Here is a 115343-nt window from a genome sequence, read left to right as displayed (position 1 = left end):
TTTTTTACTCCGTGATTTACTTAAAGGAAATTGTTCACGATGAGATGTGCCATAAAACTTTTGGCATTTATAACCCACATCTCCAAGACAGGTATGAGGATTTATGGGATCTGAGAACATTTTCCATGTTTCTTTCCACCAGTTACTGCCAGCAGGGAGTGTCTCGTAGGTATAATCATTGCCACCAATAACTCTGCTTACAAAGTCATATCTATGCCCATCAAAGCCTATCGTGGTTTGTTTGCCATCACTCACATAACCTAACAGACCGGATGCAACTAAAACATTAAAGGCGGGTCCATAGAAATTGATATTCGTGTTGTCGGCTATACCGTGCACACCTTCTTGTTTGAAAGAATTCAGCATATTCCCCAATGTCATCGTCCCACGGCTATGGCCGTAAAGTTCTAACCCTGTAATACCATGGCTATACACCAAATCTTTTGCTTCTTGTGTGGAATTGGTCAAACCCCAAAAGTTATTTTCCATAAACTTCTGATAACCCGCGACCAGTAGTTCTGAGATAGCAGAATCGGCTTTGGGGAACACAACAAAATAAAGCGGTTCATTTTTATCCTTCGCATGTTGCTCAGCATAAACAGCCGCCTCATAGGGGGGTGTAAAAATGCCATTAAAGGACACATGCACCTTGCCATCAGAGCCGGCTTGCAAATGCTGCTTTTCCTCATCCGTTAAATAATGAAACTTAGGGATAGGTTGTCCACGAGCGTCTTCTATAGGCTCTCCATTTGCATCTATTTCATAGAGTATATTACCCTTTTCATCACGGTCGACCACAGCGATGGGGTGCTCTTTGATAAACATGGTTTTATAGGATTCATCGCTGTATTTAAACCCTTCTTCTAAGAGTTGGGTTACCATTTCACGGTTTTCATGGACGATTTGCTCCAGCTTGCCTACATCAAGCGGTTGTACACCCTGATGGGCGGTGGCGGTATCACGATTAAGAGAGGCTATGGCTTGCTCGACATCTTGCCCTGTCAATACCTTCTGCCCTGCTTCATCGGTCAAGACGATGGTGCCATCGCTAATGGCAGATTTTGTGTATCCTTCCTCTGAATCTTTAGCTTTTGAATGATCTAAGACATTTTTAGCGATGTTTTTCCCGACACCATATTTGCCTTGATACATCGGACCACCCGCAGAAAGGCTTAAACCTTGGCTGCTGGCTTTAGCATGCGCACTGTTGTTGATGTCACTGGTGCTAATGCTTCCTGTGGTCAGGCTGTTTTTTCCTGCCGGCGCGGTGCTTTCAATAATACCTCCGGCCAGGGTTGTTTTGTCTTTAACGTTGATCTTAAAGCCGCCATCACCCGCTTTAATGCCTGATTGTTCCACAACACTGTGATAATCGCTAGAGGATTTATCCTTGTTCAAGGAAATATTGGTTGTGGCTGCATCATCCTTTTTTCCACCATTAAAGCCAATGGAAAGAGAATTTTGTTTGCTAGAACTTTGTCCCGTATCACTCTGGCTTTTTATGGTCAAGCTTCCTCCCACATCCACTTTGACTTGATTTCCAGAAATTACGGCGCCTGCCAATGTGGTGTTTCCTCCACTGTTGGTATGAACCGTTCCGGTGCCTATAATATGGCTGTTTTTGTAATGCACTTCCTCACTGGAACCCTTGCCTTTACCAAAGGAAGCATTCCCCATCCACCCTGTACCACCGGTACCATAACTATACCCAACATTCATTGAAGCGCTTTGCGAATGATTTTGCATTGTTTGTGTGTTTTGCGCACTTTCAAAGGTGATATCTTTACCTGCTTCCAAAGTGATATTCCCGCTCTGTTCATCGTTGATCAAAGGATTTGTGCTGGCAATAATATCGGCTCCAACACCATGGATGCTGCCTTTGTGGGCATGCATGTCTTCTGGCGTTCAATAGTGATACAAAGAGAACAATCCCGCCATTCCAAGCGAAGGCAAGGATGGCGGATTGTCGGTCATTACAAGCAAGACTTAAGGATAGCATTCATATTGTTCTGGATGCTTTTTACAAAAAGGGCTGTTCAAGCGCTTCTTGACACTGCGCCTCGGAATCACAGCACCTGGACGACAAATAGGCAAGTTTTCGGCTTTATGATTTCCACACCATCCCCCCCCCCTATCATATTTATCATGGAAACCAGCTTGAATCATACAAGCTTCTATGGTTGCCCATGCATTATTGCTTAAATTTCTGTTTTCTGGATCAACATCATAAGGGGTTGGCATTCCACATTCTAAAAGTGCTTTTTTTACCTCAAACCGATCTGCTCCTGATTTTTCCCACACAGTGAAGTATCCTGCAGGAGGTTTATTAAACTGGCATCCCATTATAACTAATAAAGCTATACAACTCAATAATTTAAAGATTTGTTTCATTTTTTACTCCTTAAAGGGAATTGTACTCGATGGGAAAGTCCATATATATCTCGACATTTTGGACCCGCATCTCCAAGACAGGTATGGGGATTGTAAGGATTTGAAAACATATTCCATGTTTCTTTAAACATGTTACTACCAGCAGGGAGTGTCTCATAGGTATAATCATTGCCACCAATAACTCTGCTTACAAAGTCATATCTATGACCATCAAAGCCTATCGTGGTTTGTTTGCCATCACTCACATAACCTAACAGACCGGATGCAACTAAAACATTAAAGGCGGGTCCATAGAAATTGATATTCGTGTTTTCGTTGGCTATACCGTGAACACCTTCTTGTTTGAAAGAATTCAGCATATTCCCCAATGTCATCGTCCCACGGCTATGGCCGTAAAGTTCTAACCCTGTAATACCATGGCTATACACCAAATCTTTTGCTTCTTGTGTGGAATTGGTCAAACCCCAAAAGTTATTTTCCATAAACTTCTGATAACCCGCAACCAATAGTTCTGAGATAGCAGAATCGGCTTTGGGGAACACAACAAAATAAAGCGGTTCATTTTTATCCTTCGCATGTTGAACCGCATAAACAGCGGCTTCCTCTGGTGGAGTAAAGATACCATTAAAGGACACATGCACCTTGCCATCAGAGCCGGCTTGCAAATGCTGCTTTTCCTCATCCGTTAAATAATGTGCGTGAGGTATTTTTTGTCCACGAGCGTCTGTGATATACTGTCCATTTGCATCTATTTCATAGAGTATATTACCCTTTTCATCACGGTCGACCACAGCGATGGGGTGCTCTTTGATAAACATGGTTTTATAGGATTCATCGCTGTATTTAAACCCTTCTTCTAAGAGTTGGGTTGCCATTTCACGGTTTTCATGGACGATTTGCTCCAGCTTGCCTACATCGAGCGGTTGTACACCCTGATGGGCGGTGGCGGTATCACGATTAAGAGAGGCTATGGCTTGCTCGACATCTTGCCCTGTCAATACCTTCTGCCCTGCTTCATCGGTCAAGACGATGGTGCCATCGCTAATGGCAGATTTTGTGTATCCTTCCTCTGAATCTTTAGCTTTTGAATGATCTAAGACATTTTTAGCGATGTTTTTCCCGACACCATATTTGCCTTGATACATCGGACCACCCGCAGAAAGGCTTAAACCTTGGCTGCTGGCTTTAGCATGCGCACTGTTGTTGATGTCACTGGTGCTAATGCTTCCTGTGGTCAGGCTGTTTTTTCCTGCCGGCGCGGTGCTTTCAATAATACCTCCGGCCAGAGTTGTTTTGTCTTTAACGTTGATCTTAAAGCCGCCATCACCCGCTTTAATGCCTGATTGTTCCACAACACTGTGATAATCGCTAGAGGATTTATCCTTGTTCAAGGATATATTGGTTGTGGCTGCATCATCCTTTTTTCCACCATTAAAGCCAATGGAAAGAGAATTTTGTTTGCTAGAACTTTGTCCCGTATCACTCTGGCTTTTTATGGTCAAGCTTCCTCCCACATCCACTTTGACCTGATTTCCAGAAACCACAGCGCCTGCCAATGTGGTGTTTCCTCCACTGTTGGTATGAACCGTTCCGGTGCCTATAATATGGCTGTTTTTGTGATGCACTTCCTCACTGGAACCCTTGCCTTTACCAAAGGAAGCATTCCCCATCCACCCTGTACCACCGGTACCATAACTATACCCAACATTCATTGAAGCGTTTTCACTGCTGTTTTGAGTGCTTTGCGTGTTTTGCGCACTTTCAAAGGTGATATGTTGTCTTGCATCCAAGGTGATATTCCCGCTCTGCTCATCATTTGCATAGACTGGATTGGTACCAGCGATAATATCAGCGCCAATACTATGGATGCTACCTTCATGGGCATGCATGTTAACAGCGCGTCTGCCTTCTATGCTATTTGTTACCGCAGTAGATGTCTGAACAGATGCCTCCTCCTTCTCTGTCTTAAAGCCCACGGTCACATTAGCAGAAACATCAGCAATATCACGAATAGACTGTTTGTTTCCACCTTTCATCTCATTATAAAGACCTTTGCCTTTGCTATAGAGATCATAGCCTTTTAGACCAGCAATAAGACCATTACCGATTTTGTGTTTTGTATCCCCATGACCAAAACGTTTGGCTGCATCCTTTACATCTTTTACTGTACCAAGAATACCCACATTGACAGAGCCTGTCACACCCGCAAAAGACTTTTCATGCTTTTCTTTTGCGTTAGAGGTATCATAGCTTTCCGATAGGGTAATATTATTGCCAGCATCAATGTTGACATCACGATCCGCCGAAACAATGGTTGCTTGTAAATTCACATCATTGCCACCATTGATCTGCACATCTTTGCCCGCCTTGAAATGAGATGGCGTATTGGTATTTTCCCATTGGTCCCCTGTGTCTTTGGCGCTCGCAATTCCAACACCTACAGAAGCACCGCTAGGGTTCTTTTCAAACTGAAACCCAAAACCTGTGCGTTCTTCCTTTGAGCTTGCACTATGACGATTATGACCAACAGACACATTTACATCACGGGCTGCCGAAACATTAATATTTTCCTCTGCGTTAAAATCAGAGCCCACCACGTTCACATCTTTTTTCGTGGCGGTGATGGTGATATTTTTCCCATTGAGAGAAGAGCCTTGATGTTCAAAACTCTCTTCATTCTCTGTCTTTCCCTCACTGCCATATATCGACACAAAGCCCTTACCTGATCCCACACCAAAACCTGTTTCATGCTCCTCTGAATGGCTGCTATGGTGGTCCGTCATGCCATCAATCGTCACATTTTCTCCCGTCACATGAATATCTTCATTTGCAAACATATGAGAAGCAGTGATTGTGGTCTCTTTGTCTGATTGCGTGATAATGTTGCCCGTTGCCCCCAGAACAGAGGAGACCGTTGTGGTATGCGATTGAGAGCTATCGGACGATTCCTCATGCAAAAAGCCACTTGATGACGATTGTGCTTGTTGATCCAAGTGTTCTTGGGCGCCTTTTATGACAATCTTTCCCCCAGAGTGAATGGTAATATCCGCTTGTTTCTGATCTCCTGGTGCTTTCTCTCCTGACGTTTCCTCTGCCTTACCGGCTATGAGCGTCGAGGCGACAACTTCCGTGTTGTTTCCGGAGACAATGGCAACGCCTTTGCCCCCAGAGATGAGTGAACCGGAAACTTCTGTCGCATCAACCTTGTTATGCTCGGATTTGCTGCTACTAAACACCCCACCGTCTTTATGATACGACATCTCATAGTGTAAGCTATCCTCCGCATTGTTGATGAGAATATCGTTGCTGGCTTTCAGCCCTACCTTGCCCTCAGCCGCAATGGAACTACCTGTGATGCTAAGATCATGCGGCTTGCCATCTTGCCCTGCAATGACAGTGGTGTCACCTCCAGATTGTATCGAAGAGCCAACCGCATGAGAGGCTTGCATGTCCACTTTCGTGTTTTTGGTGCGAAGATGATACTCCATCTCATCTTCTCTTACCCCTATAGTTATCTCCCCTTGTGCGCCAAGAGCAACATTGCCCTTGGCATCAATATCGGAAGCAGCCATATGGATATCTTTTCCAGATAGAACCGTGGTCTCTTTTCCAGAACTTAAATGAGAGCCATTGTGCACGGCAACATGAGAGGTTTGATCCCCGTGATGGCCATTGGCACTGTTGCGCGTGGCATCAATCGAAACATTGCCCTCAGCTTTTAAGAGAAGATTATCATGCGCTTGAACATCAGAGCCTAAAATATTCAAATCTTTTCCAGAGAGAAGTGTCGTCGAGCCTCCAGAATTGACTTCCGATTTATGGTGCATGGTGGCATCACCCTGTTCATCATGGTAATGGGTTTCTGCTGAACCAATCGTCAAGTTGCCTTGTTCTGTAGCCATGGCAAGATCACCTCCGGTGGTGATCGCCACCCCTGAGGCGGTAATGTCCTGTTTAGCAATCACGCTCGCATTGCCCCCAGCAGAAAGCGCCTCGGTGTTTAATACTGTCTCCACGCCGTCAACCGTTGTGCGCCCTGCATCCAAACGAATATTCTTCTCTGCAACTAAAATAGCATCGTTACCCGCCGCAAAATGCCCGCCTTGACTAAAGATATCCCCGCCATGCACATGCAACTGGTGATTTGCCGCAATCCGCCCTGAATTGGTTATTGTGGAATTGCTGGTATTTTGGCTGGTGATATTGACATCATCCCCCATGATCAAAGCCCCAGCAGAGACAAAGGAAGCTCTGTCTTTTTCGGGGATATAAAGCACCGGTGCATAAACATCCATGCCTTTAACCTGTTGGCGCACATAAATCACCATCGGCGCTTCTAGGGACGCCAATTGTTCTTCACTCAAAGCCTCACCAAAGGGGAGATTGTGTGCTTTTGCATATTCTGCCCCACCATCCAGCAAGGTTTTGACTTGTTCAATGGCATCACTTCCGGGAATAAAGGAACCTTTGCCCAAACCTTGACCAACAAGATCACGCATCTGTTTCTCAATCAGCTGCTTTTCAAAATATGCATCGCCTAAGAAAAAAATCTCTCTGTCAGGATTGTAACCAATTCTGTTCAAATAATAGGCTGAGCCATAAAACTTGCCGACATCAAGGAATTCTGCCCGCGTTTCATAAATGAAATTCTGTTTGGGCAGCGTGCCACCAATCCCACCCGATTGAGGCTTTGGTAAAGGGAGCCCCTCAGAAAGTTCCCCTGCATTATTGAGATCCACTTTTGGTGTAAAGAGAGCACCAGCCCCAGTTAAACCACTTAAGGCCTCCAGTGGATTACCCCCAACCGCTTTGGCTTCAAAATGCGCATCCCCTGTAATCGAACCTTCCGCTGCCGTGTTGTGGAGTTGATCGACCACCAGATTTAAAGTGCCACCCGCTTGGACAAGACCAGGAACGCTCTCCAAAGCTTCTGAACCAATCTGGCGATCCTTGCCATTGGCTATATCTAAAGAAACATCGCGGCTTCCATCAGCTTTATAGCCATAACAATAAGCATTCGTATTGGTATTACAATATATATAGGTTTTTTTATAAGCTGTTGCCCCCAAATTGGTCAGCACATTGGCGCGAATATCGGCATTTCCCCCTGCTTCTATAATGCTATAATGGTTGTCAATGGTATCAGCGTTAATGATGAGATTGCCGTGAGATTGTATCATCCCTTGAACGGTAGGCTTATGCGAAAACGCCTGCGTGACAGTCTTTTCTGTCATGTGTGACCAGTTACTATTCCCAAACCATCCTCCCCACCAAGAACCATTCCATCGATACTGTTCTACAGAGTTTCTTTTGTCAATATATTTCCAAGTAAAAGCCTTATAGACTGTTCCGTCGCTTGAAATTGCGGTGCCATAGGTTTCTTCTTTACTATTCCAAAGTGGATTATCTAAGTAAATGTATAAGTGTCCGTTAAAAGGTCCGGTATGACTTTGATGTTCGTGCCCTTTTCCCCAAAGACCAACTTTCGCATCATGATATAACATCCCATCACTGAGCTGATCAGAACCCTTTGGTTTTTCGAATGAAATATCGCTATATTCCGTTTTTTCCGTGATGACAGGCGTGCTATCGGCTTCGTTTTTCAGGGTGTTGGTTTGGATATTTAAATTTCCACCTGCTTGAATAAAGCCTGCTTTGTTGACAAGCGAAAGGCTTTTTCCGCTGCCAGCTGCATTGGTGAAAGATAAATCACCTTCTGTCATTATGGCGCCAAAATCATTGAGCAAAGCCCCATCAACTTGTAAAGCACCATTGCCCTTCACATAAATTAAGCCCGTTTTGCTGTTGGTCACATTGCCCGTCACGCTAAAGACTAAATCCTGCCCCGATGCCAATTGACCGCTATTTCCAAGCTCCCCCGTTTTGATCACGAAATCTCGTGCCGCTAAAACAGAAGTTGCCTGATCCACCATAACGCCTGGAGCAACAAAGAGAATATCTCCAGTCCCACCCTGATCTGTCACGGCTTGGAGCCGTGCATGGTGAATATCAAGGGCATTGGTGCTGTGAAAATCTAAACCACCATACGTCAATTCGCTGCCCGAGACATCAATATGATCCGCAATTAAATACAGCGTTTGCGGCGTGTAAATATGAGAACGGTTATTGCTTAAATCCAGTGTTGGTGCTGTCAATCTCACATCCCCCTTAGCAGACAGCACATTCTCAACACTGATCCCGCCTGATACCGATGTCAATGTGGCTGTGCCATAGCCAATGACCTGATCATAATAAATGTCGTTGCCAGCAAAAAGGTCAATATTACCACCACTAATAATATGTCCAACCTTTATGCCCGTTTGTGCCGTGATAGAAAGAGAACCTTTGTCATAAAAAACAAGATCACCAGAAGGATTCGAAGGGCTTACTTGCGAGTGAACAAAATCTAACCCTGTCATCAGTGTGCCTGCATCAAGGCTGTCACCCTTTAAAACAGCTTCATCACCCGTCATCAGCGAAGAAAAATCAACCGCCCCACCCTCAATATTTGCCTTGCCATAGGCTAAAAGTTGCCCAAAATGAACGGGGGCATTTGTTTCTGGTTGTGCATGAATGGCGATATTTTGATGCGACAGAATTGTTTGGGCAACAGAAAGCCCATCATGAGAAACCAGGGTGATATCTCCTGCCCCATAAATATTTTCAGCGACAATCACACCTTGACTGCTCTGAAGTTCAACATCCCCTTGAGTGCCAAGAACAACAACACCAGTAGCACCCGTTGCCGCCATATCAACCCCACCGGCTAAAAGATCTGCCCTGATATCACCACCAGCATGCGCCTTGAGGTTCCCTTGTGCTAAAACAATCCCCTCAAGTTTCAAGTCTCCGCCCGCTTCAAGAGCCATATCAGCGCCTGCCCCTAGCCCAGCAACTTTAAAAGTCTGGCGTGAAGACAGCTCCATATTGCCTCCAGAAGTTGCCTTACCCGCAATCGATAAAAGCCCATCCTGCGCTTCTATTTTCAGATGACCATCAGCGCCAACCGTTTCTAACGTCACATCCTTATGTGCGGCAATATCAATATGCTTTTTTGAAGTGATGTGTTTTGCCAATACGCTCTGGCTTTTCGATTTGAGGACAACACCCTTATGACCAAAAACATTCTTCAACGATATTTTTCCATCCGCAGAAAGGCGCAACTGCCCCGCATTGGCTGCCATATCATGGCGCATGCGAACCCCAACACCTTTTTCTGTCGCCACAAGTTTTATTCTGTCCGCTTGTAGAGCACCTAACGCAGAACCATCTATCGCATATTCCGGCTTGCCGGTAATATCAGTCAGTTCTTTCATCTGCCGAGAAGCGTAATCAAAATGACCCGTCCCTGCTGTCACTCCTATCTCCTTGCCTGCAACAGGTCCTTCAAAATGCACCGTGCGTGAGACAATATCGACAATATCAACCGCCCCTTGGCCTGAGAAAAAATTGGCTCCTCTTGCGCCAAAGATGATGTCCCCACCTCTCACCTCAAAACCTTTCAGAAAACCGCTCGCATCAATTTCGGGTACACCTGTGGTTAAGGTCGCATGGGGCGTATTGATAAAGCCACAGCCATCACAGCTTATCCCATTGGGATTGGCTATAATCACATCGGCTGGGCGCCCAAAAACCTCTCCTGGACCATGAAGCGCACTGCGCTTGCTGCTGGTCACTTCATTTAAAATCACTTTTGCTGAACCAGAATAGCGCAAATGCGGATTGCCCGGCATAATGCCCCCCAACTGCGATTGCCCCACTTCCTGCGCATGATTGTTCCAAATGACACCTGGGCTGCCAATATTAAAATCGTAATATTTATTGTGTGATAAGCCCTTGCCATTAGGGGTAACAATATCAATCGAGGGAACCCCATTGGGTGCTGCGACTATATCTGGGCGATGGGCGGCATTAGCGTTAGGATCCACAGTAATTTGTGCCTGTAACACTGAAGGTGTTAATAAAAAAGAAACACCAAGTCCGCTTACCAAAACCTTTTTGAGCATTGTACTGGAAACTAAAACGCCCAATAAAATTGCTCTGTTTGCTCTCTTCTCATATTTCATACTTTAACTCCCCAATAAAAGACGCTTAAAGTTCCATTGTTAATGTCATAAAAAATGTTCCTGATTTTTTGTGCTTAACTGTGCTCCAAAAAATACTGGAATAGTTTGCATCAAGAGAGACCATACCCCCCGCAAGCTTGACACCTGCTGTCCAACCGGCAAGCTGGTCACTCTTAATCCCATACAAAGCTTGCGAAAACACATGCCCATAATCCAAACCAACATAAGGGCGGAGTTCACCAAAAACCTTTTTGAAGGTCGCGTGGTTGCGCCATGGAATGGTGCGTAGCAACAAATCATTCCGACTAAAAAAACCGTTATTGCCAAAAAGCAAACTCTCACGCGTGCCACGAACATTGGAAGCCCCTCCCAATGAAATCTGCTCAGCCCCCAATAAATTATGCGGTGAATATTGACCACTCAAAAGATTGCTCAGTATAAAGTCCAAGCCCCCTACCTTAAAAGGCGTCATGACACTAAGCGTACCGGTAAATTTGGCAAATTGTGGCTCCGCATCCCCTGCTCCTGGCGCATGTTTCTTGACTGAATGAAACAAGGGGAGCCCTTGCAAATAACTCACATCAAAGGTCCAAGTCCCACCCAACATCTGGCGAGAATGCGAAATCCCAAAATTGGCGACACTATATTGACGGCTGCCCACTTCAATCTTATTGCCAAGAAGGTAATTGTTGGTTCTTTTATAAGAAAGACCTAAATTCAAGGTTGTAAGGGAAACACTATCCCGGTAAAGAACCCTGCTTGTACTCGCGTGTAACTCACTGGAATCTCCCGTCGTCTCAATATCGGTAAAGTTACCAGGGATAATGCTTTGGTAATTATAAACAGTGCCATTCAATCCAAAAGTCCAATAACCGTACGGAATACTCACACTCGCTGAAATGTTATTGCTATGTCCTTCTTGCTTGCTCCCACCCCAATAATCGGGCTCACTGCGTTGATAGTTAAAATCCCACGCATCATTCATCCCTAAAATATTTTCTACCCTCAAGCCCGCACTATAACGCGCATAACCCGTGGAAGATTGTCCCATATTGTCATGAGAAACAGTAATTTTGAAAGTTTTATCGGGATGATTGTTAATATTGACAATGGTGCTCCCTTCTTCACGCCCTGGAAGAAGTTCGCTTTGAGCGTGCGCTGAACTCAAACGGTTGATCTGATCAAGCCCCTGTTCAATATCGCGCATGTTCAGAACATGACCTTGAAGCCCAGGAAAAGCACTCCATACAACATTGTTATAACGAGATGCCGGTGAACCATTATAGTAAATCTCTGAGAGCTTGCCCTCAACGACAACAAATTTGAGCGTCTTGCTGTTTTTGATATCTTGATCAGGAATGTAAAAACGCGCCGTTACATAGCCTTGATCCAAATAAACTTTGGTTAACTTCTTGATTAAGAGCTGAATATCGACAAGACCGATACATCTTCCAACATAGGGCTCTGTTACGGCTGATATAGAGCGCTTTTTGACATGATGCACTCCCTCAACAACAAGAGCATGAATGGGAAAACATTGTTTCCCCCCCAAAAGCATTTCTGGATTTTTCTCTGAAGGCGTTGTAATGCCTTTAGGCGTTAAAGCGCGTAAATTCTCAATTCTTTCTAATTGCTGCTTTTCTGAATACCCGCGAGAAAAATTATCTGTTGGGGAATGAAAAATAGCTGAGGAGCGCGCATAAACACTTACACCTGTAAACAAGCCAAATAAAACAAAAATAGCACGAAAAATTCTCAAAAGAGAACTTTGGCGTAAAAATATCAATAACAATACAGATTGCCCCCGCTTTGCACTATTCATGAAACACTCTTTAAAAGAACTTCATGAATCTCTAACAATACCACTCAAAACAGCCACGACCCTATGACACCACCCAAAACAGCCACTGCTCTATGACGCTTTTAACAAAAGCACATGCCTTTGTAACCAAAGAAAAGGGACACCTAAAACTGCTTTATTTTACAAAAAACGCTTTATTTTAATTGCTGGAAATCTCTCCCCCCACATTTATATGAAAAACTTCTAACCAAAACTGTTTAGCTCGTCAATGTTTAATACATCAATATCCCCATAAATATAAAGGATAAATTTGCTCAACCATATCCCCTTGCATTCATAGAGTGAACCTTCAAAGGACGCCTCATCTATGAGTTTTGAGGGTTTTTGGGGGGTAGAAACCTTCAAAACCTATCTATAAAATGCGTGGTAAAATGTATCAAAATACTCATTCTGATATCTTAAAAGCACATAGTGCATTTGTCTTGATTAACCCGTGAAACGAATAGCAAATGTCACTATTTTGCTGATCTTACCTCATGTCATAGGCTGTGGATAAACAGCCTTTAATAAAAATTTTTTTTAAGCAGGTTGTGGGTCTGTAGCACCCTTTTCTTATTTTACTATTGCTATTTGTTTTAAATAGATCTAGCAAACTCCATTTAGAGTTTTTTTTTGACATCGGTAGATCAACGCTTATAAGGTGGTGGGGTTTTATTATAAATGCTTCAATCTCATAACAAACCACTGACATTACGCTCTCTGTTACAATCTTACCGTGATCATACAGAAAATGCGCGCGATAGAGGAACTTTTTTTGAAAAGTTTGTAATTGCCTATTTAACGCAAGACCCGTTGCAAAAGCAGGAATATGAAAAGGTACAAACCTATTGTGAATGGGCAAAAGAGCATGGGGAAGATGGGCGTGATATCGGCATTGATCTGGTTGCTAAAATTCGTGATGAAGAAGGATATGCCGCTATTCAATGTAAGTTTTATAGTGCAAATCATCAGATCAAGAAAGAAGATATTGATAGCTTTATTGCTGCCTCGGGAAAAAAGATCTTCACACGCCGTATTCTTATTGATAGCACCGAAGGTAATTGGAGTAACAATGCCGATCTCACCTGTGGAGGACAAGAAATTCGCATTCAACGGATTAATCTTTTTGATCTGGAAAACAGTCAAATAGATTGGTCAACCTTTGAAAGCAAAGGCGAAGCTACTCTTAAGAAAAAAGAACCGAAAAAGCTTTTAGATCATCAAAAAGAAGCCCTTGGGAAAGTCTGTGAAGGATTACAAGAAGCAGACCGTGGCAAGCTGATTATGGCGTGTGGAACGGGAAAAACCTTTACTAGTTTGAAGATAGCAGAAGCTCTTGCTGGTCAAGGTAAACGTGTTTTATTCCTTGTTCCCTCTCTTTCTCTCATGTCACAAACGATACGTGAATGGACAGCCGATGCACAAGTCCCCTTGCGTTCTTTTGCTGTATGCTCTGATACCCAAGTGGGCAAGCGTCGTAAAGCCCAAGATGATGCTGCTGAACTCGATGTATCGGATCTCGCTCTACCAGCAACAACAGATGCTCAAAAGCTTGGAGAAAAAGCAAATAAAGTCTTAGCAGATGCAATGACAGTGGTCTTTGCTACTTACCATTCGATCCAAGTGATTTCGGATGCGCAAAAGAAATATGCTTTACCAGAATTTGATCTGATCATTTGTGATGAAGCACACCGTACCACTGGAGCTGTGTTAGGAACAGACAAGTGTGAATCTGAGTTTATCAAGGTTCATAATAATAGCCTTATTCAGGGCAAGAAACGTCTGTATATGACAGCAACACCTCGTATCTTTAGTGACAATGCCAAAAAACAAGCTAATGAAATTGATGCCGTTCTGGCTTCTATGGATGATGAAGAGCTTTATGGAAAAATCCTTTATTCTTATAGTTTCTCCCATGCTGTAAAAAATGGACTTTTAACGCCTTACAAGATTATCGTTTTAGGTGTTGATGAAGGAGAAGTGAGTAAATCTATCCAGCATCTGATGACAGATGAGAATTATGAACTTATTCTTGATGATAGAACAAAGATCATGGGTTGTTATCAAGCCCTTACCAAAATGGATCTGAAAATTGATCTTGGAGATGATACAAAACCCATGCGCCGAGCTTTGGCTTTTTGTAAAGATATTAAAACTTCTGAACGCATATGTAGAACATTCAACGATGAAGAAGTTAAGAAAGATTTACGTGATCTTCATGAAAACCATAAAAATATCCCCCCTCTTAACTGTCAAGCAGATCATATTGATGGAAAATCTGGTGCCAAAGACCGTACGATAAAACTTGATTGGCTAAAAGAAGATGCTGGTGAGAATGTCTGCCGTATATTAACCAATGTACGCTGCCTTTCAGAAGGTGTTGATGTTCCTTCCCTTGATGCGGTTATGTTTTTACACCCGCGTAAAAGCCAAGTGGATGTGATACAAGCAGTGGGACGTGTGATGCGTCGTGCAAAAGGCAAAAAGATGGGCTATATCATTTTGCCGGTTGGTGTTCCTGCTGGTGTTTCACCAGAAGAGGCATTAAAAAACAATAAGAGATACAGTGTTGTCTGGCAAGTTCTCAATGCTTTACTTGCCCATGATGAGAATTTTAGTAAAACCCTTAACCAGATGGTCTTAGGACAAGACGTAAGCTCTATCATCGACATTGTTACAGTTTCTAAAAAGACCGAATTAGAGAATGTCACCACGGTTATTGACGAAATCCCGCTCCACGAAAAATCAGAACAATCCGGACTTCGTATTGGGACACAAGCTCATGAACCGCAACATAGTCATAGCGTAACAGGAAGATTACCCTTTTTTGTTGAGTTTCCCAATGCTCTCAAAACACTGATTGTTAAAAAATCTACCATGAGTGATTATTGGGGCATTTGGGCTGGCAATGTTGCTGAGATTGCACAAAACCATATTACACGCCTTCAAACTATGCTTTCTGATCAGACAAGCGAAGCTTATCATGCCTTTGATACGTTTTATAAAGAATTAAAAAACAACTTAAACAGTGAGATAAAGCAAGAAGAAGCCGTTGAGATGTTAGCGCAACATCTTGTAACGCGTCCTGTGTTTGAAGCTTTGTTTGAGGGCAATGAATTTGTACAAAACAATGCCATTTCGCAAGCAATGGAAAAAATCTTAACAGAACTCGATAAAACCAATATTGAAGAGGAATCCAAGGAATTACAAGAGTTTTATGACAGCGTAAAGTTCCGTGCCTCTGGCATTACAGAACCACAGGCAAGACAAAATCTTATTATCAAGCTTTACGAAGATTTTTTTACCAAGGCATTTAAGAAGACAACGGATAGGCTTGGGATTGTTTATACCCCCGTTGAAGTTGTCGATTTTATCATTCATTCTGTTGATGATGTGTTGCGTAATGAGTTTGGAAAAAGCTTGGGGTCACGTGGAGTTTCTATTCTTGACCCTTTCACTGGAACGGGTACCTTTATCACAAGGCTTTTACAATCAAAGCTCATAAAACCAGAGGATATGGAATATAAGTTTCGTTATGATATCCATGCCAACGAGATTGTCTTGCTAGCGTACTACATAGCAGCCATTAACATTGAATCGACTTATCATAGTTTGAAAAAAGGAGACTATATACCTTTCAAGCATATCGGTTTAACTGATACCTTTCGGATGCTTGAAAAGAAAGACTTGCTGCAAGAATTATTTAAAGAAAATAGTGAGTATTTGGAACATCAGAAAAAACTCAATATCGAAGTTATTTTTGGTAACCCTCCTTATTCAACAGGTCAAAGAAGTGAAAATGATAATAATGCAAATGTAGAATATGAAATACTTGATAGAAGTATTCAAAATACGTATGCACTTAGATCTCAAGCAACATTAAAAAGAAATCTCTATGATAGCTATATACGCGCAATTAAGTGGGCAAGTAATCGCTTGAGTCCTCAAGGTGGTGTTGTAGCTTATATTTCTGGAAATGGATGGATAGATAAAACATTTGCTGATGGCATGCGAAAATGCTTACAGAATGAATATTCTTCTATTTATATTATTAACCTTCGTGGTGATATTCGAAAAAATATAAAATCAAAAGAGCTATCAAAGGAAGGAGGCAATGTTTTTGGTTCTGGAAGCCAAAATGGAATAGCTATAACGATTTTTGTGCGCAATCCAAACAATAGCCAACTCTGTAAGATTTACTATCATGATATTGGGAATGATCTTTCTACCGAAAAAAAACTTGGAATGCTTCAAGACTTTGGTAGTGTTAGTGGCATTACACGTGACGACGGTTGGCAAATAATTACACCAGACGAACATGGGGATTGGATACATCAACGTGATGATAGCTTTAAGACATTTTTAGCAATAGGTGATAAGAAGGGAAATAATAAAAAGCTCTTTGAAACGTTTTCTCTTGGGGTCGTAACCAATCGTGATGCTTGGACATACAACTCTAGCCGTGATGCTTTATCAAAAAATATGAATAACATGATTAACTTCTATAATAGCGAAGTGAAACGATTTAATAATGCTTATACACATGCCGACCGTAAAACACGTGCAAAAGCTGTAAATAATTTCGTTGATACAGATGAGAGAAAGATAAGTTGGAGTCATAATGTTAAGCAAGAATTAGTAAGAGGAAAAATCTTTGAACTTGAAGATACATGCCTCACGCAAAGCCTTTATCGTCCTTTTACAAAACAATGGCTCTATTATAATCGCGCCTTTAATGAGAGAGTCTATCAAATGCCGCGGATATTCCCAATGGGAAGAGCGGTTGAAAATAAAGTAATACAAGTTACAGGTACCGGAACTCAATCAGGGTTTTCTGTGCTTATGGCGGAAAGTTTACCTAATCTTGATGTAGTGGATAAAGGTCAATGCTTTCCACGCTATATTCACGGAGATATTGCATCTTTAAAAAATAAAAATGAACAACAATCCCATTTATTTACAATCTCTACAGAAAAAAGCAAAATAGCTGGTTTACAACGGCGTGATGCCATTACGGATGAAGGATTAGCCCATTTTAAAGCGGCTTATCCTAATGAAACTATCACTAAAGATGATCTATTCTATTATGTTTACGGTCTACTTCATTCGGAAGATTATCGTACTCGTTATGCTGATAACCTCTCTAAAGAATTGCCTCGTATCCCTTGTGTAAAGAATGCTGAAGATTTTTGGAAATTTGTGACAGCAGGACGTGAATTGGGTCATTTGCACGTGAATTATGAAACTGTAGAACCTTATCCCGTGACCTTTAAAAAGGGTAATCCAAAAGTTACAGAGATCTCTAATCCAGAAAAGTTTTATTATGTAACGGAAATGAAATTCGCAAAAATTAAGGATAGTAAAGAAAAGGATAAAACCACTGTTATTTATAATAGCAATATCATCATGACAGATATCCCTCTTGAAGCTTATGAGTATATCGTCAATGGTAAACCCGCTCTTGAATGGGTTATGGGGCGTCAATGTGTAAAGACTGATAAAAAGAGTGGCATTGTGAATGATGCCAATCGCTATGCTGTTGAGACCGTTGGCAACCCTTCTTATCCATTGGAATTGTTTCAACGGGTTATTACCGTAAGTTTAGAAACAATGAAAATCGTGAAAAAACTACCAAAATTAGAAATAAGAGAAACTGAATAAGCCTATTAAAGCATGCTCACATAATGAGTGTGATAACCTTACAAAGGGGTATAAAGTCTTATAACCATAATCTATACCTCTCTTGTTAAATTGCTTACATACAATCTTAAAAGGATAAGATGATGTGAATTGTAAACCGAGAATTTCCTCAGCTTTTTCAATCACCAGATCATCAAACTCCCTATCTTTGCTAGCAAAATTAACAATATCACCATTATATTTATCAACTAATTGTATAACATCATCTAAGGTATAGGTTTTCATAAATCTTCCCCTGCGTGCTCTTTAATTCTTTTACAGAGAAATTCATAAAAATTACTTGCATAATAATGTGACGCTCCAGATGGAATCTTGACGTAGAGTGGGCATTCACCATCCTGAAACTGAGTATAATCAAAGTAAAATGTCTCACCAAAATCAGTTGTGCTAATAACAAGCTGTTTGAGGTTCGTAAAGCCATCTCTTCTATCGAGCAAATTTCGGTAAACAATATCACCAGCAGGAATACCAGCACAGATTTCATAAATACTGAATATTTCTTCACCTCCAATTTCTCCTCCTCCATAATTTTTCAAAAAATCTTTATAAGAAGTTGTGAACTGTAAGCCGAGACTTTCCTCAGCTTTCTTTATCCATATATCATCAGGCGCATCCTCTGCAGTGCCAAAATCGATAACATCCTGATATTTATCAACTAATTGTGCAACATCAGCTAAAGTATAAATTTTCATAGTTTATTCTCCATAAGTAACAGTATGTTTTTACTCATAATGAGTGTTTCTACTGATCAATCTTTTTCTACTATAGCCAATGGAATTGGGACGAGATTGATAAAATCATAAGAGATATTTTCTTGACGGAGCTCTTTTCTCATCTGTCTCTGTAAAGTCATCTCGCATTTACAATATATGATGTAATTAAAGGGAATGATCATTAAAATTTAGAGAGCGCCTTTTAGGGATATTATTTCAATATTTGCAATAATTACTTTTTCTTTTTTTCCTACTTAGGAATTTTGTTTGAAATCCAACAAATAACTTTTCTGATAAAATTTGCCTTTGGCTTCATAGGAGCAACAAAACTCTTGTCTTGATAAAATGAGTAGAGAACCTCAGCCATAGGACCTTCTTGTGTCATAGGATGTAACATAATAGGCCTAAAATCGACTCCAATAGGAGCTCTTCCTGATGCCATTCTTTCCACATTTGTACCTGTTACTATCTGTCCTTTTTCTTTCCAAGAAGAAACTGTTTCAGGCTCAAACAGCTCATCTTCCTGATAAACTTTTTGACCTTTAAATTCCACAGGTTCAGCTGCTCCCATAATTTTTTTCTTTATCCATTTCATGTTTCATAATCCCCTCGATTTTTTCAAAATAATCAATGTATTCTGTGTTCTAAATAGACTTCTCTCCTTCCAAGAGCGAGGTTATTCCTCGCTAGAAAGCTCTGAGTGATTATCAAAATCTTTTGCTACCCATTCAATCAAAGCGTAGCTCACTTGCTTCACCTTTGCTACTTCTTTGGCTAAAGCTAATGCACGTTCAAGGTGGGTTTTGTTGATGCTCTCGTCAAAACCTAGATGATCACCTGCCGTAAAGCTTTTCTGATAAGATTGTAAGGTCTCAACATCGCCCAACAAAGCAAGAGCGCCAAGATGAAGTAAAGCATAATCCTTATTGTCTGCTTTAGACGTTGCATCCCGTTGCCAAGGAAAAGTGCCATAATCAGAGCGAAGTCTTTTAGAAAGGTCAATGTCTGTTACCGACCATTCTAGCGCATCATCAAGCGCCTGTGTTAAACGATCCGCAGTAACTTCTGGTTCAAAGATTTCTAACCCCTTGGCTTCAAAATGAAGCTGTATATCTGGAATATCTTCCGTGTGGGTAGGATCAATGAATTTGCACGCGGTAGAAAGAATGCCCGTGCTAATCAAAAAGGCGCTATCAAATTGCGGACAATCTTTAGCACTTTCATCGTTATAAAGAATATCTACTTCACGATCAGCCAATTGATAACTTGCTACATAATCATCCCCATTGATTTTTTCGGTTGACCAACCTAAGCTTTTCAAAAGTGCATGAGCACTTTCCATAGTGAGACGATCATCAGTGTCATCCACTTCATCCACTTCATCCACTTCCTCTGCCACTTCAACAGAAGTTGTTTTAGAAGCAACAGATGCTGTTTGCGCATCCAAGCTTAAAATCGGAGCATTTTTTGGAAAACCCGCTCGATAACCCCGTGCAAGAGTAAGAGCGTTGTCAATCGTATATTTCGTGATACCTTTCACAAAGCTTAAAGAGTTTCCCTTTCTAAAATTCTCCTTATAAGATTTGAGCTTTTCAACATCCCCAATCAAAACAAGCGCAATAAGGTGACGCGCTACAAGATCAAGTTCACTGTCTGGGGGAAATGCTACATAATCATAGATGATTTGATTGACATTTTGCCGATCAGCCCATTCAAGTATATCTGTACAAATCTGCTTTAGCTTGCCTTCATCCAATTCAGTACTAGAAACTGTATAAACTTCTTCTGATTCTTTGAGGGCTATATATTGAGGCATATTATAGAAAATCTCTCTATGAGCAGTGGAAAAGCCAAGTGTTGAAAGGGAAGCCTTAAATACAACAATTGGCTCTTCTTCATCACTTTGAAGGCTGCACATTATATTGATTATACGGTCTTTACTGATAAAATAGGCATTACGATCATAGTTTTTATCCCGATAAACTGTCCAACTCATTTGTTTTAATTGCTCTGCAACTTTATTGAAAGTAATCAAAGCTTGTGGACCAAAATGTGCTTCTGCAGCCTCTCTCTCATGAAGAATTTTCAGATGTTTTTCAGAAAATTCAACGGCATGGTTAACATATTTTTCTACGTCATCATCATCCAAATGTTCAGAAATCGTACCTGCTTTTAGAAAACTTTGATAAGATTTCAGGATATCAATTCGACCTCTCAACGCTAAACAAGCCAAATGCCAAACTATATCTGTATCGTAACTATATTTTTGAACAACTGTTTTGCTTTCGATCGACGCTTGCAAGTCTTGGGCGCGTGCCCATTGTATTATCCGCTCAGAGATTTGTGTTAACTCTTGCTCATTCAACGTCTCTACACAAATATCAATCCCTTTACCAAAACCACTAAAAATCCCTCCCCCAATCGTATTAAAAGACTGATAAATATCTGTAGGTCGTATCCAATTATATTCTCTCCTATAGTGAATATAACGACAAGCTACAGAAATCTCTTCGTTAGAGATCTCAGCTTCAAGACGGACATTGTACTGATCATGGAGGCGTACAAAACCAAAATCAAACTGAATAAAACGATCTGGCAAAGAGAGCCACATCTTTCCAAGTTCCGTAGAAACCCACCCTTGCGTTTTGAGAATACGGCTTGCTGCAGTAAGGCTTATCGAGCGCTGTTTGGGCTTTTTGCGCGTTAGAATATCGTCTAACTCCCCATTCTTATAGGCCTGTGCAAATAAAATAAGGCGATCAATCCACGTCATCATTTTATAATCAGAAAATTCTGATACATTTAATTTGGGCGTAGACTCATAACTCCTTAAAGCTTCTATATCGCCAAGCAAAGCCTTTGCGACAAGAGAATGATTAGCAGCTTCTTCATGTAATTTTTGTTCAATATTTCGTGTTTTTGCCCAAGTAATGGCTTTGTTTAAAGAAGATTCAATATGACTTTCTGAAAGATCCGGTACCGTAACCCCGAAATCAGCTATTTCTGGATAGAGTATATATCCATACCGCGACTTTTGTCCCCTAGAATATTCACAAGCAAGACTATAAGAAGCAGTTGTGATACTAGCTAATAGCCAAAATTTCTCACCATCCTTTTCGTGTTTCACACCATAGCTCAAATCCACAATACGATCCGGAAGATAATAATAGGCAAATGTATCGCCTACTTCATCACGATAGGGCTCACAGCCTAGACTTTTTAATATTTCTGCTGCATCTTTAGTTTGCATAATGTTTCACTCTTCTCCAACCCCCGGATAACAGCTAACTGTATAAGGAATTATTCTATTCCACTCTTTGTTTATTTGATTTTCACTCCAATTGTCTCTAAACTCTTTCAGAAGCTCTGCATCTCCTTCAAATTTTTTCAAATCTTCTTGGTATTTATTAAGCTGTTCCTTATTTGCCCCTAGATAGCGTTTCATAATTTTTCCAAAAGGTTTTGCATCTCCTGTTTTATACGCTATTTCAAAATCTTTTTGACATTCTGTTAATTGAGAACTACCAGTTTTTATATCAATAACTTTTAATACACCTTTCTCCACATAAATAATATCAGGGCGATGTATTTTTTTAAAAGAAAAGTTCATAGATTATTCTCCATAAGTCGCAGCTTATTCACGCTAATACTGTTCTACAACTGTAAATAATAGCTAGTCTTTCGTCTCCCAGCTAATCTCTCTTAAAATCTCTGTCACGTCTTTAGTTCGCATAATTATTCACTTATCAACCAATTGTGCAACATCATCTAAAGTATGGGTTTTCATAGATGATCCTCAAAACTTGCGTTATAAACGCTCCATATTTCCTCTATCAATTTCACCTCTTCCATAGTTTTTTCCAAAAACACTTGTAAAAAGGTATAGGTTGCGGAGTGGGAGTGTTCTCAATCTTTTCAATCGGTTGATCACCATCAAGTATCTCATCGCTTACGTATTCTTTAATTCTTTTACAGAGGAATTCATAAAAATTACTTGCATAATAAAGGGGATCGCTAGGTGGAAACTTAAGATAGAGCGGACACTCTCCATCTCGAAACTGAGTATAATCAAAGTAAAAGGTTTCACCAAAATCAGTTCTACTGACAACAAGCTGTTCTAATGTCGCAAAACCATCTTTTCTATCATTTAAGTTTTGGAAAACAATATCACCACCAGGGATATCTGCTCCACACTCCTTATAAAGGCTAAAGATTTCTTCACCCCCTATTTCTCCTCCTACATATTTTTTTAAAAAACTCTTATAAGACGATGTGAATTGCAAACCGAGAGCTTTCTCCTCCTTTTCAATCCGTAGATCATCAGCCGCATTTTCTTCAGTACGAAAATTGATAATATCATTATATTTATCAACTAATTCTACAACATCATCTAAGGTATAGGTTTTCATAACTCCTTCCCCCCTAAAAAATATTAACGACGCTTGCATTCTTGAAAAGAAAAAAATAACGGTGGTTTAACATTGCAATTTGAAAGTAAAACCACCATACAAAGAAATTTACTTCAAGTTATCTGTAATTCTTTTACAGAGGAATTCATAAAAGTTACTTGCGTAATACTGGGAATCGCTAGGTGGAAATCTAAGATAGAGCGGGCACTCACCATTCTGGAATTGAGAATAATCAAAATAAAATGTCTCACCAAAATCAGTTCTACTCACAACAAGCTGCTGTGGTTTTGCCAAACCATTTTCTATATCCGTTATATGATAATAAACAATATCATCACTACGAGCAATTTCAAAATTTGTATTATAAACACTTAATATTTCCTCACCACAGATCTCCGCTCTTCCATAATTCTTCAAAAAACTTTTGTAGGAGGATGTGAATTGCAATTTAAGAATCCCCTCTGCTTTTTCAATTAGTACATCATCAACTGCTTCATCTGTAGTGCCAAAATCGATACTATCGCTATATTTATCAACTAGTACTACAACATCATCTAAGGTATAGGTTTTCATAAATCTTCCCCTGCGTGCTCTTTAATTCTTTTACAGAGAAATTCATAAAAATTACTTGCATAATAATGTGACGCTCCAGATGGAATCTCGACATAGAGTGGGCATTCATCATCCTGAAACTGAGTATAATCAAAGTAAAATGTCTCACCAAAATCAGTTCTACTCACAACAAGCTGCTGTGGTTTTGCTAAACCATTTTTTATATCTGTTAAGTGATAGTAAACAATATCACCAGCAGGACAATCCTCAAAACTTGCGTTATAAATGCTAAAAATTTCATAACCTCCAATTTCTCCTCCTTTATAATTTTTTAAAAAATCCTTATAAGAAGCTGTAAACTGTAAACCGAGAGTTTTTTCTGCTTCTTTAATCCGTACATCACTAACTGCATCCTCTGCAGTACCAAAATTGATAATCTCATCATCATATTTATTTACTTTATCAATTAATTGTACAACATCAGCTAAAGTATAATTTTTCATAGGTTGTTCTCCATAAATTATTATTTTTTAGTTGCTATATCTTTCTTTTCATAATCTTTAGCACGTTCCTTCCAGTATTTCGTCCTCCATTTATCGAATAGGTCTCTGTCAATAGCTGATCCCATTGTATTAGGATTAATATGAATAACAGAATTATGTTTATTATGAAACGCATTTGTAACCTCTGCTATGGGACCATCGTGTGTTTGCAGCATATGATGCAATTCAACAGGTTTATTATCAAAGCCAATAGGAGCTCTTCCTGTTTTCATCCTTTCAATATTTGTACCTTTTACTTCTTTTCCTTTTACTGTCCAACTAACAATCTGGTTAGGATCAAACAGTTTTTCGCTCTTATAGACTTTGTTTATCTGAGTAATTTTTTCTCCCTTGTTCGTTATTTCAAGACCAACCTCAATAGGTTTTGACCAAAATTTTCTCTCTTGCCCCAAATATTGAGTTGCAATAGCTTCATCGCTCATTTTTTCTAGCGATTGTGCGATTTCTTTCCCCACATGAGCAGTATTTACTTCAGAATTAGCTGCTCCAACTTTTGCTCCTGTTATAGCTGCTTCTTCAGTCTTAGCAGCGAATTTGATGAGATCTTTTTCTACAAGCTTGCCCGCAAGCTTTACGCCTCCCTTGGCTACTGCAGCAGCACCGTCAGTAAGCACGATAGAACCCACTTCATAAGCCGCTTTTCCTAATGCTTTACCTGCCATTTCGCCAGATTCAGCACCAGCACTGAATGCTCCATCCCCCCCTTTCTCCATTGTTTCATGTATGTGATCTATATGCCCTCTAAAGGAATCCTTTATGTGATCTATACGCCCTCTAAAGGAATCCTTAACACCTCCCCAGAATTGACCAACTCCTTCCCAGAGTTGACCTGCACCTCCCCAGACATCATTAATCACATGTCCACTCGTGGCCCAAGCTTTTGCTGTTCCAACGCCTTGAAGGGCATTTTGATAGATCTCCTCAACTGAACTGTTTCCTATTGCCGATCCTAATTCTTTAACGTCATGAGCTGTCTCAGATATTCCGTTTCCTATTGCTTTTACGGCACCAACAATCGTACCCTTCGCAAGACCTATCTCAAAAATCCTATCTTGCTCTTCACTAATCTCGAACCATTTTTCGTTAACCTCTCTTCGACACTGATCATCAGGGCACTCTTCTAACTCTTTCTTCTTCTGAGCGCGTTGTGCACTCCCCAAAAAGTTATTTGCAGCGGCATTACCAGCGGCATCGGCGCCGGCATCAACATCGCCACCAGCAAGCGCGGCAGCAACGCCCCCAGCAGCTCGTGCGACATCAATGGTGTGGTCTCTAAAGTCAGCAAACTGCGCATCAATCTTTGCATTTATACGCGCTTCCTCTTCCGCAGTAGGGGTGCGACCGTTTAGATCCCCCATTTCCTCTTTCACAATGCCTTGCACCCACAATTGAAACTGGAGCATAGCAGTGGCTTCGCCCACAGCCCCGCCGATAGCACCGGCAGAGCAAGCACCACTCGCAACCGCGCCTTTTAAGCAGCCAAGACCGGCGTGGGCAACGATTTGTGTGATCGTATCTATTTTGCCTTCTGCCTTGGCGGTACCGATTTCTTCTGCCAACGATTTGCCAACCGTATCAGACAGAGCGATGCGCAGATTGTTAAAAAAGTTCTTGTCAAGAGAGCCACCCTCAAGAGCTGTTTGCACACCCGCGCCAATAGCGGCTTTGATCAGGTTCTTTTCCGCTTCACGCGTGATACGATCGACAAAAGGAGCGGTTTTTGGCAAAGATTGTCCAACACCAACCATTTCCGTTATTTGGCTGGTTAAGCCTGCTGTCAACATCGACGAGACAATGCTGAGAATATTCTTTGAAGAGCCAAGCTCATGCAAGGCGCCGGCAATATTGCCGCGATTATTAACAAGAGCCACAGCGCTTTTGTTAATCAGTGCTTGGACACCTGCCTGTATCGCCGCATTCATGGCGGTGCTCGAGCCAAGCCCTAAAGCACCGGTAATGGCACTGGCAGCGCTCGAGGCTGCTCCGCCCGTAACCGCCGTGACAGCCAATGCCACGAGAGCCGCACCGGCTTCTGTCAGCCCTTGGGCTTTATAATCCCAGTCTTTAAATTCAGCTTGAACGGCTTGCCAATCAACTTTCCTTACAAATCTTAATCACTCCAAAGCAATAACCTGAAATAGCAGTGTGTCGTATGGAAAATTAAAAATAAAAACCGAATGAAGAAAAACTTATGTGAGCAAACAAAGAAAATGCACTTGAAGCTTGCATATAGCGTCACAGGTTTATTGCTAGAAAAGCTTCAAATGATGATATCTCTGATACTTTTCGCTTGTTCTCTTGTGGTGGCTTTCACATGCGAAAAGATATGGATTATGACATCTCTTCTCAAGCTTATCAAAATGAACTCAAAGGTATTTCCTTATTGATTTTGAAAGAATCCTTAAAACGCATTTTGCAGAGCAAAGTAGAAGGCATGTCTAAAAAAATTATTCCAAGAGCAACAGATTTTTCTAAGTATTGTGAAGAGATTGAAAAGATCTTCTTTCACAAGTCAAAACTCTTCATGAATTAACGGTAGGAGAGTTTAAAATAGATTTCTAAAAAATAGCAAAATAGTGAAAAGTGCTGATCATTTTTGGATTGGATATGCATCTAAAGAGTAATTAAAAAGTTTTTTAATGTACAATGTATTCCTAGAAGCCAAAATGACTCTATAGTATCAAATTTATAAAGTAAATAAATCCATTAATACAAATTAAGGATTTTAGGATACGTGAATTTCAAAATATTTGTTTTTTAAAACATGAATAGCCAGCGTCAGTGCAAAAAATATTGCGGCAGTTATGAGTCCCTTTCGTGTATTTTTGAAATAACAGAGCTTTTCTTTAATCTTTATGAAAGGATTGCCGGTGCTATAGGCTTTTTTGAAAGGTGGCTTTGGGTATCAAAATGCAAGCGAAAGTGCAGGGTTATGGAGCTCTGTGTTTAAAGCTATCATCAACTATAGATAAATCATAGACGAGGTTAACTAAAATATTAAAAGCAACTGGATGCAATAGAAGACATTGCTATTAAAAGAAAAGCAAATGCTGAAAAACTAAACGATAGTTTGTATCTTTATATCAGAAAATAATTTAAGAAATTAAGATCATAATTTTTCCACAGGAAGTAAATATGTTTACAGATAAACAGTGAAAAGCCTTGTTTGGTATTATAACTTTTATATTTTTATGTTTTTTAGGAATTAAAAAAAATCTTTACTTTATTCAGAGTATTTTGACATTCGCGTCTGTTTCTTTGGTAATAGTAACAACTGTTTTTGCAATTTTATGCAATTCCAATATTCCTTCTGAATTGCAGAACAACCCAAAATACAAATGCGGAAATACAACAGGTTGGGTGAAACTAACACGTGATTTACAACAATATATGCATAGACTTTTAAAACTAATAAGTTTAGCGCTTGTCGTTTTAATTTTCCCAAATAGTTATAAGGAAACTGTTTCTTCGCCTATTTTTTCTAAGTACGTGGAGTATAAGCTTTCTTTTCCATTGGATACTGTACTTTGGTACTCAGATATTGCTCTTTGGTATTCCTTTTTAGTTTGTGTATTGTTTCTTATGTTACGTACACGCAGTTTAATAAACATATCTATTTACACACTACAGTGCTCAGTTAAAAAGCCATAGTAAAATTTCCGATTTTATAAAACTGTTTAGATTAAATGGCGTTGTCTCTTCTCAACGTTCATAAATGAAATCAACAAGGAGATAAAAAACTATCGTGGACTGCTTGACATTATTTCTGTAATGTGTATTTTCGAATCAGGTGCCTAGAAAACACCTTACAATACCAAGCGGATTAGTTGCCGAAATAACTAATCTTCTAAACATTAAAGATTTTGACTCATTATATGCTGTAGCATATAACAATCTTGTCGGGTGTAGTTATGCTATACAATACTCTTATGGGGAAAGCATAACGACGGACTTGGTACCGTGTTTTCTAGCGCCCGGCACTCTTTTAAGAGTGCCAATAGAAAACCTCTATTACCAAGGAGTTCATCGTGAACACTCTTATTAAAATATTAGAAAAAATTATTGAACAAGAAATTGTGTAAACGGTCGATGCGCGTGAGTTACACGCATTCATGGAAATAGGAAAACGTTTCGCTACTTGGATTACAGATCGTATTAATCAATATACATTTGAAGAAGGTAAAGACTTCATAGAAACACAAGATTTGCGGTTCCCAAAATTGCGAAGCACAAAATCTAGAGCTGTTACAGCAATAGAATACCATCTCACTTTAGATATGGCAAAAGAGCTTTCCATGGTTGAACGCAATGAGAAAGGGCGTCAAGCACGCCGTTATTTTATTGAATGTGAAAAGAAACTAAAAAGCCAATCTGTTGATTATGATCGTGATACGCGCTTTGATTTCCCAAAAGATTGGGATAAAATGTCTCCAACTAAAAAGGCTGTTTACATTTATGGACCTCTCCATATGCATCTTGTTAAAGCCTTTATATTAGTAGAAGAAAGCAAACAGTATAAAACACTCACTGAAGATGCCAAACAGGTGTTAACAAAATCTGTCGTAAAAGCTGCTTGAGTAAAAACAGAACTCCCCTTTCTTCTCGTCTTTTATGGCGAGGAGAAAATGAGTTTATCGCATTGAACGAAGCATGGCGTCACGTAAAATGGCGTTAATCCGCGTTTGATATCCTTTCCCTTGACTTTTAAGCCACGCTAGCATATCTGAATCCACACGCACAGTTATGACAGTTTTCATTGGTTTATAGAATGGATTGTGAACGGCGTTTTTCCAGAATACATCATTGAGTGACAGAATATCACGATGATCAATTGCACTGTCCGGCATTGCAGCCAGCTTATAAACTTCAACTCTCTATTCATCTGTCAAAGGTGATAAGTTACCTACATCAATTTCATAATGAACTTTCTTCTTTAATAACGTTTCCTTTCTTTCGAGTTGGCTCGCCGTGCTGAAATAATACGGATTACTTCTATACCATCTTTATCGTCATAGACAGTATGCGCTACGAGCAGCAGTAAAAAGCCATCCACGAACCCTAAAGCTTGCTAACCATACTCTCTGTTTTCAATACAGTTTTGTTTAGCTATGGAGAATGAGGCTGAAAAAACACATGCAGCTATTTCAAAACTTAAGCGGTGCTTTCTAAGATTACTTTTTGTTTTAGCTTTATCCCATTCAAATCTTATTTTTATACTTATATTAATAGATTTATAAGGGTATTATGTACATCAAGAGTTTTAAATGAACACTGAATTATCCATGTTTTTGTACAATTAATATAATTTAATACTTTAAAATTAGTGATTAAATAACTGAAAATATTAAAAATAATAAATCATCCTAAGGCGTTATGCATATAATATGCAAATCAAATAAAACTTACAAGCATTTTGAATAAATGATATTAATTGGCTATTTAGGGGTTGCTCCTGAAAGCAAAAAAATGAATTTTAGTGCCGAAATATTCAATTTTCGTATGGCTAACTCTGAGAGCTGTACAGATAAAATACCAATGAAAAGTAAACAAAACAGAATGGTATTCCGTGGTGCTTTTTAATCCACATACATTTGGCAAAAACTGTTCTTCAGTACAGAACTCTCCCTTTTTCCGAATGAATGAGAGGAACAGATCTTTTAATCGCGAGAGCAACAAAGGATGCAATCAACACTTTTAAACAATCGCCTATCAAAAAACCTGATGAAGCCATTAAAACCTTCAGTAAAGAAACTTTGGTCATATACGCTGTCCATGGAACACCAAAAGAATAAACTATCCCAATGCCACCTACAGTATTTATCACAAATAATATTATAAAATTTAACCGCTGCCAAAACAATTCTACCATAAAGCCAATAAAAAATGCAGCAAAGGGAAAACTAATCAGATAACCACTCGTAACTCCTGAAAAGACACTGATTCCACCACGACCACCAGGCAATAGAGGTAACCCAATCGCAATAAGAACAAGGAAAAGAAGTGATGCTAAAGCTCCCCTTTTCGCTCCAAGTATAGAGCCTGCTAACATCGGAGCCATAGACTGAGCTGTAATAGGGACACCCAGCAAAAAAGGAAGATAAATAGGAGGAAAAAGACTCAAAACAGCGTAAATAGCGGCAAATAACGCAATATAAACTAAATCTTTTGTATTCACTGAATTATTCCTTCACTATAAAAAGCTTTCGTTATTGTTGTATAATTAATAAAAAGTATTAGATTTATAAAAGTACACTTTTAATTCCTTAGATATAGAGAAAAATACTATAATAATTTATTTTAATAATATCACTTATATAAATCATATTAGATTTTCCAATGTTTAATTATAGCATAACTTACTATAGTGAAATTCAATAAGCTTATTGTGATATATGAATATTATATAATAACAGCATAACAAAATAATACATTTATTTTAGCTTATTCTTATTATGCTTTGAATGAATGAGAGGAACAGATCTTTTAATCGCGAGAGCAACAAAGGATGCAATCAACACTTTTAAACAATCGCCTATCAAAAAACCTGATGAAGCCATTAAAACCTTCAGTAAAGAAACTTTGGTCATATACGCTGTCCATGGAACACCAAAAGAATAAACTATCCCAATGCCACCTACAGTATTTATCACAAATAATATTATAAAATTTAACCGCTGCCAAAACAATTCTACCATAAAGCCAATAAAAAATGCGGCAAATGGAAAACCTATTAAATAACCACTTGCAATCCCTGAAAAGACACTGATTCCACCACGACCACCAGGCAACAGAGGTAATCCAATCGCAACAAGAACAAGAAAAAGAAGTGACGCTAAAGCACCCCTTTTTGCCCCAAGTATAGACCCTGCTAGCATCGGTCCCATCGATTGAGCTGTAATAGGTACCCCTAGAAGAAAAGGAAGATAAATAGAAGGGAAAAGTCCCAAAATAGCATAAATAGCGGCAAATAAAGCAATATAAACCAAATCTTTTGTATTCATTTGATTCTTCTTTCACTATAAAAAATTTTGATTATTATGAGATGCTGCATCAATAGTATCAGCATCATAAGAACGCGCTTCCAATGCTTCAGCCACTTCTGAAGCCATTCTTATGGTTCGTATAATTAAAGGTATCGCAAGAGCGACAATGTTAGTATTAAGTCCCCGTGCTTGCTGTGCTTCATGTACCTCATTAAACTTTTCACTCAAAAGAGGAATAAACCTGATCGCCATAGAGATAACCATACTCACTTTTGATGGATTTATACCAAAACAACAAAAAGGCTGAAGACCGACTTCAATTGCATCCACCATATCTGAAACTTTTGTTGTGAATGAAATAAGTGATGATAAAGAAAAGAGGATAACAAGACGTAATATAACCTCAACCCCCGTAAGCCAACCGCTAAAAATAGCTTGAAATACAAATAGAAGAACTAAAAGCAATCCCATCGATTTAAATTGCTTTATCGCAGTTTTGAAAGGAACCTTGGCGACTCTATAGAATAAGATGACCAACAACAAAAATAACGCAAGAAGCGCTATGGAAGAAGCCATTATTATAAAAGTTCCACACGCCGTAAGAAATAATAACTTAACTCCAGGACTTAACCTATGAATAAATGTATCCCTTGGAATATATAAACCGATCATGACATTCTTCTTATATACTCCTTGATAGCAACAAAAGGTACATCATCAATTGCTATCTCCCCCTTATCAAAAACCAGCACTCTATCAAACTTTTTCAAAAACTCCAAATCATGCGATACAACTATTGCCGTTTGTGGTAATTCTTCTATCACTTGCGTAACGCGATGCTTATTTCGCAAATCAAGTAATGTCGTCGGCTCATCAAAAATAATGTAGTCTGGTTTCATTGCAACTACACCAGAAATAGCAACGAGTTGTTTTTGCCCACCACTTAATAAGTGGACAGCGTGATTTCTGAAATCTTGAAGTTCATAGCGCTGTAAAATTTCATCTACACGCTTCTCAATTTCATCTTTATTAAGCTTTAAATTTTTGAGACCAAAGGATAAGTCCTCTTCAACTAATGGTAAAACAATCTGATTATCGGGATTCTGAAAAACAAATCCAACTTTACGCTTTACTGCTTTTGCATCGCGTTTGGTATCAAGCCCATCAACGCTTACAAAACCATGAGATGGTAATTGGAGTCCGTTAATAAGACGAACAAATGTACTTTTTCCAGAACCATTCGCACCTATAACAGCAATTCGTTTTTCGGTAAGCTGTACAGTAATATTTCTTAAAACACACAAATCACCAAAAACTTGTGTTACCTCATCAAACTTTATAGTCCCCAAGATCTATTCCAATCAATCTCTTTTATTAGCTCTTCTTTCTCTATCTTTTCAGTTTATAACCTAAAAGTAATAACAAGAACCATAGAGGAATAATAATGACTGCTAAACTCATATCAGGCATCTGTACAGGAATATATGTTTCAAGAAAAGGCACGCTTATTCCTATTATATCAAAAAGCCGAGTCATCAATCCATTTTGCCCAAAACCACTGATAAACATGATGCAAAATAATAAAGCAAGAAAGCAGAGGCAAAGATAGTTAGCGTAAGGATATAAACCAAACCCATAAGTAAAGTCGCCTTTTCTGTTCTTATGCGCATTGCGAAACTTCAAATGAACAATAACAATAATGGCCCAAGTAATCACTGCTGCTGCAGTTGCAAGAGCCATGATCCGCATGAAACTATTATCAGGAACAAGAGCATTAACAACGATAATCAACACCGTACAGAATGATGAAAAAAGGATAGCAATATAAGGAACACGCGCAGCACTCAGTTTACTAAAAATATGTGGTGCATTTTTTTGTACAGCTAAACTATAAAGCATACGGCCATTAGAATAAATGCCACTATTGTAAACAGAAATAGCAGCCATAATCACCACAAAATTCAAAATATGACCAGCAGCAGGAATTCCTATAGTCTCGAAAATTGTAACAAATGGACTACCATTTTTTCCAATCATATTCCAAGGGCTGATTATCATAATAACGCTAATAGAACCAATATAAAAAATTATAATCCTCCACATAACTTGATGGATAGCCGCTGGAATTGTTTTTTGTGGATTAGATGCCTCTCCAGCAGCAATACCAATAAGCTCTGTTCCTCCAAAAGAAAACATTGCTACAGAAGTCGCTAAAACAACCCCTGCTGCTCCATAAGGAAAAAAACCGCCATGGTCCCAAAGATAGTTAATATTCGCTTGATTTTCCCCTAGTCCAGTGACAATGAGAAAAATTCCCAAAATAATCATACCAATAACAGCAGCCACTTTGATCAAAGCACAAGCAAATTCAAATTCTCCATAAAAACGAACATTAAACAAGTTAACGAATGTAACAAATAAAAGAACAATGAAAGATGCTTTCCAATGATCAATCAAAATCCAATGATCAAGATAAAACCCTATCACTGTAAGTTCAGCCATGCTCACAAGAATATAAAGAAACCAATAATTCCAACCTGTTATGAAACCAGCTAATCTCCCCCAATATTTATAAGCAAAAAAACTAAATGCTCCTGAAGACGGTTCTTCTACTGACATTTCACCAAGCATTCGCATAATGAAATACATAATAAGCCCGCCGACAAGATAAGATAAAACAACTGAGGGACCAGCTAACTGAATTGCCTCGGTTGACCCATAAAAAAGTCCTGTCCCAATAACACCACCCAAAGCAATCATTTGAATATGGCGATTTTGAAGGTTACGCTTTAATTCATCGTGCTTTTTTTCAAACATCATGCCTCACTACTTTTGTTGAACTTAACCTCAACTTTTATCGAAAATTAGGCACCTTTTTCAAAAAACACAAAACAAACGTAAACTTATTTTCTTATCATAATGCAACTCCTTATTTTTTTGTGCATTATACACATGTCCCGTTGAAGTTTTAAGAAAAAATATGCTCCGCCCTTTATTTAAATTAATGTCCTTCATTTTCGTTACACTAACCACTATAGCATTGGTTATTGATAACGCACACTCTGTAATCACAGCACATTGGACAATAACCCCTTTTAATAAAATTTTAATAAACCTTCTGCAAACAGATGTCTATCACCTTAATCAATCTCTATGCAAGGTAATGCCTGATTTTCTGTCCTCGATTTGTATTACTCTCACTTATTTACCAGCATGGTTTATCTTTGGTGCTTTAGCAATAGTATTTTGTATTTTAAATTACGAAAAACAAAAGCCTTTTAAAAAAGTATCATATACATATAACAAAGCAAAGAATACATTTAATCTTGAAAAAACTTCTAGAACTCTCTGTACTATACACAACCGATGTCGCTTAGAGTCCTTTATCCTATTAAAACAACTGAAAATCATTTGATCATCAGAACGGATTAAAACGCTTTATTATAAATATATACACTCACTTATGATTTTTATAGATAACGATAACATCACTTCATTTGCATCAATTCAAAAAAATAGCGAATGAATCTAACTCTCGCCTATAAGAAAACTTTGCACAGAAAAAATTAACACATTGAGTTTTCTATGGATTCTGCTTTATACTCTACAAAAACCTTTCTTAATTTTAGTACTAGAAATCACATACAAAAACGTCTTCTAATATCAACGCTCCTTATAAGATTAAAACTTCTTGAAATTAATAAAGAAGATTATAAAAATTATTCTACTTGCCTAACATAATGCGTTAAATAAAAAGCAATCTGTAAATAATTGCAATTACAATAAAGAAGATTTTGCATCTTTCCCCCATTGTAATATCACCCTATCACATCTAAAAAAATCCAAGAGACTATCACTAGAAAAATTTTTAAGTACCTTCTCCCTATTGAGAAAATGGTAAAATAACAGCTTCAGTAGCACTCTGTTCTTTTAAATCTGAAAATCGTCTCGCTAAAATATCAACTTTTTTAGATATCTCATCCAAACTTTTCCATTAATTAGTTACCACTCGAGAAAGCTCCTCAATGAATTTTTCTTGGTAAGATAGCTTCATTTCTAGTTCCATCAGCCGATCTTCACCCGACATAATTCCTACTCCATCTCAAATAAAAAAACGTGATTAATTTTATTAATCCTTCCCCTTTTTCTTCCCATAAAAATGAGAAGTAACTTTTCAACTAACTCTACTTATCTTATTTTTATATTATAAAGGTTTATAATGATTTTTATTTTTCTAATCACTTATTCAACAAATCTCGTCCTTTCTTAAGAATCAGAAAATGTTTTTATCTTTACTAAGTTATCTTAAAACCGTTTTCCATCCTAAAGATCTACGTTCTCAGTTTCTTGATTTGAGTGTTATCGTAAATTAGAAAGCATTTTATAGCATTAAGATCAAAGAATACTGTCCTCTGACTTTTACATACTTCTCCTTCAAATTATTATCATACTTATAAATTATTGAAAAAAATGCATACTTGCTTTTATACATACTTTTAGCTATTACCCTCAAATCAGTTTTGTCTCATTGACTTAAAAACCTATGCCGCATTAGCTCAGTTGGTAGAGCACATCATTCGTAATGATGGGGTCGCTGGTTCGAATCCGGCATGCGGCACCACTTTTTGTGTTTAATATATTGAAATATATAATCTTTTTCTTTAAATAGCCATTTTCAGACCACCTTTTAGACCACCTTCTACAGTTTATATAATTCTACCTAATTTGTTCTTATTTGCTCCTTATTTTTCTTTGGAGTGAAGGCTAAGATCTCTTTTTTCTCCATCTCACTGCTCTCCCTAGCTTATATGGCTCCGGAAACAACCCCTTGAAGCACCCAATTGCGAATCGTGGTTGTCGATACACTAAAAAGCTGTGCACACTCACGTGTCGTTACATATCTATCTCCATATCATCAAATATCATCTCATTACCTTTCTCTTTTTTATGTTAATTAAATGGGTGGGGGGCTGGAAGGCATGTGAAGCACTCCAACTTTTAAAAATATGCAAGTTTATTTTTTAGATGTGTTCAATTTCATATTTCCAATCAGGCAATTGAGTAAGAGCTAATGCGAGTTGTCCTCTATGGCACATGCATACATTGGCTTCAAAACAGGTGATTGCAACGCGCTTTTTGTTTAAAAATATTTGATATAATTTGTTTATTGCACAAGAATTATTCTTGAGAGTTGTATCTTGATAATCTTCAAAAAGGCGGTCATAATCTTGTTGTGTTTTCAAATTTCTTCGTTTTTCAGAAGCAATTCCAAGTTCAGGCATATGCATATATTCAATATCAATATTGCTTACAGCTTTCTCTAATTGTCTTTTCGAAAATCCATGTTTTCTACTTATTGGATTTTTACGAACATCACATAAAGTTTTGATATTGTTTTCTATGAGACTCTTAAGATAATTCTCAAGGGACTTCCCTTCATAGCCAATGGTAAAAAAACAAAATTCCTCATCTTTAGCAGGCTGTATGATAATATGTTTGATGTTACACACGTTTAATTTCCTTAGTAAATGGGTGGGGGTGCTTAGGAAAGAGGAGAAGGAGAGAGCACCCCCATAGGTTTAAGCGGCTTTTGTCAAAATCTTTTGCATCTCTTATTCTATTTCCCCTAAAAAGATTTCGACCGCTTTATTGATCTCTTCAATGTGTTTCTCATCACGGTTGATGCGTTTGATTTTCATTCTCAAACCAGTAGATTTGCCTACAAAGTTCGGATTATAGCTCATGAAATGACACCACTTTCGTCCTGTACATGCCCATTTGGAATTGCATCTGCGCGAGATATTCAGGCTTGATTTCGTCATACATAAAAAAACGAAGATGGGTTGTTGATTGTGGACATTTGACTTCGATTAAACCGTCCTCTCCAATGAACCCATCAGGACTTGCACCAGCCATTGCCATTTTGGGGTGTGGGATAAACCCGCATCTTGTGACTTCTGTGTCATAAATGAATTCATATTCTTTCAAAGCATTCTCTTCATGTTCAATGCCCCATTGCATAGCAGGTGTTGTATAAGATTGGCTTATTTCCCCTGTTAAGCGCTCTGTCATGAGTTTCATTTTGTAATCTTCATATTTGCTTGTAGGCAAACCTTTTGCTGTCTTACTGAGTACGTTGTAAACATTAGATGCCGTGACTTTTCCTAGCCGCGCTTGAAACCATTCTGCTGTTCGTTGCTCCATCTCACACCCGCCGTTTGTTGTTCTTTATTTATTTGCGAGCGTTGCTTTTTTTCAAAGAAAACAAAGCGGTTTAGGCTTGTTTATAAGACATATCTGTGAATTTTTTTACTCCTATGAAAGAGAGAAGTTTGCTTTCTTCAGACTGTGTCTGTTCCATTAATTCTCTGATCTCATTCATTATTAAGCGATTAAGAAGCATGCCTAACAGATATCTGCGTGCGTATGTGATTGCAGAACCAACCGATTGTATATTTGATTTGCATCCTTTAGTGTCATAAGGAAACTTTCCTTCTGTTGAGATTTTATTCCCAGACGGATGCGTCAAAGTCATTTCTATAATTATATTGTCTGAACTCTGTTCTTTGATACGAGAAAACAAAGCAAAACGGTGTTTTGCAAGAGGCTTCTTTACAGCATCAATGTACTGGTCAAGGGGTGCATATTGGCTGTTTGTATGGGTGTTTTTAGAGTTTTTTTGTATTTTTTGATATTCTATTTGCATATTCGAAAGATCAGTGACAAATCTTTCGTAGTTTTGTCGTTCTATTTCTTTTTCTCGTAAGGCAATGAGACGCTCGAGACGGTCCATATCGATATCATTTTCTAAGGCTCTGTTTAAAATGCGTTCCATAGCAGTTTGTTCGACGGCTAAGTGATGTGTTTCTTCAACTTCTGTTAGGTTAGTGTTTTGTTCACTCATCTTGATTTCCTCCATTGGAGCGCAATTCACCCGTGGCGTGAATCACGCTTGTGTTTAAAAGTTGTTTGTGTGGTTAGAAACGGCTTATGTAGCTTGGGTAGATTGTTGAATAGTCACTTTCGTAGATGATTGAATTGCGTCCACGAATTTCAAGATTACCAGAAATATTTACATTATCGAAAATATATACTCCATCTAGAATTTTCATATTTCCGGAAATGTGCGCTTTATCACTTATATAAGCATCTCCATAGACACGGGCATTGCCATAAACATGGCCCAAAACTCGAGCCTCACCATAAATTTGTGCATTGCCGTAAATTTGCGCATTGTATTCAACACCAGCATCACCACAAACCTTGGCATTATCATAAACCTTGGCATTATCTCTAATTATTGATTTTTCGAATATCTGTGCATTACCAAAAACCTTAGCGTTATCACAAACCGCGGCATCATGCCAAACCCAACAATCGCCTTCATGCGATAGGTTGTCTTCTTTTTGTATATAGCCGCCTAAGTAACCTTTTTTAATATTTCTAAAATCTCTTAATGCACGTATGCGATAAAGTTTTTTACTTTTATCGGCTCTTGCATCATAAAATTCTTTTATTTCATCAGTCAGTTCGTATTTCTTTTCCATGGTTTATTTCTTTCAGTTGTACGCAATTCACCCGTGGCGTGAATCACGCTTGTTTTGAAAAATGGTTGTTTGGTTGTTACAATCTTGTTTTTAGAGACTGCGTGATATTGACCACCTCCCCGTCTGAAAAGACGAGGAAATGAAATCAATTTTTTAACTAGGCAGCTTTTACAACAGATCTTGCTAGAACCTGCTTTGCTTCTTTAATTAAGGCTTTATATTTTCTGTTCTCTTCATCTACTCTGAAGGCATCAATAAGACGCATATGAATTGGACCTAAAAGATACAAAACTTTTTCACCAGCGCGTTCATACCTTCCCAATAGCTTGGCAAATCAAAGCGTGTATCATGATCATAATCAACAGATTGATTTCTTAGTTTCTTCTCACATTCAATAAAGTAACGACGAGCTTGACGCCCTTTTTTATTACGCTCCACCATGGAAAGTTCTTTTGCCATATCTAGGGTGAGATAATATTCTACTGCTATAGCATTGTTCGCTTCCATTTTTTTGTGGAGGCGGATAAAATCTTGCCTTTCAAGAAAAGAGTAAGCAATGATACGTTTTTTATCCAAGTAGAGAAATCTTGTTTGCTTGCCAAAAATGCATGCAATTCGCGTGCATTAACGGTTTGGACTGTTTCCTGATCAATGACTTGTTCTGATATTTTTATAAGAGTGTTCATGATGAACTCCTATCGATTAGATGTTTTTCACTGACACTCAATAAAAGAGTGCCGGGTTCTGAAAAACACGGTCGATAGTCCGTCGTTATGCTTTCCCCATAAGAGTATTGTATAGCATAACTACACCCGACAAAGCCATTATATGCGTGTAACATATAATGAGTCAAAGTCTTTAATGTGCGGAGAAGAGATTGTGTCGGCAATCTATCCGCTATCGATCTAAGGCGTTTTTCAGGCACCTGACTCGACAATAGACATATTATCAAGCCTCTCCTGATATAAATGCAGCCCACTGTTCCAAGAGAACATATCGCTGTTCTAAAAAATCCGTTCGCATATAAGCTTTTGTCACTGAACTCCTAACTGAATGCGCAAGAACAGTTTCGGCAATCTCAAACGGTGTTGACGTTGTCTCTGATATCCAATCCCGTAAGCTTGAACGAAAACCATGGGGACGATAAGTCAAACCACAAACTGTCATATATTTTGCCATGCTTGCATCAGAAATGGGGTTGCCTCTAAGACCAGCAAATAAAAAACCATTTTTTTCAAAGGGAAGAGACTTTTCAATCACTTTTAAAGCTTCATGACTTAATGGCACGCGAAAATCTGAAACTTTTCCCACAATACCCTTCATATTTTCTTTTGGTATCGTCCATATATTTTTATCTATTTGTTCAAGACGCAAATATCGCAATGGATATGATCGTGCTCCCGTCAAAATAAGGAGCTTTAGTGCTAAATTGGAAAGGATCTTATCATCCAAGCTCTGATAAAAAACCGGCACTTCTTGCCATGGCATAGCAGGAATACTTGTTGATGTCGCACGTGGTTTTCCTAAAAGCACGCGTGCCTTCATACAAGCCTGTAGATCAACATCTAAACCAAGAGCCGCTGCATATTTCAAACAAATATTGATACGGTTAAGTGCTTTTCGCGCTGTGTCTGCTTTTTCATGCCAAAGGGATGCGAGAACATTGCGAATGATATTGGCTGTTAATTTTTCTATAGGTAAATTACCTATGTGTGGAATAACGTGCAATTCTAGTGGAGAAAACCAGCGACCGTTTTTACCTTCGTTTTTCAACTCTGCTTTTTTACTTTCAAAAGCTGCCTGCGCAATTTCTTTAAACATATTGCTTTGCTGTTTTAAGACGGTCTGTTCTCGAAAGACAATAGGGTCATTGCCTTCTTTAAGAATATCACTATAATATCTTGCAAGCTCGCGCGCTTCTTTTAAAGAGAGTTTCGTAACAGAACCAAGCCCCATTTCACGGCGCTTATTGTGGTGCGTATAGCGAAAAAACCAAGAGCGTGTATTGTCTTTTCGAACATTTAACCCTAGCCCTGCCCCGTCACAATATTTACCCTGCGGAGACCTCTTTACGAATGATGCTGACAACCGATGAATCGCCCTCTCTTAACACCCCTCTCGTCCACCTTTTAGACCACCTTTAATTTCTGATTTGAGATTTTTTCTTTAATTCTTAATTCTTTTATTGGAACATAAAAGATTATAGACATCAATATGCTCTTGCACATCTTGATACAAATTGATTCTTGTTTCTAAAGCGCAGTCTGCCCGCATATCGCACTGTTGTTTATATTTAATATATATTTTTAGATTTATTCGTAACTTGCTAGAAAAATTTCTCTATTTTGATAGAAAATCTTCTATCAGTTCACTTTTTTCAAAAGATTCTGAAAGGATTCTCAAAAAGTCTGCAAAGTTAAAGACTCTTTAATGCGTATTGTTTCTTTTTTAGAAATCAAAATTGGTGATGCCCCATTTCTTACCAGCAATTGTGTTATTTGAAGGGCCATCTGTATAAGATGGTATAACCTCTTTTATGAAATTAACTGGAGTTTTTTTGAATTTTCTAGCATATTGTTTAAAAACAAAAGAAACCTCCCTTTTATTTATGCAAGCAGCTTAGACATCGGCTGATAATCTTCCCGTTTATAAAAATCCTTTCTGTAATAACCTTCAGAACCACAATTAAAGTGGTGAACGATAAAACAAGGTTTTTAGACAATCATAACGCACAATAAAATCAGACCAGTTTAAATGTTCAATGCTAACACCTGCTAAACAGCGGCAAATAAGTTTTAGCACACCTTCAAATTGGAAAGCTTTAAGCCCACGCGCTACGAAGGCTTTCAACTCTCACCGTACGATTATCTTCTCTCTAAACTTAATCGCTGTAAATATAAAAATCTTGAAGCCCATTCTAAATCCATGAGAGTTTCTGGATTTTGCTGTATTAAACGTTGAAACTCTTCACGGCTGCTCATCTGAAACGCTAATATTTTTCATAAAAGGACGATAGTGGCGTTGCAACATCTCCAAAAAGTTTACGACTTCCCTGAGAGATTATTGCTGATTTCAGCGAATAGAATCAATTTCTGCTCAAAGAAAATCCCACCCATGCCGACAAAAGGTTCAGTGTGCATACTATGAAAAATGTTCTCAATAATTTTGATAATTTTTTGGTCAAATTCCTTTTGTCACCAATATCAGCAGCAACTGGTGTGGAATTAGCAGAATTATAATTTTTTATCCTAAAATGTATCTATTATTTTTTACATCCTTTCATCTATCTTAGCCTTCTTTTCACAGCTTCAAGTGATAAAAATGACTGCAATGTTAAGTTGTCTTGCATCGAACAAATTGCTCGCAAACTATTCCCATTGGCTAAATGACAACCCATCCTCTATTTAAAGAGAGAAAAACTTTTCTTTTTTATTCAGCGATAAAGTGAATATTATCCAATCACTTATGAGAGTAATTCGATCAAGTGGAAACTGTAATTCTTTCTACTCTGAGTAATCCTATACCCGTTTATATATGTTTAGGAAAGCGCGCTGTTATGAATATTCATAAAAATGCTTCAAAAATTGATATCAGCAAAACTTCTTTTATAAAAGGGAAAAGATGTTCTCTTACTTGCTATTAAAGAAACTATTCAGATTTGTCTTGATGCTGCTGAAGAGCTTCAAAAAACATGAAGTTACCCAACGCTTACAAGTATGCCAACAATTCGACCTTTAGATAATATATCTGTGCTAGAGTTATGCCAATCTAACCAATCTGTTGTTGTCTGTGAAGAGCATAGTATCAATGGAGAAGCTTGGAGATGCAATTGTTAAATTGCTTATGGAACAAAACATTCTATGCCAATTTGTATCATTAGGAATATCAGATGACCCCATCTGTAATAAAAACAAACTGGATGTTTAACAAATTATGAAATCAATCGAGAAAGCATAAATAGTGTTAGCAATGACATGCTATACAAAAAATATTCAACTGTTTCCTAACATGCCTGTCAGTTCAAAAACATCATAAATCATTGAGGATGCAAGAAAATAAGAAAGAAAAACACATTAATTCACGCAGTCTCGCTCTCAGTAAACGAGCTTTTTTAAAGATAGTATGGTTTTTTCATTGCTTAAAAACGTACTCCATAAAAAACAACATCATATCCATATAATATATTATTCAATAAACTTAATATAAATAATATATAGATTATAGAAATATTACTTATTATGATTAGTTTTTATTATAATTATATATTGTAATAAATACGTATTGACATTTTTAATGATTTTATTTATATGTCATAATTAATATTATTCCATATTAAAATAAAACTAAATGAAGTTTATAAATTTATATTTTATGCTAATGTGGGAAATGTGTAATTAACATATTGTATTTTAATTTTTATACATTGGAGGTTAAAATGCTCACAGCATTATTTATATTATTTTTTCTATATCAACAGTTGTTTTACCTTTAATATCAGCGCTTGTTCCTTTTTATCCATAGAATGAGCTTTTAAAAGTAAATAAAAGATGTATACAATGTTATTAGTGTTTTTTGTATTTATTATTAAGATTTTTTCTTTAATATTATTGTAGTTATTGAGTATTTTCTGTGATTTTATAGAGGAGCTTTTTGATATTTTCTATTTAACTTTAATTGTCAATATATTTGTAAAATATATAATTATGCTCCTCTATAAAAAGACTTTCTTCTTCTAAAAGCAGTATAACATATTGCTTTCATTACTTAAAAACATCTATATTTACTAAACTTTTTCGTGTAATATCTTTAATTGTCTGAGTACCGGTCAGTGTCATAGCTACCCGCATTTCATTGGCAAAAAGATCAAGGAGGTGCATAACACCTTTCTTACCTGCTGCTGCAAGCGCATAAACAAAAGCACGGCCAATCATAACAGCATCCGCACCTTGTGCTATCATGCGTACAACATCAAGACCAGAACGAACACCTGAGTCCACTAAAATAGTCAAATGATCCTTTACAGCATCCACAATTGCAGGCAACGCTCGTGTTGTTGATAATACACCATCAAGCTGACGTCCGCCGTGATTAGAAACAACAATACCATCCGCACCAAATTTTACTGCTTCTCGTGCATCTTCTGGATCAAGAATACCTTTCAAAATCATTTTTCCTTTCCAAAAATTGCGAATCCATTGTAGATCATGCCAACCAATTGATGGATCAAAATTTGTTCCAAGCCAACCAACGTAATCATCCAACGCAATTTTCTTTTTGAGATAAGTGGAGACATTTCCAAGATCATGGGGACGCCCCATAACACCAACGTTCCAAGCCCAATATGGATGAGTAAAAGCTTGTAAAAAACGACGTAATCCAGCATAAGGACCAGACATCCCTGAATGCGCATCACGATAACGTGCACCAGGAACTGACATATCAACTGTAAACACCAACGTGCGTACACCAGCTAACCAAGCCCGTTCTAGTACATCACGCATGAAACCGCGATCTTTGAGAACATAAAGTTGAAACCAAAATGCACCTCCAACCGCTTCTTGAACTTCCGCAATGGGACAAACTGAAACAGAGGATAAAGTAAAAGGAATCCCTTTTGCCGCTGCGGCACGCGCTGCTTTTACCTCTCCACGACGTGCATACATGCCCGTTAGCCCAACAGGTGCAAGTACAATCGGTAAATCAAGTGTCTGATCAAAAAGCTTGATTGAAAGATCAACTTCACCAACTTGCCTTAGAATCCTTTGACGCAGTGCAAGTGCTTGAAGATCTGTACAATTATGTCGCATCGTTTCTTCAGCATAAGCCCCACCATCAATATAATGAAAAAGAAAGGGAGGAAGACGACGCTTTGCTGCCTTACGATAATCAAGTGTTGAAGAAATAATCATTGATGGCACCATTGTTCCTAAATGAAAAGAGAAGACATCCTAAAACGCATAAAGGCAAATCCGTGTACTACCTATTCTATATTCTCCCAAAACGCTCTATTGAATAGATAGAAGCAACAGAGATTGCAATTTTCTAAAAAAACTAATTGATAAAAACAATGTCTTTATTTTTCTTGTCCAAATTTAAAATCTCACAGTATGGGGTATCATTCATAACGTATTTACTCATATATTGTTCATGTGCAATTGAAATATTATACTCTCTTTAAATGAATACCTCTTTGAAAGCGATTGCTCCGCAGCTTAATTAGTTATGATTTAAAGTCTTTTCTCCCTCCAAAGGTCCTTACAGTATCGGTTATAAGAATATAGAGCCTATAGTCATTAAGTATAAACCATAATCTTCCCCAAAAGATGAAAAAATCCTTTATTAATACTGGAAATAAAGCTGTCGCATACATCCAGAAATCTTCTTATATCAATATTCAAAACTGAGACCTGTTACTTATTCATGAAAGTTTATAAAAATATACAGTGCCTAATTCACATAAAGCATAAAAAACTTTTAATGTTCATACTAATAGAAGCTCTCCATATTTAATTGAATAATTTTCAAGCAATATTATATCTTGAGGCTATAAATGAGTTACTAAAATTAGAACAATGTTTATTGAAAAAATTGTTACTAAACTGTAGTGCAAAACTTATTTATTGGCCCTTAAGGATAATTTTTATACGAAATAAAATATACTGGTCATTTGAGCCCTAGAAAAATGGAGTCAATAAGCAGCATCTAATCTCGCATATTTACTTTGAAAAGCGAATACACTACTGTTATATTGAATTTTAGTACCTTATTGATTTATTATAATAATAAATATGAATAACATAGTGAATATAGTAAAATTCTTTCATGATGAAATAATCAAAACTATTCTTTTGCACATTATAAACGGAGTTCGTAGAGATACAACCTCTTGAAAAAATAAGTAAAAATGCCTCTCATATCTTCTCAAATGCAAGGGATGCAATAACTTTGGAAACTAAAAATAGAATGAATGGCGCTGGTTTTGCGAAGAAAAAAATTTTCTTTTATCCAAAATACACTTTCTGTATACATGTTATCAAAATTCGTAGTTTCCAACTCATTTAAAATGCTTGGACAACTTTAACCCCTGTGCTTGATAATGTGATCCAACATCATGCCCATAAAGGGTTGAAGGCCGATTCAGCATATGCTCATAGACCAAACGGCCAATCATTTGACCATGCTCTAAGATAAAAGGAACTTCATGGCTCCGCACTTCTAAAACCGCTCTTGCCCCTTTTCCACCCGCCTCCTTATGCCCAAATCCTGGATCAAAAAAGCCTGCATAATGCACCCTAAACTCACCCACTAAAGGATCAAAAGGAGTCATTTCTGCGGCATAAAGTGGAGGCACATGAACAGACTCTCGTGAAACTAAAATGTAAAATTCATCAGGATCAAGAACCAACTCCCTTTGACCACGATCAAAAAGAGGTTCCCAAAAATCTAAAACGTGGGCAACAGCACGTTTATCAATATCAATAACACTTGTATGATGTTTACCACGATAACCTATAAGCCCGTTTTCGTCTCCCTTTAAATTAATGGAAAGACCAATACCACCAACGCTAATATTAGGAAGATTCTCCGATATCAGTATTTCTTGCTTTTGCAAAGTGTGCAACTCAATTTCATTTAAATAACTTTGCCCTTTTCTAAACCGAAGCTGTGATAAATGTGAGCCTTTATGCACCAAAATTGGAAATGTACGTGGACTAATTTCCAAATAAAGTGGACCATGATAACCAGCACAAATTTTATCAAACTCCTGAGCATTATCCGTAATGACACGTGTAAAAATATCTAATCTGCCTGTTGAACTTTTGGGATTGGCAACAGCAGATAAAAACTCTGGTAAAGCCAAACTTTCCAAAAGAGGAACAATATAAACACACCCCGTTTCCAAAACGGCCCCGTCTCGTAAATCAAACTCATGCAACTTTAACCGTTCAAGCTTATCCAAAACTTTTGTATCAGGTCCCGGCATAAAAGAAGCACGTATACGATAAGCTTTCTCCCCTAAACGAAGATCAAGGCTTGCTGGTTGTATTTGAGATCTATCAAACGGATATTGAGCCTTGAGAAAATTATTCTCAATCAAAGCTTGTATATCACTATCTGCTAAAATACCGCTTATACGCGTCATATATTGCCTTCCCTTTTCTCATTGTTTCTTTTTTGACCTAGATGATAAATTGGTGCAAGCTATTTTAAGGTAATAAAAACTATTTTTTCTGTTTTTTCCAACCGATTTGTTAACATAAAATAAAATACTTCGAATGGTGAGGAACTCTTTTCTTCTTTTTAAAATAAAATAGGAGGTATTGTAAAAATAATGCCTTCCATACTCTCTTATTCTTGAATGTCGCGCAAATAATGTTATCATAATTTTCTATAAAAAGCCTTAAGATTCCTGTTAGAATTTATTATGATTATACGCCATCTTAGCGAAAATATTATTAATCAAATCGCCGCTGGTGAAGTTATTGAACGACCTGCAAATGTTGTCAAAGAACTTGTTGAAAACGCTATTGATGCTGGTGCAACACGCATCGAAATTATTATAGCAAATGGTGGAAAAAATTTTATAAAGGTGAGTGATAATGGTTATGGAATTCCTGCAGATCAATTAACTTTAGCAATTTCTCGCCATTGTACCTCAAAGATTACCGATGACGTACACAATATCTGCTTCCTTGGGTTTAGAGGAGAAGCCCTCCCCTCTATTGGTTCTGTTGCTAAACTTAAACTCATTTCACGAACAAAAAGTGCTGAGAACGCTGCTGAAATTTCCGTTACTGCAGGAAAAATTGTAGGACCCAAACCAGCTGCTGCAAATCTTGGAACAATTGTTGAAGTTCGTGATCTTTTCTTTGTCACACCGGCACGATTAAAATTTATGAAAACTGATCGAGCTGAAACAAATGCTATTAGCGATATGATTAAGCGAATTGCTATCGCATTTCCACATATCCGCTTTTCTCTTTCAGGACTCGACAGAACATCTATGGAACTACCTGCTACAGAAAATAATATTCAAGGACAATTACAACGTATTACGCAAATTATGGGAAAAGAATTCGCGCCTAATAGCATCGCACTGAATGCTGAACGCGAAGCAGTACGCTTAACGGGTTTTGCCTGTTTGCCATCTTTCAACCGAAATAACAGCCTTCATCAATTTGCTTATGTTAATGGGCGTCCCGTGCGTGATAAATTTCTATGGGGAGCTATCCGAGGCGCTTATGCTGATGTCATAACACGAGATCGTTATCCTGTCGCTATTCTTTTTATTGATCTCCCACCTGCTGAGGTAGATGTTAATGTACATCCAGCTAAAGCTGATGTGCGATTCCGTGATCCAGGGTTAATTCGTAGTTTGATCGTTGGAGCTATTCGTGAAGCATTGCAGCAATCTGGTATTCGCCCTACTTCAACCCGTTCTGAAGCAACGCTAGCTGCATTTCAAATACAACAACCATTAGGTAATTTTAAGAACACGCACCAGTCCTCTTCTTATAGCCCACAGCCTCATCATTTTGCCGCCGCTTCAATGATTCACAAACCGTTGGATATTACCAGCTCTTTTGGTTTAAAAGAAGATGCTACTCCTATTATGGAGGGCTTAAATATACCAAGTGGGGATGCATACATTCCAAGCACGACACCTTCATCAGAAGAGTTATCTTACCCATTAGGAGCAGCTAAAGCACAAATCCATAAAAACTATATTATCGCCCAAACTCAAGATAGTTTGATCATTGTCGATCAGCATGCAGCTCACGAACGATTGGTTTATGAAGCACTCAAAAATGCACTTTATTCCAAACCGCTTCCTTCACAGTTATTACTTATTCCTGAAATTGTAGAACTCTCTGAAGAGGATGCAACATGCCTTTTAACGCACAAAGCTGCTTTGCAAAAATTTGGATTAGGAATAGAGCCATTTGGACCCGGAGCAATCGTTGTGCGTGAAACACCTTCCATGTTAGGAGAGATCAATGTACAAGCCCTTATTAAAGATCTCGCAGATGAGGCCGCTGAGTATGATACAACAAACAATTTAAAAGCGATGCTTGATTATGTTGCAGCAACTATGGCTTGTCACGGTTCAATACGGTCAGGGCGCCTTTTACGCCCCGAAGAAATGAACACACTATTACGACAAATAGAGGCAACACCTAATACAAGTACATGTAATCATGGACGCCCTACTTATATTGAACTCAAATTGGCAGATATAGAACGGCTTTTTGGCAGAAAATAAACTCTTAATCATTTTGACAAGAAAAATATTTTTTAATTTACTCTCGACTTTATAATATATCTTATGGCACTTTTCTTGAATCTCTTGTATTAGTAAAAGGAATTACAATGTTTTCCGACCGTCAACGCGAAGCAAAAATTCATTATTCTAATAATGGATATGATATTATAGAATATGGGACCTACACCATTTGTGCTGTTAGCGGACAAAAAATTCCTATAGATGATTTAAAATATTGGAATCATCTCCGCCAAGAAGCATATGCCAGTTGTGAAATCTCCTATCAGCGCGAACTTGAATGCAACCCATATCTCAAGCAATTGTTAAAAACAAAAGAAAAATAAACCCTCAAAAGCTATAAATTTAGCCTTTGCCGTTTTTTAGAAAAGAAAATTCAAGGGAACGTTTTCTAAAGCGGGTCATGACCTCCTCAAGGACCATACGACAGAAATCTTTTTGAACAAAATCGACATTCACATCAAAGACAATAAGATTTTTCAAATCTTTTTGCGTGTGAATTGTCTGTATACGGATATAATCTTTAGCTGTTGTTGCTAGCCATAAATTGTGCATTTTAGCCTTTTGTATAAGGCTTTTTAAATTTTTATCTGTGAAAAAATAGTGGTCTGGGTACACGTAAGTTTGTACCACATAACCAGACAATTCTTTAATAGATTTAAAAAATTTATCTGGATTGCCAATACCGGCAAATGCCAAAAATGATTTTCCTGAAACCTCATCAGAGGCACTTGCCTTAAGATGAGCACGATATAAAGGCTTTCCGGTACGAGAAACAAGAAAAGCAACATTATCAGACAAATCGGAGTGACCAATCAATAAAACACTATCCATAAAAGAAAACTGCGTTTTTAATGGTACGCGCAAAGGTCCTGCTGGAAAGACAGCTCCATTACCAAAACCGCGCATCGCATCAACAACGAGTAACGTATAATCCATATAAAGACGGCGACTTTGAAATCCGTCATCCATTAAAATAAGATTACATCCCTCTTTTTTCAGCCGTTGTGCCGCTGCATAACGATTAGGTGATACAGCTACAAAAGTATGCCGTGCAAGTAAAAGTGCCTCATCTCCAACATTGTGTGGAGTATCATTTTTCTCATTTACAAGATGTACCCCTTTAACTGATCCACCATAACCACGTGATACAATACCAGGTACGAAACCAAGTTCTTTAGCCACTTTGGTAAAAGCAATAACAACTGGCGTTTTACCCGCACCGCCACATGTAAAATTTCCAATACACAAAACTGGCAGATCAATCATAGGAGGCTGTCTTGCCATAAAACGACTTGAAAAATAACCATACCCCCATGAAACTGGAGCTAATACAAAACGCAAAAAGCTTTTATTTTTCCACCAAAAATGGGGGGCGCTAATATGCATATCTACCCTGACGCTGACGTAAACCTGTTTGTATTACAAGGGGTTGTAAAAATGGATCTAAAATCTTTAATGTGCGCTCAAGTGCACCTGCCATACCTGTTGCCACTTCATAAGCCTTATCAACCATTTCTTGTCGCAATGTTTCATTTGTTAAAAGCTTATACACCTGAATAGCAAGCTGTTTTGTATCTTGAACCATATATGCTGCATCATGCGTTAAAAATTGTTCGAACATCTCTTGAAAATTTGAAACATGGGGCCCTGTCAAAATAGCGGAACCAAGCAAAGCCAATTCCAATGGATTGTGTCCACCATTTCCACATAACGACTTACCAACGAAAGAAACTTTCGATAAGCGAAGAAAAAGTCCCATTTCTCCAATTGTATCTCCCCATAAAATATCAGTATTCATGTTTGGAACAGCATCTCTACTCCTACGAATAAAACGTAAGCCCTTATTGTCACATTTTCTGATAAGATCTTCTGAACGTTCAGGATGACGAGGCACAATAATTGTTAATAAATCTGGCAAATAATTTTTAACAATCTTATGGACCTCAAAAGCTATCTCCTCTTCCCCTTCATGCGTTGACACAGCTGCCCAAACTGGGCGATTGCCGATAGCATTACGATAACGTGCAAGCAATGCTTGATTTTCAACCAAAAAAACATCAGCCTTAAGATTACCAGAAAACGTAACAGATTTTACGCCAAGTGTATGGTAATAAGCTACATCTCTTTCGTTTTGACCAATCGCCAAATCAATATCCTTAAAAATATGTTTGGCAAAAACGCGTCGTTTTTGCCAAGCTTTAAAAGAACGTTCAGACATATGGGCATTAACCAAAATCTGCGGAATACGCATTTTTGCAAGTTCTTTAATACGAAGAGGCCAAATTTCTGATTCACAAATCAAGACGAGATCAGGCTTCCAATGACGAATAAAACGGCGCACTGCAAAATCTAAATCCAAAGGAGCATATTGATGAATCAACCTATTACCAAAATGTTTTTTAACAAGAGTAGAAGACGTCACAGTCCCAGTTGTAATTAACACATTGATTTTCAATGATAAAATATAACTTATAAGTGGAAGAAGTGCAAGTGTTTCCCCAACACTTGCTGCATGTAACCAAACTAACGAACCTTGGGGGCGTACATGAGAACTTTTACCTAAACGCTCTTTTTTGCGACACCACTCTTCTTTTCCACGAATAGCACGAAAGAACAAATAAAAAGGAATAACAGGCCATAAGCAAAAACCAATCATCCGATAGCTTAAAAGAGCCGTATGTGCCTTTAATTCTACCATTTAAAATCACCTCATCCAGCTATTTTAAGATATCTATATGCTTATTTTGTTAAAAAATTCATCAACACTATTGGTTCCATCCATATTTTTTTAATATCACCCATTTCTTGAATAAAAAACGCTTAACCACTAAGAAAATTTAATACATAAAGGACAAAAAACGCAATTTTATCGCCATATTTTTTAAATTTTCCTATAGAAATAGCATATACACATTATTAAAATCTCTTTTAATGAAATTTTGTCACTTATATCGATTTTATCACTTCATTCTGCGCCCTATAAAAAATCTTACTCAAAAATAACAAGACTATATTTCAGCCGATTATAATTTTGGAAATATAAATGATAAATACCATACAACCTATGACATAGGTTGTATCAATTTTTTTCAGCTCACTGAATAAATACTTCTTATGGTTTTAGTGAGACTTTGAATTTTGCACGTTGGTATTTTAGAGAAAAAACTTATTTTTACATATGTTAGGTATTGTCAATTTTTCAAAACATAATCCATATAGACATTACAATCTATATAAATACAACAACTAAAATATGTTTAATAGGAAGTTCAATCTCTATGACTTCATTTCAATAAAATGAATATGTAAAACTAATCTTTAAAAAACTTTTGAACGGTATGGAATTCTCATTTTAAATTGTGATATAATCTCTTAAAGGTAATCCAGAAAAATCTAATCTTTTTTAAGAGAGAGTTTTTAAAAGTCTTAAAGCAATTTAAATAAGAGTGTTCAAAATTTTAAATTCTCTCTTTTCAGAAGATCGCATGGTATATTATTCCTTTTAAGATTGTATATAATCAACACAAAATGATTAACTTATAGATTGTAATTTTAAAGGAGTGCTCAAGAAACCCTTATGAGGTAAGTTAACTTCATAAATCTATTCAGTTTCTCTAAGTTTCTAATTTTGGTAAGTTTCTAACGATTTTCATAGTTTCTAAGCTTACAGTAATAACCTGTTGAAAAAATCCCAATAGATACGTGGGGAGTGCTAATAATCTTAACAGAGTAGTAATTGGTATCATTAATAACGCTACCCTTTTTACTAATCTTAACGCATTAATGTCTTATACCCCATTCAAGCGCAGAATGACTATTCACAATATAATCATAAACTTCAAGTGAATAATAATATTGCTGTTGTAAATAGGTTGATAGGACTGTCTTGCATTTTTATTAAGCGTAAAGATGGCGGTACAATAATGGATTTTATACCTTGCACGAGCACCATTATGAAATGGGCTTGAGTGCCTTGAGAGATGTTTCCTTAAGAAAACATATGAATTTTAAACAATAAGCATATTCTTATTCTTTTTTACGGCGTTCTATTTTACCCAAAGAACGTACCTATGAAAAAGACGACTAAACAAAAGCGTGCAGCAATCTACTGGCTATAATAACCAAATATTCAAGCTTTATTCTGCATCGCCTAACTCAGCATCAAGAAACTGATGTAAATCTACAATGTAATAACGTTGCAATGCATTATCTACACTGCTTTGTGCTTTTGCCTGCCATGCTTCTTGAGCGGATTGATAATCTGAAAAAATACCAACCACATCTAAATCATCAGGATTCTTAAATTTATTACTGTTAAGATTTTTTAATTCCCCACCAAATACAAGATGTAAATATTGTTTTTTTTCGTTGGTTTCAGCCATATGTGCCTCCATATCATTTAGATTATTTTAGCGCGCTTTTACGTGATTAAACTAACTTTGTTTGACGAACAACATCTATCATATCTTGACAGCAATTATTTTTACCAGCAATTAAAAGTCCATATTGGTAAGGTTCAATTCCATAAGATAGTAAAGGGGAATCAAGCGATAAAAAACACCCTCCACACTCCTGCAAAATAAGATCAGCAGCGGCAATATCCCATTCATGACAATTCGGACGAACTAATACGATATCAATTTCATCTTGAGCAACAAGAACAATACGATAAGCAAGAGAAGGAAGATAATGGTAAAGACTGACTCGATTGAGAAAATCATCTGGTAATTTTTGTGCGAACGATTTATCAAGCGAAATTTTATATTTTCGATGAACCTGAAAGGCTAAACGAGGAAGTTTTATCCCATTTAATGTAGCCCCTCCACCCGTTACCGCTGCATAAACATCTCCTTGAGCCGGACATTGTAAAACGCCTACAATAGGGCGCCCATCCTCAATAATGGCAACCGAAATACACCAATAAGGACTGCCAGAAAGAAAACCTCGCGTTCCATCAATAGGATCAATCACAAAGAAGCGTTCATAACCTTGTTGTTTTCGATTATCTTTTGTTTCTTCTGAAATCCATCCATAATTTGGACGCGCTCCAAGAAGCTTCTCTTTCAAAAAATGATCAACAGCAAAATCTGCCTCACTGACCGGTGAGTTACCCTCTTTAATCCAAACATCTAACGTGCATCCAAAATACTGCATTGCTAAATCTCCTGCCTCTCGACAAACGTCACGCAAAAGATTTAAATCAGAAGAATGATGCGTGTTATTTTCCTGCAAGTGTCATCCCTTCAATTAACAATGTTGGAGCCGTTGTACCATAACGCCGATCAATATCATTGGCAGGTGTTAAATGTGCTAACATATGAAGCAAATCAGAACCTAGCGTTACTTCACTCACCGGATAAGCAATTTCACCATTTTCAATCCAAAAACCAGAAGCCCCACGACTATACTGACCGGTAATAAAATCAATGCCATGGCCGAATAATTCTGTCACATAAAATCCGCTTCGTAAATCTTTTATCATATCGCAAGGCGATACTAAACCCGGTTCAATAGCAAAATTTGTACTTGTCGGCTGCACCAATGATGCCGAACGCATACCGCGTCCATTTGTTTTAAGTCCCAATTCACGTGCTGTAGATGATGAAAGAAGCCAATTTTTTAAAATACCATTTTCAATAATATTGAGTGTTTGCCCCTCTACCCCTTCTCCATCAAAAGGATGAGAAGCATTTCCACGTAATCGCAAAGGTTGATCGGTTACGTTAACATCAGGCTTCATAACTGCCTTGCCCAGTAAATTCTGTAAAAGACTTGTTTTACGAGCCACAGAAGCTCCATTAACCATAGATGCGATATGCCCTGCAATTCCGCGAGCCGTACGCGGATTAAAAATAACATCAACGCCTCCTGTCGCTGCACGAATTGCCCCCAAACGTCGAACAGCACCAAGCCCTGCATTTTTTCCTACAGTTTCTGCATCCTCTAAATCAGAAAAGTGTAAGGCTGTTGTATAATCATAATCCCGCTCCATCTGTGTCCCTTCCCCCGCAAGAGCACTACAAGAACGTGAAAAGCCAGTGGAGCGATAGGCTCCACAAAAACCATCGCTGGTCACAAGAATAAACCCACTACGGCCATAAGCTGTTGCAGCGCCACCAGAATTGCTTACACCTTTAACATCAAGAGCTGCAGCCTCCGTTTTTAAAGCATCTTCTGTTAAAAAATGACTGCTGGGTACAAAATCATCAAAAAGATCAAGATCTTTAGGATACTTAACCAAACATTCTTTATCTGCTAAACCTTCAAATAAACTATCGGGAGAAGCTTTAGCCATCGCAACAGCACGTTCCGCAAGTTCTTGCGGATAAGACGCTAAATTAGCAGAAACACTTGCTACTTTTTTTCCAACAAAAACCCTTAGAGTAAAATCATTGCTCTCTGCTGCTTCTGTTGATTCGACTTTCCCAAAACGAACAGATACACTGGTGGAATGTGCATGAATAAGAACAGCATCAGCAGCATCCGCCCCAGAACGCCTTGCTGCTTCAACCAGCGAAGCAGCTGTCTCAATCTGGTTTTTGTCAGTCATCATAGACTCCCTAAAATATTTTATTATTTACATTGATAAGCACTCTGACAAATTTATACAAATCAGAATATAACTCTTGTGTGTTCATTCATAAAATTACGCACATTTCGTGCATTTTTTTCTTTTAATGCATCGAATAATTCCCTTTTTAGCTTCTTTATGAAAAGGCGTAATATGTCGTAAAATTTCTTTAGTTTCAAGATTTCTCATTGCCCCTTATCATTTTAGATAACCCAATCTGTACTGACAATCAAATTAACTGAAAATTTGGCAATCAACAAAAGACCTAGCAATAACACTTGAATTTAAGTCAAAACCCACAAAAATTCGAAAAGCATAAAACGACTTAAGTCACAAGCCTTATGTCCTCTGGATAGTTAAATAACTTCCTTCATTCCTATAGCATTCTTTAATTTTCAAGCAAGAATCAAGAAAATGGCTTATATTTGTATATACTTCTTCACTTCTATAAACTCTCTCCTAATAAGATGGCAATCTTGTAAACAAAAAAACATAAACGGAATAAAAAATTTTTCCTTTCATTATGGTTTCAACAAAATGAGCAGTCATAAACTTCTTTACCCTCATGGACGTGATATTACAAAGAACTCATTTTTTATATTTAAAATAAGTTATAATCATAACATTCTCTCTCGTTTCTAATGCGTCTAATCAAGAGCATCTCATCTTTTTTCGTGCGTCATCCTTAATTAGTTATGTTGTTATTAAACAGGCATAATTTAACCGACTCCTTTTTCCTGAACCGAAATAAGATACTGGAAGAGTTTGATTTAAGAACTATACTCTTTCCCTTTCACTAAAAAATAAAGAAGCGTAATATTGTCATAAAACGATAATTAATAAAACTTTTATATGAAATTCAACGTTGTATCCATTTTTCAATTGCAATCTGCAATAAGCGTATTTTTCCAATTAATTTTGGCAAGTTTATTGCTCATAATTGTTTTAACAGATACAAAAATATTTGCAGAAACTGGGATATCTTTACGCATTTTAAAAAATTGCTTTTTTAAACATTTAAACCAAATATACACAATAATACGAAATTAATTTTACGGGAATTAAGAGTGTGCTTATTTTATCTTTATCCTTTAGAACCTTTTAAAGCTGTACTCTCTAGAAAGTCATCATCTTTTAATCAAAAAATACTTTAATTTATAATTATAATTGATCGTTTTGTAATTTGCATAGAAGAATCAAATATCATTAAATTTTTTCCATTTTAAACTTATTTATGTTGAAGAAATCACAACTATTCGCTCTCACATCATGAATAGAGGTAATGTAAAACTATTTAAGAAGAAATCAAAATGGCTCTTATGAATGTTCTCAAATCAAAAACTATCGCAACATTAGAAACTAGCAAATACCATGACAATATAGACCTGCAGATTCACAAGAGCAGAAATAAGCTTCTAGAACTTTCTTTATTTTCAGTAAAAATACGCACCTTATAAGCTTTTATATATTGAATAAAATTCAATGACTTTTATAAGATCTTTGGTGAAAAATTAATTTTCTCAGATGATTTGTCTCGATTTCAACGACTAACTAAAAAACAGATCATAGCTCATCGATTTGTTATATACTTATAACCGATTTCATTCTAAAAAGGCTACGCTTTCTGTATCTTTGAAAGGTATTAACTTCTTTATAAATGCACATCCTTAAGAAATGATTTTGTTTTCAGTAAGAGCACGTCTGCTCATTTCAATCATTGCATCGCGAAGGTGTGACTTAATTTTTGACCCAATAATGACCCCAAATAAGGGAGCAAGTAAGCCAGACATCGTTACAGTATGGCGAATTTTGTTATCTGAAGAACCCGATTTTTTTGAACAAATATATTCATGATTGAAACTCATGCGTGTAAGAGGAAGTTTAGCATAATCAGAAAAACAAACGTTTTTAATAACTTTGTCAATTGTAAAGATTACTTTTGGTCCTTTTCTAGGTTTCATACGTCCTATAGCGCCTTCTTTGAAAGGACCAGAAAGTTCTACCCACTCAAGTTCACTATCCCAGCAAGGCCATGATGCCACATCTTCCCATATAGTCCAAATTTGCTCAGCACTCGCTTCTGTGTTAATTTCTTCGCTATATATCCAATTAAACATGATAATCTCCCCTGTTTTAGAAATCATTTAGCTTTATTGCCAAAGAATAATATAAAATTACCCTTAAAGATGCACAACGATAACATACTTAATACTTTCAGATTTACTTAGTGTATAATGATTAACTCAACAAGCAATATTAATAAAATAAATACACAAATGTTCAGTATAAATGAACACTATTGTCTCCCTTAATAAAAAATATCTTTTTAAGTTCATGCAATAAAAAAGATAAAAGCTGCGTACTATTTAGGATATAAATGCAGACTACATAGTTTAAAGCTTTCCGCTTCTAATGAAATGTTGATGATTAATGTGTGCCGAAAGAAATTAGACAAATAGGTATCATAATTGTTGTCGTGAAATATATATTCCTATTGAGAAGGAACATTCATCGGTAGTAAAGCTAAATTAGATCCGATAGCATTACACCTCAAAGCATTTTTTGCTAGACAGAAGAACAGACGGTTTCTTTATATTAAAAAGCGTATATCGTAAAAGATTCACTCTTGGAGCTATAAAAAAGCTTCAAAAAATGAGAGATTGAGACAAAAAACATAATGAAATAAAAATTCATCAATGCCTTTAACATTAGAATCTTTTATTTACTTTCTGCTTAACCTTTTAAAAACCATATAAAATGAAGAAAACTGTAAAGAAGCATTTTTATCCTACCGGATAAAAACAAGAACTTTCTCAAGATGTAAGCGATCGTAATTTGTAAAGACGTATTGCTGTCTCACCATAAAAACGCTCATCATCTAGATAAAAGGCGTCAGGTAAATGAATCATTGTATCTTTCTTTTCTTCAAGTATGAAGAGTGTATCAGCTTTTGCCCACCCCCCTCGCAAAGCTTCTACGAAAGCACGTTCACCTAAACAACGGCTATAGGGAGGATCAGCGCAGATAACATCAAATGGAAGCATTGTACCAATATTGCCAAGTTTGGTCGCATCACGACGTAAAATCCGTCCTATCGACTGCAATTCAAAGGCTTCTATATTTTTTTGAAGCACCCCACGCCCCTCAACCGAGTTTTCAACAAAAACAGCCGCCTTTGCTCCACGTGAAAGTGCTTCAATGCCTAAAGCACCAGTACCAGCAAACAGATCAAGGATGCGTTTATTGGTCCAAAATTGTTCTTCACGGCTAGAAAGAATATTAAAAAGGCTTTCACGTGTACGATCACTCGTTGGGCGAATCGACTGATTAACAGGCGAAAACAAAACACGTCCAGCAAATTTACCGCCTATGATCCGCACGTAGACCTCCAAATCGCTTCGAAGTTTTTGCACCATCCCTATGTGATTTAGATTTTTTCATAGCACCACCAAACGATTTTACCTTTTTCTTTTTCTCGAAAGAATGCTCATCATGACCACCTTTTATCATTTTCTCTTTATCCTTTAAAAAGCGATCTTTCTTACCAAAGGGATGCGTCTCGTCATAAGATGTTTTGCCGCGTTTTTGAACAAAACTTTCCTTCTTCTCTTTGTGTGTCGGACTTTCTTTTAGTTTTTCCTTGCCTCGATGAAAGAATTTTCTACCATCCAAATTGCTCCTATGATCATGGGGTTTCTCCTCACTATAGGAAGGCTTTCTACGTGAACTCTGCGGACGTGCACCAGGAGCCATCCAAACATTAGCACGGCGAGAACGCGGTAGAAAACGCTCTGCTTTTCCTTCCTCACTTTTCTCCTTCTTTACATTCTCATGAGACTTTGTACTTAATTGCGCACGACTATGTTCAACATAACCATCTTTTGGTCGGCGCCGTATCGCCCTTTCACTTGAGAAAACCCAACCATCATTTACAACAGAAAGATCTTTCTGGCTTTGTTTTTCTGCAACAACTGCAGAATTTGAAAAGGGTTTCAGAATAGGAGCATCAAAATCTGCATTGGCTTGCATAATCAAACGCTCCCCCAACTGATCACGTAACATCCGCCCTTTTAACTCTTGCACGGTTCCTTCTTTTAAATCAGAAAGATGAAATGGACCATAAGATACACGTATTAATCGATTAACTGATAATCCCAATGCACCTAAAACATTCTTTATTTCACGATTTTTTCCTTCACGCAAAGCAACAGAAAGCCATATATTAGTCCCTTTTTCACGTTCAATTGATGCTTCAATCGAACCATAAAAAATACCATTAATAGCAATACCATTTTTAAGGTTATCCAGAGCACTCTGCTTTACTCTTCCATGAGCGCGGACACGATATTTGCGGACCCATCCTGTTACAGGAAGCTCTAATACACGCGCTAAGCCTCCATCATTGGTTAAAAGCAAAAGCCCTTCCGTGTTAATGTCAAGCCTTCCAACAGAAAGAACACGCGGCATTCCTTTTGGTAAATTACTAAATACTGTAGGTCTGCCTTCAGGATCACGGTTCGTTGTGACAAGGCCTGCTGGCTTATGGTAAAGCCATAAACGCGTTCGTTCTATAGGAGGTAAAGGTTTGCCATCAACTTTAATAACATCAGAGCGGCTAACATTAAAAGCAGGCGTTGTCACGACTGTACCATTCACAGAAACACGACCTGCAACAATCATCATTTCTGCATCTCGACGCGAAGCAACACCAGCACGCGCTAACCTTTTAGCAATTCGTTCACTCTCATTATTTTCATTCATTTGCGTTTCAAACCAATCTTTGCCAGTATGTTCAGAAAATTATTCACATGCACCATACCGCTTATCCTGAAAAAGGAAGTAGCATAATCATTTATCATTTTCTATCCTTTAACGACAGTAATGTATCTGTTAACTTGCAAGTTTGTTTTAAACACTTAAAAAAATAGAGGTATTCCTTTCATTATAGAAGCGTAATAAATTATTCATTTCATCGCATTCCTTATCGAGATAACCTTTAGATTTTCTATGCCTTCAGTAGGAAGAATATTATGACTTTGACACCCATGGAAATAGCCCTTTTAGAAGCGCAATGGGCTGCAAAAAAAGATGAAGTTCCCGTAGGTGCTGTCATTACACGTGGAAAAGCTATCATTGCACGCGCTGGTAACTTTACAAAATCTGCATATGACCCTACAGGACACGCAGAAATGCGCGCAATCCGTATGGCTTGCGAAACATTGCAAAGCGAAAGGCTTCCTGATTGCGATCTTTATGTAACACTTGAGCCTTGTGCTATGTGTGCTGCTGCCATTTCATTTGCACGCATACGACGTCTCTATTATGCAACAAATGATTCCAAAGGGGGGGCTATAGAAAATGGTCCACGTTTTTATCAGCAACCAACCTGTCATCACAAACCTGAGATTTATTCTGGTTTTAAAGAAAAAGAAGCTGCTCAATTACTTAAAGATTTTTTTGTACAAAAGCGATACTAAAAACAATTCTTCTTCCATAACTTTCACTCTTTAAAAACTATCCTATTTCTCAAAAAAGACTATTAATTCCTCTGATATATATAGCAAAAGCTATTTCAAAGCATTTTTTCTCTCTTTTAATGCTGCATATTACTTCTATTAGATGATACCTTCATTCATAAGAATAATTCATTATTTTGTATATAAAATATAAAGTCCCAAATATCGTAGATATACTCTCATTTCAAATTACACTGAATCAATAAAAATCACTTTCTTGCACATCATAAGCGGGATTATCGTCTGGATAAAGAACGTTTTAGAAAAGACTAAAAATGCCCCTTATGAAGGCTCTCAGATGCAAGAATTGTCGCAACATTGGAGTCTGGAAAATAAAATGATGGTATCAGCTTTCTCCTTCCTAAGCATAAAGATGGTGGGACACTATAGATTTTACGTTATACTATCCACATGAGCAATGTTGTAAAATGAGCTTGAGAAATGTTTCTTGTTAGGAAACGCATAAGGACTCTCTCGATGCTGTTGTCACATTGCTATTTCATGAGGATAACACCCCTCTTGCAGCAGCATTATAACTGTGCGTGAATGAGAGCTTGGTATCATAAGTAATTGGAAGGATAATTTACTTTAAATATTTCGTCTCTTCCCTATCGACCAATAGGTGCGGTTTTTGCCGGTTGGCGATAACTTAAAGGTGGTTCAGTGAGATAGCGACGGTATTTTGAACTTCCAACTTGTGCTCTCTGACGACGTAAATACTCCTGTCGTTGCTTCGCATTCAACTGTGAAGGGTTTTCTGAACCAGCGCTATTGACTGATGACCCTTTGTGAGGAAAAGGAGTCTTTCCTTGATGCTTCTTCGATGCTGCTATTTCATTGACAGATCTATCTTGTTGTGGCATCGGTAAAAATCTGCGCGAACTAGGGCTTGGTATTATAAGTTTTGGATGAGGTTTCATAACAATCTGGCTGCTGTTATTTGTTGGTGTTAATGAAGTAATATTAGCAAGATCTTCAAAAAACTGTATCGAAACTGGTTTATTGGTACCATAGGTAGGAGCGGATAGATTGCATCCCGTTAAAACAAAGCACACCCCTAAAATTCCTATTGGAAATATTTTTATTTCACGTTTTCTCACTGCCTATTCCATTTCCTAGGTGTATGGCTGATTAATATTCCCGTTATTTATGAGAGAACGGTCCATACACAAATCTCCCCCCTGCAGATAAAACAACGGAATTTTTTTCGTACCACAAAAAACTATATTCATCAATATGAGAAATTTACTTGCATTTCTTTCCTTTGATCTAAAATTTTAAATCTTACCAAGAATCTGCAATTCCCGCAAAGCAGCTGCATCACGAGCAGAAACATCCGGATAAGCTGGATCACTCCCAACATCTTGTGTATAACGCCATGATCGAGCACATTTTTTTCCTAATGCTTTCTCTGGATATACACCAACATCTTCAACATCATTCAAAGTAAAAGCATCGGAAGGTATTGTATTCTGCGTAATTGTGAGTGCACTGGTAATACAGATCTCCGCCATATCCACATTTTCTAATGCTTCTCGTAAAGCTGGATTGGGAATAAAAACAACAGGAGCGGCTTCTAACGAGGATCCAATACGCTTATCAACGCGTTCAAGCTCTAAAGCACCTGTAACAACTTTACGGACCTGCCGAATTTTTTTCCAACGCTCAGACAAAGATTGGTTTTGCCACTCTTTTGGTACAAAGCGAAATTGTTCCAAATGCACCGATTGGCTTTCTGGATAACGCTCTAACCAAGCTTCTTCCATAGTAAAAGGCAACATTGGAGCAAGCCATGTTACCATACGCTCAAAAATCTCACGGACAACATGCAAGGAAGCCTTACGTTTTTTTGATGAAGGCGCATCACAATAAAGAGAATCCTTGCGGATATCAAAATAAAATGCCGATAACTCAATGATTGAAAAATCCAATAATGCACGCATAATCTTTTTAAAATCAAATTCATCATAAGCGCGATTAATCAACTGATTAAGTTCAAAAAGCCTATGCAATATAAATTTTTCAAGATCTGGCAGTGCGCCATAAGATATTTCTTCTCCATCATCATGTGCTAAAGTTCCAAGCATCCAGCGAATTGCATTGCGTAGTTTACGATATGAATCCACATTTGTTTGAAGGATTTTCTTGCCTAAACGCTGATCTTCCCAATAATCAGTTGTCATAACCCAGAGACGAAAAATATCAGCTCCAGATGTTTTAATGATCTCTTGTGGAACAACTGTATTGCCTAAAGATTTAGACATTTTCTTACCATTCTCATCCAAAGTAAAACCGTGTGTGATCACCGCCTTATAGGGAGAGCAAGCACGCGTACCACAGCTTTCCAAAAGAGAAGATTGGAACCATCCGCGATGTTGATCTGAACCTTCAAAATAAACATCAGCAGGCCATTTCAAATCAGCCCGATCTTCTAACACAAAGCTATGGCTTGCTCCAGAATCAAACCAAACATCCAAAATATCATAAACCTGTACCCAAGGCTCATGGGCACGCTCACCTAAAAAACGTTCACGTGCTCCTTCAGCAAACCATGCATCTGCCCCTTCTGCTTCAAAAGCTTGTAAAATACGCTCGTTAACACCTTCATCTTTCAGAATAACACCATCCTCATTGGCAAAAATACAAATAGGAACACCCCAAGAACGCTGACGAGAAAGAACCCAATCAGGACGATCTTCTATCATAGAAGCTAGGCGGTTTTGCCCAGAGGATGGCACAAAACGCGTTTTTGAAACAGCTTCCAAAGCCCGACTACGTAAAGTTGAACCATCCCCAAAATCTTTATCCATTGAAATAAACCATTGCGGTGTATTGCGAAAAATAACGGGTTTTTTTGAACGCCAACTATGGGGATAGGAATGCTTTAAACGCCCCCGTGCAAACAATCGATCTGCTTTGATTAAAGCATTAATGACCTCTTTATTGGCATCACCCATTTTTCCATTATCATCAATAATACGTGCAGGCCCCCCTTCACGATCTGGCCCCAAACCCGGAACATCTTTCGTATAGAACCCCGCATCATCAACAGGAAACGGTATAGATGAATCAATCCCCGCTTTCTCCAGTAAGGACTTATAATCATTCCAAATTTCAAAGTCCTCACGCCCATGGCTTGGTGCTGTATGAACAAAACCTGTACCAGCACTCTCTGTTACGTGCGAACCATCAAGCAATGGAATTTTAAAGTTATACCCCCCAGCCAAACCTTTGAGTGGATGAGAAAGAACAAGAGCCTTCAATTCTTCAGCAGAAATAACACGCAAACGCTTCAAAACAAGTTTGGCTTTTTCTGCACAACTCATAGCTAAAGCGTCTGCAAAGAGAAGTTTTTCCCCAGCTTGAGGACCAAAATCATTTTCAGCACTTTCAACTTCGTAAACACCATAAGAAATCTGCGAAGAATAACTCACTGCACGGTTAGCTGGAATTGTCCACGGTGTTGTTGTCCAAATGACGACATAAGCACCATATAAATCATCAGAATTTGCTTCAAAAACAGGAAATTTAACCCAAATCACCTCTGATTCATGATCATGATATTCAATCTCAGCCTCTGCCAAAGCCGTACGCTCCACAACAGACCACATCACCGGCTTGGAACCACGATAAATCTGATCTGACATAGCAAATTTTATCAATTCACTGGCAATGCGTGCTTCTGCATGAAATGCCATTGTAGCATAAGGCGTGTTAAAATCTCCCACGACACCAAGGCGTTTAAATTCTTCACTTTGAACGGTTACCCAATGCTGTGCAAATTCACGGCATTCTTTGCGAAACTCGTTAAGAGGTACTTCATCCTTATTTTTTCCTTGTGCTCGATATTTTTCTTCAATTTTCCATTCAATTGGAAGCCCATGGCAATCCCAACCAGGTACATAGTTTGCATTGAAACCGCGCATTTGGAATGAACGGACAACCACATCCTTTAGAACTTTGTTTAAAGCATGCCCGATATGAATATGACCATTGGCATAAGGTGGACCATCATGAAGAATATAAAATGGACGATCTTTTGCTTGTTGGCGCAATTGCGCATAAAGCCCCATATTTTCCCAACGCGCCATCAATTCAAGCTCTTTTTGCGGAAGCCCTGCACGCATAGGAAAATTTGTCTGTGGGAGATAAAGAGTTTTTGAATAATCTATTGTTTCATTTTTCACAGCCATTGTGAAATATCCCTGTCCACTTTTACGATTTCATTTTTGCATAACTTCCCTGAACCCTGCAACTCTGGTTTTTATCTATAGGGAAAGCCGAGCTTATTATTCGTATTAAGCAGCGATCAGGAAAATATATCATCACACTCTATGGGCTTTATCATGAAATTCACAAGAAAAGAAACCAAAAAGTGATCTTTAAAAAAATAAAGGCTCCACTGTCAGTGGAGCCTCTTAGAAATTTACTCTTTAAAAAATTAGAATTTATAAGCTACACCAACACGGAAATCATTGGTTTTGTAGCTAATTTCAAGTTTTTCCTTTGCAAATTTCTTTTTACCAAAATCAGAGTAACGATATTCTGCACGTACAATCACATTATCCAGAAGCGAGAAATCAACGCCACCACCAAGTGTGTAACCAATCATGGTTTTTGTTTCATCAGCTAAGTTCTTAGAAGAAACGACGCTTCCATCCTCATCCTTAACGGATATTGATATAGTGTCATGGAACTGCCCATAAGCAATACCACCAGCAAGATAAGGCATAAAGCGATCAACAGCAAAACCAATACGTACCCGTGTAGCACCACTCCAATTTTGTTTGAAAGTATGACTTAAAGTTTCAACTTCATCCTCTTGATCAAGACCAAGTTCAGAAGCCATCCTTTTCATTTGTTCTATACCATATACACTGGAATCGCCCTTATCCGCCGCTTGTGTACTCTGTGCTCCATGAGGACGGGAAGCATGTGAATGAGCACCAGAGCCATGCCCACCTGAGTGAGATGCACTATGATGAGCTCCGCTTGTTCCATTAGATGATCCTGATCTCGCAAGTACAAGTCTCCCTCCGCTCGGTACTGTTCTGTCTGCTGCTGATGGTTGTGATGTTGATGCGGTTGCTGCTGATTTTACAGACGCATCAGCTCCATTTGTCCCTCCCCCTGATGACTGATCTCCTTCATCTGATCTTCCCAATACGAGCGATGCTGACTGCCCTGCTGCTCCTGCACCTGCGCTGGAGGATGCTGGTTTAGGTGAAGCTGGATTTGATCCATTTCCCCCTACTACTACTGCTGGTAGCCTTGCATCTGATCTTGCCAATGATACCGATGATGATTGCACTGATCTTCCCTCTGTCCCTGAGGGGGTTGATGATACTGCCGACCCTGCAGACGGTAGCGCTGATCCTCCTGGTGTTTTTGCCCCCCCCGTCACTGTTGTTCTTGCTGTTGTATTAACATTGCCAGAACTTCTAGCTGTTGCGGATTGACTTGATTGCCTTGCTCCTGCATTTGATTGTTGAGCTGGCCTTTCTTGTCCAGTTTGTGCTTGATTGGATCGCGTTGTAACAGTTTCTGCTGACGCAGAAGCTACTGCTGTAGTTCCTCCACCTGTTCCTGTTGCTGCTTGTGCGGCTCGTGCTTGTGTTCCTGTTGCTTGGTTTGTAGACGCTTGTGGGTTTGCGGATCTGCGAGATCTTACGACTGCATTTTCTACTGTAGTGTTATCAACCGCACCTATGGGAATGGTCTTTGTGTGTTTTTTTCCAGATATCATTAAATCCGTATCGACACCAAAAATAAAGTTATCACCGAGGTCAATATTAGAACCTGCATAAAAACCACCTACAAAACCTGAAAGTTTAGGAGAGAACTCTTTATCTAGTGGAAAACTCTTTTTTTGATCAACAAGAGCCAGATCAGCTTTGCTCGAAAAACCACCAGCTTGGACACCTAAATAAAGACCTGTCCATGAAAAAGTAGGCGCGACAATGGTAGAAGAAGTCGATGATGCTGGCTGATGGGGAATCATAACATCAGCAGCTAATGCTGTAGACGCTGAAATTAAAGAAAAAATAGATGCCGTTATTAAACGTTTTGTATTCATAAAATATCTCCAAATATCCAAAATGAAATGTATATAGGGTATCTTCTTTGAAAGATCTGTAGCAAAAATGACACACTCACAAAAAAATAAAGAATTTTTGAAAATAAAACTTCTTAAACTTTTAATTTTGCATTCAATGAGAATTTGTAAACTAAATTACACTAAAATTATGTGTCTTAAAGTTGGATTCATTTTCATTAAATTTTCGCATAACTAACTGTTAATGATAATATTCTTTATAAATTTCTTTTTACCGAAATCTGAATAACAGTATTCTGCATGCAATAAGCTATCATCTGTTATTGCAAAATCAGTGCCAGCGCAAACAGTGAAATCAAATATTGCCTTTTTTAAAACCAAGCGCCTTTAAAGTTTCATCTATTTACCAGTATGATCTACTTTTGGTGCTTTAGCACTAGTATTTTGTATCTAAAATTCAGAAAAACAAAGGACTTATTCAAACATTCGCAAAAAAACTTTTAGATTCTTTGCATAAACATCTTCATCTAGTAATATCACTTTGATTTATAAGGATAACTTATTGTTTTCATGTTGAATGAAAAAACTAAGACTGTAGGATTCTATCATTTAAAATCTGTTCCAGATTGTATTAATCAAAACCATGTCTCTCGATAGCGAAAACAGTCTGTGGATAAAAAACATTAAAAGAATTTTCAATGCCTCTTATGAACGCTTTTAACAGCCAAAGTCTGTCTACAACATTGGTAGCTGGCAAAGTGTATGGTGGTGCTAGCTTGCTCTTTTTATTAAGCGTGTAAAGATAGTGGTGCCCTATAAATTTTATATTATTTCATTGGGAGGTTATACCGTCTTATATCACTCACGGATACTGACATGAAGTGGGCTTGATGTACTTTGAAAAATATTTCTTTAAAAACAAATGTGTAATACGCAATAAAAAGTGTATTCTGTTTAGGGTGTTCTGTTTTGCATGAGGAGTTTTAACAGTTTTTTTGTAATCTATTTATATGTGTGTAATAATATGTATTATGGGTAGATTTATTGGGATAGGTAAGGCATCTCAAGCTTTGGGTGTTTCGATTAGCACTTTACGCCGTTGGAAAGGTGAAGACAAAATTCTTTCTGAGCATACGGTAGTAAATCACCACCATTATGACCTATCCAAGCTGAGACCTGAGCTTTTCCATTCAAGAGAACTGTTACAAAAAAATATTGCTTATGCTCGTGTATCGAGCCATGATCAAAAAGACGATTAGAGCGATAAAAACAGGCTCTCGAGCTTTATTATGCAAGCCAAGGTTGGACTTATGAAATCATCTCTGATTGAGGGTAGATTCTATAAAAAGAATGCAATAAACAAAAATATAAGACAATGCACCATCTTCATTTTCATTATTTAAAAGACATTATTTAAAAGACGTTGCTCTACATGCTTTTGAAAATCATAAAGCTAAATTAAAAGAAGATGGTAAAGTTGGAAACTCATTTCTATTTTTACATCTTCATATTCTTTCCCAATGAGACTGTAGTTCCCAAATTACTCAAACAGATATATGCAATACGCTCGCTCTAATCTAACATATGCAGAGTAAATTTAGTCACTGATTATGATCTTTCCCTATTTCTGAGATTAATTGGAATACTTTTCACTTAGGCGCAGAATGATAGGCCTGATATAAGATTTTATGTAATCAGCAGCTATAAAACTGATGTACCCCACCAATTCGCCCTCTATAATATAAAAATTTTCTTTAAAGTCTTATGGCACAAAATGATACAATAAAAATAGAAGGGATTAAGAGAGATAGAATAGAGAGCTAATAAAATAAAGGCCCCGTTAAACGAGGCCTTAGTATTTTTTATGCTTTTAATTTTATTTTTATGAAATTAGAATTTGTAAGCGACACCTACACGGAAGTCATTGGTTTTGTAATTGAATTCACGTGTATCGTTTGCGAATTTCTTTTTACCAAAATCGGAGTAACGGTATTCTGCACGTAAAAGAACGTTGTCTGTCATTGCAAAGTCAACTCCACCACCAATAGTGAAACCAACCATTGTCTTTGTTTCATCAGCCCAAGCACCACCAGTCAAATCTACGGTTTGCTTATTTTCTACTGGTGGGGTGTCATCCCCTCGAGTTTCCTGTTCAACAGTTCTCTTTCCTTTTCCTGCAACGGATTGAATACCCTGTACCTGCGCATAGGCAATACCACCAGCAACATAAGGCATAATACGATCAACAGCAGCAAAACCGATACGGACGCGCGTAGCACCAGACCATTTTTCTTTGTAACTATGCGTTTCTGTTGCCTTATCGCCTGTTTGAAACAGTTGCTGACCTTTTAGTTCAACCTTAGCTTTTTTAAGGGCAGTATTAAAATCTGTTGCCTCTTGTTCAGTAAGAGTCAATTCACGGGCTTTTTTTGATTCTTCACGGTCTGCCCAAACTGCATCGGTTTCAACACCCAAAATCAAACCATTTCCAAGGTCTACGTTAGACCCAGCATAAATACCCCCCATGAAACCAGAAGGACTAGGAGTGTTATCCTTTTTGAAAAGTTCTTTATCTGCTCCTAGAGCAGTTATTTTAGTTTTACTCGAAAAGTTGCCAACTTGACCACCAAGATAAAAACCTGTCCAAGAAAACGAAGGGGCTGCAACAACTGCTGGCGCGACTTCATGAGGGATTGCCACGTCAGCAGCTTGTGCTGCAGAGGCAGAAATTAAAGCGGCAACAGAAGTTGCTATTAAAAATTTTGTATTCATAATTTTGCTCCTAAATTAACTATGAAATGACCTTACAAAATTATAGATAAAAAAGCTGTAGTAAAAATGTCACAATATATACAAATAAAAACCCAGAAAATAGGTTTTTTGTCAAAGTCAAGATCTTTTGAAAATTTAATTTTTTATTAATACTTTTTATTCATAATCGCACTTTTGATGAAATTAGAACTTGTAAGCAACCCTACACGAAAGTCATTGGTTTTGCAGCCTAGTTTAAGGTAATCCTTTTTACATTCCTCCTTACCAAAGTCTGAGTAACAGTATTCCGCACGAAGCAGAATATGATCTGTCATCGCGAAATCTATACCACCACCAAGGGTGAAACCCATCATCGTTTTTGTTTTATCAAATACTTTAGCAGAAGCGATTTCGGCACCATTAGCTCCTTCCGCCTTAAGAGAATCGACCACTTGCAGCTGCGTATAAGCAATACCACCAGCGAAATAAGGCATAATGCGGTCAACTGCTGCAAAACCAATGCGAACGCGTGTAGCACCAGACCATTTTTCTTTTAAAGAGGAGCTCTTTACACGTTTATCATTCGTCGTGATATTAACAATATCTTTTCCTGAAGCAGGTGTAGCTTTAGCAGCTATAAGCTTATCTTTGAAAGTTTGAAGGCCTGTTGCCCAATAACTTCTGAATGCGTTTTTGATTCTTCGCGGTCTGCCTAGACTGCATCGGTTTCAACACCTAAAATGAGGCCATTTCCAAGATCTACGTTGGAACCTACATAGATACCACCTATGAAACCGGAAGGCTTAGGTGTTAAATCTTTATCTGAAGTTTTTTCTTTTGTCTCTAAATCAAATACATCAACTTTGACTTAAAAAGTTGCTAACTTGAGCACCAAGATAAAAATCTATCCAAGAAAACGAAGAGGCTGTGATAACTACTGGGGCTGTTTCACGAAGGAATGATAATATCAGAAGCTTGTGCCGCAGAAGCTCCAGCCATAGCGATAATAGACGTTATGACTAAAGATTTTATATTCATAAACTTTGCTTCTCATTTATTTACGAGGACGGTGTTATAGGATTAGAGAAAGAAACGCTGTAGTCAACATTATACAATCATAGGAAATGAAAGAGACGCAAGATAAAGTCATTTCATAACTTCACGTTTCACAAGAAATTGTAAGTTATGAATACGTATAATTTATTGATTTTACTTCGTAATTATTGCCTGTCGTTTATGATAATCTTTTTACACCTCCAATAAATATGGGGTGTGTAATAATATAACAGAGGCTCCGTCTTTAACAGAGCCTCTTGGAAGTTTATTTCGTTTTTTACGAAATTAGAACTTGTAAGCGACACCTACACGGAAATCATTGGTTTTGTAAGCTATTTTATTCCCGTCCTTTACAAATGCTTTTTTACCGTAGTCTGAGTAACGGTATTCTGCACGCAACAGAACATTGTCTGTCATTGCAAAGTCAATACCACCACCTACAGTGAAACCAACCATTGTTTTTGTTTCATCAAACACTTTAGCAGAAGCGATTTCGGCACCATTAGCTCCTTCCGCCTTAAGAGAATCGACCACTTGCAGCTGCGTATAAGCAATACCACCAGCGAAATAAGGCATAATGCGGTCAACTGCTGCAAAACCAATGCGAACGCGTGTAGCACCAGACCATTTTTCTTTTAAAGAGGAGCTCTTTACACGTTTATCATTCGTCGTGATATTAACAATATCTTTTCCTGAAGCAGGTGTAGCTTTAGCAGCTATAAGCTTATCTTTGAAAGTTTGAAGGCCTGTTGCCCAATAACTTCTGAATGCGTTTTTGATTCTTCGCGGTCTGCCTAGACTGCATCGGTTTCAACACCTAAAATGAGGCCATTTCCAAGATCTACGTTGGAACCTACATAGATACCACCTATGAAACCGGAAGGCTTAGGTGTTAAATCTTTATCTGAAGTTTTTTCTTTTGTCTCTAAATCAAATACATCAACTTTGACTTAAAAAGTTGCTAACTTGAGCACCAAGATAAAAATCTATCCAAGAAAACGAAGAGGCTGTGATAACTACTGGGGCTGTTTCACGAAGGAATGATAATATCAGAAGCTTGTGCCGCAGAAGCTCCAGCCATAGCGATAATAGACGTTATGACTAAAGATTTTATATTCATAAACTTTGCTTCTCATTTATTTACGAGGACGGTGTTATAGGATTAGAGAAAGAAACGCTGTAGTCAACATTATACAATCATAGGAAATGAAAGAGACGCAAGATAAAGTCATTTCATAACTTCACGTTTCACAAGAAATTGTAAGTTACAAGTATGTATCAGTCATTGATTTAGCGCGTAATTATTGCCTGTCGTTTATAAAAATCTTTTTAAGGAAGTCTAAATAATATCTTTTCCACCCCCGACAAATATAGGGTATGTAATATATAACAACAGAAAATAATAGAGGCTCCGTCTTTGACAGAGCCTCTTGGACGTTTATTTCGTTTTTTTACGAAATTAGAATTTGTATGCAACGCCAACACGGAAATCATTGACTCTGTATTGAAGTTCAGCTGTATCTTTAAAGTATTTCTTTTTACCGTAGTCTGAGTAACGGTATTCTGCACGCAACAGAACATTGTCTGTCATTGCGAAGTCAACACCAGCACCAAGGGTGAAACCAACAAGGGTCTTTGTTTCATCATATACGTTACCAGAAGCAACAACCTTATTAGCATTTTCACCAGCAGCGCTACCTTTTTTCACTTCAATTGCGGAGATGCCTTGCATCTGCGTATAAGCAACACCACCAGCGATATAAGGCATGATACGATCAGCAGCAAAACCAATGCGAACGCGTGTAGCACCAGACCACTTTTCTTTCAGAGTAACACTTTCGGTGTATGCATCTCCGTTTGCAACTTTTAGACCATCTTTCACTGGAATCTTAGCGTCTGTAAGGATTTTAGTAATACCTTCAGCAGTTTTATTTAATAGTCCTCCAACCGTATGTTCACCGTAATTAACTGTGTCTTTTTTACCAACAAAAGAGACATCTGTATCCAAGCCAAAGACTACACCACTGCCGAGATCAATATTGTAACCTGTGTATAGACCACCGATCATACCGGAAAACTTAAAACCGTTTGAAAAGTTATCAGATTTTATTGAACGACCACCAATCTGAGCACCAAGATAAAAACCTGTCCAAGAATAGGCAGGGGCTGCTGCGATAACTGCTGGGGCTGTTTCACGAGGGATGATAACATCAGCAGCTTGTGCTGCAGAAGCTGCTGCCATAGCGATAACAGAAGTTGTTACTAAAGATTTTATATTCATAAACTTTGCTCCTAATTTATTTATGGGCACAGTGCTACAAGATTACAGAAAGAAAAGCTGTAGTAAAAATGATACAGTCACAGAAAATGGAGAACACATCCCAGATAAAATCGCTTCATAGCTTTGTTTTGCACGAAAAACCTAAAAAATATATATAAATAACTTATTGATTTTAAATGTAATTAGTGTTTATAGCTTATGAATTAAGCCTTTTTATAAAATCTGAATAATATCTTTTTAAATCCACAATAAATTATGTATTGTGTGATAATATAGCAACAAAGAATAACAGGGACTCTATCAAGGATAGAGCCCCTTTGTTATTTAACTTACCATCTGTTAAAATTTGTAAGCAACGCCAACTCGGAAGTCATTGGTTTTGTAAGAAGTCTCATATTTATCATTTGAGAATTTCTTTTTACCAAAATCAGAGTAACGATATTCTGCACGAACAATAACGTTATTGGTCATTGCTAAATCAACACCAGCACCAAGGGTGTAACCAACAAGTGTCTTTGTTTCATCAGACAAAGTACCAGAAGCTATGACTTTATCTGAATCTTTATCTGTTATTGAAATCGATGCAGTATCTTGAAGCTGTGTATAGGCGATACCACCAGCAACATAAGGCATAATACGTTCAGCAGCAAAACCAATACGTACACGTGTCGCACCAGCCCACTTTTCTTTAAAGGCGAAACTGTGGGTTCGTTTAGCACCGGGTTTAAGTGCATCTTTACCAATATTAATTCCAGATTCTTGTAATATCTTGTTAATATAATTTATGTGATTTTGAGCAATGACATATGTCTTTCCTGTCTTCGTGTCATCTTTATTAGACCACATGATATCTGTATCAACACCTAAAATAAGGCCATTGCCGAGATCAATATTGGAGCCTGCGTAAAGACCACCCATGAAACCAGATAGTTTAGGCAAATAATCATCATCTACCGGAATATTTTTTCCATTAGCAAGAATATCCATTTTCGTTTTACCCGAAAAACCACCAAGCTGCCCACCAAGGTAGAAACCTGTCCAAGAAAAAGTTGGAGCAACAACAACGGGAGCAACAGGTGTTGGACTGGGGGGAACAATAACATCTGCTGCTTGCGCCGCTGAAACTGAAACAAAAGCGAAAGCAGAAGCTGTTATTAACCATTTCATATTCATATTTTCTCTCCATAGCTGAATATTTATTTGAACACGTCATGTCATATAGAGCCCAAACTTCAGATATCTGTAGCAAAAATAGCACACTCATAAAAAAAACAAAAAGCCAATGAAAGCATCATGAATTGCTTGATCTGTAATAAATAAGAATTAAACTATGCCAATGCACAAATGATTTTCTCTCGTCACATTTGCTCTTCTTTATAAATTTTTCAAAAATATCTACGTTATCACCATGGAAAGCATGTGCTATTGTCTAATGAAAAATTATCCTTTTATATTCAAATGCTCTCATCTTAAACCACTGTATATTCAAGAAACAAAAATCATCCCTCTATACATCACAAACGAGCAAGTATGTGAAACCGTTAAAAAAACTAAAAATGTCACTTATGAATGTTCTCAATATCAAAAACAGCGAGAATTATTACGATATTGAGAACAGTCAAATGCAATCGTTCTATTTAAATTTATACAAATAACGTTTTTACATTCATCCTTAGCATGATCAAATGTGAAGGCTATGTATTTGTTTTTTTTTCATGAAAAGGATGCTTATATTATACATAAACTTGTATCGCGTATAAATAAGATTTCCAATAATTCACGGATTGAAACAAGACATGCAACTTGCCTGCTCTTTGTTTTTACTTTAGGCATTTATTGTTTTTAAATATTTACCATTTTTTGCTTATCTCAACCTCATAGAAAGTTTTTTCAGAGTTTTAGTTTTATTTGTAGGCTATCTATTTCATACTCTTTTATAAACTAAACTGTAAAAAATACCTCAAGACAGACAACTAGTATGATAAATGCTGAAATCTATATTAAAACTTCCCTAAAACAAAAAAGATGAAAGATCTTTCTTAAAGTTTTCACATCAAACTTTGCTTTGAAAGTCATTAATTGAGTAAACAATTTGGCAGAAAAAATATCTGATATTGAATCATAGACAAATAAAAAATATTTTATAAATTCTCTAGTCGAGCAATATATTGATTATAAATATAATTCATCATTTCGCATATTGAATAAGAAAGCCGAATATCGTCAGATTCTCTCATTCCAAACCGGTTGCATATTGCAATCAATCAAAACATTCTTGCACATTACAAGCAGGAAAAGCCGTTTTGATAAAAACTGTACAAGAAAGGACTAAAAACGCCTCTTATGAATCGTCTCACAGACCAAAGGCTGTCACAACATTGAGAGCTAGCAAAGTGTGTGATAAATGCCGGCTGCCCCATTCATAAGCGTAAAGATAGTGCTCTTCAATGGATTTACCATTATGCCCTTCATAAATGGCGTCACGAAATGGGCTTGGGAGCATTGAGAAGTACTTCTCTTAAACCAAACGCACGTAAGTATACAACTTACTGGCGTTTTATTCTTTGAAACACACTATAAAAGATCAAAAGTTTAGCATTAAAATAAATACTTGGTTTTCTCCTTGGTTTGGGTGAAGCGTTCTATAAGATCCTATCTGCAAATAGTCCAGATTTTTGTCGAGTGGATTTCATTTAGCTTCCCATTCATATAATTCACTTAACCAAGGGCTTTAAGACAAGTCCTTCACTGATTTTCCCCCACGTACTCTAAAAACACTCAACCAATGAGCTTTACATGCCTTATATAATGACACTTAAAATGACGATATTTATGGCATAACAAAGCACCCCAAATCTCTAGGCTATATTCGTCTAAACCCATGAATTTTGTCATGACTGATTGCTATTATACAGTGTTATTCGTTCACCGAAATCTCCCTGCTCGTATCTTTTCCGAACAGTACTCTTCATCCTCACCCTGCACAATCATAACACCCTTTAAACACACAGCCCCCCCTGTTTTCAAGTGATAAAAAATATTTCCTTCTCTTCAATTCTCGAGCATCATTATACCTCTTTATGTTGTTTTCTGACTTTTTAAAAACTCATTGGATTTCGTTCAGATAGGCTTGGCCGTTTTCCTTTCCCTGGTCCTTTTTTAGGCTTTTGAAACTTTTTTTTACCAGAATGTGATACAGGTACTAACTTAGCTGCTGTTATGCATTCGCTGTTATTTGTGCAAGAAAGTTCCATTTGAACAACTTCAGATAAGACTTTGCGAAGCTGTTCAGCAGAAAAAAGATCTATAGAAGGAACAGCAGCAGATATGCCCTCTTTTAACTTTTGAGACGCCAAAAAATTCGCACCCTGAGCGATAGAGATTGAAGCAAAAGTAGCAAAAGCTGTAATAAAATATTTTATGTTCATAAATTTAACCTCATTAAATATCCATAATGGGTTTTACCTAGTGCCTTCATTGCAAATTTCTAGAGAAAAATAATATGTTTATAGATAAAAAGTGAAAATCCTTAAAAATAAAACTTTGGGGCATTTTGATTTTAAAATAAAAGCAAATTGCCCTGTTCTGCCAACATAGAAATCACTTATTGAGTAATAAATAAAGGCGTGAAGTATCGTCTGAGAACAATAAACTACACGAATTTCACATCAACATATTGATTTATAAATTATAATTTATATTTCCTCACACAAAACGAGCCCCTCGAATATCAGAATATTCTCTCATTTCAAACTTGTTCATGATGCATTAAGCAAATTTATTCGCTCACACATCATAAATGAGATTTGTATATGGATAAAACTCTTGAAAAAATGGGGTATTCTTACGAATCTGTTTAAATGCAAAAGTTACTGCAGCATTTTGACTTAGTAAAAAGCGCTCTTACTGACTTGTTTCTAGCACACTTTTCTAGGAATTGTTCTTTGCATTGTTCAGTATAATCGTGGTTATCTTTATACATTAATCATATAATATATTGATTTATAATGATCGTTTAGCGTTATTTATATTGAATGAGAACTCTGAATACCATAAGATTCTCTCATTCCAAATCTTTCTCATGTTGAATCAATTAAACTATTTGTTTGCATGTTATAAGTGGGGAGAGCTGTGTAGACAAAAAAACTAAAAAAAGACTAAAAATACCTCTTATAGACCGTCTCAAGTGCCAAGGGCTATACACAAAACATTGGGAGTTAGCAAAATGTGTGATGGTAGCGGCTTGTTGCTCCATAAGCGTAAAAATGCGCTTGGGAACCGGTTTCTTTTAAAAAAAGCATATGAATTAGCAACGCAAATATATTCCGTTTAGGGCGTCCTGTTTTACATAAAGAACGTAAATCCATTAAAAATCTGAGAAACACAAGCATAAGGCAATGCGCAATCTCTATTACTTAACAGACATTGCTTTAGATACTTTTGAAAGTCGTAAAGCAGAATTAAAAATGATGGTAAGCATGAGATTTGGCTTTTACATTTACGCCTTCATATTCTCTCCCTTTAGGCTGTATACCGGCTTCAGAGATTTAAGTCTTCCAACCTACCATATGTTTCCAGCCTCTCCTCAAAATTGCTTTTTTTCAAATAAAAACTGTTACAAAAATAAAAAATACGAGTTCGAAAAAGTACTTTTATTGCCTAAACTTCAAATGAAATAGCTCTTAAGAATTTATTATAACTCTTACCAGAAAAGATGAGAGGATAAAATGCCCATAATGTACAAGCATTTTGTCCTCTCGTATCAATAATTGACTCCATTAAAAGCCAATTTTAAAGTTAGCTATGCGCAAAAATATCAACTTCCGCCCATCCTAAAAGATCAAGCCTAGCTCTCATAGGCAAAAATTGAAAGCATGCTTTGGCAACATTTTCTCGCTCTTCACGTCTTAAACGTTCTTCAAATATAACCTTTAAACGATGCAAATATAACACATCCGACGCAGCATATTCAATTTGCGCCTGTGATAACGTTTCTGCCGCCCAATCCGAAGATTGTTGCTGTTTAGAAATATTCACATTCAGCAATTCATTACAAATTTCTTTCAAGCCATGACGATCCGTATAAGTACGCGTGAGTTTCGAAGCAATCTTTGTACAAAAAATAGCCTCTGGCATAACACCAAATGTATGCGCTAAAATAGCAAGATCAAAACGCCCAAAATGGAATATTTTGGTGACTGCATTATCTCCAAGAAGCTTGACCAAATTAGGTGAACTCTTTTGTCCTTTAGCAATTTGTATAATATCGGCAGTACCATCTCCAGAAGAAAGCTGAACAACACATAAACGATCACGATGTGGTTGTAATCCTAAAGTTTCGGTATCAATCGCAATGGCATCAGTTTTATAATTGTCTAAGTTTGGTAAATCACCTTGATGAACGCGAATCTCAGCCATTTACCCTCCTACTTGCTAAAGCAGCAAGAATACGCGCCCAAGACCGCTGCCCCTTATGAAACGATTTTAAATTATACTTTTCATTAGGAGAATGAATACGGTCATCAGCCAGTCCAAAACCAACCAAAAGAGTTTCCATACCAAGAATTGACCGAAAATCTGCTACAATTGGAATCGAGCCCCCCATGGCTGTCAAGACAGCAGGAACTTCCCACTCTTGTGATAAGGCATCCTTCGCCTCCTTGATAAAAGATGAATCATCTGAAATCTGAAGTGCCGGAGAAGAACCGTGATTCTTAAATTCAACCTTACAATCAGCAGGAATTGAGCTACGTACATAATCACGCAACGCTTGGCGTATTTTCTCTGGATCTTGCTTATGTACTAAACGACACGATACTTTTGCACTTGCTTGAGAAGCAATAACCGTTTTCACCCCTTCCCCTTCATAACCTCCGCTAATACCATTAATTTCCATGGTAGGACGTGCCCATACAAGCTCTAAAATGCTCCGCCCTTTTTCACCAGCTGGAACGGAAAGCCCTATAGGACCAAGAAAACTTTCAGCAGTACAATTAAGCGCATTCCATGATTGTAAAATATGTGGAGGTGTTTCTTCAACCCCATCATAAAAACCAGGAAGCGTCACCTTATTATCTTCATTATGAAGTCCTGCTAAGATTTTCGTTAAAATATGAATGGGATTAGCTGCTACTCCTCCAAAATAACCAGAATGCAAATCACGATTCGCTGCTGTAACAATAATCTCTTCTGCCATAATTCCTCGAAGAGAAAGAGCAATAGACGGTGTATCCGCATCCCACATCGACGTATCACAAACCAATGCGCAATCAGCCTTAAGTTCATCTTTATTCGCTTTTAAAAAAGGAATAAGGGAAGGAGAAGCACATTCTTCCTCACCTTCACATAAGATAGTAACTTTAACAGGAAGCTGCCCTGTTTCTTTCTTAAATGCACGACATGCTTCAATAAAAGTCATCAGCTGACCTTTGTCATCTGAAGCTCCACGAGCACAAATAACTTTTTCTCCATCTCTCTCTTTTAAAGAAGGTGTAAATGGATCATCCTCCCATAAACTCAATGGATCAACAGGTTGAACATCATAATGTCCGTAAAACAACACATGCAAACAATCATCTGAAGGACCTGCATGATGCCCAACAACCATTGGATGACCCAGTGTATCACGGCGTGAAGCCTCAAAACCAATGCTTTTTAAATCCTCGACTAACCAATCAGCTGCTTTACGACATGCATCCTTGTAAACTGAATCTGTAGAAATCGATTGAAAACGTAGAAGAGAAAAAAGGCGTTCAAGGCTCTTTTCTATATTTCCGTCAAGATGTGTTAGTACTTTATTCAGCATAAAAAAACCTCTCAAGCCTTGCGTAATTATATTATAGATACGACGACTTTAAGCCTCTTGTAAGATTTTGCAAGACACCTTATTCATTTTTGACATTGTGAGCAGTAAAAACTTGAACGCCCAGCCTGTAAAATGCGCACAATAGGCGTTCCACACTCCAAACATTCCTTGCCTTCTCGTCCATAAACTGAAAAAGCATGCTGAAAATAACCAAGTGAACCATCTATATGCATATAATCACGTAAAGAAGAGCCACCAGACAAAATGGCTTCAGAAATCACATTGCGTATATTCTGTGCTAAAGAATCTACCAATTCACATGCACGTGCCGTTTTTGATGCCAATGTAAATGCACCACGTTGTGGAGACAAACGACTCCGCCAAAGTGCTTCGCAAACATAAATATTCCCAAGACCTGCAACAATAGACTGATCAAGTAAAACGCTCTTGAGAGACATTTTTTTATTAACAAAAGCCTCTTGTAAATAACGACCAGAAAAAGAATTACTCATAGGTTCAAGCCCTAGCTTATTTAAAAGCGGATGTTCATGAAGCTTATCCGTATCAACTAAAAGCATAAACCCAAAGCGACGCACATCATTATAAATAAGATGATAAACTTCACCATCCCTTGTCTGAATATCCATGACAAAATGATCATGCTTAACTGATTTATTTGTCGTTGAAAAAGCTGTTCTTAAAAGATCATTCTCTATACGCCATGAACCAGACATTCCTAAATGGCTTAAAATCGTTTCATCCTGAGAAAGATGAAATAATAAATATTTCGCACGCCGACCAAGTTCTATAATTGTTCTGCCAATGAGGCGCTCAGAAAAAGCCTCAGGAAAAGGAAAGCGTAAATCTCTACGATTAAGTCTGACAGATACTATCTGTGCATCAGTTACAACAGACTCAAGCCCACGACGAACTGTCTCTACTTCAGGAAGCTCTGGCATCTCTCTTCTTTAATAATTATACACTTTCCAATTATATCACCGATAAATTGACTTCTTCCCCTCCCCCTCAAAAAACGAAGATTTCCTCTACATCTGCTCTATAAACAACTCAAATTCTTGATGAGTGGATTTCACTTGGCTCCCTACTCATGTGAGTCACTTAACTAAAGGCTTTATGGTCAAGCCCTGCCTTGAATATATATCACACACTTAAAAATACTTAACGTATCAATGAGGCTTACATCCCATCCCACCAAACAGAATTAAGCCCATTCACCCCTACGAAATACAGGAACTCTTACGCCATCTTGGGTAATGCCATCTATGTCAATTTCACCAGAACCAATCATCCAGTCAATATGAATGACACTTTTATTCCCACCACGTGCTGCAATCTCTTCTGACGTCAATGATGCCCCATCTAAAAAGCATTTGGAATAACACTGTCCTAAAGCAATATGACATGCAGCATTTTCATCAAATAAGGTATTATAAAAAAGGAGGTCACTCTTAGAAATTGGTGAAGAATGGGGCACAAGAGCAACTTCGCCCAATCGGCTTGCCCCCTCATCACTTTGCAAAACCTGTTGCAAAACTTCCTGCCCCGTTGATGCACGTGCCTCAACAATACGCCCTGCTTCAAAACGTACTTCAATATTATCAATCAGTGTTCCTTGATAGGAAAGTGGCTTTGTTGAACGAACAAAGCCTTCCACCTTATGAGCATGAGGAGTCGTGAAAACTTCTTCTGTCGGAATATTCGGATTACAAACAACACCATTTTGAGCAATGGATGCACCACCATGCCATTCATGATCATCTGCCAAACCAACAGTTAAATCAGTCCCTGGCCCTGTAAAGTGTAAGGCAGAAAAACGCTGCTCATTAAGCCAAGATGATCGTTTCTTTAAATTTTCGTTATGGACAATCCACACATGTATCGGATCTTCTTCTGTAACACGTGAAGCAGAAAAAATTGCATCGGCTAATTTTTTAATCGCTTCATTAAGTGGCAAAGAAGGAAACATCGTCTCAGCCCATCCTGCTGTTGGATAAGCAACAATTGACCAATTTATAGAAAAATTCGATATTTTTTTGAGAGCAGGCTGGTAAGCTAGTGAGGTCGCCTTATTCAAACGCGCAATCTTATCAAAATCTTGATTGGAAAGGAGCAAAGGATTATCACCAACAATCGCTAAACGTGCTGCCCCATTTTCAAAAGCCTTCGCCATTCCCTCATAGAGCCAAGAAGGGGCACAATCAAAACTATCTGTATGGGCGTTTTCAAAACGTGTAAGCAATAACATATCATCACTAAAAATTGGTGTAATGACACCAGCACCAACCTTATAAGCATGATATGCAATACGCCGAACAAAAGGTAATGCTGAAACTGGAGCCGTCAAAACAAGATCCTGCCCCTCTTGTAAATTCAACCCCACTTTTACTGTAATTTCTGCAAGACGATTAAGCATTTCAGGCGAAACTGTCTCATGAATATCAAAGTACATTACCAATACCCTTCTTTAAATAAAATGCGTTCTTTGCGTCGTCATATTATAAATTGTTTTTCAGATCCTTTGAGTTCACTTTCTCTACGTATATTTATGCGTGTCATTGTATATTTATGCGTGTCATTATCGCTAAAAAGTTCACTTAATTCATAAACTGAAATGGGTGTATAACCCTTCTTTGGTCGTGAAAAACTTATCAGTTTCTGTGTCGTTTTTCTAACATTGCAACAATTGCATTTAACTGATCTGATGAAGGAAAAGTCATAATCGTTTTATTTTCCTCTTTCCTAGCTAAATGTTGAGGTGCATAGGTAGGAATAGGAACTTTATCAAGCTGTACCATAGCAAAAGGCGCAGGATATGCCGTCTTGGACTGTGCTACTTCTGTCGAAGGAGATGCTCTTTTCTCTGCCTTTACTCCTCTACTTTCTAAGCCTTCATCTATAAAGCTTGGTGCATGACCTGAACGTTCTTGAGCAAAAGCATAAGCAACATCATAAGGGCGATTATTTGTAGGAACTTGAAGTTCGCCATCACGTGATCGTTTTTCATAAAAAGCATTCCCCCCTGCAACCCGAACATAATGCATGTTTTTATACGGAAAAGACAAACCAGCAGTATGAAAAAACTTAGCGTTTTTAACTTTCTTATCTCGTTCACCCCGTAAAACAGCATCAGCCGCCTCTCTTACACGAGCAACAGATGCTTTCTCCGTCATAGGACGCGTTAAAACACCGGGAGCAAACTGCTTATATTGACCAACAACACCACAAATCGTCTTAGGATAGGCGGTTGAATTAACACGATTCATAACAACCGTCCCAACAGCAATCATTCCTTCACGGCTTGTGCGATTTGATTCAAAATACATCGCTCGCATAAGACATTGACGCTCTGTTAATGGATATGTAACTGTTCTTGTCTTATTATTATTTACTTTTCCAGTCTCTAAATGATTTGAAGCACATCCCACAACAACTAACGGTGCTACACAACAGGTAACAAAAACATTCCAACGATTTTTTTTCATCTTATGCAACACATTCCTATAATCTCTGAGCTATTCAAATTTTGAAATGAGCTTTAAATGTATCTCTCAATAAAGTACATAGCTAATCGTTACCACTCAGTAAAATTTTAATACAAGAAGTAATCAAAAAATATCTATGCAAAATAAAAAATAAAAAAACCTTAATTTCCAAATCAATATTGTTATTCTTCATGGTCCAATATAGGACATAATAACCCACACGTTTCAATTACAATAAAGTAACACTATCCACTTCTTCTCTTCTACATACGAAAAAATCTGGATACCAAAACTCTTTGCATTGATATTGAAAAAATAGCACAGATACCCCCTTTAATATAAAATTTTAACAAAATGATCTGAAAGGAAATTCCCCTAGAAAACTCCCCTCCGGCCACAATACGAGTGATGATATCATCCAATATACAAATATGTCAAACCAAGAGTTAACAATCTACTATGCTTCTCTGAAAAAGCTCTTTGTTGCTTCTTTGTGCTTTTCCATAATATGGTTATCTTATTCTTTCTATAGCTGCACTATAAGAAAATGCTCATATATCTACAAACTTATTTTATACATATAAGAAAAATTTTAATCTATTTTCTTCTCACCTACCCCAACTTTATAAGTAAGGTCATCGCGAGGACGATCAGAAGACATATGGTAACCCGTTATGATATAATGCAGCATTTCAGCAATATTAGTAACATGATCACCAATTCGTTCAATATTTTTTAAACAAAACAGTAAGTGCGTACAAACCGTAATATTTCGCATATCTTCCATCATATATGTCAAAAATTCACGAAAAAGAGAAGTATACAAAGCATCAATCTTCTCATCACGCTCACGCACAGCGTCAACACGCTCTAATAGACGACTCGTATAAGCATTTAAGACTTCTTTTAATTGATTGAGTGCTAAAGCTGTAATTGTTTCAAGCCCATGATAAACAGAAGCAGATTGACGTATTTCTGAAAGTGCAACAGTCCTTTTAGCAATGTTTTTGGCCATATCCCCAATCCGCTCAAGATCAGAAGAAATACGAATGGCTCCAATAATTTCACGCAAATCAACAGCCATCGGTTGGCGTTTGCAAATAATAGCAACCGCTTTTTCATCAATGTCACGTTCTGCTTCATCTAAAAACGCATCATCGGCAATCACTGACGTTGCAAGTTGAAGATCACTACATACAACCGATGCGACAGAACGTTCAATCATCCTTTCTGCATGGCTCCCCATTTCTTTAATCCTTGCTTTTAAATATTTTAGCTCTGCATCATAAGAACGGACAGTATGGTTCGTAGACATATTTTACACTCCTCAATTCACCTATCCAAAACGCCCCGTAATATAATCTTGTGTCCGTTGCTCTTTTGGTGAGGTAAAGATCATTTCAGTCGCACCAACTTCTACCAAATGCCCTAAATGAAACATAGCCGTATATTGAGAAACACGTGCGGCCTGTTGCATGGAATGCGTTACGATAACAATTGTATAATTTTGCCGTAACGCATCGATAAGCTCTTCAATCCGTGCCGTCGCAATGGGATCAAGAGCTGAACAGGGCTCATCCATCAAAATAACTTCAGGACTAACCGCAATAGCACGTGCAATACACAAACGCTGTTGTTGTCCCCCTGATAAACTTGTTCCAAGATCATGAAGACGGTCTTTTACTTCTTCAAACAAACCTGCCTGCCTCAAACTCTTTTCAACTACATCATGCAATTCAGAGCGCGTTTTAACTAAACCATGAATGCGCGGACCATACGCAACATTCTCAAATATAGATTTTGGAAAAGGACTGGGCTTTTGAAAAACCATTCCAACACGGGCACGCAATTCTACAACATCAATCCTCTGGTCATAAATATTCTCTCCATCTAAGGTAATAAGACCGGTTGTTTTAGCGCCTTCAATCGTATCATTCATACGGTTAAAACAACGCAAAAAAGTCGACTTTCCGCATCCTGATGGACCAATCAAAGCAGTTACTTGATGTTCAGGAATATCAAGTGTAATACCATGGAGTGCTTCTTTGCCTCCATAAGAAACCTTCACATCCTGACCGCGCATTTTAATCTTCATTACAAAAATTCACCTTACAAAAATCTTATCAAAGCTGTTATTTTATTAAAACTACTGGCGGCGTTCAAATCGTTGACGTAACAAAAACGCAGAAATATTCATGATTGCAAGAAAAATCATTAATACAATAATAGCACCTGACGTCTTTTCAACAAAAGCGCGCTCCGCTTCACCCGCCCACATAAAAATTTGAACAGGTAAAGCCGTTGCTGGATCCATGGGGGTCGTAGGAATATTAACAACAAAAGCAACCATTCCAATTAAAAGCAAAGGAGCTGTTTCACCCAAAGCCTGAGCGACTCCAATAATTGTGCCGGTTAAAATACCAGGCGCAGCCAAAGGAACAACATGATGAAAAATCATTTGTGTTTTTGATGCTCCCAGTCCTAAAGCTGCTGCACGAATAGAGAGAGGAACAGCACGCAGAGCAGAACGTGTTGCAATAATAATCGTGGGAAGAGTCATGAGCGCTAAAACAAGACCACCAACAAAAGAGGCTGAACGGGGTAATCCTAAAAAATTAACAAAAAAAGAGAGTCCTAAAAGACCAAACACAATTGAAGGAACAGCTGCAAGATTATTGATATTAACCTCTATAAAATCTGTAAATTTACTTTTGCGTGCATATTCTTCCAAATAAAGAGCCGTTGCTATGCCTATCGGAAGTGAAACTAATAAAACGATGCTTATCATATAAAGAGAACCAATGATCGCAACACCTAACCCCGCAGTCTCAGGACGACTTGAAGCGCCAAATGTAAAAAAACCAACATTAAATGTTTTATAAAGCGTACCATCATGCGCTAAACGCTTTATCCATTCTACTTGTCGATTAGAAACTTTACGGTTTTTTTCTGCTACACGCAGATCAATCTGTCCCTTATAAGCAGAATCAATATCCGCAGATGCCAAAACTTTAACTTTTTGCATTGTACCAATCAGTTTTGGATTCTTTATCACCATTTCACGCAGTTGAACACGGACACCATTTGAAAACATACGGTTAACATCCCGCAGAGAAGCTCGATCATTTTGATCTATATTAAGTTTCTTTGCTAAAGCATTGCGTACAAGAAGTGGATAATTCGCCGTCATGAGTACTCCGGGTTTTGTTTTACGTTGACCACTTGGATCAATGATCTTTTCGTCCAAATAAATCGATAATATCATTTCACTTTGAAAAAAAGCTGTATAACCCTGACTAATGATAGACCATAGAAGCGCAAATAAAAAAAACAAACCAATAAAAATGGCAATCAAACCATAGGCACGAAAACGACGTTCAGCCCAATACCGACGCTTGAGACTAATATTGCGACGAGGGAAAAAATCTTCATTCATTCATATTGTTCCCTATATTTACGCACAATATAAAGAGCCAGAATATTCATCAAAAGTGTCATAACAAAGAGTGTCATCCCCAAGGCAAAAGCCACCAGAGTTTGTGGAGAATTAAACTCAAAATCACCGGTCAATTGATTAACAATCTTAACAGTCATCGTCGTCATTGCTTCGAAAGGATTGAGTGTTAAGTTTGCTGCAACACCTGCCGCCAAAACCACAATCATTGTTTCTCCAATTGCACGCGATGCCGTCAACAAAATAGCTCCCATAACCCCTGGAAGCGCTGCTGGTATAACAACTTTTTTAATTGTTTCAGATTGTGTTGCGCCTAAACCATAAGAACCTTCACGTAAAATGCGTGGAACAGCCGTAATAACATCATCCGATAAAGAGGAAACAAACGGTATCAACATAATTCCCATCACAACTCCAGCGGTCAAAACACTTTGTGCCATAATAAAACCGACCCCATCTGAGAGAGAAACAGAGAGATCACGTAAAAATGGTCCTACAACCTTCAAAGCAAAAAAACCATAAACAATGGTGGGGATGCCAGCAAGAACTTCCAACAATGGTTTTACAATTGCTCGCAATCGCGCAGAAGCATACTCCGCCATATAAAGAGCTGAAAATAGGCCTATAGGTACAGAAAAAAGCATGGCGACAAATGCAATATAAAGTGTACCAGCAAGAAGCGGTATTAAACCAAATTGCCCACCTTCATCGCTTGAACCGCTCGCGGAAAAACGCGGATCCCAAACTGTTCCTAAAAAGAAATTTGAAAAAGATACAGACTGAAAAAAGCTTATTGCCTGAAAAAGCATAGAAAGCGCAATGGCTATTGTTGTCAAGACTGCAACAATAGATGCACAAACCAATCCAATAATAATAAAAGATTCAACCTTATTGCGCGCACGCTGATGAGGCACAATTTGCATTATTCCATAGATAAAACCAACGGACGCAATAGCAAAAAGGAAACCATTACCTATAAACTTAAGTTTTTCAGAAGAGAATACCCATGACTGTGCTATTTTAAATACATCATCCGATGCTCCACCAGGTAAAATCAACCCTTTCGCGAGTAATTGTGCCTGCACTTCCTTATAGGAAGCGGTAGAAAGATTCCCCTCAAAGCGATAAATCATTTTGACAAGACTCCGAAGTGTCTCCCAAAGTAGATCATGATTTACAGGCTCTGTTACATGTGCACTATACGCCCCAAGCTCTCGAGAGGCATTATATTCTAAATAAATTAGACTCCCAGCATCCCAAAAAATTAAAAAAATAAAAGCTGGAATAACAGTAATCAAAAATGTCCACCAGCCATAATAATACGCACGAGAATGCATTTTATGTTGTCTGTATTCAAGAGTGCGTGCTCGCATATAAGAAATACAAAATCCACAAAATCCAAAAATCAATAATAGCAAAATAATGAAGGAAATGCGCATTTTATCTTTCAGTTTTTATAAAAAATAGCACCCAAATTTTCTATCCCAGAAATCCAACAAATTATTCCCTGCAAATTATTTCAATGTCATTACTCGACCAGCAGAAAAATCAGAACGCTGTGCTTGACGCTCCTTTTCAGGAGAAACAATTAAACCATATTCAGCTAAAGGGCCCTCTGGACCAATCATTTGATCAGAAAGAAAAAAGTCAACATACTCTCGCAAACCTGCAACAGTACCTAAATGTGCTTTCTTAATATAGAAAAAAAGCGGACGAGAAACTGGATATTGTCCACTAAAAATCGTCTCAACTGTTGGCGCAAAACCGTTAATATCGGCAACCTTTAGTCTATCAGCATTATTTTGATAAAAAGACAAACCCAAAATACCAACTCCTGTTTTATTAGAAGTTAAACGCGCAAATGTTTCAGAATAATCACCATCAATATCAACCGCTTTTCCATCCTTACGTACCGCAATACAAGCAGTGTGTATCTCCTTATCATCCATTCCTAAAGACTTCATAACCTCAACTGCCCCACTCTCTTTACATCCCTCAGTAAGTAGTTTTTCCTCAAAAACTTCACGCGTCCCATGCTTCTCTCCAGGAATATACGCTGCTATCGTCCAATCAGGAAGAGCACTATTAACTGCACTCCATTTCAAAACATTATTCGGTTGCAACTTTCCGTCTATAATAATTCGAGCAGCAAGGGCTTTATAAACATCTACTGGCTGTAATTTCCAATCAGGCCCCTTAATATCTGTTGCAAAAACAATGCCATCATACCCAATACGTATTTCCTCAACATCTTTGACACCAGCATCAAAACAAGACTGTAATTCACTCGGTTTCATTGCTCGCGAAGCATTAACAATATCAACGGTGTTCTCCCCAATACCACGGCAGAATTCCTTAATACCAGCCCCTGTTCCACCCGATTCGATAACAGGAACCTTAAAATGAGGATAAATTTCTCCAAATGTCTCTGCAACAATCTTTTGATAAGGTAAAACTGTAGATGAACCAGTAATCTGTATTTGATCGCGCGCATTGCCCCCATTTGCTGACAGCAGTAGCGCAAAAATCAATCCCACTCCAATTGATAATACTCTGCTCATCTATAAACTCCCTAAAAATTGAGTACAAAGCCTCTTAATTTATATCATACAGTCATTCTAATTCATATTTGCAACATAACAAATATAAAAAAACAACATGAATCATTTTTTAAAAACCATGTTTTTGCCCTCTGTAAAATAAATTAATTTGAACACTTGAACTCAATAACATCCCAAAACAAATGAGCAACATCTGTACCGCAGAAGCGTTTAATTTCACGAATTCCCGTAGGAGACGTCACATTAATTTCTGTTATATAATCTCCAATCACATCAATCCCCACAAAAAGAAGACCACGTTCCTTTAAAGCTGGACCAATGCGTTCACAAATCTCATAATCACGTTTTGTTAACTCAACATTTTCCGCACGACCTCCAACATGCATATTAGAGCGCACATCTGTTTCTGTCGGAATTCGATTAATAGCTCCAACAGGTGTACCATCAAGCAAAATAATCCTTTTATCTCCTTTTCGTACTGCCTCTAAATAGCGCTGAACAATAAAAGGTTCGTGATAAATTTCTGTAAACATTTCCAACAATGATGCTAAATTGCGATCATCTTGTTTTAAATAAAAAATACCAGCGCCCCCATTTCCATAAAGTGGTTTAACAATAATATCGCCAAATGTCTCTCTAAAAGCTGTTATTTCTTCAATATCTTTGGTAATTAAAGTTTCTGGCATCAGATCAGAAAATTCAGTAACAAAAATTTTTTCTGGACTGTTGCGTACCCATGCTGGATCATTCACAACGAGTGTTTTAGGATGAATACGTTCTAACAAATGAGTCGTTGTGATATAATTGAGATCAAAAGGTGGATCTTGGCGTAAAAGAACCACATCCATATCTGTTAATTCCGTGCGAACAGGCTTTTCCAATTGATAATGACTTCCCTCTTTATCATGTACAATCAATGGCTCTAGTCGTGCAATCACACAACCATCGTACAGAGATAAACGATCTGGTGTATAATGGAAGAGAGAGTGCCCACGTTCTTGCGCTGCTAAAGCGAGTGCAAATGTCGTATCTCCTTGAATCCGAACTGTTGAAATATGGTCCATTTGAATGGCAATTTTCATAAATAAATCCTCCCTATCCTAAAAGCAGACTGGTCTATGCACCATAAACTTAGTAAACAATAAAAGAACTATGACAAGAGAAAATTTATGACACAAGAAACAGATACAAAATTAAACAACGAAGAAATCGAACGCTATGCACGCCACATCATTTTGCCTGAGATTGGTGGTGCTGGGCAACAAAAGCTAAAAAAAGCACGTGTTCTTGTTGTGGGCGCTGGTGGTCTTGGCGCTCCTGTCTTAACTTACTTGGCTGCCGCTGGTGTTGGAACCCTTGGAATTGTCGATAACGACATCGTTTCACTTTCCAATTTACAACGCCAAGTTATTCATAAAACAAATGCAATAAACAAAAGAAAAACAGACAGTGCTGAAACCACTATAAAAGCAATAAATCCTCATGTTGTCGTTGAAAAACACACCCTACGCCTAGATAAAAGTAATGTGGATAAACTGCTCAATGCCTACCATATCATTGTTGATGGAAGTGATAATTTTACCACACGCTATCTTCTTGCTGATCACGCAGCCCAATGCAAAAAACCTTTAATAAGTGGTGCTGTAGAACGTTTTAATGGCTCATTAACCGTCCTTATGCCGTATAAAGACAATAACCCTCACTATCGCGATTTATTTTCCACCCCTCCGACTCACGGAACTATCCCAACATGCGCTGAAACTGGAATCATCGGTGTTTTGCCTGGCGTTATTGGGACCTTACAAGCAATGGAAGTTATTAAAATGATCACAAACATCGGAGAGCCATTAGTAGGAAAGATTCTTCTCTATAATGGATTATTAGCGCAATTTAATATTATTACTTATAAACGCTCAAATTATAAAGAAAATGCCATAGTTATTAAGAAGCTTGGAGAATCATAATTATGTCTCCTTTCCTACTAATTTTTAGCACTCTCGCAATATGTATTGAAATACTAATATTTTATCGAATGTCATCGAAACACTGTAACCAATGGGAACTATTAGACTTATCACAAATACGGAAGACCTTTTGTAAAAAAATAATTCTCTATAATGGATTATCAGCATAATTTCATGTCATCGTCTATAAATGGACAGAGGCTTGTGCAAACGTAGCTTCTATCAGTATTCTTGTGTAAAAAATTTTCAAAGTAGATAAAAATATAATCAGCAGAATTCTATTCAACTATTTTACTCTTCACACATAAAAATTGCTTCATGTGAAAGTACTTATTTCAAACCATAACCCATAAATAAATATTCTAAGTCACATTTTAGTTATCGATACTATAAAAGGTCAATGATCTGTACCTACATCTCTAACCTCAAGAGAAAATGTCTATTCATCAAGCATCATAAAATGCAACTTATGATTATTGCACGTATAAGAACAATCAATTCTCTCTGTCCATAAGACAAACACATGAGGATTGATGTGTATAGAAGAATTAAGATAAACCCCATGGAGAGCTTTAATTACATAATTATTGCGTTCATAAGCAGAAAGCTGCCGCTCATGAATTGATAATCCTTCAGCGATAATTTTACAGACAAGCATATGTAGAAAAAGTAAAGCAAACGAATCTTGAAAACCAATCTGCAGATGACAGCGTAAAGAGTGCATTTTCTTAAAAGATCTCTTTAAAACAAACGAGTAAACATGCAATGTTAAATGTGTTCTGTTTTGCGTGAGGGGCGTTCCCCCTAACAAAACATCAAGAAGAGCTCTTTTGATAAAACCGTGAAACTAAAATTACAAAAAAATCAGACTTCTTTCTAAAATTAACATCTATGGTATAAGTTAATTGGGCTCGTTCGCTTTATTATTATCCATTGGTAAAGGAACAGGATGATCGGATAAACTGCGTAAATAAAGCAAAAGATCGGCACGATCTTGGTCATTTTTAATTCCACGAAAAGACATAATGGTCCCAGGAAAAGCTTCACGTGGAGAATGTAGATAGCGATCCAAAGTGATAAAATCCCATTTTTGATCAGAATGCGCACGCAATGCCCGTGAATAAGCAAAACCTGCTGCTGATGCCAAAGGGCGGTTAACAATCTCCCAAAGAACTGGACCAACACGCCCTGCTTCATTGCGTCCAGAAGTATGGCATATGGCACATTGGCGAAAAATTTTACGCCCATTTTCAAAATTGCCTTGTTGAAGGCGGCTATTTAGTGATAGAGAAACATCAGAGGCCTTTTGTTTTTCTTTAAATGTATCATTTTTGGCAACTGTATGGTGATATTGGGCTGATGTAGGATGATCGTAAAGTATATTGCTGAGTGTGGAAATCCCCACAATAATGACCAGCACACATAAACAAGCACCAATAAAATAGGTAAATCTCGAGCGATTCATAAAAACTCAAATTTTCACGGTTTCATTACCATTTTTAGTTTAAGCTTTTTCTTTATAACACACAACATCATAAATGCATCACAGATGACATTTGGAATCTTACAATGGCTCTTGAACCAATTATTCTTATTCCTGCCCGTATAGGCTCAACCCGTCTTCCTCAAAAAGCTCTCGCTGAAATTGGCGGAAAGCCGATGATTGTCCATGTCGCAGAACAAGCCAAAAAAGCTGCAATAGGACGTACGATCGTTGCAACAGATCATAATGATATCGCTAAAGCTGTTACAGATTATGGGCATGAATGTATCATAACACAAGGTGACCATAAGTCTGGCTCTGATCGTATTTATGAAGCTTTAATGCGTATTGATCCTAAACAACGTTACAATGCCATTTTAAATATACAAGGTGACTTACCAACAATAATGCCTCGTGAAATCATTCATGCGCTACGCCCTTTAGAAAATAGCTTTACTGATATTGCAACTTTGGGTGCTAAAATCATTGAAGAAAATGAAAAAAAAGATCCCAATGTCGTCAAAATCATTGGTACACCGCTTTCTCAAAATCGCCTTCGTGCTCTTTATTTCACGCGCACCACAGCACCTTATGGAGATGGTCCCCTTTATCATCATATTGGAATATACGCTTATCGACGCGAAGCACTTGAAAAATTTATATCATTCAAACCCTCTACACTCGAGCAACGTGAAAAACTTGAACAATTACGCGCATTAGAACATAATATGCGCATCGATGTGGAAATAGTCGATACGATTCCCTTAGGCGTAGACACACAACGTGATCTCGATAGAGTACGTAAGATTTTAGCATGAAAATACTTAAAAAAAACAATAAAATTTCTTTCCAAGGAGAATACGGCGCTAATTCCCATATTGCTTGCTCCAATATGTTCCCCAATATGGATGCTGTTCCCTCTGCTACTTTTGAAGATGCCCTTAATTTAGTGGAAAGTGGGAAAACTGATCTTGCTATGATTCCTATTGAAAATACTCTTGCGGGACGCGTTGCAGACATTCATCATCTTTTACCGCAATCATCCCTTTATATTATTGATGAATATTTTTTACCTATCCATTTTCAATTAATGGTTTTGCCCGGCGTTACACATGACGAAATTAAAACCGTCCATAGCCATACACATGCCCTTGCACAATGCCGAAAAATCATACGAAACAACGGTTGGAAACCTGTTGTTTCGGCTGACACTGCTGGAGCTGCAAAATTTATTAAAAAAAATGCTAAACGTTCACAGGCAGCCTTAGCGCCTCTGATCGCAGCAGAACTCTATGGACTTGATATTCTAGAAAGAGATGTTGAAGATAACCCTCATAATATTACCCGTTTTGTCATCCTTTCACGCTCCAAACGATATGTCCCCAAACCTAAAAATGGCGAAAAAATTATCACCAGTCTTCTTTTTCGAGTGCGCAATGTCCCCGCTGCTCTCTATAAAGCTATGGGAGGATTTGCAACGAATGGTATCAATATGACAAAATTAGAAAGCTATCAAATTGGTGGAAATTTCAATGCAACACAATTCTTTGTTGATATTGAAGGCCATCCCGAAGATCCCATGATGAAACTTGCCTTAGAAGAATTATCTTTCTTTTCTGCAGAATTACGTATTATCGGTACTTATCCAGCACAAAACGATCGAACACCCTATATATAAAAACAATTAAGCTGCCATCATTTTTTGATGATACCGAAGGATATCCTAAAATCCTATAATGCAATCTGTCTTGGAGAAACTAGTTTTTTATGCAAAACGCGCTTCATTATGAAGCTAAAACAGAAAAAGAGTAATAACATTCGATAACAGAATATATGAATTATTTTCATAATATTTTTCACAAATTATATCATGATAAAAAGCAATTCAACTTGTATAAAAACCAATGTAAAAAACGCAGTAACCAAAAATAAAAACAATTTAACTTATCATCAGAGTATATTGAGACAACAGGTCTTTAAATCTCTTGAATTTAGATAATTTTCAATGTGCTTTTTATAAAGCTAGAAAATGCTGTTTAACCCTGTTTTTTGAATTACGTTTGTATTTCCTATTTATAAAAACTGATTTATGATTCATCTCACTTTAGAAAAAAGGAGAAGATAATGAAAAAAATCTTCACGCAAGGATTATTAGCTGCAAATATTCTCGCCTACTCTAGTGTTGCATTTGCTGGCTTTGGTGAGAGAAAATGGAATTTTGCGCTGGATGAAACTGTTACAATTGGTGCACCTGATGAAATACAGCACGGTGCTGAATATGGGTGCGAAGCATTTAAACCTGAAAAAGTATCTTTTACTTTATCATACTCATCTCCTTCTGACGTAGACAGACTACACATCGTTGCAGATGATGAAAAGAAAATAATACATGATAAAGAACATAAGATCTTTACGCTCAAAGATGTAAAATCCCTCGATATAGGTTTCCCTTCATCAGGATATTATACTTTTAAAAATATTACTAAGGAAAAAGTTACTGGTATAGATTGTGATGCAGGAGATTTTTAATAATATTTCTCATCAGCATCTAAACTTCAGTAAAATTATCCTATTTTTTGTTTTTTGTCAAAATCTGGCATGATGAATTATTAAAGCTGGATTGATGGGAGAGCTTTTTATAGATATAGAAAATAAATATTTAAAGAATTTTTTCAGCAATTTAAATTGTTCTGTATTCTCTACCATCAGGCTCATTTTTAAATCAGTAACACAAGTTCTGCCTTCGCAATAGATTCAGCTTAAAGCGTTATAAAATGCATTTACACAAATCACTTAGATTAAGAAGAGAAGTAACATTTTTTGTCTATAGGCGTGTTTCTCATTTTGCTTAACAGAATAAATTAGAAAAATGAATAGAGCTATTCCAAATATAACCGCGTCACTGCGATCCATACGAAAAACCTTCAGCACATTTTTCAGTGCTATTCGCGCTAGAAACTACATTCTATTTTAAATCATATTCATCCAAGCTTATGAAACAATTTATCTCGCTTTTCTCTCTTTAATAAGAATCTTATTATTTAAAGCGATAAAATATCGCTTATATATAAATGCCATTTTTATGCTTATAAAATTAGTACCGCCTTATTCTATAGCGCTTAATATTGCATCTTCTCTTGCATGAGTACAGTCTCTTAAAGGATATATGAAATCTTTTCTCAAATGATGAGATATATTGATCCATTTTATGATGAACATCAATGTTTTTTAATTAAAAGAACAAAAACTCAAAAAAGAGCGATAACATCTACTTAAATATTTATATTCATATATGTTAAAATAAAAAATATTACGTATTCAATATTCTCATTCACTATAGAAATGCTGTAGTAGTCTTATAAAATGTTTAAGATATTGACTTATAATTATAGGACTTTTATTTTTATACTGACTTACAACCACGAATAAAGTAAGATCCTCCCACCTTAAACCTTCATATTGAATCAATTAAAATCGTTTCCTTGAAAGTTACAAATGAGAATGGTATGTGAGTAAAAACGATTGAAAAAATAAATAAAAAGGTTTCTTATAAAACCTCTCAAGTGCAGGAGATTGCAACTTTTGGGGTTGTTAAATAGTATGAGGGCTCCAATTTATACTTTTATTAATCATAAAAAGGGTTGTACACTATAGATTTATACCTCAAGGGAAGTATGTATACTATTTACAAATGATGTTGTAAAATAGAGTTAGAAGCCCTGAAGAATATTTCTTTATAAAGCATGTGAATGTACAACATTGAATGTATTCAGTTTAGAGTGTTCTGTTTTTTGGATGAGCAACACCATTAAAGTGATATTTTATAATTATTTAAATAGCACTCCTCCTCCTAACTTTCGAATGTTAGCCAATTACATGATCTATCTGCTTTATTTGCTTCTTTGACTGTTGTAAATTTTTGATGATTCAATTTCATAGTTTCAGAATAGATGCCTCTATCCTAAAACTCTTACATGTTGCAGCGAATGAAAATAATTATACATTCAGATTATCTTAAGCAAAAAAATATTTTTATACCAAATAAATATGAAGAGCGACTGCTATGAAAACTGATAAACCCACAATCTCTTTGTTGTTTATATGTCAATAAATTAAACACAAAGGAAAATTCTTCGTCGTTCTTAGGATATTTTTCGTTTCTGAGCTTGATTTTTTATTCCAAATCGACAATATGAATTTGGGAGGTTGGTGATGGACGAACTGCTCGCCAACTGGGTCAGGTCTGGAAAGAAGCAGCCCCAACGAGTTCTGGTACGGGTCATCGTGCCGACCTCCTATTTTTCTGAAGAAATTATTTTTGTACTGTCTTTTTAGCGAGGTATTTTTAATCTTCAGAACGGCATTTGTATGCAGCAAATAAAGGGATTTGGTTGTTTTTAAACAAATTTTCCCGTAAAAAATAAATTGATTAAGAAAAAATCCTTTTATATGAGAATATAATATTAACCTACGCTTTTGTATTATCAAAATGTACGCATAAAGAACTTCGAAGTTGGAAACATTCATGAAAAATGTACCGGTAGAAACAGCCTATCGTGTTCTTGCTCGTAAATATCGGCCTCAAAACTTCTCTGACCTCATTGGTCAGGAAGCTATGGTGCGTACTCTCACCAACGCCTTTGAGAAAGGTCGTATTGCACAAGCGTGGATGTTAACAGGGATTCGTGGCGTAGGTAAAACCACAACAGCACGTATTTTGGCACGTGCGCTTAATTATAAAACAAAAGATATTGACCAACCAACAACCGTATTGGACTCTCTTGGTGAACACTGTACACAAATTATCGAGGGACACCATATTGATGTTATAGAAATGGATGCCGCTTCTCATACGGGCATTGATGATATTCGTGAAATTATTGAACAAATACGCTATCGTCCTGTTTCTGCACGCTATAAGGTTTATATTATCGATGAAGTACATATGCTCTCGACACAAGCCTTTAATGGTTTATTGAAAACGCTTGAAGAACCACCGTCCCATGTAAAATTTATTTTTGCCACAACAGAAATTCGCAAAGTTCCCATTACAATCCTTTCGCGTTGCCAACGTTTTGATTTGCGACGCATTGAATCAAAAGTTTTGAGTACACATTTGCGCCAAATTGCGAAATATGAAAAGGTAGAAGTAGAAGATCAAGCACTCTCTATAATTGCCCGTGCTGCTGAAGGCTCTGCACGCGATGCATTATCCATTTTTGATCAAGCAATTGCCCACAGCAACGGCAATGTTAATGCTATTGCTGTGCGTACAATGTTAGGATTAGCGGATCAAGCACGTATTATTGATCTTTTTGAATTTATCATGAAGGGCGATGTTGTCAATGCATTACATGAATTACGCAGTCAATATGAGGCAGGCGCTGATCCTCTTACTATATTGACAGAATTAGCCGACTTTAATCATCTGGTCACACGTTTACGTTTTACACCAGAAATAGTGGAAGATTTCTCACTGACTGAAGAACAACGTTTAAGAAGTTTAGACTTTTCAAAAAAGCTTTCCGTTCCTGTTTTATCTCGAAACTGGCAAATGTTACTGAAAGGTTTACAGGAAGTTAATCAAACTGCACGTCCGCTTCAAGCCGCTGAAATGCTTTTAATTCGTCTTGCTCACACGGCTGACTTACCAACTCTTGATGAAGCTTTAAAAAAGCTTACGCAAGAAAAAACACCTCTCACACTGGTTAAAAACTCTTCTCATCAAGAATCGATAAATGCAAATGGTATAACAAAAGAAACAATGGTCGGAGCCCATGCTTCCTCGAGAGTTTCAAATACATTACCAGATCAATCAAATTTAAAAACATCCTTGAAAAACCAATTAGATCATTCCTTACAACCGGAAAATTTAGTTAAAAATCACACTACTGACAAAATTAACGCCCAAGAAGTAACAGACCCCCTTGAAACTTCTCAATCTATTGATCGTTCTGAAAAGAGTGCAAATTTATCTTATTCTGTCACGCAAACAACAGAAAAGATTACTCAACCTAAAACTCTTGTGATTAATTCTTTGCACGATATTGTTCAATTAGCCGAACAGCATAATGACACTCCTTTCAAACTCCTTATTAAAGAATTTGTTCATCCTGTTTCTTTTGAAGCTGGGCATATTACCTTAAGACTTTCTGAAAATACCCCACAATTTCTTGCTCATGATATAGAAAAAAAGATATTTCAATGGACTGAAAAACGCTGGACAATAACTTTTGTTAATGAAGGAGGTGGCCCAACCTTACAGGAGGAAAGTATAGCGATTCAAAAGACTCTTTTTTCCAATGCAGAAACAGATCCTGATATCGCGAAAATCCTCAACTATTTCCCAGAAGCAAAAATTGTCGATATTCGACTCAATAAAGAAGAAAATGATCTTGATTTACTCCCCGATACCTTTAAAAATACTGATATTCTTAAAAATAAAAATGATATCAATGATGAATAAGGATACCTATTCCTATGCGTGAAATGATGAGCATGATGAAAAAAGCCAAAGAAATGCAAGAAAAAATGCAGAAGATTCAGGAAGAAATAGCTAATCTGCAAGCTACTGGAACTGCAGGGGGTGGTCTCGTCAATATCACTTTAAATGGCAAAAATATTATAACAGAAATTCAAATTGATCCTTCATTACTCAAACCTGAGGAAGCTGAAATTCTTGAAGATCTCATTATGGCAGCTTATAATGAAGCAAGAACAAAAATCGAAGTAGTAATAGAAGAAAAAACCAAAAGTATGACGGCAGGACTACCACTCCCATCAGGTTTCAAGCTTCCATTTTAATGAAATGGATTTTTTCCGTGGGACAAAAATATGTCTAAATACATTGCAGGACCTGAGATTGAACGTCTCATTCAAATTTTATCACGTATACCAGGTCTTGGTCCACGTTCAGCGCGTCGTGCTGCACTTCATCTTATCAAAAAAAAGGAGACATTGCTGGAACCTTTAGGAGCTGCTATACAAGCAGCTATAGAAAAAGTTGGCATTTGTTCTGTTTGTGGAAATGTCGATACCATTGATCCTTGTTCAATTTGTACAGATTTGCGTCGCGATGATACAACAATCATCGTTGTTGAGGATATTGCTGATCTGTGGGCTCTTGAGCGCGCAAAAACTTTAGCCGCACGTTACCATGTATTGGGTGGACGACTCTCCCCCTTAGATGGAATAGGTCCTGATGAACTCAACATTGCCGCCTTAATACAACGTGTTGTACAAAACCCTATTACGGAGATTATTCTTGCTGTCAATGCAACTGTTGAAGGTCAAACAACTGCTCACTATATCACCGATCAACTTTCCAATTTTTCAGTTAAAATTACGCGACTTGCTCATGGTGTTCCTGTAGGAGGCGAGCTTGATTATCTTGATGATGGAACTTTAGCAGCAGCTGTACAAGCACGAACAAATCTTTAAAACTTTTTCCTCTTAACCTTTAGCTCTTTAATGACGGGGGAATATGCAAATGCTAAAAAAAAACTCTCATTTTTAAACGACCTTGGTCCTGGTATTTTAGTATGTTTACTCATATCAGCTTTAGCGTATAGTTTAGAAGTCGTGGAAAGGCAGCTTTTTGGGCAAGCATGGTTTGAAAATCTTGTTTTAGCAATTTTCTTAGGATCTGTTACCCGTAGTTGCTTTACTTTGCCAACATATTTTCAAAAAGGTATAACTTTTTGTGCTAAAACACTTCTTGAAATTGCTATCGTACTTCTAGGAGCAAGCATTAGCATTAACGCAGTGCTTTCAGCCGGTTGGAATTTACTTTCTAGCATCATATTCGTTATATTCGTAACAATTATCCTTAGCTTTGCCATTGGTCGAATTTGCGGGCTTTCTAAACATTTAGCAATGCTCATTGCTTGCGGAAATGCTATTTGTGGCAACTCAGCCATCATTGCCGTTTCACCCGTCATTAAAGCAAAACACGAAGAAGTCGCTGCATCAATTGCTTTTACTGCTCTTTTAGGAGTTGTTATTATTTTATTTCTCCCTTTTTTATATCTATTTTTGAATTTGTCATTTAGTCAATATGGTGTACTTGCTGGTATGGTCGTTTATGCCGTACCACAAGTTTTGGCAGCAACTGCATCTGTTTCTTTTGTAAGCGTTCAAATTGCAACTGTTGTTAAATTGGTACGTGTTCTCATGTTAGGCCCTATTATTTTTGCTCTGTCACTCATCTATCATCAAACAGCACAAACACGCCTGCGTCTACACACCCTTGTCCCATGGTTTATCATTGGCTTTATTCTTATGATGCTTATTCGTTCAAGTGGTCTTATCCCTGAAAAAGCACTTAATCCCATCAACCTAATTGCTCAGTTGTTGACTGTCATTTCAATGGCAGCGTTAGGATTAGGCGTTGATATTCGCTCATTAAAAAAAGCAGGATGGCGCGTTATTTTGGCTTCAACTTGCTCCATAATTATTCTCGGTATTTGTAGCCTTATCATGATACAATTGAATGATTTGAATCATATAACATTTTGAAATATGCATTTTTATTTTTCAACGAAGCATGCAATCAATCCAAAGGTTCACTAATATTAAAAGCAGTTTTTTCATAAAACCAGCAATAGTTCTAAACAACTGCTCATTATTCTATTAAAAAATTGAAATAGCTGTGATATTTGAGTGAAAATTGTCAAAATTGCTTTTTCAATTAGCTTTGCAGTCTATAATGATTTGCAATGATGTAGTATCAAAATACGTAACTCATACGAAACAATGCCTTTCTTTCATCTGCCCTCATTACGCTGAAGTTTTTATATAAAGGCTGATAGGATATGCTCTTATTTGGAAAAAATGTAGGGTCATGGCTTTCCTCCTTTTAAATTACTTTTACTTACTATGTAATACAAGTAGCGTCATCGTACTATTTAATAGCTTAAAATGTTGTGACAATTCTTACATTTAAACGATTCGTGAAAGGAGTTTTTATTCATACGCTAACTCCGCTTGTAATATACAAGCTAATAACTTTAATTGTTTCACCATACGTAGATTTTAAATAAGAGAATCTTACAATACTCAAGGTATTCATTCAAAGAGTGAAAACAAGTAAGGATTAAATCAACATCTCGTTCTATCCCATAAAAAGATATTGTTGCTTATTGGCACTAGTAACTTTCTTACAAATGAAATATACGATAATAAAAAGATTAAAAATACAGCAGGACTTTTGTTTATCGTTTTATTCAACTAATATATTTTTATGCTTATCCTTGCTATAGATACTGCTTCAATTTATTGTGCTGCTGCGCTCATTCGTCATAAGTCTGTTATTGCGCGTATCAATGAGCGCATGAACAAAGGGCATGCTGAAAAACTTATTGGGCAGATTACACAAATAATGACACAAGCCAATATGGCGCTTGATCAAGTTGAACGTATTGCTGTCAATATTGGACCTGGATCATTTACCGGTGTACGTGTCGGTGTTGCAACAGCGCGCGCTTTGGCATTAGCACTTGAAATACCAGCTGTTGGAGTGAGTGCTCTTGAAGCGTTAGCAGCACAAGTAATAAACAGTAAAAGTACAGCATCAGCAATTACTGTTGTCATTGAAGCAGGGAGAGAGATGTTCTACCATCAAAATTTTTATAATGATCTCACACCTTTGGGAGCGCCGGGAGTAAAAACAATTGAAAATATCCTCGAAGATTTGCCAAAAAAAACCCGACTGACTGGCCCAGCTGCTGATGCCATTGTGGAGCATATAAAGAACCATAAAATAAACGAAAAAATTTTCCTAGAAAAAATCCCCTGCGAAGCAGCTGATATTGTAAACTATGCTTATCTTGCTGCAAACAAACAATCAAAAAATTCACCTTGCCCACTCTATCTACGCAGCGCTGACGCAAAACAACAAACCAATTTTGCTTTACCACAAAAAAATAATGCCTAAATTTTCATTGACAAAAAAGAATTTTGGAATTGCGCCGCTACAAGTTAATGATAGTGCTCCTCTTCATCAAATTCATCAACATTGTTTTACCCCTTCTTGGGGAAAACAAGCTTTTGATAATTTTTTAACAGATCACTCTATCTTCGGATACAAAGTTTTTCTCAGTGATCGCTCTGATGAAATTTTAGGATTTTGCGTATGCCGTCTCGTCCTTGATGAAGCAGAAATCATCACAATTGCTGTTCACCCTCATTATCGTCAACAAGGAATTGCTACCTTTCTTATCGATCGTACAGTCCGCCATCTTCACGACAAGGGCGCTATAAAATTATTCTTGGAAGTAGAAGCCACAAACCTTTCTGCTTTGAACCTTTATCAACGCTTTGAATTTCAAAAAATTTCTGAACGTCTTGCCTACTACCCGTCAAAAAATGATCGTGGTAATGCAATTGTCATGCAAAAAACTTTTAAGCAAATAGATTGAGATTTGTGTAAAAAACATTTACACATGCGCCATGAATAAAGTAAATCCTAAAAATACGCCTTCTGTTGCTCCTAAAAAGGTTTTTATCAAAACCTATGGGTGTCAAATGAATGTTTATGATAGCCAACGGATGACTGATAGTCTCAGTTCGCAAGGTTATGTCACAACACAAATTCCTAATGATGCCGATCTTATTCTTGTTAATACCTGTCATATTCGTGAAAAAGCAGCAGAAAAACTTTATTCTGATCTCGGTCGTTTGCGTATTATGCGTCAAGAGCGCGCACCTGATAAACCCCTGGTGGTTGGTGTAACGGGTTGTGTTGCACAAGCTGAGGGAAGTGAAATCTTGCGCCGTGCTCCAACAGTGGATCTTGTTATTGGTCCGCAAATGTATCATCGCTTGCCAGAATTGTTAGAAAAAGCCCAACAAGGGAAAAAAATTATCGAAACAGACTATGCTGTTGAAGATAAATTTGCTCACTTGCCGCCCCATAATAAACATGCAGTAAGAAAACGGGGTGTTAGCGCATTTTTAACAGTACAAGAAGGTTGCGATAAATTTTGCACTTTTTGTGTTGTACCCTATACACGCGGTGCCGAAATATCACGATCCGTTGAGCAAATTACTGAAGAAGCCCTTCAACTCATTGAAGCGGGCGTCAAAGAAATTACGCTGCTTGGACAAAATGTCAATGGTTGGCATGGACAAAGTGCTGATGGTAAAATTTGGCGACTTGGCGATCTTCTTTATCATCTTGCAAAACTCGATGGTTTAAAGCGTTTGCGTTATACAACTAGCCACCCACGTGATATGGATGATAGCCTTATTGCCGCGCATCGAGATCTTGATATGTTAATGCCTTACCTCCATCTTCCTGTTCAATCAGGTTCAGATCGCATCTTAAAAGCTATGAACCGCCAACACAAAAGCTCTCATTATCTTCATCTTATCGAAAAAATTCGAACCGCACGGCCAGATATTGCCTTTTCAGGCGATTTTATTGTAGGGTTTCCAGGAGAAACAGATGAAGACTTTGAAGAAACCATTAAACTTATTCAACAAGTACAGTACAGTTCAGCTTATTCTTTTAAATACTCCCCCCGTCCTGGAACAGTGGGAGCCACAATGAAAAATCATGTTGATGAATCTGTAAAAGATGCCCGCCTTCAGCATTTACAAGTCCTTCTCCTTGAGCAACAAAATGCGTTTTTGCGTTCTAAAATTGGTCAAAAAACGAATGTTCTCATCGAAAAACCAGGACGTCACTCAGGGCAAATGGTAGGACGTTCCCCTTGGCTTTTACCTGTTGTCATAGACACAGAAGCCCCTACAGGTAGCGTGATAGAAATTTATATTAAAAATGCAAGCTCAAACAGTTTTGTTGGTGAAGTGATAAATAGATAAACACGCCTCTAAAACATTGTTCACAATAAATATTTTGGGAAACTCTTTTATTTTAAAAGAAAATGATTACATCTAAAGCGTGCAGTTTTGTAAAAGAAAATTTGTCTTTTATAAAATTTACTCAACAAAATATGCAAGATTTATGTAGATATGGAGAATAGGCTGAAAGCTTCAACCGAAAAAATAATGCGTATTAAAGAAAAAGTAAATATGTCCTTTGAAAAGGCTGATACCTTGAAACAAACAAGCTCTTCAGATCCGAGCCAAGTTGTTTTTATTTTCGAAAATAATAAATATGCAAAAGCAGTTTTTGGTAAATTTGATGAAAATCTCGCTTATATCGAAAAAAAACTCGAACTTAGTATTCATCCGCGTGGTAATGAAATCTTAATCCGTGGAAATATTTCTGTTATAAAACGTGCGCAATATGTATTGCAGCAGCTTTATGAACGTGCCAAAACACAGCAAGAGCTCACTTTATCAGATATAAAAGGAGCGCTTGCTATGGCAAATATATCAAAGAAGCAGAAAGAAGACACAATAACACACAAATCTACAACGAAACGTATACCTGCACGGTTGAGTACCCATAAAAAAATAATTCATGCAAGAACTCCAACACAAGACGCTTACATACGCGCTATGGAGCATACTGAACTTGTGTTTGGTGTAGGACCAGCAGGAACAGGCAAAACGTATCTTGCTGTTGCTCATGCTGCAATGCTTCTAGAACGTGGTATCATTGAACGAATTATTCTCTCACGTCCGGCTGTTGAAGCTGGAGAACATCTTGGTTTTCTTCCCGGTGATCTCAAAGAAAAAGTCGACCCATATTTACGACCACTTTATGATGCTCTTTATGATATGATGCCCGCTGAAAAAGTCGAGCGCATTTTAGCTTCTGGTGTTATAGAAATTGCTCCTCTTGCCTTTATGCGTGGACGAACACTTGCCCATGCTGCTGTTATTCTTGATGAGGCACAAAATAGTACGCCCATGCAAATGAAGATGTTTCTCACACGTCTTGGAGAAGGAACACGTATGATTGTTACCGGTGACGTAAGCCAAATTGATTTGCCTATAGGGCAAAAATCAGGTCTCATTGAAGCAATTCGCATTCTTTCAAATATAGAAAATATTGCAATTGTGCATTTTGATGAAAAAGATGTTATACGCCATCCACTTGTTGCTGCTATCGTTCATGCTTATGATCGTGATTTTAAAATACAAAATAAAAAAAAATTATTCGCATGCGATGCATTAAAAAATGAATTTGATTCATCATGATTATTATTGATATAATGGTTAAAAGCGCAGGGTGGAATGATGAGAAAATGCTTTATAATATTACTGAAAAAGCATTAATAACAACTATGCGTCATGTTTCATTAGCAAATGTTGTAAGCGAGATTAGCCTGCTTTTTACGGATGATGAACATATGGCACAAATCAATGCACAATGGCGCAACAAAAACAAATCTACTAATGTATTATCCTTTCCTGCTTTTCCACTTAAAGCTGGAAATCCTCCTGGTCCCATGCTCGGTGATATTATTATTGCCCGAGAAACTGTTGTTCTCGAAGCAGAAAAACAAGGAAAAACATTTCAAGACCATTTAACGCATATGATTGTTCATGGTATCTTGCATCTTCTTGGCTATGACCATGAAACTGATAATGAAGCATATCAAATGGAAAAGCTCGAAATAGAAATTCTTCAAAAGCTTTCCATAAAAGATCCTTATGCTGAATTGTTTATAAATGATAAAATTTAACTTTTAAAATCAATATTACAAGCATACCATTTAAAGCCTCTCATTCATCTAATTATAAAAAAAAGTTTAGAAGATTTTAAAACCATGACAAACAAAACCAATGCACAAAATAATAGTCAAACATCTTCTAATAATGAAAAAAATTCCTCTCAACAAACGAATCATACAGAAAAATATTCTCTGATGAATCATTTGTTTTCATTCTTACGGGGACGTAATTGCGTGTCTACATCACTGCGTGATGATCTTACCGTTGCACTCACGACTGACAATGAAAAAGACACCGCTCTCTTCTCACCTGAAGAACGTACTATGCTGCGTAATATTTTACGCTTGCGTGAAGCACGCGTGGATGATGTTATGATACCACGTTCTGAAATCGAAGCATTAGAAATAAACACTTCACTTGGAGAAACCCTTCAATGTTTCGCAAAAATTGGTCATTCTCGCATACCTGTTTATGCTGAAACTTTAGATGATCCACGCGGCATGATCCATATCCGCGATATTCTTAACTATATGACTCGCTTTATTATCAACCCTACAAAAAACGAACCAAAATCCGATTTGCTTCAATTAAACCATACAGACTTACATACCCCAATCGGTGAATTAGATCTGATCCGAACTGTTCTCTTTGTTCCTAGTTCTATGCTTGCAAGCAAATTATTAACACGAATGCAAACTACACGAACTCAAATGGCTTTAGTTATTGATGAACATGGGGGAACAGATGGCCTCGTTTCAATGGAAGATATTGTTGAATTGGTCGTTGGTGATATCGAAGATGAACATGATAATGTCGACAATGCTATCGTACGCGAACACAACAATAAATGGCTCGTTGATGCAAGAACTGAACTAGAAGATGTAGAGAAAGCTCTTGGTCCTGATTTTATCGTAGGGGAATATGGTGATGATGTTGATACTATTGGTGGTTTAATTGTCTCTATTCTTGATCGTATTCCTGCAAAAGGTGAAGTTGTTGAAGCTGTCCCTGGCTATAAATTCCGTATTTTAGAAGCTGATAAACGCCGAATTAAGCGGTTGCGCATTTTTCGCATTCCAAACAATGAGAATCTTGACAACAATGCCATCCCTAAAGAATAGTCGAGTGTTTTTAAATAATTTCATCGTTTTTTTGTTCTCTGTTACCGGCTGGAAGCGGCAGGCATGGATATTTCTATGTGGCGCTCTTACCTCCTTTGCACTTCCACCCTTTTATTTAACCCCTCTTTGCTTTCTCACTTTTCCTATTTTTATTGTTTTACTTGACTCAATACGGTCCTCCCCAAACAATAAAAAACATTTTTTTATTTACGCTTTAAGCTGTGGAACCTTTGGTTTTAGTTATTTTATTTTCGGACTTTGGTGGCTATGCAATGCTTTGTTAACAGATCCAGATTCTTTTGGTTGGGCTGTCCCGTTAGCCATTTTAGGTCCTCCATTCTACCTTTCTCTTTATTGGTTTCTTTCTGGTTTCATTGTCGGTTTATTATGGACAAAAGGAATAGAACGCTTTTTTGTTTTAGCCTTTGCATTAGGATTAGCCGAGTGGTTGCGTGCGTTTTTATTCACAGGATTTCCATGGAATGCTCTTGGCTATACAGCCATGCCAACCCCACTGTTCATGCAATCTGATGCAATTGTGGGACTTTATGGAATGAATATTCTTGCTGTCTTAGCCTACAGTTTGCCAACTGTTTTATTAACGGATGAAAAAAAGAAAGCAGCACTTTCTCTTTGCCTATCACTTATATTCATTCACTGTGGTTTTGGGTTTTATCGTCTCCATACGATAGAGAATATAGCTGAAAATCAGAAAAATAATTATTGGGTGCGAATTGTTCAACCTTCTATTCAACAAAATATAAAATTGCGTGATAATACACGAGAAGCTATGTTGGAAGCACATATGAATCTAAGTGCAACACCAACAATCGGCAAAAATCCAGAACCTGATTTTATCGTATGGCCTGAAGCTTCCGTTCCTTACCTCCTCTATGATAACTCATCTATCACAACGCGTATTGCCTCTCTTTTAAAACCTAAACAATGGGCTATCATTGGAGCAATACGCGCCAGCAATGATCTACCTCATTCCCAAACACAGTATTTTAATACAATTGCAGTCATTAATGCTCAAGGTAATATTTTAAATACTTCCGATAAACTTCATTTGGTTCCTTTTGGTGAATACCTTCCTTATCAAAATTTATTGAAAAAAATTGGATTGCGTACCCTTGCCGATAATATTGGTGGATATAGTGCTGCAAGTGTGCGCAAAATTGTTACAATGCCAAACGGATTTTCTTATCTACCCTTGATTTGTTATGAAGCAATATTTCCCCATGAAATGACTTTTAAAGGCTCCCCGCCTCAAGCAATTATTAATATTACAAATGATGCATGGTTTGGTGTAACACCGGGACCCTATCAACATCTTCAACAAGCACAGCTTCGTGCAGTTGAACTGGGAATCCCCCTCATACGGGCAGCGAATAATGGAATATCAGCTGTTATTGATTCTTATGGACGAATCGTTGTAGCTCTTCAACAAAATGCTGTGGGCATTATTGATTCACAAGTTCCATCATCCATTACCCCTATAGGAAGCAGTAAATACAGAACTTTCTCTACTTTTATCTTATTTATCCTTATGCTATTGTGTCGTATTGGTTTTGGTTCTACAAAACAGCTTAAATGATTCAAGTGCCCCTTGTACGGTATTATGTTGCGTGTACCAGTAATATTGGGACAAAATATTACATACTATTTTAATTATATGATAAATCAGCTTCGCATAAATATGATGTTGGTTTAGAAGAAAAGTGCTGGAAATAAAGAGTTGCATTATGACCGAAACTAGAAAAAAACCTGACCCTATAGATATCTATGTTGGAACTCGTATCCGTTTACGTCGTAATATTTTAGGACTCACCCAAGAGAAACTAGGTGAAAAGTTAGGAATTACTTTTCAGCAAATCCAAAAATATGAAAAAGGAACAAACCGTATTGGCGCCAGTCGTCTTCAAGCGATAGCAGAAATTATGGATGTTCCTGTTTCTTACTTTTTTGATAAAGGTATTACCTCACAACAAGTAGAGGGTTTTGCTGAAAATGATCACAATTTTATAGACTTTTGTTCTAGCAGCGAAGGGATTCAGCTCATGCGTGCTTTTACAAATATATCTGATGCTAAAGTGCGTCGAAAAATTATTGACTTGGCAAAAGCACTTTCTGAGGAAGATTTGACAAATAAGCTATAAATTAAAATTATATCTTTTCTCTTTTATTCATATCAATTTGCATTGACGATTTGCTGTAGAATTCGCAAGTCGTGACAACTTTAGTAAGCAATTAATTAAATCGTTGGTTTTCTTTTTTGAAGGAGTTCCTATGCCGCATCAAGATTATCTTTTTACGAGCGAATCGGTATCGGAAGGACATCCTGATAAAATTTGTGATCGTATTTCCGATGAAATCGTTGATATGATCTATAAAGAAGCTGAAAAGACTGCTACTGATCCATGGTTAATACGTGTTGCTTGTGAAACTCTCGTCAGTGTCAACCGTGTTGTTATCGCTGGTGAAGTGCGTGTTCCCGACACGCTATTAAAAAAAGATAAAAATAAAGAATTTATCTATGATGAAACTGGCGTTCCATTCATTAACCCTACACGTTTTCGTACAGCAGCGCGCCGTGCTATTCGTACCATTGGCTATGAACAAGCAGGATTCCATTGGAAAACTGTTAAAATTGATGTTCTTTTGCGCCCTCAATCAGCTGACATAGCAAGAGGGGTTGATAATGCTACGGATCGGCATGGTGAAGAAGGAGCAGGTGATCAAGGCATCATGTTTGGATATGCTTGCCGTGAAACACCTGATTTCATGCCTGCGCCAATTTATTATGCGCATAAAATTCTCAAACTTCTTGCCGCAGCCCGTCATAAAGGAGAGGGAGAGGCTGGAAAATTAGGACCAGATGCTAAAAGCCAAATAACCATACGCTATAAAAATGGAAAACCGATAGAGGTCACATCCATTGTTCTTTCAACGCAACACCTCGATGAAAGCTGGGATTCCAGCAAGGTACGTACAGTGGTTGAACCTTACATTCGTCAAGCTTTACATGACATTCCCATTGCGGCTCAATGCAGTTGGTATATTAACCCAACAGGAAAATTTGTCATTGGTGGTCCCCAAAGCGATGCCGGATTAACAGGACGCAAAATTATTGTGGATACTTATGGAGGCGCAGCGCCCCATGGAGGCGGTGCTTTTTCAGGAAAAGATACAACAAAAGTTGATCGTTCTGCAGCTTATGCGGCACGCTATCTGGCTAAAAATATTGTTGCTGCTCATTTAGCAGAGCGATGCACCATTCAACTCTCTTATGCAATTGGTGTTGCACAACCTTTATCTATTTATCTTAATCTTCATGGAACAGGAAAAGTCGATGAAAAAGTTATTGAAGAAGCCATTCGCAAAATAATGGACCTTTCACCGACTGGCATTCGAAAACATCTTGACCTCAATAAACCTATTTATGCAAAAACAGCTGCCTATGGTCACTTTGGACGTAAACCAAAACACGATGGTTCGTTTTCATGGGAAAAAACTGATCTCGTAAAAATGCTTCAAACAATGATCCAAGTCCCATGATTAAGCATAATACACGCAAAAGTGAAGCATTTTTTGGACGCCGACAAGGAAAGCAACTTCGAAACTGTCAGCTTGCACGTATAAAAATGCTTCTTCCCAATTTGAATATTGATTTAAATGTCCCTCCTCCTTCAAACCTTACATCCTTATTTTTAAGTAAAGTAAGAGAAATTCGACTTGAAATCGGCTTTGGTGGAGGTGAACATTTACTTCATGAAATGGAATGTTTTCCAAAAACCGGTTTTATCGGCGTCGAGCCCTTTATCAATGGCATGGCAAAAATATTATTGTCTCTTGAACAACATCAAAACCATCAAAATCATCTTCGCCTCTATAATGATGATGCTACACGCCTCCTTGATTGGCTCCCTGATAATTCTCTTGATGGAATAGACCTCTTCTATCCTGATCCTTGGCCGAAAAAGAAACACTGGAAACGACGTTTCATCAACATAAAAAATCTTAACCGTTTTGCTCGTGTTCTTAAAATAGGGAAAATTTTTCGCTTTGCTAGCGATATAGACAGTTATGTAAACTGGACTTTGTATCATTGTGCACAACATGATCACTTTGAATGGAAAGCAGAAAGCCCTCAAGACTGGAAACTCCCTTATCCACTATGGAAAGGAACCCGCTATGAAGCAAAAGCTTTACGTGAAGGACGAACACCTACCTATCTTACCTTTATCAAGAAATAAATGATCAAGCGCTTTTCTCATAAACAACTTGAAAAATTTTGAATTTAAGAGTATCAATAGTTAAATTCTTGGTCTTATGATGAAGGGTGGGCCGTTGGACCCGCTCTTTTTTAATATCATAAAACTGATGAAACCAACTTGGATAAAATGTATGAACGAAGCTGAAAAAATAAGCAATCTTAGCGAGCCACGCCTATTTGAAGAAGATGGTGTCGAAGCACAGGTTGCTGCTCTTGTCATACCACTGCTTAAACCTTTAGGTTTTCGTTTGGTTCGTGTGAAACTTCTTGGTCAAAATGGTTTAACACTTCAAATTATGGTTGAACGTGCCGATGGTTCTATGACCATAGAAGATTGTGAAACTGTTAGTCGGACTGTTTCTCCCCTCCTTGATGTACAAAATGTTATTGAACGCAAATATCATTTAGAAATCTCATCACCTGGAATTGATCGTCCATTGGTAAGAAAATCTGATTTTTTTCATTGGCAAGGACATCTTACAAAAATTGAAACCAACATAACAATTGACGGGCGCCGAAAATTTCGTGGAACACTTACAAATGTCACGCAAGATGGATTTATTTTAAACACTGATAAAACTGCGTATGGAGAAGCCATGTATACCCCTATTTCCTTTTGTGATATCATAAATGCACATTTAGTGCTTACCGATGAACTTATTCGCGATGCATTGAAAAAAAATAAAGACTTAAGTCAACAATTTATTGCCGAAGAAAAAGCTAACGACTCTATAAAGACGCTCAATTTCAAAAAATAAGATCACAGGGAAATACCCATCGTGTGGCACAAAGAAGGAGAAAATTGATGGCGACAAGCGCTAACAGGCTTGAGATTCTGCAAATTGCAGATGCTGTTGCACGTGAAAAGTCAATCGACCGTGGAATTGTCATTTCTGCGATGGCTGATGCTATTCAAAAAGCAGCACGTTCTCGTTATGGTCAAGAAACCAATATCCGTGCTGAAATCAATTCTAAAACAGGTGAAATTAAATTACAGCGCCTGCTTAAAATCGTTGATGTCGTTGAAGACTATACAACGGAAATTACTTTGTCTGATGCTCTCAAACATCAAGCAGAAGCAAAAATTGGTGATTTTTTTGCTGATCTTTTACCTCCTATGGATTTTGGACGTATCGCAGCGCAATCTGCTAAACAGGTTATTGTACAAAAAGTACGTGACGCAGAGCGTGATCAGCAATATGAAGAATTCAAAAATAAAGTTGGTGAAATTATTTCTGGTACAGTCAAGCGTGTGGAATATGGTAATGTTATTGTTGATCTAGGGCGCGGTGAAGCTATTGTGCGCCGTGACGAATTAATTCCTCGTGAATCCTTTCGCTATGGAGATCGTATTCGTGCTTTTGTCAATGATGTACACCGTGAAACACGTGGACCGCAAATTTTCCTTTCCCGCACCCATCCTCAATTTATGGTCAAACTTTTCACTATGGAAGTGCCAGAAATTTATGATGGTATTATAGAAATCAAATCTGTTGCTCGTGACCCAGGTTCACGGGCTAAAATCGCCGTTGTTTCACGCGATGGTTCGATTGATCCTGTTGGAGCATGCGTTGGAATGCGAGGAAGCCGTGTGCAAGCTGTTGTCGCAGAATTACAAGGCGAAAAAATTGATATTATTCCTTGGTCGCCTGATGCAGCAACATTTGTCGTTAATGCACTTCAACCTGCTGAAGTTTCTAAAATTATCCTTGATGAAGATGCTGAACGTATTGAAGTTATTGTGCCGGATGACCAACTTAGCCTTGCTATTGGGCGACGTGGACAAAATGTTCGTTTAGCTTCGCAACTAACAGGATGGAACATTGATATTTTAACGGAAAAAGAAGAATCTGAAAATCGTCAAAAAGAATTTGCTGAACGGAGTAAATTATTTATGGAATCCTTAGAGGTTGATGAAATGATCGGACAGGTTATGGCATCAGAGGGTTTTTCTTCTATTGAAGAAATCGCCTATATTGATCTTGAGGAAATCGCTTCTATTGACGGTTTTGACCATGATACCGCTGCTGAAATCCAAAGTCGTGCCCGCGAATATCTCGATCATCAAGAAAAAGAACTCGATGAAAAACGCAAAAAGCTCGGAGTTTCTGACGAATTGCGAACACTTCCGGGAATGACAAGTGCTATGCTGGTTGCTGTAGGTGAGGATGGTGTAAAAACAATAGAAGACTTTGCTGGCTATGCCGTTGATGATTTAGCAGGTTGGAGAGAACGTAAAGAAGGCAAAACACAGAATTTTGCTGGTATTTTAACCCCTTTTGATATTACACGCGCGGATGCAGAAGCTATGGTTTTAGCCGCACGTGTACAAGCAGGCTGGATAGACCAAGCTGATCTTGTTACAGAAAATCATGTAGAAGATGAAAATTCTGCAGAAAATGAAAAAACAGATGATTTGGATGTGGATACACTTTAAATGAATGAACGGACTTGCATTGTGACTAGAAAAAATGCTTCAGCACAAACGCTGATCCGTTTTGTTATTGGTCCCAATAACCAAATTGTTCCTGATCTTAAAGCGAATTTACCAGGGCGTGGCGTTTGGATTTCTGCCCATCATGCTGTTGTTGAGAAAGCAATCAAACAGAGAGCTTTTCATAGAAATTTTAAAACAGATGTTGAGGTTGCACCAAATCTTGTGCATGTTGTTGATACGCTTTTACTAAAAGCCGCTCTTTCAGGCCTTTCCATGGCACGAAAAGCGGGAGCAATTGTTATGGGAGCCACAAAGGTTGATGCTGCCATCCGCTCTGGTAAAGTTATTCTTGTACTTCATGCTAAAGAAACAACAGAAGATGGGAAACGAAAAATTGCACAGGCCATCCATTCAATACAACAACAAACAAATCGGACTATAAAAACCATATCTTTATTTACAAGTGATGAAATGCGAGTGGCTTTTGGCTCTAATCCTGTAATGCACGCGGCCTTATTGGACACAAAAGCTGCTAAAGGATTTCTCAAAACGACATATAAATTGATCAGCTATCGTGACGACAAGCATAGTAAAAGCCTAGTGAGATGACGGCACAAGCCGTGAAGGAAGTACAATGAGTGAAAATAACAACGACAAAACAACAGTCAAGAAGACACTAACTCTCAAGCGGTCTGTCTTGGAAACGAGCACGGTCAAACAAAATTTTAGCCATGGCCGTACGAAGGCTGTCGTTGTCGAAACCAAACGGCGTAAAATTACGCGACCTGATGAAAAAGCTGAAACCCTACAGCCCATTACAAAGCCGCATGTGGCCCTCCAGCGCTCTAAACCGCGTTTTGAGGGAAAAAA

General features: G+C 37.6%; 84 protein-coding genes, 1 tRNA gene, 1 other RNA gene and 9 pseudogenes (3 of these 95 cut by a window edge). 32 read left to right on the top strand and 63 right to left on the bottom strand.

Annotation, left to right across the window (positions count from 1 at the left end):
* A protein-coding gene (locus QHG57_RS03485; RefSeq protein WP_330169471.1) for a hypothetical protein crosses the window boundary here: on the bottom strand, window position 1 shows a 1-nt sliver of it. Its footprint begins 404 nt before the window's first position; only 1 of the gene's 405 nt is visible here; its start codon straddles the left edge of the window (only 1 of its three bases is visible, at window position 1); its stop codon lies beyond the left edge, outside the window.
* Window positions 1-1896 (bottom strand): annotated as a pseudogene (locus QHG57_RS03480) (hemagglutinin repeat-containing protein); its annotated part reaches 3 nt to the left of the window's first position; the annotation flags it as partial. The gene QHG57_RS03485 and the pseudogene QHG57_RS03480, both read right to left, overlap by 4 nt.
* Window positions 1897-1986: 90 nt before the next feature.
* The gene (locus QHG57_RS03475; protein ID WP_330169470.1) at window positions 1987-2391 is read right to left on the bottom strand and encodes a hypothetical protein; all 405 of its coding nucleotides are present in this window, start codon (window positions 2389-2391) and stop codon (window positions 1987-1989) included.
* The gene (locus tag QHG57_RS03470) at window positions 2388-10457 is read right to left on the bottom strand and encodes a hemagglutinin repeat-containing protein (protein ID WP_330169469.1); all 8070 of its coding nucleotides are present in this window, start codon (window positions 10455-10457) and stop codon (window positions 2388-2390) included. Before QHG57_RS03470 ends, QHG57_RS03475 begins: the two co-directional genes overlap by 4 nt.
* Window positions 10458-10482: 25 nt before the next feature.
* Window positions 10483-12279 (bottom strand): ShlB/FhaC/HecB family hemolysin secretion/activation protein, encoded by a 1797-nt coding sequence (locus QHG57_RS03465; protein ID WP_330169468.1) that lies wholly within the window; start codon window positions 12277-12279, stop codon window positions 10483-10485.
* Window positions 12280-12978: 699 nt separating this feature from the next.
* On the opposite strand from QHG57_RS03465, the gene QHG57_RS03460 reads away from it, so the two are divergent.
* Window positions 12979-17958: a DEAD/DEAH box helicase gene (locus tag QHG57_RS03460; RefSeq protein ID WP_330169467.1), complete on the top strand. Its 4980-nt coding sequence runs from the start codon at window positions 12979-12981 to the stop codon at window positions 17956-17958.
* On the opposite strand, the gene QHG57_RS09750 is transcribed toward QHG57_RS03460, so the two are convergent.
* The 9 genes from QHG57_RS09750 to QHG57_RS03415 all read right to left on the bottom strand — a co-directional run bounded on the left by QHG57_RS09750 (window position 17935) and on the right by QHG57_RS03415 (window position 26249).
* On the bottom strand, window positions 17935-18222 hold the full coding sequence (locus QHG57_RS09750) for a hypothetical protein (RefSeq protein WP_419196695.1): 288 nt from the start codon (window positions 18220-18222) through the stop codon (window positions 17935-17937). The genes QHG57_RS03460 and QHG57_RS09750 overlap by 24 nt on opposite strands.
* Window positions 18219-18689: an SMI1/KNR4 family protein gene (locus tag QHG57_RS03450; RefSeq protein WP_330169466.1), complete on the bottom strand. Its 471-nt coding sequence runs from the start codon at window positions 18687-18689 to the stop codon at window positions 18219-18221. Before QHG57_RS03450 ends, QHG57_RS09750 begins: the two co-directional genes overlap by 4 nt.
* 271 nt (window positions 18690-18960) lie before the next feature.
* A complete protein-coding gene (locus QHG57_RS03445; protein ID WP_330168716.1) occupies window positions 18961-19305 on the bottom strand; it encodes an HNH/ENDO VII family nuclease in 345 nt (114 codons plus the stop codon).
* A gap of 81 nt (window positions 19306-19386) precedes the next feature.
* Complete coding sequence (locus QHG57_RS03440; protein WP_330169465.1) at window positions 19387-21960, bottom strand: DUF6990 domain-containing protein; 2574 nt, start codon at window positions 21958-21960, stop codon at window positions 19387-19389.
* Window positions 21961-21966: 6 nt separating this feature from the next.
* On the bottom strand, window positions 21967-22320 hold the full coding sequence (locus QHG57_RS03435; RefSeq protein ID WP_330169464.1) for a hypothetical protein: 354 nt from the start codon (window positions 22318-22320) through the stop codon (window positions 21967-21969).
* A gap of 229 nt (window positions 22321-22549) precedes the next feature.
* Window positions 22550-23119 carry an SMI1/KNR4 family protein gene (locus QHG57_RS03430; protein ID WP_330169463.1) on the bottom strand — a complete coding sequence of 190 codons (570 nt, stop codon included), beginning with the start codon at window positions 23117-23119 and terminating at the stop codon, window positions 22550-22552.
* Window positions 23120-23227: 108 nt separating this feature from the next.
* A complete protein-coding gene (locus tag QHG57_RS03425; RefSeq protein WP_015856208.1) occupies window positions 23228-23692 on the bottom strand; it encodes an SMI1/KNR4 family protein in 465 nt (154 codons plus the stop codon).
* Window positions 23689-24174, bottom strand: coding sequence for an SMI1/KNR4 family protein (locus QHG57_RS03420; protein WP_330169462.1), 486 nt, complete (start codon window positions 24172-24174; stop codon window positions 23689-23691). The genes QHG57_RS03425 and QHG57_RS03420 overlap by 4 nt, the downstream gene beginning before the upstream one ends.
* 20 nt (window positions 24175-24194) lie before the next feature.
* Entirely contained in the window at window positions 24195-26249 is a 2055-nt protein-coding gene (locus QHG57_RS03415; RefSeq protein WP_330169461.1) for a DUF637 domain-containing protein, read from the bottom strand.
* Window positions 26250-26548: 299 nt separating this feature from the next.
* On the opposite strand from QHG57_RS03415, the gene QHG57_RS03410 reads away from it, so the two are divergent.
* The 3 genes and pseudogenes from QHG57_RS03410 (at window position 26549) to QHG57_RS03400 (ending at window position 28811) form a co-directional block, all read left to right on the top strand.
* Window positions 26549-26767: a hypothetical protein gene (locus QHG57_RS03410; protein WP_330168709.1), complete on the top strand. Its 219-nt coding sequence runs from the start codon at window positions 26549-26551 to the stop codon at window positions 26765-26767.
* 629 nt (window positions 26768-27396) lie between these two features.
* Window positions 27397-27885, top strand: coding sequence for a hypothetical protein (locus QHG57_RS03405; protein WP_330168708.1), 489 nt, complete (start codon window positions 27397-27399; stop codon window positions 27883-27885).
* Window positions 27886-28262: 377 nt separating this feature from the next.
* Window positions 28263-28811: pseudogene (locus QHG57_RS03400) on the top strand (antA/AntB antirepressor family protein).
* A gap of 54 nt (window positions 28812-28865) precedes the next feature.
* Here QHG57_RS03400 and QHG57_RS03395 read toward each other — a convergent pair.
* The 8 genes from QHG57_RS03395 to QHG57_RS03360 form a co-directional block, all read right to left on the bottom strand.
* Window positions 28866-29081, bottom strand: coding sequence for a BrnA antitoxin family protein (locus QHG57_RS03395; protein ID WP_330169460.1), 216 nt, complete (start codon window positions 29079-29081; stop codon window positions 28866-28868).
* Window positions 29082-29167: 86 nt separating this feature from the next.
* A complete protein-coding gene (locus tag QHG57_RS09810; protein ID WP_494407660.1) occupies window positions 29168-29287 on the bottom strand; it encodes a BrnT family toxin in 120 nt (39 codons plus the stop codon).
* Window positions 29288-29842: 555 nt separating this feature from the next.
* Window positions 29843-30409: a biotin transporter BioY gene (locus QHG57_RS03390; RefSeq protein WP_330169459.1), complete on the bottom strand. Its 567-nt coding sequence runs from the start codon at window positions 30407-30409 to the stop codon at window positions 29843-29845.
* A 256-nt stretch (window positions 30410-30665) separates the two neighbouring features.
* Window positions 30666-31235 carry a biotin transporter BioY gene (locus QHG57_RS03385; protein ID WP_330168705.1) on the bottom strand — a complete coding sequence of 190 codons (570 nt, stop codon included), beginning with the start codon at window positions 31233-31235 and terminating at the stop codon, window positions 30666-30668.
* Window positions 31236-31250: 15 nt separating this feature from the next.
* Complete coding sequence (locus QHG57_RS03380) at window positions 31251-31889, bottom strand: energy-coupling factor transporter transmembrane component T family protein (RefSeq protein WP_330168704.1); 639 nt, start codon at window positions 31887-31889, stop codon at window positions 31251-31253.
* Entirely contained in the window at window positions 31886-32566 is a 681-nt protein-coding gene (locus QHG57_RS03375) for an energy-coupling factor ABC transporter ATP-binding protein (RefSeq protein ID WP_330168703.1), read from the bottom strand. The genes QHG57_RS03380 and QHG57_RS03375 overlap by 4 nt, the downstream gene beginning before the upstream one ends.
* Before the next feature lie 40 nt (window positions 32567-32606).
* Window positions 32607-34034 carry an amino acid permease gene (locus QHG57_RS03370; RefSeq protein ID WP_330168800.1) on the bottom strand — a complete coding sequence of 476 codons (1428 nt, stop codon included), beginning with the start codon at window positions 34032-34034 and terminating at the stop codon, window positions 32607-32609.
* A gap of 1177 nt (window positions 34035-35211) precedes the next feature.
* Window positions 35212-35271 (bottom strand): hypothetical protein, encoded by a 60-nt coding sequence (locus QHG57_RS03360; RefSeq protein WP_330169572.1) that lies wholly within the window; start codon window positions 35269-35271, stop codon window positions 35212-35214.
* 491 nt (window positions 35272-35762) lie between these two features.
* Here QHG57_RS03360 and QHG57_RS03355 point away from each other — a divergent pair.
* Window positions 35763-35838 (top strand) — tRNA-Thr (locus QHG57_RS03355).
* Between the two features lie 99 nt (window positions 35839-35937).
* On the opposite strand, the pseudogene QHG57_RS03350 reads toward QHG57_RS03355, so the two are convergent.
* The 10 genes and pseudogenes from QHG57_RS03350 to QHG57_RS03305 form a co-directional block, all read right to left on the bottom strand.
* A pseudogene (locus tag QHG57_RS03350) lies at window positions 35938-36143 on the bottom strand (helix-turn-helix transcriptional regulator).
* 95 nt (window positions 36144-36238) lie between these two features.
* Window positions 36239-36727, bottom strand: coding sequence for a DUF488 domain-containing protein (locus tag QHG57_RS03345; protein WP_330169458.1), 489 nt, complete (start codon window positions 36725-36727; stop codon window positions 36239-36241).
* A gap of 102 nt (window positions 36728-36829) precedes the next feature.
* A pseudogene (locus tag QHG57_RS03340) lies at window positions 36830-37421 on the bottom strand (lambda exonuclease family protein).
* Window positions 37422-37491: 70 nt separating this feature from the next.
* Window positions 37492-38121, bottom strand: coding sequence for an ERF family protein (locus QHG57_RS03335; protein ID WP_330169457.1), 630 nt, complete (start codon window positions 38119-38121; stop codon window positions 37492-37494).
* 73 nt (window positions 38122-38194) lie between these two features.
* Entirely contained in the window at window positions 38195-38764 is a 570-nt protein-coding gene (locus tag QHG57_RS03330; protein ID WP_330169456.1) for an LbetaH domain-containing protein, read from the bottom strand.
* A 157-nt stretch (window positions 38765-38921) separates the two neighbouring features.
* Window positions 38922-39450, bottom strand: a pseudogene (locus QHG57_RS03325) (antA/AntB antirepressor family protein).
* A 262-nt stretch (window positions 39451-39712) separates the two neighbouring features.
* Window positions 39713-40852: a tyrosine-type recombinase/integrase gene (locus tag QHG57_RS03320; RefSeq protein ID WP_419196694.1), complete on the bottom strand. Its 1140-nt coding sequence runs from the start codon at window positions 40850-40852 to the stop codon at window positions 39713-39715.
* A 597-nt stretch (window positions 40853-41449) separates the two neighbouring features.
* On the bottom strand, window positions 41450-41614 hold the full coding sequence (locus tag QHG57_RS03315) for a hypothetical protein (RefSeq protein WP_330169455.1): 165 nt from the start codon (window positions 41612-41614) through the stop codon (window positions 41450-41452).
* Window positions 41615-43524: 1910 nt separating this feature from the next.
* Window positions 43525-44673, bottom strand: coding sequence for an FMN-dependent L-lactate dehydrogenase LldD (gene lldD / locus QHG57_RS03310; protein WP_330168697.1), 1149 nt, complete (start codon window positions 44671-44673; stop codon window positions 43525-43527).
* A 1145-nt stretch (window positions 44674-45818) separates the two neighbouring features.
* Entirely contained in the window at window positions 45819-46907 is a 1089-nt protein-coding gene (locus QHG57_RS03305; protein WP_330168696.1) for a 2'-deoxycytidine 5'-triphosphate deaminase, read from the bottom strand.
* A gap of 282 nt (window positions 46908-47189) precedes the next feature.
* On the opposite strand from QHG57_RS03305, the gene mutL reads away from it, so the two are divergent.
* Both mutL and QHG57_RS03295 read left to right on the top strand, forming a co-directional pair.
* Window positions 47190-49028 (top strand): DNA mismatch repair endonuclease MutL, encoded by a 1839-nt coding sequence (mutL, locus tag QHG57_RS03300; RefSeq protein WP_330169454.1) that lies wholly within the window; start codon window positions 47190-47192, stop codon window positions 49026-49028.
* A 107-nt stretch (window positions 49029-49135) separates the two neighbouring features.
* The gene (locus QHG57_RS03295) at window positions 49136-49372 is read left to right on the top strand and encodes a DUF2093 domain-containing protein (protein ID WP_330168694.1); all 237 of its coding nucleotides are present in this window, start codon (window positions 49136-49138) and stop codon (window positions 49370-49372) included.
* 19 nt (window positions 49373-49391) lie between these two features.
* Here the strand turns inward: QHG57_RS03295 and lpxK are convergent, their stop codons facing one another.
* The 8 genes from lpxK to QHG57_RS03255 all read right to left on the bottom strand — a co-directional run bounded on the left by lpxK (window position 49392) and on the right by QHG57_RS03255 (window position 60381).
* A complete protein-coding gene (gene lpxK, locus QHG57_RS03290; RefSeq protein ID WP_330168693.1) occupies window positions 49392-50435 on the bottom strand; it encodes a tetraacyldisaccharide 4'-kinase in 1044 nt (347 codons plus the stop codon).
* Window positions 50425-51747: a lipid IV(A) 3-deoxy-D-manno-octulosonic acid transferase gene (gene waaA, locus QHG57_RS03285; protein ID WP_330168692.1), complete on the bottom strand. Its 1323-nt coding sequence runs from the start codon at window positions 51745-51747 to the stop codon at window positions 50425-50427. The genes lpxK and waaA overlap by 11 nt, the downstream gene beginning before the upstream one ends.
* Window positions 51748-53185: 1438 nt before the next feature.
* Entirely contained in the window at window positions 53186-53431 is a 246-nt protein-coding gene (locus tag QHG57_RS03280) for a DUF4170 domain-containing protein (protein WP_330168691.1), read from the bottom strand.
* A gap of 46 nt (window positions 53432-53477) precedes the next feature.
* Window positions 53478-54281, bottom strand: coding sequence for a 3'(2'),5'-bisphosphate nucleotidase CysQ (locus tag QHG57_RS03275; RefSeq protein WP_330169453.1), 804 nt, complete (start codon window positions 54279-54281; stop codon window positions 53478-53480).
* A complete protein-coding gene (locus tag QHG57_RS03270; protein WP_330169452.1) occupies window positions 54268-55599 on the bottom strand; it encodes a TldD/PmbA family protein in 1332 nt (443 codons plus the stop codon). Before QHG57_RS03270 ends, QHG57_RS03275 begins: the two co-directional genes overlap by 14 nt.
* Before the next feature lie 1688 nt (window positions 55600-57287).
* Complete coding sequence (locus tag QHG57_RS03265; protein ID WP_330168688.1) at window positions 57288-57737, bottom strand: SRPBCC family protein; 450 nt, start codon at window positions 57735-57737, stop codon at window positions 57288-57290.
* Between the two features lie 696 nt (window positions 57738-58433).
* Complete coding sequence (gene rsmD / locus QHG57_RS03260) at window positions 58434-59000, bottom strand: 16S rRNA (guanine(966)-N(2))-methyltransferase RsmD (protein ID WP_330168687.1); 567 nt, start codon at window positions 58998-59000, stop codon at window positions 58434-58436.
* Entirely contained in the window at window positions 58981-60381 is a 1401-nt protein-coding gene (locus QHG57_RS03255; protein WP_330169451.1) for a pseudouridine synthase, read from the bottom strand. The genes rsmD and QHG57_RS03255 overlap by 20 nt, the downstream gene beginning before the upstream one ends.
* A gap of 269 nt (window positions 60382-60650) precedes the next feature.
* Here QHG57_RS03255 and QHG57_RS03250 point away from each other — a divergent pair, with 269 nt between their 5' ends.
* Window positions 60651-61097 carry a nucleoside deaminase gene (locus QHG57_RS03250; protein WP_330168685.1) on the top strand — a complete coding sequence of 149 codons (447 nt, stop codon included), beginning with the start codon at window positions 60651-60653 and terminating at the stop codon, window positions 61095-61097.
* Between the two features lie 647 nt (window positions 61098-61744).
* Here the strand turns inward: QHG57_RS03250 and QHG57_RS03245 are convergent.
* From QHG57_RS03245 to QHG57_RS03235, 3 genes are all read right to left on the bottom strand, one after another.
* Window positions 61745-62236 (bottom strand): hypothetical protein, encoded by a 492-nt coding sequence (locus QHG57_RS03245; RefSeq protein ID WP_330168684.1) that lies wholly within the window; start codon window positions 62234-62236, stop codon window positions 61745-61747.
* A gap of 177 nt (window positions 62237-62413) precedes the next feature.
* The gene (gene ileS / locus QHG57_RS03240; RefSeq protein ID WP_330168683.1) at window positions 62414-65329 is read right to left on the bottom strand and encodes an isoleucine--tRNA ligase; all 2916 of its coding nucleotides are present in this window, start codon (window positions 65327-65329) and stop codon (window positions 62414-62416) included.
* 248 nt (window positions 65330-65577) lie between these two features.
* A complete protein-coding gene (locus QHG57_RS03235) occupies window positions 65578-67212 on the bottom strand; it encodes an outer membrane protein (RefSeq protein WP_330169450.1) in 1635 nt (544 codons plus the stop codon).
* A 1010-nt stretch (window positions 67213-68222) separates the two neighbouring features.
* Between QHG57_RS03235 and QHG57_RS03230 the strand changes: the two are divergent.
* A pseudogene (locus QHG57_RS03230) lies at window positions 68223-68518 on the top strand (IS607 family transposase); the annotation flags it as partial.
* A gap of 563 nt (window positions 68519-69081) precedes the next feature.
* Here the strand turns inward: QHG57_RS03230 and QHG57_RS03225 are convergent.
* The 18 genes and pseudogenes from QHG57_RS03225 to gshB all read right to left on the bottom strand — a co-directional run bounded on the left by QHG57_RS03225 (window position 69082) and on the right by gshB (window position 90684).
* Window positions 69082-69963, bottom strand: coding sequence for an outer membrane protein (locus QHG57_RS03225; protein ID WP_330168681.1), 882 nt, complete (start codon window positions 69961-69963; stop codon window positions 69082-69084).
* A gap of 183 nt (window positions 69964-70146) precedes the next feature.
* A pseudogene (locus QHG57_RS03220) lies at window positions 70147-70980 on the bottom strand (outer membrane protein).
* 303 nt (window positions 70981-71283) lie between these two features.
* Window positions 71284-72118, bottom strand: a pseudogene (locus tag QHG57_RS03215) (outer membrane protein).
* A gap of 339 nt (window positions 72119-72457) precedes the next feature.
* Window positions 72458-73279: an outer membrane protein gene (locus tag QHG57_RS03210; protein ID WP_330169448.1), complete on the bottom strand. Its 822-nt coding sequence runs from the start codon at window positions 73277-73279 to the stop codon at window positions 72458-72460.
* A 339-nt stretch (window positions 73280-73618) separates the two neighbouring features.
* The gene (locus QHG57_RS03205; protein WP_330169447.1) at window positions 73619-74452 is read right to left on the bottom strand and encodes an outer membrane protein; all 834 of its coding nucleotides are present in this window, start codon (window positions 74450-74452) and stop codon (window positions 73619-73621) included.
* Between the two features lie 1180 nt (window positions 74453-75632).
* Window positions 75633-75782, bottom strand: a complete 150-nt coding sequence (locus QHG57_RS03200; RefSeq protein ID WP_330169446.1) for a hypothetical protein — start codon at window positions 75780-75782, stop codon at window positions 75633-75635.
* Between the two features lie 595 nt (window positions 75783-76377).
* Window positions 76378-76707, bottom strand: a complete 330-nt coding sequence (locus QHG57_RS03195) for a hypothetical protein (RefSeq protein WP_330169445.1) — start codon at window positions 76705-76707, stop codon at window positions 76378-76380.
* Window positions 76708-78076: 1369 nt separating this feature from the next.
* Window positions 78077-78697, bottom strand: coding sequence for a ribonuclease D (locus tag QHG57_RS03190; RefSeq protein WP_330168676.1), 621 nt, complete (start codon window positions 78695-78697; stop codon window positions 78077-78079).
* Window positions 78690-80084 carry a dipeptidase gene (locus QHG57_RS03185; RefSeq protein WP_330169444.1) on the bottom strand — a complete coding sequence of 465 codons (1395 nt, stop codon included), beginning with the start codon at window positions 80082-80084 and terminating at the stop codon, window positions 78690-78692. The genes QHG57_RS03190 and QHG57_RS03185 overlap by 8 nt, the downstream gene beginning before the upstream one ends.
* A gap of 83 nt (window positions 80085-80167) precedes the next feature.
* Window positions 80168-81043 (bottom strand): bifunctional DNA-formamidopyrimidine glycosylase/DNA-(apurinic or apyrimidinic site) lyase, encoded by an 876-nt coding sequence (gene mutM / locus QHG57_RS03180; RefSeq protein WP_330169443.1) that lies wholly within the window; start codon window positions 81041-81043, stop codon window positions 80168-80170.
* A 263-nt stretch (window positions 81044-81306) separates the two neighbouring features.
* Window positions 81307-82554 (bottom strand): aminopeptidase, encoded by a 1248-nt coding sequence (locus QHG57_RS03175; RefSeq protein WP_330169442.1) that lies wholly within the window; start codon window positions 82552-82554, stop codon window positions 81307-81309.
* A 199-nt stretch (window positions 82555-82753) separates the two neighbouring features.
* A complete protein-coding gene (locus QHG57_RS03170) occupies window positions 82754-83587 on the bottom strand; it encodes a cell wall hydrolase (protein WP_330168672.1) in 834 nt (277 codons plus the stop codon).
* Between the two features lie 592 nt (window positions 83588-84179).
* Window positions 84180-84902 carry a phosphate signaling complex protein PhoU gene (gene phoU, locus QHG57_RS03165; protein ID WP_330169441.1) on the bottom strand — a complete coding sequence of 241 codons (723 nt, stop codon included), beginning with the start codon at window positions 84900-84902 and terminating at the stop codon, window positions 84180-84182.
* Window positions 84903-84923: 21 nt separating this feature from the next.
* Complete coding sequence (gene pstB / locus QHG57_RS03160) at window positions 84924-85682, bottom strand: phosphate ABC transporter ATP-binding protein PstB (RefSeq protein WP_330168670.1); 759 nt, start codon at window positions 85680-85682, stop codon at window positions 84924-84926.
* A gap of 51 nt (window positions 85683-85733) precedes the next feature.
* A complete protein-coding gene (gene pstA / locus QHG57_RS03155) occupies window positions 85734-87023 on the bottom strand; it encodes a phosphate ABC transporter permease PstA (protein ID WP_330168669.1) in 1290 nt (429 codons plus the stop codon).
* Entirely contained in the window at window positions 87020-88480 is a 1461-nt protein-coding gene (gene pstC / locus QHG57_RS03150) for a phosphate ABC transporter permease subunit PstC (RefSeq protein WP_330169440.1), read from the bottom strand. The genes pstA and pstC overlap by 4 nt, the downstream gene beginning before the upstream one ends.
* Window positions 88481-88555: 75 nt before the next feature.
* A complete protein-coding gene (locus QHG57_RS03145) occupies window positions 88556-89602 on the bottom strand; it encodes a PstS family phosphate ABC transporter substrate-binding protein (RefSeq protein WP_330168667.1) in 1047 nt (348 codons plus the stop codon).
* 143 nt (window positions 89603-89745) lie between these two features.
* A complete protein-coding gene (gene gshB / locus QHG57_RS03140) occupies window positions 89746-90684 on the bottom strand; it encodes a glutathione synthase (RefSeq protein WP_330169439.1) in 939 nt (312 codons plus the stop codon).
* Between the two features lie 87 nt (window positions 90685-90771).
* Between gshB and QHG57_RS03135 the strand changes: the two genes are divergently transcribed.
* A complete protein-coding gene (locus tag QHG57_RS03135; RefSeq protein WP_330169438.1) occupies window positions 90772-91566 on the top strand; it encodes a molybdopterin-synthase adenylyltransferase MoeB in 795 nt (264 codons plus the stop codon).
* Window positions 91567-92005: 439 nt separating this feature from the next.
* Here the strand turns inward: QHG57_RS03135 and QHG57_RS03130 are convergent, their stop codons facing one another.
* Together QHG57_RS03130 and QHG57_RS03125 are read right to left on the bottom strand one after the other, a co-directional pair.
* On the bottom strand, window positions 92006-92290 hold the full coding sequence (locus tag QHG57_RS03130) for a hypothetical protein (protein ID WP_330168664.1): 285 nt from the start codon (window positions 92288-92290) through the stop codon (window positions 92006-92008).
* Window positions 92291-92467: 177 nt separating this feature from the next.
* Window positions 92468-93031 carry a c-type cytochrome gene (locus tag QHG57_RS03125; protein WP_330169437.1) on the bottom strand — a complete coding sequence of 188 codons (564 nt, stop codon included), beginning with the start codon at window positions 93029-93031 and terminating at the stop codon, window positions 92468-92470.
* Window positions 93032-93135: 104 nt separating this feature from the next.
* Between QHG57_RS03125 and QHG57_RS03120 the strand changes: the two genes are divergently transcribed.
* The 22 genes and pseudogenes from QHG57_RS03120 to infB form a co-directional block, all read left to right on the top strand.
* On the top strand, window positions 93136-93867 hold the full coding sequence (locus QHG57_RS03120) for a 3-deoxy-manno-octulosonate cytidylyltransferase (protein WP_330168662.1): 732 nt from the start codon (window positions 93136-93138) through the stop codon (window positions 93865-93867).
* Window positions 93864-94727 (top strand): prephenate dehydratase, encoded by an 864-nt coding sequence (locus QHG57_RS03115; RefSeq protein WP_330169436.1) that lies wholly within the window; start codon window positions 93864-93866, stop codon window positions 94725-94727. The genes QHG57_RS03120 and QHG57_RS03115 overlap by 4 nt, the downstream gene beginning before the upstream one ends.
* A gap of 446 nt (window positions 94728-95173) precedes the next feature.
* Window positions 95174-95578, top strand: a complete 405-nt coding sequence (locus QHG57_RS03110) for a hypothetical protein (RefSeq protein ID WP_330168660.1) — start codon at window positions 95174-95176, stop codon at window positions 95576-95578.
* A gap of 1672 nt (window positions 95579-97250) precedes the next feature.
* Window positions 97251-97348: signal recognition particle sRNA small type (gene ffs / locus QHG57_RS03105), an RNA gene on the top strand.
* A gap of 226 nt (window positions 97349-97574) precedes the next feature.
* Window positions 97575-99515, top strand: a complete 1941-nt coding sequence (locus tag QHG57_RS03100) for a DNA polymerase III subunit gamma/tau (RefSeq protein ID WP_330168659.1) — start codon at window positions 97575-97577, stop codon at window positions 99513-99515.
* 14 nt (window positions 99516-99529) lie between these two features.
* Window positions 99530-99853, top strand: a complete 324-nt coding sequence (locus tag QHG57_RS03095; protein WP_330168658.1) for a YbaB/EbfC family nucleoid-associated protein — start codon at window positions 99530-99532, stop codon at window positions 99851-99853.
* A 30-nt stretch (window positions 99854-99883) separates the two neighbouring features.
* On the top strand, window positions 99884-100489 hold the full coding sequence (gene recR / locus QHG57_RS03090; RefSeq protein WP_330168657.1) for a recombination mediator RecR: 606 nt from the start codon (window positions 99884-99886) through the stop codon (window positions 100487-100489).
* 30 nt (window positions 100490-100519) lie between these two features.
* On the top strand, window positions 100520-101566 hold the full coding sequence (locus QHG57_RS03085; RefSeq protein WP_330169435.1) for a YeiH family protein: 1047 nt from the start codon (window positions 100520-100522) through the stop codon (window positions 101564-101566).
* A 724-nt stretch (window positions 101567-102290) separates the two neighbouring features.
* Window positions 102291-102983, top strand: a complete 693-nt coding sequence (gene tsaB, locus QHG57_RS03080; RefSeq protein ID WP_330169434.1) for a tRNA (adenosine(37)-N6)-threonylcarbamoyltransferase complex dimerization subunit type 1 TsaB — start codon at window positions 102291-102293, stop codon at window positions 102981-102983.
* Entirely contained in the window at window positions 102976-103467 is a 492-nt protein-coding gene (gene rimI, locus QHG57_RS03075) for a ribosomal protein S18-alanine N-acetyltransferase (protein ID WP_330168654.1), read from the top strand. The genes tsaB and rimI overlap by 8 nt, the downstream gene beginning before the upstream one ends.
* A gap of 31 nt (window positions 103468-103498) precedes the next feature.
* Window positions 103499-104875, top strand: coding sequence for a tRNA (N6-isopentenyl adenosine(37)-C2)-methylthiotransferase MiaB (gene miaB, locus QHG57_RS03070; RefSeq protein WP_330168653.1), 1377 nt, complete (start codon window positions 103499-103501; stop codon window positions 104873-104875).
* 162 nt (window positions 104876-105037) lie between these two features.
* A complete protein-coding gene (locus QHG57_RS03065) occupies window positions 105038-106162 on the top strand; it encodes a PhoH family protein (RefSeq protein WP_330168799.1) in 1125 nt (374 codons plus the stop codon).
* A complete protein-coding gene (gene ybeY / locus QHG57_RS03060; RefSeq protein ID WP_330168652.1) occupies window positions 106159-106650 on the top strand; it encodes an rRNA maturation RNase YbeY in 492 nt (163 codons plus the stop codon). The genes QHG57_RS03065 and ybeY overlap by 4 nt, the downstream gene beginning before the upstream one ends.
* Before the next feature lie 84 nt (window positions 106651-106734).
* Window positions 106735-107760 carry a hemolysin family protein gene (locus tag QHG57_RS03055; protein WP_330168651.1) on the top strand — a complete coding sequence of 342 codons (1026 nt, stop codon included), beginning with the start codon at window positions 106735-106737 and terminating at the stop codon, window positions 107758-107760.
* Window positions 107723-109357 (top strand): apolipoprotein N-acyltransferase, encoded by a 1635-nt coding sequence (gene lnt, locus QHG57_RS03050; protein ID WP_330168650.1) that lies wholly within the window; start codon window positions 107723-107725, stop codon window positions 109355-109357. Before QHG57_RS03055 ends, lnt begins: the two co-directional genes overlap by 38 nt.
* Before the next feature lie 148 nt (window positions 109358-109505).
* On the top strand, window positions 109506-109919 hold the full coding sequence (locus QHG57_RS03045; protein ID WP_330168649.1) for a helix-turn-helix domain-containing protein: 414 nt from the start codon (window positions 109506-109508) through the stop codon (window positions 109917-109919).
* 130 nt (window positions 109920-110049) lie between these two features.
* A complete protein-coding gene (metK, locus tag QHG57_RS03040; RefSeq protein WP_330168648.1) occupies window positions 110050-111318 on the top strand; it encodes a methionine adenosyltransferase in 1269 nt (422 codons plus the stop codon).
* Window positions 111315-112016, top strand: coding sequence for a tRNA (guanine(46)-N(7))-methyltransferase TrmB (locus tag QHG57_RS03035; RefSeq protein ID WP_330168647.1), 702 nt, complete (start codon window positions 111315-111317; stop codon window positions 112014-112016). The genes metK and QHG57_RS03035 overlap by 4 nt, the downstream gene beginning before the upstream one ends.
* A gap of 127 nt (window positions 112017-112143) precedes the next feature.
* Window positions 112144-112794, top strand: coding sequence for a ribosome maturation factor RimP (gene rimP, locus QHG57_RS03030; RefSeq protein WP_330168798.1), 651 nt, complete (start codon window positions 112144-112146; stop codon window positions 112792-112794).
* Window positions 112795-112841: 47 nt separating this feature from the next.
* Window positions 112842-114473: a transcription termination factor NusA gene (gene nusA / locus QHG57_RS03025; protein ID WP_330168646.1), complete on the top strand. Its 1632-nt coding sequence runs from the start codon at window positions 112842-112844 to the stop codon at window positions 114471-114473.
* Window positions 114474-115111: pseudogene (locus tag QHG57_RS03020) on the top strand (RNA-binding protein).
* Window positions 115108-115343, top strand: partial view of a translation initiation factor IF-2 gene (gene infB, locus QHG57_RS03015; protein ID WP_330169433.1) — the beginning only. Its footprint extends 2284 nt past the window's final position; 236 of the gene's 2520 nt are visible here — the first part of the coding sequence; it begins with the start codon at window positions 115108-115110; the stop codon falls past the right edge of the window. Before QHG57_RS03020 ends, infB begins: the two are co-directional and overlap by 4 nt.

This window comes from Bartonella grahamii subsp. shimonis (assembly GCF_036327415.1).
Taxonomy (GTDB): domain Bacteria; phylum Pseudomonadota; class Alphaproteobacteria; order Rhizobiales; family Rhizobiaceae; genus Bartonella; species Bartonella shimonis.
The sequence above is the reverse complement of the archived record's forward strand: the minus strand, read 5'-3'. Positions and strand labels throughout refer to the sequence as shown.

What these genes read in the sequence shown, in the direction of transcription:
- QHG57_RS03475 (WP_330169470.1), bottom strand. Translation starts at nt 2,391, where the DNA reads ATGAAACAAATCTTTAAATTATTGAGTTGTATAGCTTTATTAGTTATA.
- QHG57_RS03470 (WP_330169469.1), bottom strand. Translation starts at nt 10,457, where the DNA reads ATGAAATATGAGAAGAGAGCAAACAGAGCAATTTTATTGGGCGTTTTA.
- QHG57_RS03465 (WP_330169468.1), bottom strand. Translation starts at nt 12,279, where the DNA reads ATGAATAGTGCAAAGCGGGGGCAATCTGTATTGTTATTGATATTTTTA.
- QHG57_RS03460 (WP_330169467.1), top strand. Translation starts at nt 12,979, where the DNA reads ATGCTTCAATCTCATAACAAACCACTGACATTACGCTCTCTGTTACAA.
- QHG57_RS09750 (WP_419196695.1), bottom strand. Translation starts at nt 18,222, where the DNA reads ATGAAAACCTATACCTTAGATGATGTTATACAATTAGTTGATAAATAT.
- QHG57_RS03450 (WP_330169466.1), bottom strand. Translation starts at nt 18,689, where the DNA reads ATGAAAATTTATACTTTAGCTGATGTTGCACAATTAGTTGATAAATAT.
- QHG57_RS03445 (WP_330168716.1), bottom strand. Translation starts at nt 19,305, where the DNA reads ATGAAATGGATAAAGAAAAAAATTATGGGAGCAGCTGAACCTGTGGAA.
- QHG57_RS03440 (WP_330169465.1), bottom strand. Translation starts at nt 21,960, where the DNA reads ATGCAAACTAAAGATGCAGCAGAAATATTAAAAAGTCTAGGCTGTGAG.
- QHG57_RS03435 (WP_330169464.1), bottom strand. Translation starts at nt 22,320, where the DNA reads ATGAACTTTTCTTTTAAAAAAATACATCGCCCTGATATTATTTATGTG.
- QHG57_RS03430 (WP_330169463.1), bottom strand. Translation starts at nt 23,119, where the DNA reads ATGAAAACCTATACCTTAGATGATGTTGTAGAATTAGTTGATAAATAT.
- QHG57_RS03425 (WP_015856208.1), bottom strand. Translation starts at nt 23,692, where the DNA reads ATGAAAACCTATACCTTAGATGATGTTGTAGTACTAGTTGATAAATAT.
- QHG57_RS03420 (WP_330169462.1), bottom strand. Translation starts at nt 24,174, where the DNA reads ATGAAAAATTATACTTTAGCTGATGTTGTACAATTAATTGATAAAGTA.
- QHG57_RS03410 (WP_330168709.1), top strand. Translation starts at nt 26,549, where the DNA reads ATGCGAAAAGATATGGATTATGACATCTCTTCTCAAGCTTATCAAAAT.
- QHG57_RS03395 (WP_330169460.1), bottom strand. Translation starts at nt 29,081, where the DNA reads ATGCCGGACAGTGCAATTGATCATCGTGATATTCTGTCACTCAATGAT.
- QHG57_RS03385 (WP_330168705.1), bottom strand. Translation starts at nt 31,235, where the DNA reads ATGAATACAAAAGATTTGGTTTATATTGCTTTATTTGCCGCTATTTAT.
- QHG57_RS03380 (WP_330168704.1), bottom strand. Translation starts at nt 31,889, where the DNA reads ATGATCGGTTTATATATTCCAAGGGATACATTTATTCATAGGTTAAGT.
- QHG57_RS03370 (WP_330168800.1), bottom strand. Translation starts at nt 34,034, where the DNA reads ATGTTTGAAAAAAAGCACGATGAATTAAAGCGTAACCTTCAAAATCGC.
- QHG57_RS03335 (WP_330169457.1), bottom strand. Translation starts at nt 38,121, where the DNA reads ATGAGTGAACAAAACACTAACCTAACAGAAGTTGAAGAAACACATCAC.
- QHG57_RS03330 (WP_330169456.1), bottom strand. Translation starts at nt 38,764, where the DNA reads ATGGAAAAGAAATACGAACTGACTGATGAAATAAAAGAATTTTATGAT.
- lldD (WP_330168697.1), bottom strand. Translation starts at nt 44,673, where the DNA reads ATGATTATTTCTTCAACACTTGATTATCGTAAGGCAGCAAAGCGTCGT.
- QHG57_RS03305 (WP_330168696.1), bottom strand. Translation starts at nt 46,907, where the DNA reads ATGACGCGTATAAGCGGTATTTTAGCAGATAGTGATATACAAGCTTTG.
- mutL (WP_330169454.1), top strand. Translation starts at nt 47,190, where the DNA reads ATGATTATACGCCATCTTAGCGAAAATATTATTAATCAAATCGCCGCT.
- QHG57_RS03295 (WP_330168694.1), top strand. Translation starts at nt 49,136, where the DNA reads ATGTTTTCCGACCGTCAACGCGAAGCAAAAATTCATTATTCTAATAAT.
- lpxK (WP_330168693.1), bottom strand. Translation starts at nt 50,435, where the DNA reads ATGCATATTAGCGCCCCCCATTTTTGGTGGAAAAATAAAAGCTTTTTG.
- waaA (WP_330168692.1), bottom strand. Translation starts at nt 51,747, where the DNA reads ATGGTAGAATTAAAGGCACATACGGCTCTTTTAAGCTATCGGATGATT.
- QHG57_RS03280 (WP_330168691.1), bottom strand. Translation starts at nt 53,431, where the DNA reads ATGGCTGAAACCAACGAAAAAAAACAATATTTACATCTTGTATTTGGT.
- QHG57_RS03270 (WP_330169452.1), bottom strand. Translation starts at nt 55,599, where the DNA reads ATGACTGACAAAAACCAGATTGAGACAGCTGCTTCGCTGGTTGAAGCA.
- QHG57_RS03265 (WP_330168688.1), bottom strand. Translation starts at nt 57,737, where the DNA reads ATGTTTAATTGGATATATAGCGAAGAAATTAACACAGAAGCGAGTGCT.
- QHG57_RS03255 (WP_330169451.1), bottom strand. Translation starts at nt 60,381, where the DNA reads ATGAATGAAAATAATGAGAGTGAACGAATTGCTAAAAGGTTAGCGCGT.
- QHG57_RS03250 (WP_330168685.1), top strand. Translation starts at nt 60,651, where the DNA reads ATGACTTTGACACCCATGGAAATAGCCCTTTTAGAAGCGCAATGGGCT.
- ileS (WP_330168683.1), bottom strand. Translation starts at nt 65,329, where the DNA reads ATGGCTGTGAAAAATGAAACAATAGATTATTCAAAAACTCTTTATCTC.
- QHG57_RS03235 (WP_330169450.1), bottom strand. Translation starts at nt 67,212, where the DNA reads ATGAATACAAAACGTTTAATAACGGCATCTATTTTTTCTTTAATTTCA.
- QHG57_RS03225 (WP_330168681.1), bottom strand. Translation starts at nt 69,963, where the DNA reads ATGAATACAAAATTTTTAATAGCAACTTCTGTTGCCGCTTTAATTTCT.
- QHG57_RS03210 (WP_330169448.1), bottom strand. Translation starts at nt 73,279, where the DNA reads ATGAATATAAAATCTTTAGTAACAACTTCTGTTATCGCTATGGCAGCA.
- QHG57_RS03205 (WP_330169447.1), bottom strand. Translation starts at nt 74,452, where the DNA reads ATGAATATGAAATGGTTAATAACAGCTTCTGCTTTCGCTTTTGTTTCA.
- QHG57_RS03200 (WP_330169446.1), bottom strand. Translation starts at nt 75,782, where the DNA reads ATGCTCCCAAGCCCATTTCGTGACGCCATTTATGAAGGGCATAATGGT.
- QHG57_RS03195 (WP_330169445.1), bottom strand. Translation starts at nt 76,707, where the DNA reads ATGAACATAAAATATTTTATTACAGCTTTTGCTACTTTTGCTTCAATC.
- QHG57_RS03190 (WP_330168676.1), bottom strand. Translation starts at nt 78,697, where the DNA reads ATGGCTGAGATTCGCGTTCATCAAGGTGATTTACCAAACTTAGACAAT.
- QHG57_RS03185 (WP_330169444.1), bottom strand. Translation starts at nt 80,084, where the DNA reads ATGCTGAATAAAGTACTAACACATCTTGACGGAAATATAGAAAAGAGC.
- mutM (WP_330169443.1), bottom strand. Translation starts at nt 81,043, where the DNA reads ATGCCAGAGCTTCCTGAAGTAGAGACAGTTCGTCGTGGGCTTGAGTCT.
- QHG57_RS03175 (WP_330169442.1), bottom strand. Translation starts at nt 82,554, where the DNA reads ATGTACTTTGATATTCATGAGACAGTTTCGCCTGAAATGCTTAATCGT.
- QHG57_RS03170 (WP_330168672.1), bottom strand. Translation starts at nt 83,587, where the DNA reads ATGAAAAAAAATCGTTGGAATGTTTTTGTTACCTGTTGTGTAGCACCG.
- phoU (WP_330169441.1), bottom strand. Translation starts at nt 84,902, where the DNA reads ATGTCTACGAACCATACTGTCCGTTCTTATGATGCAGAGCTAAAATAT.
- pstB (WP_330168670.1), bottom strand. Translation starts at nt 85,682, where the DNA reads ATGAAGATTAAAATGCGCGGTCAGGATGTGAAGGTTTCTTATGGAGGC.
- pstA (WP_330168669.1), bottom strand. Translation starts at nt 87,023, where the DNA reads ATGAATGAAGATTTTTTCCCTCGTCGCAATATTAGTCTCAAGCGTCGG.
- pstC (WP_330169440.1), bottom strand. Translation starts at nt 88,480, where the DNA reads ATGCGCATTTCCTTCATTATTTTGCTATTATTGATTTTTGGATTTTGT.
- QHG57_RS03145 (WP_330168667.1), bottom strand. Translation starts at nt 89,602, where the DNA reads ATGAGCAGAGTATTATCAATTGGAGTGGGATTGATTTTTGCGCTACTG.
- gshB (WP_330169439.1), bottom strand. Translation starts at nt 90,684, where the DNA reads ATGAAAATTGCCATTCAAATGGACCATATTTCAACAGTTCGGATTCAA.
- QHG57_RS03135 (WP_330169438.1), top strand. Translation starts at nt 90,772, where the DNA reads ATGACACAAGAAACAGATACAAAATTAAACAACGAAGAAATCGAACGC.
- QHG57_RS03130 (WP_330168664.1), bottom strand. Translation starts at nt 92,290, where the DNA reads ATGCACTCTTTACGCTGTCATCTGCAGATTGGTTTTCAAGATTCGTTT.
- QHG57_RS03125 (WP_330169437.1), bottom strand. Translation starts at nt 93,031, where the DNA reads ATGAATCGCTCGAGATTTACCTATTTTATTGGTGCTTGTTTATGTGTG.
- QHG57_RS03120 (WP_330168662.1), top strand. Translation starts at nt 93,136, where the DNA reads ATGGCTCTTGAACCAATTATTCTTATTCCTGCCCGTATAGGCTCAACC.
- QHG57_RS03115 (WP_330169436.1), top strand. Translation starts at nt 93,864, where the DNA reads ATGAAAATACTTAAAAAAAACAATAAAATTTCTTTCCAAGGAGAATAC.
- QHG57_RS03110 (WP_330168660.1), top strand. Translation starts at nt 95,174, where the DNA reads ATGAAAAAAATCTTCACGCAAGGATTATTAGCTGCAAATATTCTCGCC.
- QHG57_RS03100 (WP_330168659.1), top strand. Translation starts at nt 97,575, where the DNA reads ATGAAAAATGTACCGGTAGAAACAGCCTATCGTGTTCTTGCTCGTAAA.
- QHG57_RS03095 (WP_330168658.1), top strand. Translation starts at nt 99,530, where the DNA reads ATGCGTGAAATGATGAGCATGATGAAAAAAGCCAAAGAAATGCAAGAA.
- recR (WP_330168657.1), top strand. Translation starts at nt 99,884, where the DNA reads ATGTCTAAATACATTGCAGGACCTGAGATTGAACGTCTCATTCAAATT.
- QHG57_RS03085 (WP_330169435.1), top strand. Translation starts at nt 100,520, where the DNA reads ATGACGGGGGAATATGCAAATGCTAAAAAAAAACTCTCATTTTTAAAC.
- tsaB (WP_330169434.1), top strand. Translation starts at nt 102,291, where the DNA reads ATGCTTATCCTTGCTATAGATACTGCTTCAATTTATTGTGCTGCTGCG.
- rimI (WP_330168654.1), top strand. Translation starts at nt 102,976, where the DNA reads ATGCCTAAATTTTCATTGACAAAAAAGAATTTTGGAATTGCGCCGCTA.
- miaB (WP_330168653.1), top strand. Translation starts at nt 103,499, where the DNA reads ATGAATAAAGTAAATCCTAAAAATACGCCTTCTGTTGCTCCTAAAAAG.
- ybeY (WP_330168652.1), top strand. Translation starts at nt 106,159, where the DNA reads ATGATTATTATTGATATAATGGTTAAAAGCGCAGGGTGGAATGATGAG.
- QHG57_RS03055 (WP_330168651.1), top strand. Translation starts at nt 106,735, where the DNA reads ATGACAAACAAAACCAATGCACAAAATAATAGTCAAACATCTTCTAAT.
- lnt (WP_330168650.1), top strand. Translation starts at nt 107,723, where the DNA reads ATGAGAATCTTGACAACAATGCCATCCCTAAAGAATAGTCGAGTGTTT.
- QHG57_RS03045 (WP_330168649.1), top strand. Translation starts at nt 109,506, where the DNA reads ATGACCGAAACTAGAAAAAAACCTGACCCTATAGATATCTATGTTGGA.
- metK (WP_330168648.1), top strand. Translation starts at nt 110,050, where the DNA reads ATGCCGCATCAAGATTATCTTTTTACGAGCGAATCGGTATCGGAAGGA.
- QHG57_RS03035 (WP_330168647.1), top strand. Translation starts at nt 111,315, where the DNA reads ATGATTAAGCATAATACACGCAAAAGTGAAGCATTTTTTGGACGCCGA.
- rimP (WP_330168798.1), top strand. Translation starts at nt 112,144, where the DNA reads ATGAAACCAACTTGGATAAAATGTATGAACGAAGCTGAAAAAATAAGC.
- nusA (WP_330168646.1), top strand. Translation starts at nt 112,842, where the DNA reads ATGGCGACAAGCGCTAACAGGCTTGAGATTCTGCAAATTGCAGATGCT.